General features: G+C 73.3%; 97 protein-coding genes, 1 tRNA gene and 1 pseudogene (2 of these 99 only partly in view). 64 read left to right on the forward strand and 35 right to left on the reverse strand.

Annotated elements, in window-relative coordinates:
• A protein-coding gene (locus tag KZX45_RS04165) for an ATP-dependent Clp protease ATP-binding subunit (RefSeq protein WP_248256463.1) crosses the window boundary here: on the forward strand, window positions 1-1,591 show its 3' portion. The gene continues 986 nt to the left of window position 1, outside the view; 1,591 of the gene's 2,577 nt are visible here — the last part of the coding sequence; its start codon lies beyond the left edge, outside the window; its stop codon occupies window positions 1,589-1,591.
• A 263-nt stretch (window positions 1,592-1,854) separates the two neighbouring features.
• Here the strand turns inward: KZX45_RS04165 and KZX45_RS04170 are convergent, their stop codons facing one another.
• A complete protein-coding gene (locus KZX45_RS04170) occupies window positions 1,855-2,631 on the reverse strand; it encodes a glutamine amidotransferase (RefSeq protein ID WP_248256464.1) in 777 nt (258 codons plus the stop codon).
• Window positions 2,632-2,843: 212 nt separating this feature from the next.
• Here KZX45_RS04170 and KZX45_RS04175 point away from each other — a divergent pair, with 212 nt between their 5' ends.
• The 4 genes from KZX45_RS04175 to KZX45_RS04190 all read left to right on the forward strand — a co-directional run bounded on the left by KZX45_RS04175 (window position 2,844) and on the right by KZX45_RS04190 (window position 10,443).
• Window positions 2,844-3,014 carry a CsbD family protein gene (locus KZX45_RS04175; RefSeq protein WP_248256465.1) on the forward strand — a complete coding sequence of 57 codons (171 nt, stop codon included), beginning with the start codon at window positions 2,844-2,846 and terminating at the stop codon, window positions 3,012-3,014.
• Window positions 3,015-3,256: 242 nt separating this feature from the next.
• Window positions 3,257-5,965 (forward strand): pyruvate, phosphate dikinase, encoded by a 2,709-nt coding sequence (ppdK, locus tag KZX45_RS04180; protein WP_248256466.1) that lies wholly within the window; start codon window positions 3,257-3,259, stop codon window positions 5,963-5,965.
• Window positions 5,966-6,234: 269 nt separating this feature from the next.
• Window positions 6,235-9,198: an FAD-binding and (Fe-S)-binding domain-containing protein gene (locus KZX45_RS04185; RefSeq protein ID WP_248256467.1), complete on the forward strand. Its 2,964-nt coding sequence runs from the start codon at window positions 6,235-6,237 to the stop codon at window positions 9,196-9,198.
• Between the two features lie 78 nt (window positions 9,199-9,276).
• Entirely contained in the window at window positions 9,277-10,443 is a 1,167-nt protein-coding gene (locus KZX45_RS04190; RefSeq protein ID WP_248256468.1) for a hypothetical protein, read from the forward strand.
• A gap of 9 nt (window positions 10,444-10,452) precedes the next feature.
• On the opposite strand, the gene KZX45_RS04195 is transcribed toward KZX45_RS04190, so the two are convergent.
• From KZX45_RS04195 to KZX45_RS04205, 3 genes are all read right to left on the reverse strand, one after another.
• Window positions 10,453-11,583: an alpha/beta hydrolase gene (locus KZX45_RS04195; protein WP_248256469.1), complete on the reverse strand. Its 1,131-nt coding sequence runs from the start codon at window positions 11,581-11,583 to the stop codon at window positions 10,453-10,455.
• A 130-nt stretch (window positions 11,584-11,713) separates the two neighbouring features.
• A complete protein-coding gene (locus KZX45_RS04200; RefSeq protein ID WP_248256746.1) occupies window positions 11,714-12,868 on the reverse strand; it encodes a homoserine O-acetyltransferase in 1,155 nt (384 codons plus the stop codon).
• 128 nt (window positions 12,869-12,996) lie between these two features.
• The gene (locus KZX45_RS04205) at window positions 12,997-14,340 is read right to left on the reverse strand and encodes a bifunctional o-acetylhomoserine/o-acetylserine sulfhydrylase (RefSeq protein ID WP_248256470.1); all 1,344 of its coding nucleotides are present in this window, start codon (window positions 14,338-14,340) and stop codon (window positions 12,997-12,999) included.
• 501 nt (window positions 14,341-14,841) lie between these two features.
• Between KZX45_RS04205 and KZX45_RS04210 the strand changes: the two genes are divergently transcribed.
• On the forward strand, window positions 14,842-16,269 hold the full coding sequence (locus KZX45_RS04210) for an NlpC/P60 family protein (protein WP_248256471.1): 1,428 nt from the start codon (window positions 14,842-14,844) through the stop codon (window positions 16,267-16,269).
• 233 nt (window positions 16,270-16,502) lie between these two features.
• On the opposite strand, the pseudogene KZX45_RS04215 reads toward KZX45_RS04210, so the two are convergent.
• A pseudogene (locus KZX45_RS04215) lies at window positions 16,503-16,979 on the reverse strand (inorganic diphosphatase); the annotation flags it as partial.
• 142 nt (window positions 16,980-17,121) lie between these two features.
• On the opposite strand from KZX45_RS04215, the gene dacB reads away from it, so the two are divergent.
• The 15 genes from dacB to KZX45_RS04295 all read left to right on the forward strand — a co-directional run bounded on the left by dacB (window position 17,122) and on the right by KZX45_RS04295 (window position 34,350).
• A complete protein-coding gene (gene dacB / locus KZX45_RS04220; RefSeq protein WP_248256473.1) occupies window positions 17,122-18,507 on the forward strand; it encodes a D-alanyl-D-alanine carboxypeptidase/D-alanyl-D-alanine-endopeptidase in 1,386 nt (461 codons plus the stop codon).
• Window positions 18,508-18,524: 17 nt separating this feature from the next.
• Window positions 18,525-19,586: a zinc-dependent metalloprotease gene (locus KZX45_RS04225; protein WP_248256474.1), complete on the forward strand. Its 1,062-nt coding sequence runs from the start codon at window positions 18,525-18,527 to the stop codon at window positions 19,584-19,586.
• Between the two features lie 4 nt (window positions 19,587-19,590).
• The gene (tilS, locus tag KZX45_RS04230; RefSeq protein ID WP_248256475.1) at window positions 19,591-20,739 is read left to right on the forward strand and encodes a tRNA lysidine(34) synthetase TilS; all 1,149 of its coding nucleotides are present in this window, start codon (window positions 19,591-19,593) and stop codon (window positions 20,737-20,739) included.
• Between the two features lie 17 nt (window positions 20,740-20,756).
• Entirely contained in the window at window positions 20,757-21,311 is a 555-nt protein-coding gene (hpt, locus tag KZX45_RS04235; RefSeq protein ID WP_248256476.1) for a hypoxanthine phosphoribosyltransferase, read from the forward strand.
• A 150-nt stretch (window positions 21,312-21,461) separates the two neighbouring features.
• Window positions 21,462-23,525 carry an ATP-dependent zinc metalloprotease FtsH gene (gene ftsH / locus KZX45_RS04240; RefSeq protein ID WP_248256477.1) on the forward strand — a complete coding sequence of 688 codons (2,064 nt, stop codon included), beginning with the start codon at window positions 21,462-21,464 and terminating at the stop codon, window positions 23,523-23,525.
• Window positions 23,526-23,635: 110 nt separating this feature from the next.
• Window positions 23,636-24,247: a GTP cyclohydrolase I FolE gene (gene folE / locus KZX45_RS04245; protein ID WP_248256747.1), complete on the forward strand. Its 612-nt coding sequence runs from the start codon at window positions 23,636-23,638 to the stop codon at window positions 24,245-24,247.
• A 25-nt stretch (window positions 24,248-24,272) separates the two neighbouring features.
• Window positions 24,273-25,148, forward strand: coding sequence for a dihydropteroate synthase (folP, locus tag KZX45_RS04250; RefSeq protein WP_248256478.1), 876 nt, complete (start codon window positions 24,273-24,275; stop codon window positions 25,146-25,148).
• The gene (gene folK / locus KZX45_RS04255) at window positions 25,145-26,287 is read left to right on the forward strand and encodes a 2-amino-4-hydroxy-6-hydroxymethyldihydropteridine diphosphokinase (RefSeq protein ID WP_248256479.1); all 1,143 of its coding nucleotides are present in this window, start codon (window positions 25,145-25,147) and stop codon (window positions 26,285-26,287) included. The genes folP and folK overlap by 4 nt, the downstream gene beginning before the upstream one ends.
• Window positions 26,284-26,769: a DUF3180 domain-containing protein gene (locus tag KZX45_RS04260; protein WP_248256480.1), complete on the forward strand. Its 486-nt coding sequence runs from the start codon at window positions 26,284-26,286 to the stop codon at window positions 26,767-26,769. The genes folK and KZX45_RS04260 overlap by 4 nt, the downstream gene beginning before the upstream one ends.
• 61 nt (window positions 26,770-26,830) lie before the next feature.
• Window positions 26,831-27,376, forward strand: a complete 546-nt coding sequence (locus KZX45_RS04265; protein WP_248256481.1) for a PH domain-containing protein — start codon at window positions 26,831-26,833, stop codon at window positions 27,374-27,376.
• Window positions 27,373-28,953: a PH domain-containing protein gene (locus tag KZX45_RS04270; RefSeq protein WP_248256482.1), complete on the forward strand. Its 1,581-nt coding sequence runs from the start codon at window positions 27,373-27,375 to the stop codon at window positions 28,951-28,953. The genes KZX45_RS04265 and KZX45_RS04270 overlap by 4 nt, the downstream gene beginning before the upstream one ends.
• Window positions 28,954-28,960: 7 nt before the next feature.
• Complete coding sequence (panC, locus tag KZX45_RS20430; RefSeq protein WP_374112541.1) at window positions 28,961-30,895, forward strand: pantoate--beta-alanine ligase; 1,935 nt, start codon at window positions 28,961-28,963, stop codon at window positions 30,893-30,895.
• A gap of 26 nt (window positions 30,896-30,921) precedes the next feature.
• Entirely contained in the window at window positions 30,922-31,365 is a 444-nt protein-coding gene (panD, locus tag KZX45_RS04285; protein WP_248256749.1) for an aspartate 1-decarboxylase, read from the forward strand.
• Between the two features lie 88 nt (window positions 31,366-31,453).
• Entirely contained in the window at window positions 31,454-33,010 is a 1,557-nt protein-coding gene (gene lysS / locus KZX45_RS04290) for a lysine--tRNA ligase (protein WP_374112542.1), read from the forward strand.
• 116 nt (window positions 33,011-33,126) lie between these two features.
• On the forward strand, window positions 33,127-34,350 hold the full coding sequence (locus KZX45_RS04295) for an amidohydrolase (protein WP_248256483.1): 1,224 nt from the start codon (window positions 33,127-33,129) through the stop codon (window positions 34,348-34,350).
• A 9-nt stretch (window positions 34,351-34,359) separates the two neighbouring features.
• Here KZX45_RS04295 and KZX45_RS04300 read toward each other — a convergent pair whose 3' ends face one another.
• The 9 genes from KZX45_RS04300 to KZX45_RS04340 all read right to left on the reverse strand — a co-directional run bounded on the left by KZX45_RS04300 (window position 34,360) and on the right by KZX45_RS04340 (window position 44,939).
• Complete coding sequence (locus tag KZX45_RS04300) at window positions 34,360-35,211, reverse strand: DUF4349 domain-containing protein (protein WP_248256484.1); 852 nt, start codon at window positions 35,209-35,211, stop codon at window positions 34,360-34,362.
• Between the two features lie 150 nt (window positions 35,212-35,361).
• Window positions 35,362-36,033 (reverse strand): uridine kinase, encoded by a 672-nt coding sequence (locus tag KZX45_RS04305; RefSeq protein WP_248256485.1) that lies wholly within the window; start codon window positions 36,031-36,033, stop codon window positions 35,362-35,364.
• 94 nt (window positions 36,034-36,127) lie between these two features.
• Window positions 36,128-36,775 (reverse strand): lactate utilization protein C, encoded by a 648-nt coding sequence (locus KZX45_RS04310; RefSeq protein WP_248256751.1) that lies wholly within the window; start codon window positions 36,773-36,775, stop codon window positions 36,128-36,130.
• Entirely contained in the window at window positions 36,775-38,379 is a 1,605-nt protein-coding gene (locus tag KZX45_RS04315; protein WP_248256486.1) for a LutB/LldF family L-lactate oxidation iron-sulfur protein, read from the reverse strand. Before KZX45_RS04315 ends, KZX45_RS04310 begins: the two co-directional genes overlap by 1 nt.
• Window positions 38,376-39,296, reverse strand: a complete 921-nt coding sequence (locus KZX45_RS04320) for a (Fe-S)-binding protein (RefSeq protein WP_308221700.1) — start codon at window positions 39,294-39,296, stop codon at window positions 38,376-38,378. The genes KZX45_RS04315 and KZX45_RS04320 overlap by 4 nt, the downstream gene beginning before the upstream one ends.
• 214 nt (window positions 39,297-39,510) lie before the next feature.
• Entirely contained in the window at window positions 39,511-40,353 is an 843-nt protein-coding gene (locus tag KZX45_RS04325) for an SMP-30/gluconolactonase/LRE family protein (protein ID WP_248256487.1), read from the reverse strand.
• A gap of 253 nt (window positions 40,354-40,606) precedes the next feature.
• Window positions 40,607-42,130 carry a glycerol kinase GlpK gene (glpK, locus tag KZX45_RS04330; protein WP_248256488.1) on the reverse strand — a complete coding sequence of 508 codons (1,524 nt, stop codon included), beginning with the start codon at window positions 42,128-42,130 and terminating at the stop codon, window positions 40,607-40,609.
• Window positions 42,131-42,239: 109 nt separating this feature from the next.
• The gene (locus KZX45_RS04335; protein ID WP_248256752.1) at window positions 42,240-42,983 is read right to left on the reverse strand and encodes an MIP/aquaporin family protein; all 744 of its coding nucleotides are present in this window, start codon (window positions 42,981-42,983) and stop codon (window positions 42,240-42,242) included.
• Window positions 42,984-43,187: 204 nt separating this feature from the next.
• On the reverse strand, window positions 43,188-44,939 hold the full coding sequence (locus KZX45_RS04340) for an FAD-dependent oxidoreductase (RefSeq protein ID WP_374112543.1): 1,752 nt from the start codon (window positions 44,937-44,939) through the stop codon (window positions 43,188-43,190).
• Window positions 44,940-45,035: 96 nt separating this feature from the next.
• On the opposite strand from KZX45_RS04340, the gene KZX45_RS04345 reads away from it, so the two are divergent.
• Together KZX45_RS04345 and KZX45_RS04350 are read left to right on the forward strand one after the other, a co-directional pair.
• The gene (locus KZX45_RS04345) at window positions 45,036-46,016 is read left to right on the forward strand and encodes a sugar-binding transcriptional regulator (RefSeq protein ID WP_248256489.1); all 981 of its coding nucleotides are present in this window, start codon (window positions 45,036-45,038) and stop codon (window positions 46,014-46,016) included.
• Window positions 46,013-46,624 (forward strand): amino-acid N-acetyltransferase, encoded by a 612-nt coding sequence (locus KZX45_RS04350; RefSeq protein ID WP_248256490.1) that lies wholly within the window; start codon window positions 46,013-46,015, stop codon window positions 46,622-46,624. The genes KZX45_RS04345 and KZX45_RS04350 overlap by 4 nt, the downstream gene beginning before the upstream one ends.
• 4 nt (window positions 46,625-46,628) lie before the next feature.
• Here KZX45_RS04350 and KZX45_RS04355 read toward each other — a convergent pair whose 3' ends face one another.
• The gene (locus KZX45_RS04355) at window positions 46,629-47,054 is read right to left on the reverse strand and encodes a hypothetical protein (protein WP_248256491.1); all 426 of its coding nucleotides are present in this window, start codon (window positions 47,052-47,054) and stop codon (window positions 46,629-46,631) included.
• Between the two features lie 17 nt (window positions 47,055-47,071).
• Complete coding sequence (locus KZX45_RS04360; RefSeq protein WP_374112554.1) at window positions 47,072-48,031, reverse strand: A/G-specific adenine glycosylase; 960 nt, start codon at window positions 48,029-48,031, stop codon at window positions 47,072-47,074.
• Between the two features lie 471 nt (window positions 48,032-48,502).
• Between KZX45_RS04360 and KZX45_RS04365 the strand changes: the two genes are divergently transcribed.
• Window positions 48,503-49,099, forward strand: coding sequence for a hypothetical protein (locus KZX45_RS04365; RefSeq protein WP_248256492.1), 597 nt, complete (start codon window positions 48,503-48,505; stop codon window positions 49,097-49,099).
• Between the two features lie 33 nt (window positions 49,100-49,132).
• Here the strand turns inward: KZX45_RS04365 and disA are convergent, their stop codons facing one another.
• Window positions 49,133-50,212, reverse strand: a complete 1,080-nt coding sequence (gene disA / locus KZX45_RS04370) for a DNA integrity scanning diadenylate cyclase DisA (RefSeq protein WP_308221701.1) — start codon at window positions 50,210-50,212, stop codon at window positions 49,133-49,135.
• Between the two features lie 124 nt (window positions 50,213-50,336).
• Window positions 50,337-51,767, reverse strand: coding sequence for a DNA repair protein RadA (gene radA, locus KZX45_RS04375; RefSeq protein ID WP_248256493.1), 1,431 nt, complete (start codon window positions 51,765-51,767; stop codon window positions 50,337-50,339).
• A gap of 122 nt (window positions 51,768-51,889) precedes the next feature.
• On the opposite strand from radA, the gene KZX45_RS04380 reads away from it, so the two are divergent.
• On the forward strand, window positions 51,890-53,077 hold the full coding sequence (locus tag KZX45_RS04380) for an acyl-CoA dehydrogenase family protein (protein ID WP_248256494.1): 1,188 nt from the start codon (window positions 51,890-51,892) through the stop codon (window positions 53,075-53,077).
• 111 nt (window positions 53,078-53,188) lie between these two features.
• Here KZX45_RS04380 and mmsB read toward each other — a convergent pair whose 3' ends face one another.
• The 4 genes from mmsB to KZX45_RS04400 all read right to left on the reverse strand — a co-directional run bounded on the left by mmsB (window position 53,189) and on the right by KZX45_RS04400 (window position 59,126).
• On the reverse strand, window positions 53,189-54,358 hold the full coding sequence (gene mmsB, locus KZX45_RS04385; RefSeq protein ID WP_248256495.1) for a multiple monosaccharide ABC transporter permease: 1,170 nt from the start codon (window positions 54,356-54,358) through the stop codon (window positions 53,189-53,191).
• Window positions 54,355-55,878 carry a multiple monosaccharide ABC transporter ATP-binding protein gene (mmsA, locus tag KZX45_RS04390; RefSeq protein WP_248256756.1) on the reverse strand — a complete coding sequence of 508 codons (1,524 nt, stop codon included), beginning with the start codon at window positions 55,876-55,878 and terminating at the stop codon, window positions 54,355-54,357. The genes mmsB and mmsA overlap by 4 nt, the downstream gene beginning before the upstream one ends.
• 169 nt (window positions 55,879-56,047) lie before the next feature.
• Window positions 56,048-57,178, reverse strand: a complete 1,131-nt coding sequence (gene chvE / locus KZX45_RS04395; RefSeq protein ID WP_248256757.1) for a multiple monosaccharide ABC transporter substrate-binding protein — start codon at window positions 57,176-57,178, stop codon at window positions 56,048-56,050.
• Window positions 57,179-57,845: 667 nt separating this feature from the next.
• Window positions 57,846-59,126: an ROK family transcriptional regulator gene (locus tag KZX45_RS04400; RefSeq protein ID WP_248256496.1), complete on the reverse strand. Its 1,281-nt coding sequence runs from the start codon at window positions 59,124-59,126 to the stop codon at window positions 57,846-57,848.
• A gap of 68 nt (window positions 59,127-59,194) precedes the next feature.
• Here KZX45_RS04400 and xylA point away from each other — a divergent pair, with 68 nt between their 5' ends.
• Window positions 59,195-60,376: a xylose isomerase gene (gene xylA, locus KZX45_RS04405; RefSeq protein WP_248256497.1), complete on the forward strand. Its 1,182-nt coding sequence runs from the start codon at window positions 59,195-59,197 to the stop codon at window positions 60,374-60,376.
• Window positions 60,377-60,384: 8 nt separating this feature from the next.
• Window positions 60,385-61,842 (forward strand): xylulokinase, encoded by a 1,458-nt coding sequence (gene xylB / locus KZX45_RS04410; RefSeq protein ID WP_248256498.1) that lies wholly within the window; start codon window positions 60,385-60,387, stop codon window positions 61,840-61,842.
• 184 nt (window positions 61,843-62,026) lie between these two features.
• On the opposite strand, the gene KZX45_RS04415 is transcribed toward xylB, so the two are convergent.
• Complete coding sequence (locus KZX45_RS04415; RefSeq protein WP_248256499.1) at window positions 62,027-62,695, reverse strand: TrkA family potassium uptake protein; 669 nt, start codon at window positions 62,693-62,695, stop codon at window positions 62,027-62,029.
• Between the two features lie 22 nt (window positions 62,696-62,717).
• On the reverse strand, window positions 62,718-64,115 hold the full coding sequence (locus KZX45_RS04420) for a potassium transporter TrkG (protein WP_248256500.1): 1,398 nt from the start codon (window positions 64,113-64,115) through the stop codon (window positions 62,718-62,720).
• Between the two features lie 119 nt (window positions 64,116-64,234).
• Between KZX45_RS04420 and KZX45_RS04425 the strand changes: the two genes are divergently transcribed.
• The 3 genes from KZX45_RS04425 to KZX45_RS04435 all read left to right on the forward strand — a co-directional run bounded on the left by KZX45_RS04425 (window position 64,235) and on the right by KZX45_RS04435 (window position 66,063).
• On the forward strand, window positions 64,235-65,413 hold the full coding sequence (locus tag KZX45_RS04425) for an acetoin utilization protein AcuC (RefSeq protein ID WP_248256501.1): 1,179 nt from the start codon (window positions 64,235-64,237) through the stop codon (window positions 65,411-65,413).
• A 235-nt stretch (window positions 65,414-65,648) separates the two neighbouring features.
• Window positions 65,649-65,864, forward strand: coding sequence for a helix-turn-helix domain-containing protein (locus KZX45_RS04430; RefSeq protein ID WP_248256502.1), 216 nt, complete (start codon window positions 65,649-65,651; stop codon window positions 65,862-65,864).
• Between the two features lie 100 nt (window positions 65,865-65,964).
• Window positions 65,965-66,063, forward strand: a complete 99-nt coding sequence (locus KZX45_RS04435; protein ID WP_005504750.1) for a 30S ribosomal protein bS22 — start codon at window positions 65,965-65,967, stop codon at window positions 66,061-66,063.
• Window positions 66,064-66,135: 72 nt separating this feature from the next.
• Here KZX45_RS04435 and KZX45_RS04440 read toward each other — a convergent pair whose 3' ends face one another.
• Window positions 66,136-66,975: an HAD-IB family hydrolase gene (locus KZX45_RS04440; RefSeq protein ID WP_248256503.1), complete on the reverse strand. Its 840-nt coding sequence runs from the start codon at window positions 66,973-66,975 to the stop codon at window positions 66,136-66,138.
• A gap of 375 nt (window positions 66,976-67,350) precedes the next feature.
• Here KZX45_RS04440 and KZX45_RS04445 point away from each other — a divergent pair, with 375 nt between their 5' ends.
• The gene (locus tag KZX45_RS04445; protein ID WP_248256504.1) at window positions 67,351-67,608 is read left to right on the forward strand and encodes a glutaredoxin family protein; all 258 of its coding nucleotides are present in this window, start codon (window positions 67,351-67,353) and stop codon (window positions 67,606-67,608) included.
• A gap of 210 nt (window positions 67,609-67,818) precedes the next feature.
• Here KZX45_RS04445 and KZX45_RS04450 read toward each other — a convergent pair whose 3' ends face one another.
• The gene (locus KZX45_RS04450; RefSeq protein ID WP_248256505.1) at window positions 67,819-68,358 is read right to left on the reverse strand and encodes a YceI family protein; all 540 of its coding nucleotides are present in this window, start codon (window positions 68,356-68,358) and stop codon (window positions 67,819-67,821) included.
• Between the two features lie 265 nt (window positions 68,359-68,623).
• Here KZX45_RS04450 and KZX45_RS04455 point away from each other — a divergent pair, with 265 nt between their 5' ends.
• The 6 genes from KZX45_RS04455 (at window position 68,624) to ccsB (ending at window position 73,972) form a co-directional block, all read left to right on the forward strand.
• A complete protein-coding gene (locus KZX45_RS04455; protein WP_248256506.1) occupies window positions 68,624-69,109 on the forward strand; it encodes a MarR family winged helix-turn-helix transcriptional regulator in 486 nt (161 codons plus the stop codon).
• A gap of 67 nt (window positions 69,110-69,176) precedes the next feature.
• On the forward strand, window positions 69,177-69,860 hold the full coding sequence (locus KZX45_RS04460) for a histidine phosphatase family protein (protein WP_248256507.1): 684 nt from the start codon (window positions 69,177-69,179) through the stop codon (window positions 69,858-69,860).
• Complete coding sequence (locus tag KZX45_RS04465) at window positions 69,857-70,459, forward strand: TlpA disulfide reductase family protein (RefSeq protein WP_248256508.1); 603 nt, start codon at window positions 69,857-69,859, stop codon at window positions 70,457-70,459. Before KZX45_RS04460 ends, KZX45_RS04465 begins: the two co-directional genes overlap by 4 nt.
• 5 nt (window positions 70,460-70,464) lie before the next feature.
• A complete protein-coding gene (locus tag KZX45_RS04470) occupies window positions 70,465-71,304 on the forward strand; it encodes a cytochrome c biogenesis protein CcdA (protein ID WP_308221702.1) in 840 nt (279 codons plus the stop codon).
• Window positions 71,305-71,306: 2 nt separating this feature from the next.
• Complete coding sequence (locus KZX45_RS04475; protein ID WP_248256509.1) at window positions 71,307-72,992, forward strand: cytochrome c biogenesis protein ResB; 1,686 nt, start codon at window positions 71,307-71,309, stop codon at window positions 72,990-72,992.
• Window positions 72,989-73,972, forward strand: coding sequence for a c-type cytochrome biogenesis protein CcsB (gene ccsB, locus KZX45_RS04480; protein ID WP_248256510.1), 984 nt, complete (start codon window positions 72,989-72,991; stop codon window positions 73,970-73,972). Before KZX45_RS04475 ends, ccsB begins: the two co-directional genes overlap by 4 nt.
• 46 nt (window positions 73,973-74,018) lie before the next feature.
• Here ccsB and KZX45_RS04485 read toward each other — a convergent pair whose 3' ends face one another.
• Window positions 74,019-74,603, reverse strand: coding sequence for a PLD nuclease N-terminal domain-containing protein (locus tag KZX45_RS04485; protein WP_248256511.1), 585 nt, complete (start codon window positions 74,601-74,603; stop codon window positions 74,019-74,021).
• A gap of 100 nt (window positions 74,604-74,703) precedes the next feature.
• Between KZX45_RS04485 and KZX45_RS04490 the strand changes: the two genes are divergently transcribed.
• Complete coding sequence (locus tag KZX45_RS04490) at window positions 74,704-75,189, forward strand: DUF4229 domain-containing protein (protein WP_248256512.1); 486 nt, start codon at window positions 74,704-74,706, stop codon at window positions 75,187-75,189.
• On the opposite strand, the gene KZX45_RS04495 is transcribed toward KZX45_RS04490, so the two are convergent.
• Both KZX45_RS04495 and KZX45_RS04500 read right to left on the reverse strand, forming a co-directional pair.
• Entirely contained in the window at window positions 75,186-76,055 is an 870-nt protein-coding gene (locus KZX45_RS04495; protein ID WP_248256513.1) for a 1,4-dihydroxy-2-naphthoate polyprenyltransferase, read from the reverse strand. The genes KZX45_RS04490 and KZX45_RS04495 overlap by 4 nt on opposite strands.
• A gap of 42 nt (window positions 76,056-76,097) precedes the next feature.
• On the reverse strand, window positions 76,098-77,777 hold the full coding sequence (locus KZX45_RS04500; RefSeq protein WP_248256514.1) for an AMP-binding protein: 1,680 nt from the start codon (window positions 77,775-77,777) through the stop codon (window positions 76,098-76,100).
• Window positions 77,778-78,055: 278 nt separating this feature from the next.
• Here KZX45_RS04500 and KZX45_RS04505 point away from each other — a divergent pair, with 278 nt between their 5' ends.
• On the forward strand, window positions 78,056-79,045 hold the full coding sequence (locus KZX45_RS04505) for a DUF3048 domain-containing protein (protein ID WP_248256515.1): 990 nt from the start codon (window positions 78,056-78,058) through the stop codon (window positions 79,043-79,045).
• A gap of 25 nt (window positions 79,046-79,070) precedes the next feature.
• Here the strand turns inward: KZX45_RS04505 and KZX45_RS04510 are convergent, their stop codons facing one another.
• Window positions 79,071-80,039 (reverse strand): 1,4-dihydroxy-2-naphthoyl-CoA synthase, encoded by a 969-nt coding sequence (locus tag KZX45_RS04510; protein WP_248256516.1) that lies wholly within the window; start codon window positions 80,037-80,039, stop codon window positions 79,071-79,073.
• A 242-nt stretch (window positions 80,040-80,281) separates the two neighbouring features.
• Window positions 80,282-82,078, reverse strand: a complete 1,797-nt coding sequence (locus KZX45_RS04515) for an HNH endonuclease signature motif containing protein (protein ID WP_248256517.1) — start codon at window positions 82,076-82,078, stop codon at window positions 80,282-80,284.
• A gap of 258 nt (window positions 82,079-82,336) precedes the next feature.
• Here KZX45_RS04515 and KZX45_RS04520 point away from each other — a divergent pair, with 258 nt between their 5' ends.
• From KZX45_RS04520 to KZX45_RS04530, 3 genes are all read left to right on the forward strand, one after another.
• Window positions 82,337-83,323 carry an o-succinylbenzoate synthase gene (locus KZX45_RS04520; RefSeq protein WP_248256518.1) on the forward strand — a complete coding sequence of 329 codons (987 nt, stop codon included), beginning with the start codon at window positions 82,337-82,339 and terminating at the stop codon, window positions 83,321-83,323.
• Window positions 83,320-85,116, forward strand: a complete 1,797-nt coding sequence (menD, locus tag KZX45_RS04525; protein ID WP_248256519.1) for a 2-succinyl-5-enolpyruvyl-6-hydroxy-3-cyclohexene-1-carboxylic-acid synthase — start codon at window positions 83,320-83,322, stop codon at window positions 85,114-85,116. Before KZX45_RS04520 ends, menD begins: the two co-directional genes overlap by 4 nt.
• Window positions 85,117-85,239: 123 nt before the next feature.
• Window positions 85,240-86,679, forward strand: coding sequence for a trypsin-like peptidase domain-containing protein (locus KZX45_RS04530; RefSeq protein ID WP_248256520.1), 1,440 nt, complete (start codon window positions 85,240-85,242; stop codon window positions 86,677-86,679).
• A gap of 191 nt (window positions 86,680-86,870) precedes the next feature.
• Here the strand turns inward: KZX45_RS04530 and KZX45_RS04535 are convergent, their stop codons facing one another.
• Window positions 86,871-88,226: an isochorismate synthase MenF gene (locus KZX45_RS04535; RefSeq protein ID WP_248256521.1), complete on the reverse strand. Its 1,356-nt coding sequence runs from the start codon at window positions 88,224-88,226 to the stop codon at window positions 86,871-86,873.
• 59 nt (window positions 88,227-88,285) lie between these two features.
• Between KZX45_RS04535 and KZX45_RS04540 the strand changes: the two genes are divergently transcribed.
• From KZX45_RS04540 to KZX45_RS04620, 17 genes are all read left to right on the forward strand, one after another.
• A complete protein-coding gene (locus KZX45_RS04540; protein WP_248256522.1) occupies window positions 88,286-88,981 on the forward strand; it encodes a demethylmenaquinone methyltransferase in 696 nt (231 codons plus the stop codon).
• Window positions 88,982-89,174: 193 nt separating this feature from the next.
• Window positions 89,175-90,482, forward strand: coding sequence for a geranylgeranyl reductase family protein (locus KZX45_RS04545; RefSeq protein ID WP_248256523.1), 1,308 nt, complete (start codon window positions 89,175-89,177; stop codon window positions 90,480-90,482).
• Between the two features lie 109 nt (window positions 90,483-90,591).
• Entirely contained in the window at window positions 90,592-90,954 is a 363-nt protein-coding gene (locus tag KZX45_RS04550) for an NADH-quinone oxidoreductase subunit A (RefSeq protein ID WP_248256524.1), read from the forward strand.
• An 11-nt stretch (window positions 90,955-90,965) separates the two neighbouring features.
• A complete protein-coding gene (locus KZX45_RS04555) occupies window positions 90,966-91,520 on the forward strand; it encodes an NADH-quinone oxidoreductase subunit B (RefSeq protein WP_248256525.1) in 555 nt (184 codons plus the stop codon).
• Window positions 91,521-91,612: 92 nt separating this feature from the next.
• Window positions 91,613-92,326, forward strand: a complete 714-nt coding sequence (locus tag KZX45_RS04560) for an NADH-quinone oxidoreductase subunit C (protein WP_374112555.1) — start codon at window positions 91,613-91,615, stop codon at window positions 92,324-92,326.
• Window positions 92,326-93,675, forward strand: a complete 1,350-nt coding sequence (locus tag KZX45_RS04565) for an NADH-quinone oxidoreductase subunit D (protein ID WP_248256527.1) — start codon at window positions 92,326-92,328, stop codon at window positions 93,673-93,675. The genes KZX45_RS04560 and KZX45_RS04565 overlap by 1 nt, the downstream gene beginning before the upstream one ends.
• Complete coding sequence (gene nuoE, locus KZX45_RS04570) at window positions 93,675-94,544, forward strand: NADH-quinone oxidoreductase subunit NuoE (RefSeq protein WP_248256528.1); 870 nt, start codon at window positions 93,675-93,677, stop codon at window positions 94,542-94,544. Before KZX45_RS04565 ends, nuoE begins: the two co-directional genes overlap by 1 nt.
• The gene (gene nuoF / locus KZX45_RS04575) at window positions 94,541-95,866 is read left to right on the forward strand and encodes an NADH-quinone oxidoreductase subunit NuoF (RefSeq protein WP_374112544.1); all 1,326 of its coding nucleotides are present in this window, start codon (window positions 94,541-94,543) and stop codon (window positions 95,864-95,866) included. Before nuoE ends, nuoF begins: the two co-directional genes overlap by 4 nt.
• Window positions 95,863-98,499: an NADH-quinone oxidoreductase subunit G gene (locus tag KZX45_RS04580; protein WP_248256529.1), complete on the forward strand. Its 2,637-nt coding sequence runs from the start codon at window positions 95,863-95,865 to the stop codon at window positions 98,497-98,499. The genes nuoF and KZX45_RS04580 overlap by 4 nt, the downstream gene beginning before the upstream one ends.
• Window positions 98,496-99,881 carry an NADH-quinone oxidoreductase subunit NuoH gene (gene nuoH / locus KZX45_RS04585; RefSeq protein ID WP_374112545.1) on the forward strand — a complete coding sequence of 462 codons (1,386 nt, stop codon included), beginning with the start codon at window positions 98,496-98,498 and terminating at the stop codon, window positions 99,879-99,881. The genes KZX45_RS04580 and nuoH overlap by 4 nt, the downstream gene beginning before the upstream one ends.
• Window positions 99,874-100,644, forward strand: a complete 771-nt coding sequence (gene nuoI / locus KZX45_RS04590; protein WP_248256530.1) for an NADH-quinone oxidoreductase subunit NuoI — start codon at window positions 99,874-99,876, stop codon at window positions 100,642-100,644. Before nuoH ends, nuoI begins: the two co-directional genes overlap by 8 nt.
• Window positions 100,641-101,627, forward strand: coding sequence for an NADH-quinone oxidoreductase subunit J (locus tag KZX45_RS04595; protein WP_308221703.1), 987 nt, complete (start codon window positions 100,641-100,643; stop codon window positions 101,625-101,627). The genes nuoI and KZX45_RS04595 overlap by 4 nt, the downstream gene beginning before the upstream one ends.
• Window positions 101,624-101,923, forward strand: coding sequence for an NADH-quinone oxidoreductase subunit NuoK (gene nuoK / locus KZX45_RS04600; RefSeq protein ID WP_248256531.1), 300 nt, complete (start codon window positions 101,624-101,626; stop codon window positions 101,921-101,923). Before KZX45_RS04595 ends, nuoK begins: the two co-directional genes overlap by 4 nt.
• Window positions 101,924-101,936: 13 nt before the next feature.
• Window positions 101,937-103,940, forward strand: coding sequence for an NADH-quinone oxidoreductase subunit L (nuoL, locus tag KZX45_RS04605; protein WP_374112546.1), 2,004 nt, complete (start codon window positions 101,937-101,939; stop codon window positions 103,938-103,940).
• A 35-nt stretch (window positions 103,941-103,975) separates the two neighbouring features.
• Window positions 103,976-105,550 (forward strand): NADH-quinone oxidoreductase subunit M, encoded by a 1,575-nt coding sequence (locus KZX45_RS04610; protein ID WP_248256763.1) that lies wholly within the window; start codon window positions 103,976-103,978, stop codon window positions 105,548-105,550.
• Window positions 105,547-107,112: an NADH-quinone oxidoreductase subunit NuoN gene (nuoN, locus tag KZX45_RS04615; protein ID WP_248256532.1), complete on the forward strand. Its 1,566-nt coding sequence runs from the start codon at window positions 105,547-105,549 to the stop codon at window positions 107,110-107,112. The genes KZX45_RS04610 and nuoN overlap by 4 nt, the downstream gene beginning before the upstream one ends.
• Entirely contained in the window at window positions 107,109-108,134 is a 1,026-nt protein-coding gene (locus KZX45_RS04620; RefSeq protein WP_374112547.1) for a polyprenyl synthetase family protein, read from the forward strand. The genes nuoN and KZX45_RS04620 overlap by 4 nt, the downstream gene beginning before the upstream one ends.
• 89 nt (window positions 108,135-108,223) lie before the next feature.
• Here the strand turns inward: KZX45_RS04620 and rarD are convergent, their stop codons facing one another.
• The gene (gene rarD, locus KZX45_RS04625) at window positions 108,224-109,168 is read right to left on the reverse strand and encodes an EamA family transporter RarD (RefSeq protein ID WP_248256533.1); all 945 of its coding nucleotides are present in this window, start codon (window positions 109,166-109,168) and stop codon (window positions 108,224-108,226) included.
• A gap of 283 nt (window positions 109,169-109,451) precedes the next feature.
• On the opposite strand from rarD, the gene KZX45_RS04630 reads away from it, so the two are divergent.
• Entirely contained in the window at window positions 109,452-110,858 is a 1,407-nt protein-coding gene (locus KZX45_RS04630; protein WP_248256534.1) for an FAD-dependent oxidoreductase, read from the forward strand.
• 116 nt (window positions 110,859-110,974) lie between these two features.
• On the opposite strand, the gene KZX45_RS04635 is transcribed toward KZX45_RS04630, so the two are convergent.
• Entirely contained in the window at window positions 110,975-111,541 is a 567-nt protein-coding gene (locus KZX45_RS04635) for a hypothetical protein (protein ID WP_248256535.1), read from the reverse strand.
• Between the two features lie 467 nt (window positions 111,542-112,008).
• Here KZX45_RS04635 and htpX point away from each other — a divergent pair, with 467 nt between their 5' ends.
• The 3 genes from htpX (at window position 112,009) to KZX45_RS20190 (ending at window position 114,335) form a co-directional block, all read left to right on the forward strand.
• Window positions 112,009-112,872 (forward strand): zinc metalloprotease HtpX, encoded by an 864-nt coding sequence (htpX, locus tag KZX45_RS04640; protein WP_248256765.1) that lies wholly within the window; start codon window positions 112,009-112,011, stop codon window positions 112,870-112,872.
• Window positions 112,873-113,011: 139 nt separating this feature from the next.
• Window positions 113,012-113,242: a hypothetical protein gene (locus KZX45_RS04645; RefSeq protein WP_248256536.1), complete on the forward strand. Its 231-nt coding sequence runs from the start codon at window positions 113,012-113,014 to the stop codon at window positions 113,240-113,242.
• Between the two features lie 394 nt (window positions 113,243-113,636).
• Window positions 113,637-114,335, forward strand: coding sequence for an endonuclease domain-containing protein (locus tag KZX45_RS20190; RefSeq protein ID WP_248256537.1), 699 nt, complete (start codon window positions 113,637-113,639; stop codon window positions 114,333-114,335).
• Window positions 114,336-114,679: 344 nt separating this feature from the next.
• On the opposite strand, the gene KZX45_RS04655 is transcribed toward KZX45_RS20190, so the two are convergent.
• A complete protein-coding gene (locus KZX45_RS04655) occupies window positions 114,680-115,177 on the reverse strand; it encodes a YajQ family cyclic di-GMP-binding protein (protein WP_248256538.1) in 498 nt (165 codons plus the stop codon).
• Window positions 115,178-115,326: 149 nt separating this feature from the next.
• Here KZX45_RS04655 and KZX45_RS04660 point away from each other — a divergent pair.
• Window positions 115,327-115,343 (forward strand) — tRNA-Tyr (locus tag KZX45_RS04660) (it continues 65 nt past the right edge of the window).

Consider the following 115,343-nt stretch of genomic DNA (forward strand, 5'->3'; position numbering starts at 1 on the left):
GAAGGACGCCGCCCTGGAGCGCCGGTTCCAGCCGATCCAGGTGGCCGAGCCGACGCTCGCGCACACCATCGAGATCCTCAAGGGCCTGCGCGACCGGTACGAGGCGCACCACCGCGTCTCCATCACCGACGAGGCGCTCGTGGCCGCCGCCACCCTGGCGGACCGCTACGTCTCCGACCGGTTCCTCCCGGACAAGGCGATCGACCTCATCGACGAGGCGGGCGCGCGCCTGCGCATCCGCCGCATGACGGCCCCGCCGGAGCTGCGCGAGCTCGACGAGCGCATCGCCGAGGTCCGCCGCGAGAAGGAGTCGGCGATCGACGACCAGGACTTCGAGAAGGCCGCGCGTCTGCGCGACCAGGAGAAGACTCTGGGCGAGCGCCGGACCGAGCGCGAGAAGGCATGGAAGAACGGCGACCTCGACGCGGTCTCCGAGGTCGACGAGGAGCTCATCGCCGAGGTGCTGGCGATGTCCACCGGCATCCCGGTCTTCAAGCTCACCGAGGAGGAGTCCTCGAAGCTGCTCCACATGGAGGACGAGCTGCACAAGCGCGTGGTCGGCCAGGACACGGCCATCAAGGCGCTCTCGCAGGCGATCCGCCGCACGCGCGCCGGTCTGAAGGACCCCAAGCGCCCGGGCGGGTCGTTCATCTTCGCCGGCCCCACCGGCGTCGGGAAGACCGAGCTGGCCAAGGCGCTCGCCGAGTTCCTCTTCGGGGACGAGGACGCACTCATCCAGCTCGACATGTCGGAGTTCTCCGAGAAGCACACCGTCTCGCGGCTCTTCGGCTCTCCGCCCGGGTACGTCGGCTACGAGGAGGGTGGCCAGCTCACCGAGAAGGTGCGGCGCCGTCCGTTCTCCGTGGTGCTGTTCGACGAGGTGGAGAAGGCCCACGCCGACATCTTCAACTCGCTCCTGCAGATTCTCGAGGACGGCCGTCTGACCGACTCCCAGGGCCGCACGGTGGACTTCAAGAACACCGTGATCATCATGACGACGAACCTCGGCACCCGAGACATCGCCAAGGGCCTGCTGACTGGCTTCCAGGCCGGTGGCGAGCTGTCCAACAGCTACGAGCGGATGAAGACCAAGGTCAACGAGGAGCTCAAGCAGCACTTCCGGCCCGAGTTCCTCAACCGCGTGGACGACGTCATCGTCTTCCCGCAGCTCTCGGAGGCGGAGATCATCCAGATCGTCGACCTCATGATCGCCCGCCTGGACCAGCGCATGCGGGACCAGGACATGACGATCGAGCTCACGCCGTCGGCCAAGGAGCTCCTCGCCGAGCGCGGGTACGACCCGGTGCTCGGGGCGCGCCCGCTGCGCCGGGCGATCCAGCGCGAGATCGAGGACGTGCTCTCCGAGAAGATCCTCTTCGGCGACGTCAAGCCCGGCCAGAAGATCCTGGTCGACGCCGAGGGCGAGGGCCTGCTGGGCCAGTTCACCTTCACCGGTGTCCCGGCCGGGGAGATCGTCAAGCCGGAGCCCGTCGCCGTCGGGCACGGGACGACGGTCGAGCAGCGTGACATGCCGACGGCGCCCGAGGGCGGCGGCGCCGGCGGCGGCGGTCAGCTCCAGCCCGGTTCCTGACCGGTAGACGTTCCGCACGGGAAGGCCCGGCGACCATCTGGTCGCCGGGCCTTTCCCGTCGCCCGAGGAGCAGTCCTCAGCCGCGCGATGTCCGGACTGTCACCGGTAAGTGCTCCTGGGCAGATGAAGTGTTCCTAGGACGACTCATCCTGCGCAAAGACACTTACTGGTCGAAGTCTTGCGATCCTGGCCGCAGTTTCGCGGTCCCGGCCGCAGAGGGGGGCCCGGGTGAGCGTGCGGGTGCCGCGCCGCCGAGGCCGGGCTCAGGCGTCGACGGAGACGAGACCGCCGGCGGTGCTGGTGACCCGCTGGTGGTACCGCTCGACGAACGCCCGCACCAGCGCGTGGGAGGCGCTCACGTCGGCGCGGGAGATCCGCTCGATCACGCCGTCGACCTGGTCAGCGGGGAAGTAGCCCGAGTGGCGGTAGACCTCGATCCGGGTGATCAGCGCGGCCCGGTCCATCTCGGGATGGAACTGCGTGACGTACTGGTTCCGGCCCAGGCGGAACGCCTGCACCGGGCAGGACGCCGAGGTGGCGAGCAGCGTCGCGCCCGGCGGCACCGCCGTCAGGGCCTCCTTGTGCCCGACGTAGGCCTCGAACGCGCCCGGGAGGCCGCCCAGCACCGGGTCCCGCCGCCCCTCGCCGGTCAGTGTGATCAGCGCGGCGGAGGTCTCCTCGGCGTAGGTACCGTCGACGACGCCGCCCGCCCGCCGGCCCAGCGACCCCACACCGAAGCACAGCCCGAGGAAGGGGAAGTCGCGCCGCTGCACCTCGGCGAGGACGGCGTCGAGCTCCGCCTCGACGCGCCGCTGCGTCGGGCTCTTGGACCCCTCGGGCACCGACGTCGTGAACGGGCTGCCGCCGAGGATCACGCCGGCGTAGTCGTCGAGGTCGAGGGAGAACGGCCCGGACTCCATCCGGACGCGCACCAGCTCCTCGGGACGCAGGCCGCCGTGGCGCAGGAACGACGCGTACTCGTCGTCCGCCGCGACGTCCTCGCTTCGGGACGCGAGGAGCACGAAGGGCTTGCCGGACATGGTCTGATCTCACCACCGCCCGCCCGCGACGGTCGCGACCGTCCGGCACGTGTCGCCGCGGCGGTCGGGTGTCCGGATGGCGGGACGACGCCGAAAGAGGCTGGCAGCGTCGTCACCCTCGGCGTAGAGGTCCCGGCGTGCGGACCCGAACGTCCAGATCTACCGTGGAAACGGATCCCCACCAGGGGGACTCTCGACGGAAGGAGCCAGCGATGGGTCTGGACGACAAGATCAGCAACGCCGCCGAAAAGGGCGCAGGCAAGGTCAAGGAGGGCGCCGGCAAGGCGACCGACAACGAGAGGCTGGAGGCCGAGGGCCAGGCCGACCAGACCAAGGCCAACCTGAAGCAGGCCGGCGAGAACGTCAAGGACGCCTTCAAGTAGACGCCGCGACGGCAGTCGACCGGAGCCCCGCGGGAGCGATCCTGCGGGGCTCCGTCGTGATCAGGCCGAGCTCCGCCGTGGGTGCAGGGCCCCGCGAGCGTCACGGACGGCGCGAGTCCCGTACCGTTCCGCGCCAGGGCCCTTGGTCATCCGGTGTGAGCGGCCTCACCCCCTATCCTGTCGAACGTGACCGCGGTCACCCGTAGCCTGGCCGCGAACACCCGACGGCGAGGAGAGTCGCGATGGCGAAGTACGTGTACCGGTTCAGCGAGGGTGACAAGGACCAGAAGGACCTCCTGGGCGGCAAGGGCGCCAACCTGGCCGAGATGACGAAGATCGGCCTGCCGGTCCCGCCGGGGTTCACGATCACCACCGAGGCGTGCCGGGCGTACATGCGCGACGGGCAGGTCCCGGCGGAGCTGCGCGTCGAGGTCACGATGGCCATGCGCGAGATCGAGGACACGATCGGCCGGCGCCACGGCGACTTCCACGAGCCGCTGCTGGTCTCGGTGCGCTCGGGCGCGAAGTTCTCCATGCCCGGGATGATGGAGACGGTCCTCAACGTCGGCCTCAACGACGCCTCCGTGAAGGGGCTGGCCGAGTTCTCCGGGGACGAGCGCTTCGCCTGGGACTCCTACCGCCGCCTGATCCAGATGTTCGGCAAGACCGTGCTCGAGATCGACGGCGACCGCTTCGCCGCCGCCCTGGACGCGAAGAAGAAGGAGGTCGGGGCCGCCACGGACGTCGACCTCACCGCGGAGGACCTCAAGGACCTCGTCGAGTCGTTCAAGCAGATCGTGCGCGACGAGTCCGGCCGCGAGTTCCCCCAGCACCCCCGTGAGCAGCTCGACATGGCCATCGAGGCCGTCTTCGGCTCGTGGAACACCGAGCGTGCCCGCCTGTACCGGCGCCGCGAGCGCATCCCCAACGACCTCGGCACCGCCGTCAACGTCGTCACCATGGTGTTCGGAAACCTGGGCGAGACGTCCGGCACCGGCGTGGCCTTCACCCGCGACCCGTCCACCGGCCACTCCGGCGTGTACGGCGACTACCTGCCCAACGCGCAGGGCGAGGACGTCGTCGCCGGCATCCGCAACACCCTGACGCTGGCGGAGCTGGAGGGCCTCGACCCCAAGTCCTACGCCGAGCTCATGCAGGCGATGCGCCGCCTGGAGACCCACTACCGCGACCTGTGCGACATCGAGTTCACCATCGAGCGCGGCAAGCTGTGGCTGCTGCAGACCCGGGTGGGCAAGCGCACCGCCGGGGCGGCGTTCAGGGTGGCCACCCAGCTCGTGGACGAGAACCTCATCACCATGGACGAGGCGATCTCCCGCGTCTCGGGCGCCCAGCTCACCCAGCTGCTGTTCCCCCAGTTCGACGGCGAGGCGGACCGCAAGCTCCTCACGAAGGCGATGGCCGCGTCCCCCGGCGCGGCGGTGGGGGAGATCGTCCTCGACAACGCGCAGGCGCTCGAGCGCACCCAGGCGGGGGCGAAGGTCATCCTCGTGCGCCGGGAGACCAACCCCGACGACCTGCAGGGCATGATCGTCGCGGCCGGCGTGCTGACCTCGCGCGGCGGGAAGACCTCGCACGCCGCCGTCGTCGCACGCGGCATGGGGACCACCGCGGTCGTCGGCGCCGAGGAGATCGACGTCGACGTCGCGGCCCAGGAGGTCCGGGTCGCCGGGAAGGTGCTGCGCCCCGGCGACGTCATCGCGCTCGACGGGACCACCGGCGAGGTGTTCCTCGGCGAGGTGCCGGTGGTCGACTCCCCGGTCATGCGCTACATCGCCGACGGGCTCGACGCCGGGCTCGCCGCGAGCGAGGACGACGCCACCCGGGAGCTCGTGCTCGCCGTCGACCGGATCCTCACCCACGCCGACTCGGTGCGGCGCATGAAGGTCCGGGCCAACGCGGACACCGCCGAGGACGGGCGCCGGGCGCGTGAGCGCGGCGCCCAGGGGGTGGGGCTGTGCCGCACCGAGCACCAGTTCCTCGGCGAGCGGCGCACCTACATCGAGCACCTCGTCCTCGCCGAGGGCCAGGAGGCCCGTGAGGCGGCGCTGGCCGAGCTGCTGCCCCTGCAGCGCAAGGACTTCGTCGACCTGCTCGAGGCGATGGACTCCCTGCCCACCACGATCCGGCTCATCGACCCGCCGCTGCACGAGTTCCTGCCCGACCTGACCGAGCTGGCCGTGAAGGTCGCGGTGGCGAAGGAGAGGGGCGAGGTCGACGAGCGGGACGTCAAGCTCCTCGCCGCGGTGCAGCGGATGCACGAGCAGAACCCGATGCTCGGCCTGCGCGGCGTGCGGCTCGGGCTGAAGGTGCCGGGGCTGTTCGCGCTGCAGATCCGGGCGATCGCCGAGGCCACGGTGGAGCTGCGCCAGGCGGGGAAGGACCCGCGGCCGGAGATCATGGTCCCGCTCGTCGGCTCGGTGCGGGAGCTGCAGATCGTCCGGGAGGAGGCCGAGGGCATCCTGGCCGAGGTCGGCGAGGCCGCCGGCACCCCGCTCGACCTGCCGATCGGCTGCATGATCGAGCTGCCCCGCGCCGCGCTGACCGCGCACCGCATCGCCGAGGAGGCCGACTTCTTCTCCTTCGGCACGAACGACCTCACCCAGACGACCTGGGGCTTCTCCCGCGACGACGTCGAGGGCGCCTTCTTCGCCGACTACCTCGAGAACGGGGTGCTGACCATCTCCCCGTTCGAGACCCTCGACGGCGACGGCGTGGGCGCCCTGGTGGTCGCCGGCGTCACGGGTGGCCGCTCGACCAAGCCGGACCTGCACATGGGGGTCTGCGGCGAGCACGGCGGCGACCCCGAGTCCATCCACTTCTTCCACAACGCCGGGCTCGACTACGTCTCCTGCTCACCGTTCCGGGTGCCGATCGCGCGGCTCGAGGCCGGCCGCGCCGCCGTCATGGCGGGGGAGGACACCACTGCCTGAACCGCCACCCCGGGCGCGTGAGGTCAAGACGCGGCCCCGCACGCGGGGCGAGCTGTCACCAGCTCGACGACACGTCAACGAGCTCGCCCGGTATGGGCGGTGAGCTGTCACGAGCTCGGTGCCACGTCAACGAGCTCGCCCGGGCGTGAGCTGGCGCGAGCCCGGTCAGACATCCACCTCTCAGCGTCTTCCCGGACCCGGGTGAAGGCGGTGGTCCGCACGCCGGATGCACGGCACCACGGGTCGGGGCCCGTGCCAGACTGGCACGGGTGAGCACGGTGACCAGCAGCGACATCGCGGCGGCCCTGAGGACGGCGGTGGCCGGCGAGGTCGACGACTCCGACCGCCGCCGGGCGGAGTACTCCACGGACGCCTCGAACTACCGGGTGGTCCCGCGCGTGGTCGTCGCTCCCCGGGGCGTCGACGACGCGCTCGCGGCCCTGGACGTCGCGCGCCGGCTGGAGGTCCCGGTCACCGCCCGCGGAGCGGGGACGTCGGTCGCGGGCAACGCCGTCGGGCCGGGGATGGTGCTGGACTTCTCGCGGCACATGAACAAGATCGTCTCGCTCGACCCCGAGGCGCGCACCGCCGTCGTCCAGCCCGGGGTCGTCATGTCGGACCTGCAGGTCGTGGCCCGCCCGCACGGGCTGCGCTTCGGGCCGGACCCGTCCACGCAGAACCGCGCCACCCTCGGCGGGATGATCGGCAACAACGCGTGCGGCCCGCACGCCGTGGCCTACGGGCGCACCGCGGACAACGTCCGCTCGCTCGACGTCGTCGACGCGTCCGGGCGCCGGTTCACCGCGGGCGCCGGCGACGGCGCGCTCGACGCCGTGCCCGGACTGGAGAAGCTGGTCAGCGCGAACCTCGCCACGATCCGCACCGCCCTGGGCCGCTTCAAGCGGCAGGTGTCCGGCTACTCCCTCGAGCACCTGCTGCCCGAGCACGGCACGGACCTGGCCAAGTTCCTGGTCGGGTCGGAGGGCACGCTCGTCACGGTCCTCGGCGCGACCGTGGACCTCGTCCCGATGCCGACCGCGCCGGTCGTGGTGGCGCTCGGGTACCCGGACATGCCGACGGCGGCCGACGCCGTCCCGGCCCTGCTCGAGTTCAACCCGCTGGCGGTGGAGGGCATCGACGCCCGCCTCGTCGACGTGGTGCGCCGCCACCGCGGCCCGGCCGCCGTGCCGGAGCTGCCGCCGGGCGGCGGCTGGCTGCTCGTCGAGGTCGGCGCGCAGCCCGGCGAGGGCGCGGAGGAGGTCCTGGCCCGCGCCCGGGCCCTGGCCGCCGCCGGCGGGACGGACGCGGCCGCCGTCGTCCCGGCGGGGGAGCAGGCCGACGCGCTCTGGCGGATCCGGGCCGACGGCGCGGGCCTGGGCGGGCGCACCCCGGCCGGGGACCCGGCCTGGCCGGGCTGGGAGGACGCCGCCGTCCCGCCCGAGCGGCTGGGCGACTACCTGCGCGACTACACCGCGCTGATGGCCGACCGCGGGGTGGACGGGCTGCTCTACGGGCACTTCGGCGACGGGTGCGTGCACGTGCGCCTGGACCTGCCGCTGGAGACCCCGGCCGGGATCGGGCCGTCGCGGGAGTTCCTCGAGGCGTCCGCGGACCTGGTGGCCCGCTACGGCGGCTCGCTCTCGGGCGAGCACGGGGACGGCCGGGCCCGGTCCGAGCTGCTGGGCCGCATGTACGCGCCCGAGGTGCTGGACCTGTTCGGCAAGGTCAAGACCCTGTTCGACCCGTCGGGGCAGCTCAACCCGGGCGTGCTGGTGGACCCGGCCCCGCTGGACGCGGACCTGCGCCGGCCGTACGCGAGGCCCACACCCCCGGCCAAGGGGTTCGCCTTCCTCGAGGACGGCGGCGACTTCGCCACCGCCGTCCACCGCTGCACCGGGGTGGGCAAGTGCCGGGCGGACAACTCCGCCGCCGGCGGCTTCATGTGCCCGAGCTACCAGGCCACCAAGGACGAGAAGGACGTCACCCGCGGGCGCGCCCGCGTGCTGCAGGAGCTCACCAACGGCTCGCTGATCACCTCCTGGGACTCCCCGGCGGTCCGCGACTCCCTCGACCTGTGCCTGTCCTGCAAGGCCTGCTCCGCCGACTGCCCCACCGGCGTGGACATGGCCCGGTACAAGTCCGAGGCGCTCCACCGCGGCTACGCCGGCAAGGTCCGGCCGGTCAACCACTACCTCCTCGGCCAGCTGCCCCGCTGGACCGGGCTGGTCACGAAGGTCCCCGCGCTGGCCAGGCTGTCCAACCGGGCTCTCGGGTTCCGGCCGCTCGCCCGGCTGGTGCTCCGCGCGGGCGGGATGGACCCGCGCCGGCAGATGGTCACCTTCGCCGAGGAGCGCTTCTCCGCCTGGTGGCGCAAGCGCGAGAACGGTGTGCCGGCGGGCCCGGAGAGGCGAGCGCGCCCCGACACTGTGAGCGCTCCACGCGCTCCACGCGCACCAGGCGCGGTCGACGCGTCGAGCAGCGCTCGCGCGGGTGCCTCGCCCGGCGACGCCCAGCGCCGCGCGGTGCTGTGGGCCGACTCGTTCTCCGAGACCCTCGACGGCGACGGCGCACGTGCCGCCGTGACCCTGCTGGAGCAGGCCGGCTACACCGTGATCGTGCCGGACGAGAATGCGTGCTGCGGCCTGACGTGGATCTCCACCGGGCAGCTCGACGGCGCGAAGAAGCGCCTGACCCACCTGCTCGGCGTGCTCGCGCCGTACGCGGCGAACGGCATCCCGGTGGTCGGCGTCGAGCCGTCCTGCACCGCGGTCCTGCGCTCGGACCTGCCCGACCTGCTGCCCGAGGACCCCCGCGCCCGGATGCTCGCCGACGACACCTACACCCTCGCCGAGCTGCTCACCGCGCCCGCCCCCCTCGGCCCGGGCCCGGACTGGGTGCCCGCCTCGCTGGATGGCCTCGAGGTCGTGGCCCAGCCGCACTGCCACCACCACTCGGTGATGGGCTGGGAGGCCGACGCCGCGCTGCTCGCCCGGGCCGGGGCGACGGTCACCCGCCTGGCCGGGTGCTGCGGCCTGGCCGGGAACTTCGGCATGGAGGCGGGGCACTACGAGACCTCGGTGGCCGTGGCCGAGAACGCCCTGCTGCCCGCCCTGCGCGCGGCCGGCCCGGACACCGTCTACCTCGCCGACGGCTTCTCCTGCCGCACCCAGGCCGACCAGCTGGTCGGGCGCCACGGCGTGCACCTCGCCCAGCTCCTCACCGGCCAGCGGTAGCCCCGAGCGCCCCGTCGACCGTGCGAAGATAGGGACGGATCCCCTCTCAACCCACGAGTCAGTCAGGTCGACGTCGTTATGCCGTTCTTCGAGTTCGACGATGGGCGCCTCGTGCCTGCCCAGTTCGGTCATCCCGTTCCTGACGACATCGAGCCCGACATCCTGGAAGCGGTTCGCGACCAGGTTCTCGAAGTCGTCCAGCGTCCGCTGTTCCCGGTGAGCTGGCACGGCGACGGGCGTCGGCCGGGCACCTACCGTCCCGCGGGCGCTCCGGCGCCGCGGCTGACCTCGCTCGACGCCACCGGGCAGGTCGTCACCGTGGAGGTCGTCGACGAGCTGGACTCGGCCGCGCTGGTCGCGGCGCTCTCGCGCTCCGCCCGCAGCGCCGACCTCGGCTGGTCCCAGCTCGCCGAGCTCTATCCCCGGGGCGCCGAGGCGTTCCGACGGGACTGGACCGCCTTCCGCGAGATGCTTCCCCCTAAGCCCGCGGCGGGCCCGCGCCTCGTCGTCGTGGCCGGTGCGGTGCGCGACGAGGTGCGGCCCGCCCTGCAGGTGCTGGCCGACTCCGGCGTCGTGGTGCACGAGATGGCGTTGCGGCAGATGTCGAACGGCCGGCGCTTCCTCGAGGTCAACGAGCTGCGTCCCCACCAGCTCGGCCCTTCGCACGTGCTCAGCGGCGGGCCGCGGGTCAACGAGCTCACCGCCGAGAGCGCCGCGTCGGGCGGCCCGGCCGCGCCGGGCACCGCCGCGGCTCCACCGCAGCCCGAGCTCGGGCGGCCGGCGGAGGCCGACGTCGCGCCCGCTGTCCCCTCCGCGCCGGACGCGGGGAGCGACCTCGACCAGCAGAGCGACGCCGCAGCCTCGCACCCTCGGGACGGCACGGTTGCGCAGGTCTCACGGGCCGACCCGGCGCCCGCCGACCTCGCCAGCCTCCGCGACATCGCCGCCATGCTGGACGGGGAGACGCCCCTGGTCTGGTCTCAGCTGCGGCGCGGCATCCGGCACGACGCCGTCCTGACGGGCGACGGTGCGATCCGGCTTCCCGGCGGGGACACCGTGGCCGATCCCGACGTCGCCGCGCGGAAGGTCTCCGGGCGCGACGACGTCGACGGCTGGCGGGTGTGGCGCTTCGGCGAGCACGGGCCGTCCCTGGCCGACGCGCGGGCCGAGCTGGTCCGGGCCCGCGGCCGCGGGCCCCGACACCCCGGATCGCGGCGTCGCCAGGGCCGGGCGCTGCGGCACTGACTGCCCGCCTCAGCGGAGCACGTAGGCCCGCGACCAGCGCCGGAGCTCGGCGTAGACGCGCTCGCGCACCTGCCGGGCGGAGAGCGTGACGTCGTGGATGGCCCCGTCGAACCGCGCCACCGTCACCAGCGGCCCGAGCTGCAGCGCCCGGCGGCGGATCTGCTCGACGTCGAGGACGGTGTCGGCCTCACGCATCTGCGGCGACCAGCGCGGGTTGATGAGCGTGCGCCCCGAGGTGAGCACCAGGACCGGGCACGAGATCTCCAGGCCGCCCGCCACCTGCTGGTGCCCGGCGAGGACCGCGGACAGCCAGCCGGCACGGATCGGCGTCCCCACCATGCGCCAGTTCGGGTCGGGCGCCCACCCGGTGAGGAACGGGTCGTCGTCGTCGGCGTCCTCGGGCAGCGGCCCGTCGGCCTCGGTCCAGCCGAGCAGCGTGCGCTGGTAGAACCCGAGGTCCGACGTCGGCATCACCGCCTTGGGCTGCAGCTTCGCCAGCCTGCCCACGATCGGCTGGGCGACCCCGCGCAGGATCGCCGACCCCTGCAGCTCGAGCCACGGCGAGTTCAGCACCAGCGCCCGCAGGGCGCCGGGGTGGCGGTGCGCCCACAGCGCCGCGGTGAGGCCGCCGGTGGAGTGGCCCATCAGGACTAGGTCGGTGCCGACCCCGAGCTCCGACCGGAGCACCTTGAGCGCGGCGTGGATGTCCTCGTCGTAGACGGTGAGGGTCTCCATGAAACCGCGCGTCTGGTGCGCGCGCAGCGAGCGGCCGTACTTGCGCAGGTCGAGGGCGTAGAACGCGCCGCCCTCGGCCGCCCACCGCCGGGCCAGCTCGCGCTGGTAGAAGTAGTCGTTCCAGCCGTGCAGGTACAGCACGGCGAACGAGGGCGACGACGGCGTCCCCGGCAGCGACTCGGGGTCGTCCGCGGGGACGTGGCGCACGAGGGTCGCGGCGACCTCGCCCTCGTCGTCGTCGTGCAGCGGGAGCGTCCGGGCCTGGAAGCCGGCGCCGAGCACGTCCGGCGCCCATCGGTCGGCGGGCGGCGGTGGAGGGAGCTCGACGACCTCCTCGGGCAGGACGGTGTCCTCGCCCGTGCCGCCGACGGGCGGCTCCTCCACGCGGCTGGTCCTGCGGATCATGGGCCCATCATGCCGTCGTTGCGACGGCCGGCGCAGCCTCGTCGGTCGCCGCGGCCCGGTGGAGCCCACCGAGCGCGCCACGGTCGTGACCGGCGGCACGTCGGCGGTCGTGGACGCAGACCTCGCGCCGTCAGCGGGTCGGGCGGGCCACCGGGGCGACCGCCCGGAGGAACCGGCCCAGGAGCGCAGCCACCTGGTCGTGCTCGATGAGGAACCCGTCGTGCCCGAACGGCGACCGCACGTGCGCCACCGGACCGGCCGTCGGGACCGCGGCGGCGATGCGCTCCGACTCGGCGGGGAAGAACAGCCGGTCGGAGTCGACCGCGACCACCAGCGTCTCGGCGGTGACCTGTGCGAGGGCCGCCTCGACCCCGCCGCGGTCGCGACCGACGTCGTGGGTCATCATCGTCCGCGTCAGCGTGAGGTAGCTGTTCGCGTCGAAGCGCTCCGCGAGCTTGCCCGCGTGGTGGTCGAGGTAGGACTGGACCGCGAACCGCCCGCCGGAGAGCGGCTCCTCCCCGCCCTGCGGCAGACGCCCGAACCGCTGGTCCAGCTCGAGCGGGGTGCGGTAGGTGGTGTGCGCGATCTGGCGGGCGAGCCCCAGGCCGGTGTGCGGGCCGTGGCCCGGGGCGGCGTCGTAGTAGTCGCCGCCGCGCCAGCCCGGGTCGAGCTCGATCGCCGCCACCTGGGTGTGCGCCCACGCGATCTGCTCCGCGCTGCTCTGCGCGCAGGAGGCGACGACGGCGACGGCACCGACCCGCTCGGGGGCGGTCACGGCCCACTCCAGCACCCGGTGGCCGCCCATCGAGGCTCCGACGACGAGCGCCCACCGCTCGATCCCGAGAAGGTCGGCCAGCTCGAGCTCGGCCGCCACCTGGTCGCGCACGGTCAGCACGGGGAAGCGCGAGCCCCACGGCGTCCCGTCCGGGGCGGAGGAGGACGGCCCGGTGGACCCCTGGCAGCCGCCCAGGACGTTCGGGGCGACGACGAAGTAGCGGTCGGTGTCGATCGCCCGGCCGGGGCCGACCACCTGGTGCCACCAGCCGGGGGCGGGGTCGCCGGGGCCGTGCGCGGTGACGTGCGAGTCCCCGGTGAGGGCGTGCAGCACCAGGACGGCGTTGTCGCCGGCCTCGTTCAGCTCGCCCCAGGTCTCGTAGGCCAGCTTCACGTGCGGCAGGCGTCCGCCCGCCTCGAGCGGAAGGGCACCGATGTCGGCGAACAGCCGCCCGCGCGGGTCCTCGCCCTCGCGCCAGGCCCCGGTGGCCGGCAGGGTCGCCGGGTCGATGACGCGGCGGTCCCGCCGGTCGTGACGCGTCGCGGTGGGCCGGGCGGCGCCCGCCCGGGCGGGTGCGACGTCGGCGGGGAGGGCCCCCGACGACGGCGCACCCGCGCCGGTCGGACAGTCTCCGGTGGTCACGCGCCCGCCTCGGCGCCGACCGGGGCGGCGGTGAAGGACGCGGCGGCCTCCAGGCCGGTGCGCAGGTCCGCGAGGATGTCCTCGATGTTCTCGGTGCCGACCGCGAGGCGGACCAGGCCCGGGTTGACGCCGGCGCCCTCGAGCTCCGCCGGGCTGAGCTGGGAGTGCGTGGTCGAGGCCGGGTGGATCACCAGGGAGCGCACGTCGCCGATGTTGGCGACGTGCGAGTGCAGCTTCAGCGCGTCGACGAAGGCCTGGCCCGCGGCGTAGCCGCCCGCGAGCTCGAAGGCGAGGACGGCGCCGGTCCCCCTCGGGGCGTACTTCTGCCCGCGCTCGTACCACGGCGAGGACGGCAGGCCCGCATAGGCCACCCGCGTCACCTGCTCGCTGGCCTCGAGGAACTCGGCCACCTTCTTCGCGTTCTCGACGTGCCGCTCGACCCGCAGCGACAACGTCTCGATGCCCTGGCCGATCAGGAAGGCGTTGAACGGGGAGATGGCCGGGCCGAGGTCGCGCAGCAGCTGCACGCGAGCCTTGAGGATGAATGCCGGCGCCCCGAGGTCCTTGTAGACCAGGCCGTTGTAGCTCGCGTCCGGGGTGTTGTAGTTCGGGAACCGCTCCGGCTGCGCGGACCAGTCGAAGGTTCCGCCGTCGACGATCACGCCGGCGATGGACGTCCCGTGACCGCCGAGGTACTTCGTGGCGGAGTGGATGACGATGTCCGCGCCGTGCTGGAGCGGGCGGATCAGGTACGGCGTGGCGATGGTGTTGTCCACCGCCAGCGGCACGCCGATCTCGTGGGCGACCGCGGCGACGGCCTCGATGTCGAGGATCGCGCTCTTCGGGTTGGCGATGGTCTCGCCGAAGAACAGCTTGGTCCGCTCGTCCGCGGCCGCGCGCCAGGACTCCGGGTCGTCCGGGTCCTCGACGAACGTCGTGGTGACGCCGTACTTGCTCAGCGTGTGCACGAGCAGGTTGACGGTGCCGCCGTAGAGGTTCGGGCTGGCGACGATGTTGTCGCCGACCTCCGCGATGTTGAGGATCGCCAGCGTCGTGGCGGCCTGGCCGGAGGCGACGAGCAGACCGCCGACGCCGCCCTCGAGCGCGGCGATGCGGTTCTCGACGGTCTCCTGCGTCGGGTTGGTGATGCGGGTGTAGATCGGGCCCGCCTCCGCGAGGGAGAACCGGCCGGCGGCCTGGGCGGCGTCCTCGAAGACGAACGACGTCGTCTGGTAGATCGGCAGAGCCCGGGCGCCGGTGGCCGCGTCGGGCGTCTGGCCGGCGTGGATCTGCAGGGTCTCGAAGGACCAGGCGGACTCGGGGGAGGTCTCGTTGCTCATGGCTTGTGCTCCAGGTCGGGGGTTCGGAGCGGGCCGACGAGCCGCGGCGGTGCCGCCTGTCCCGTCAGCCCGCGGGGGGCTGGCAGTGACGTGCACGTCCGGGGATGGCGCCCCTCGCCCGCCCCGTGGGGCGGTGCGGCCGGATCGAGCTACCGGCCGAAGGGCATGCCGAACGTGCGCGTCAGCGGCACATTCGGCGAAGGAACATGCGGCCGACTCTAGGGGCGGTGTCCACGAGCCACGAGAGGTGTCTTGCATCGTGGGACGTAGGTCACTTTCTCGTCCGTGGCCGCGACTACCAGCTGTCGCCTGATGCTGCTGTTACTGGAGTGAATAAAGAGGCTGGTGTTCACAAATCGGTGAACGTCCGATAGCGTCTCCAGCGGCGCCTCCCCCTGGGCGTCAACCCGACACGCCGAACGGCTTCGTGGTGCGTCGGAGTCTGCAGCAGCGATCTCGGAGGAACCGGTGGCGACCACCCCCAGGCGCCCAGGACGAGCGATGTCCTCGCTCGCCGCGCTCATGCTCGGCAGCACCCTGCTCGCGACGGGCGCGAGCGCCGCGCCGAGCGAGGACGACGTCGAGGCGTCGCGGTCCGCCGAACGGTCCACCTCGGGCGAGATCGCCGCGCTCGAGATCGAGCTCGCCCGCGTGGCCGCCCAGGCTGACGAGGCGCAGGTGCGGGCCGCGCTGGCCAACGAGGACTACCTCGAGTCGCAGATCGAGCTGGACACCGCGATCGCGGCGGCCGAGAAGGCGCAGGAGGAGGTGGCCGCCGCCGCCGAGGAGCTCGAGGCCGGGCGCCGCGAGCTCGGGCAGATCGGGGCCGCGCTGTACCGCGACGGCGCGGCGAACCTCTCCGGGATCGCGCCGTACCTCTCGGCGACGAGCTTCACCGACGCCATGGCGCGCACCGTCACCCTCGACCGGCTCGGCAACCGCGCCGACAGCCAGGTCCAGCGCTTCGACGCCCTCGAGCAGGTTCACTCCACCCTCCAGCGCCGGGCCGACGAGTCGGCCGCCGCGCAGCAGGCGGCGACCGAGGCGCTCGCCGCCGCGGCCGAGGAGGCCGAGTCGAGCTTCGCGGCCGCGCAGACCCAGATGACCCTGTCGAACGAGCGTCGCGAGCAGCTCATCACCCAGCTGGCCGCCCAGCGCAGCACCACCGTCGAGCTGGAGCGTGAGCGGCAGGCCTCGCTCGAGGCGGAGCGCGAGCGGCGCGAGGAGAACGTCGCCCGGAACGAGGCGATCGCGGTCGTGGCCGCGGCGGCTCCCGAGGCTGCTGCCCCGTCGTCGGCCGCCGGCCCCTCGGGCCCCGCGACGGCAGATCCCGCCCCCGCGCCGGCCCCCACCTCTGTCCCTGCCGCGGACCCGGCGCCCTCCGCCCCGGCGACGCCGCGCCCCTCCGCCCCGGCGAACCCTGCGCCCGCTCCCGCCCCGGCGCCCGCTCCCGCCCCGGCCCCCGCTCCCGCGCCGGCCCCCGCTCCGGCGCCGGCCCCCGCCCCGGCTCCCAAGCCGACGCCGAAGCCCGCGCCGGCCCCGGCGCCCGCTCCGGCCCCGAACGCCTCGGCCGCGCAGACCGCGATCTCGTGGGCGCGCAGCCAGCTCGGCACCCCCTACGTCTGGGGTGCCGCCGGCCCGGACGGCTACGACTGCTCCGGCCTGACGATGCGGGCCTTCCAGCAGGCCGGCGTCTCCCTCCCGCGCAACACACGCGCACAGTGGGACGCCACGGCACGGGTGCCGCTGAGCGAGCTGCGCCCCGGCGACCTGGTGTTCTGGAGCAACAACGGTCAGCGCTCGGGGATCTACCACGTCGCCATCTACACCGGAAACGGGATGCGGCTGCACGCCCCGGCCCCGGGCAAGACGGTGGAGGAGGTGCCGATGTGGCACGTCAACATCATGCCGTACGGCGGTCGGATCTGACCGGGCCGATGCCCGGCTAGACCCGAGACACAGGCTGACCACGGGCAGCAGAACGCCCCGCCGTCCACGACGGCGGGGCGTCTGCCTGCGCGGCTCCGTGGAGCCCGCGACGGTCAGACTCGGGTGCCGGCGTCCCCGGGACCCGTGGGGTCCGCCTGGCCGCGGTTGCCGCCCTCCGAGATCGCCGCGTCGGGCCGGTGTGCGCCGCCGCCGTGGTTGGCGTAGTAGCCGGCGTCCTTGGCGCGCTGGTAGGAGCGGCGGATCTCCTCCTCGGCCTCCTCGCGGCCGGTCCAGTGGGCGCCCTCGACGGACTTGCCAGGCTCGAGGTCCTTGTAGACCTCGAAGAAGTGCTGGATCTCCAGGCGGTGGAACTCCGAGACGTCGTCGATCTCCGTGCGCCACGAGGCGCGCTGGTCGCCGACCGGCACGCACAGCACCTTGTCGTCACCGCCGGCCTCGTCGCGCATGCGGAACATGCCCAGCGCGCGGCAGCGGATCAGGCAGCCGGGGAACGTCGGCTCCTCGAGCAGCACGAGCGCGTCCAGGGGGTCCCCGTCCTCGCCCAGGGTCTCCTCGATGAAGCCGTAGTCGTCCGGGTAGCGCGTGGAGGTGAACAGCATCCGGTCCAGCCGGATCCGACCCGTCTCGTGGTCCACCTCGTACTTGTTGCGGTTCCCCTTGGGGATCTCGATCGTGACGTCGAACTCCACGGCTTCCCTTCCGCCCGCCCGGCGTGCCCGGCGGGGCTTCCTCCGCGCGACCGGCACGGGCCTGCCGGCGCTCCTGGCCACTAGTGTGGCGTACCGGAAGGTGTGGTCGCGCACAGGGACCACCGGTGACGACGGGGGAGAAGTGGGACGAGCGCGCCGCACGACGGTGACGGTGGCCGCGCTCGCCGTCGCCCTGGGCGCCTACGGCACCGCCGACGCCGCCGACCTCGTCCCCGGCGTCCTGACCACGGATCCGGTCCCCGCCGAGGCGCAGCCGTTCCCCGACGTCGAGGTACCCGGTGGCGAGCTGACCGCGCCGGTGCCCCCTGGACCCGACGAGTCGGCCCCGGCGCCCACCGCCGCCGGCCTCGAGGAGCTCACGGCCGCACTCGAGGCGGACGACCGCCGGACCGGCTCCTTCGGTCTCGTCGTCGCCGACGGGATCACCGGCGAGGTCCTGGTCGACCACGACGGCGACGCCCCGAGGCTGCCGGCCTCCTCGCTGAAGATCCTCACCGCGGCCGCCACGCTCGACGCCCTCGGGCCCGGGCGGACCCTGACCACCTCGGTCGTGCGCGCGGCGCCGGACCGCCTCGTGCTCGTCGGCGGCGGGGACGTCCTCCTCGCGGCCGGCGAGGGCGACCCCTCCGCCGTCGTCGGGCACGCCGGCCTGGCAGACCTCGCGGCGGCGACGGCGGAGGCGCTGACCGAGGAGGGCGTCACCACCGTCCAGCTCGCCGTCGACGACACGCTCTTCACCGGGCCCGTGCACCACGCCGACTGGGACGACGTCGACCGCAGGTTCGTCATGCCGATCCAGGCGCTGGCCGTCGAGGCCGGGCAGGTCGGCCGCGCCTACGCCGCGGACCCTGCCCTGGACGCGGGGAAGGCGTTCGCCGCGGCGCTCGCGGACCACGGCGTCCAGGTCGCCGGGTCGGTCGCGCGGGCCGGCGCGGGCGCCGACGCCGAGCCGCTCGCCGAGGTGGAGTCGGCGCCGGTCAGCGCCGTCGTGCGCCACATGCTCAAGGCCTCGGACAACTCCGTGGCGGAGGCGCTCGCACGCCTCGTCGCGCTCGAGCGGGGGCAGGAGCCGGACTTCCCCGGCGGCACGTCGGGGGTGCGCCGACAGCTCGCGGACCTCGGCGTGGACGTCACCGGGGTGACGATGGCCGACTCCTCCGGCCTGAGCACGGGCAGCAGCGTGCCGCCGTCGGTCCTGGTCGACGTCCTGCGGCTGGCGTCCGAGCCGTCGTCGACCACCCTGCACGGGCTGGTGGCGGCCCTGCCCGTCGGCGGCCTGGACGGCACGCTCTCGGACAGGCTGACCGGCGACGCCGCCGGGCACGTGCGTGCGAAGACCGGCACGCTCCTGCGTGCCGTGTCCCTGACCGGCTCCGTGGTCACGAGCGACGGCCGGCCGCTGCTGTTCTCGCTGCTCACGTCCGACCTCGAGGTCGGCACCGCCCACCAGGCCCGCCTCGCCGTCGACGCCTGGGCGTCCGCGGTCGCGGCGTGCGGCTGCAGCTGAACGATTACCGTGGCCCCATGAGCAGCGCAGTCGACTGGCAGGTGGCCGTGCGCCGCGCCGGGCACCTCTCCCGGCCCGGCCCGAGCGGCACGCGCGCCGAGCTGCGCGCCCTCATCCAGGTGCTGCGCGCCGCGGCGGCCGAGGCCCCCGCGCACGTCGCCGAGATCACCGGGCTGCACCGGCCCGCCGCCCAGGTCGCCACCACCCCCGTGTACGTGGTGGACCGCCCCCGCTGGGCGCAGGCGAACGTGGAGATGTTCGCCCACCTCACCGACGGGCTGCTGCCCGCGGCGAAGCTACCCGGCTCCGCCCGCATGGCGGGGGAGGAGATGGGCGTCATGCTGGCGCTGCTCTCCCCGAAGGTCCTCGGCCAGTTCGACCCCTTCACCCCCGCCGACGGCGGACCGGGCCGTCTCCTGCTGGTCGCCCCGAACGTGCTCAAGGTCGAGCGCGAGCTCAACCTCGACGCGATGGACTTCCGCCTCTGGGTTTGCCTGCACGAGCAGACGCACGCGGTGCAGTTCGCGGCCGCCCCGTGGCTCGTGGACCATCTCTCCGGCCGGATGCGCGGGCTGGTCGGCGGCGTCTCCTCCACCACGGACGGGCCGGAGCGCCTGGTGCGCGCGGCCCGCGCCGTCGTCGAGGCCCTGGCCTCGGGCGTCGTGGGCGGCCCGCCCGGCCCGACGTCGGACCTCGGCGGGCCGCTGGTCGACGCCTTCCTCGACGAGGACGAGCGGGCGGCGATGGCGGAGATCGTCGCGGTGATGAGCCTGCTGGAGGGGCACGCGGACGTCGTGATGGACGCCGTCGGCCCCGCCCGGCTGCCCTCGATCCGCCGCATCCGCGCCGCCTTCGAGAAGCGCCGGGACGGCACCTCCACCCTGGACGTGCTGCTGCGCCGCCTGCTCGGGATGGACGCCAAGGTCGCCCAGTACCGCAACGGCGCCCGGTTCGTCCGGGCGGTCGTCGAGAAGGTCGGGCACGACGGGCTCAACGCGGTGTGGACCGCGCCCGAGCTGCTGCCCACGGCCGCCGAGGTCGCCGACCCGGTGACCTGGGTGCGCCGCGTCCACGGCTGACCCGGTGGCCGGCCCGCCCCCCGACCTCGCCGCCGCCCGCCGCGCCGTGCGCGCCGCGCTGGCCGACCTGCCGCCCGGCGCCCGCGTCCTCGTCGCCTGCTCCGGCGGCGCCGACTCCCTCGCCCTCGCCGCAGCCACCGCCTTCGTCGCCCCCCGCGAGGGTTGGCTCGCGGGCGCCGTCGTCGTCGACCACCGCCTCCAGCCGGGGTCCGGCGAGGTCGCCGGGACGGCGGCCGGGCAGTGCCGCGCGCTGGGCCTGGAGCCGGTCACCGTCAGGGAGGTCGAGGTCGACGGCGGGGCCCGCGGCGCCGGGGCGGGCGGCCCCGAGGCGGCGGCCCGCACCGCGCGGTACGCCGCGCTGACCGAGGTCGCGCGGGAGACGGGCGCGGCCGCCGTCCTGCTCGGGCACACCCTCGACGACCAGGCCGAGACGGTGCTCCTCGCCCTCGCTCGCGGGTCCGGCGCGCGGTCGCTGGCCGGGATGCCGGCGGCCCGCGGACTGTGGCGGCGGCCGCTCCTCGGGCTGCGCCGCGCGCAGACGGAGCAGGTCTGCCGCGCCGTCGGGCTGCAGTTCGTCCGGGACCCGGCCAACACCGTGGCCGGACCGTGGCGGGCCGCCGACGGCACGCCGCTGCGCCGCGCCGCGGTGCGCGAGCGGGTGCTGCCCGCCCTCACGGAGGCGCTGGGCCCGGGTGTCGTCGAGGCGCTCGGCCGCACGGCGCGCCAGCTCGCCCGGGACGCCGACCTCCTCGACGACCTCGCGGAGGAGCTGCTCGCCCGCGCGATCGCTGCGGCCGCCGCACCCGCCGCGCCCGCCGTGCCCGCCGCGCCCGCTGCGTCCGCCGCGCCCGCCGTCGGCGGCGCCGGCGGGCGCGACCTCGCCCACGCCGACGGAGCCGGCCTCGGTCTCGACGTCGCCGTGCTCGCCGACGCCCATCCCGCGCTGCGGACCCGGGCGCTGCACACGGCCGCCCTGCGGGCCGGGGCTACCCCGGGTGCCCTGGCGGCGGTGCACGTGGACGCCCTCGACGCCCTCGTCACCCGGTACCACGGCCAGGGCCCGGTCCCGCTGCCCGGGCCCGTCGTCGCCCGCCGCCGGTGTGGCAGGCTAACGCTGGCGCCGGCGGGCCCGGCCGGCCGGCCAGCGACGTGAGCAGCGAGGAGAGCCGAGTGGACGTGCAGGACATGGGGCAGGACCTGGAGAAGGTGCTGCTGAGCAAGGAGCAGATCGACACCCGGCTGACCGAGATGGCCGCCGAGATCGATGCCGACTACGCGGGCCGCGAGCTCCTGCTGGTCGGGGTCCTGCGCGGCGCGGTGATGGTCATGGCGGACCTGTCGCGCAAGATCCACCTGCCGATCGAGATGGACTGGATGGCCGTCTCCTCCTACGGCTCGGGCACGAAGTCCTCGGGCGTGGTGCGCATCCTCAAGGACCTCGACACCGACCTGCACGGGCGCGACGTCCTGATCGTCGAGGACATCATCGACTCCGGGCTCACGCTGTCCTGGCTGCTGGCCAACCTCCGCTCCCGGGGCCCGGCCTCGGTGGAGATCGCCACCCTCCTGCGCAAGCCGGAGGCCGCGAAGGTCGCCGTCGACGTGCGCTACGTCGGCTTCGACATCGCGCCGGAGTTCGTCGTCGGCTACGGCCTGGACTACGCCGAGCGCTACCGGCACCTGCCGTTCGTCGGCACCCTCGCCCCGCACGTCTACGGCGGCTGAGCACCGCACCTCCACGGCTGAACCGCGGCGTCAGCCGCCGTACCGCCCTGCGCGAACATCGGGGCCGCTCTCAGCCGACGGTCAGGTTTGTCGTATACCGTCGGGGAAACCGCGCGCGACCAGGAGGGACCGGGCTCCAGCCCACACTCGATGAACGCCAAGAATCTGCTGCGGGGTCCACTGGTGTGGATCCTGATCATGCTCGTGCTCATCTCCCTGGGGTGGTCCCTCCTCGGGCAGTCCGGCACCCAGCGCATCGACACCTCCCAGGGTCTCGAGCTCCTCAGGGGCGACACCGTCGAGCAGGTGGAGATCACCGAGGGCACCCAGCGGGTGCGCCTGACTCTGTCCGAGCCCTTCGAGGCCGACGACGGCGAGGGCGGCACCGTGGACAAGGGCACGACCGTGGAGTTCTTCTACGTCATGCCCCAGGGCGAGCAGATCGTCCAGGCCGTCGAGGACGCGGACCCCGAGAAGGGGTACAACTCGGTGGTCCCGACGACGTCAATCTGGACGTCGCTGCTGACCTTTATGCTGCCGATGATCATCATCTTCATCGTCTTCTGGTGGCTGCTCTCCCGGGCCCAGGGCGGCGCCGGCGGCATGATGAAGTTCGGCAAGTCCAAGGCCCGGATGGTCAGCAAGGAGAACCCGCAGGTCACCTTCGCCGACGTCGCCGGCGAGGACGAGGCCGTCGAGGAGCTGCAGGAGATCAAGGAGTTCCTCGCCGAGCCGGAGAAGTTCCAGGCCGTCGGGGCGAAGATCCCCAAGGGCGTCCTGCTCTACGGCCCGCCCGGCACAGGCAAGACCCTGATCGCGCGCGCCGTCGCCGGCGAGGCCGGCGTCCCCTTCTTCTCCATCTCGGGCTCTGAGTTCGTCGAGATGTTCGTCGGCGTGGGCGCCTCCCGCGTGCGCGACCTGTTCGAGCAGGCCAAGTCCAACGCGCCGGCCATCATCTTCGTCGACGAGATCGACGCCGTCGGCCGCCACCGCGGCACCGGCATGGGCGGCGGCCACGACGAGCGCGAGCAGACCCTCAACCAGCTCCTCGTGGAGATGGACGGCTTCGACGTCCACACCAACGTCATCCTCATCGCGGCGACGAACCGTCCGGACGTCCTCGACCCGGCGCTGCTGCGCCCCGGCCGCTTCGACCGGCAGGTCGCCGTCGAGGCGCCGGACCTGCACGGCCGGTCCGCGATCCTCAAGGTGCACGCCCAGGGCAAGCCGATGGCGCCCGGGGTCGACCTCGACATGGTGGCCAAGCGCACCCCCGGGTTCACCGGCGCCGACCTGGCGAACGTCCTGAACGAGGCGGCGCTGCTCACCGCCCGCTCCAACGCCCAGCTCATCGACGACCGGGCGCTCGACGAGGCCATCGACCGCGTCATCGCCGGCCCGCAGAAGCGCACCCGGGTGATGAACGAGAAGGAGCTCAAGGTCACCGCGTACCACGAGGGCGGGCACGCCCTCGCCGCCGCGGCGCTGCGCTACACCGACCCCGTGACGAAGGTGACCATCCTGCCGCGCGGCCGGGCCCTCGGCTACACGATGGTCATGCCCAGCGAGGACAAGTACTCGACGTCGCGCAACGAGCTGCTCGACCAGCTCGCCTACGCCATGGGCGGGCGGGTGGCCGAGGAGATCGTCTTCCACGACCCGACCACCGGCGCCTCCAACGACATCGAGAAGGCGACCGCGATCGCCCGCAAGATGGTCGTCGAGTACGGGATGAGCGCGCGCGTCGGCGCCATCAAGCTCGGGCAGACCCAGGGCGAGCCGTTCCTCGGCCGCGACATCGGCCACCAGCGCGACTACTCCGAGGACGTCGCCCGCATCGTCGACGAGGAGGTGCGCCGACTCATCGAGGCCGCGCACGACGAGGCGTGGGAGATCCTCAACACCTACCGCGACGTCCTCGACCACCTCGTCCTGGAGCTGCTCGAGCGCGAGACCCTCAACGAGGCCGAGCTCGCCCGGGTGTTCGCGCCGGTGACGAAGCGCCCGGCGCGGCCGGTCTGGCTCTCCTCCGAGGACCGTTACGTCAGCGACCGGCCCCCGGTGCTCACCGCCGCCGAGCGCGCCCGTGGCGAGCACATGCTCCCCGAGGACCAGATCGCGGCGGCGGGGGAGACCCGCCTCGGCGAGGGCGGCCCGGGCGTCGGCCAGGTTCCCGACGGCGGCACGGTCGGCGGGCCCGCCGAGGGGCTGTGACCGTGGCGGGTGAGGGCCCGGTCGGTGTCGAGCCGGGACGCACCGAGGCCGAGATCGCCGGCTCCCTGCCCGAGGCCGAGATCGCCGGCTCGCCGCCCGAGGCCGACGGGATGGCCTCGGACTCCGCGCCGCTGCGCTACGAGCACACCCCGCGCCCCTACGACGCCGACGGCGTCCGCCGGGCCGTGCGCGACCTGCTCGTCGCCGTCGGGGAGGACCCGGACCGGGACGGGCTGGTCGGCACCCCCGACCGGCTGGCCCGCTCGTTCGCCGAGATCTTCGCCGGCCTCGCCGAGGACCCGGCCGACCACCTCGACGCGGTCTTCGACATCGGCCACGAGGAGATGGTCCTCGTGCGCGACATCCCGCTGTACTCGATGTGCGAGCACCACCTGCTGCCCTTCCACGGCGTCGCCCACGTCGGCTACATCCCCGCCGAGAACGGCCGCGTGACGGGGCTGAGCAAGCTCGCGCGCCTCGTCGAGGGCTACGCCCGGCGCCCGCAGGTCCAGGAACGGCTCACCTCCCAGGTCGCCGACGCCCTCGTCGAGCGGCTCGAGCCCCGCGGGGTGATCGTCGTCGTCGAGGCCGAGCACCTGTGCATGTCCATGCGCGGCGTGCGCAAGCCCGGCTCCCGGACCATCACCTCCGCCGTGCGCGGGCAGATGCGCCGCGCCGCCACCCGCGCCGAGGCCATGAGTCTGCTGGTGAACCGGGCCTGACAGCTCCGGCGGATAGCCTGGTGCGATGAGCGAGCGATCGGCCCGGCCCGCCCCCCGGGGACCCGAGCCCCTGCCCCCGGCACTCCGCGACCCGGGGCGCACCCTGGTGATGGGCGTCGTCAACGTCACGCCGGACTCCTTCTCCGACGGCGGCCAGTGGTTCGACACCGACGTCGCGATCGCCCACGGCCGGCACCTGCTCGCCCAGGGCGCGGACATCGTCGACGTCGGGGGCGAGTCCACCCGGCCCGGCGCCGCCCACGTCTCCCCGGACCAGGAACTAGCCCGCGTCCTGCCCGTCGTGGAGACCCTCGCCCGCGAGGGGGCCGTGGTCAGCGTCGACACCGTCAACGCCTCGACCGCCGAGGCGGTCACCCGGGCCGGCGCCCTGATCGTCAACGACGTGTCCGGCGGCCTGTTCGACCCGGAGATGACGGCGACCGTCGCCCGCAGCGGCGCGGTCTACGTCCTCCAGCACTGGCGTGGCACCCCCGAGACGATGAACGACCTCGCCGAGTACGACGACGTCGTCGCCGAGGTGCGCGCCGAGCTGGCGGAGCGTCTCGCGGAGGCGCTGGCCGCGGGGGTCCGCGAGGAGCAGGTGGTGCTCGACCCGGGCCTCGGCTTCGCCAAGGACGCCGGCCACAACTGGACCCTGCTGACCCATCTCGACGCCCTGCTCGAGCTCGGCCGCCCCATCCTGGTGGGGGCGTCCCGCAAGCGGTTCCTCTCCGGCGTGGTCGCTCCGCGCCTGGCGGACGAGCCGCTCGCGCGGGACGCGGCCACGGCGGCCGTCAGCGCGCTGTCCGCCGCGGCCGGCGCCTGGGCCGTCCGGGTGCACGAGGTGACCGGCAGCCTGGACGCCGTCCGGGTGGCGGCCGAGTGGCGGGAGCACTCGTGAGCGACCTCGCCGGCCCGGTCCTCGACGGCGCCGGGCGCGAGCTCGACCGCATCCGCCTGCTCGGCCTGCGGGCGCGCGGGCACCACGGGGTCTACGAGCACGAGCGCCGCGACGGGCAGGACTTCGCCGCCGACGTGGTGCTGCACCTGGACACCCGCACCGCAGGGGCCGCCGACGACCTCGCGCGGACGGTCAGCTACGCGGACGTTGCCCAGGACGTGGTCGCCGTGCTGGCGGGCGAGCCGGTCGACCTGGTCGAGACGCTCGCCGCGCGGATCGCGGACGCCGTCCTGGCCCGCCCCGGCGTGCACGCGGTCGACGTCACCGTCCACAAGCCGCAGGCCCCGCTCAGCGTGCCCTTCGACGACGTCCAGGTGTCCGTGCGCCGCCGCGCCGGCGAGATCGGGCGCGCGAACGGCGCGGGGGACCTGTCACTCGACGAGATCGAGCGCGCCAACGAGATCGAGGAAATGGTCGCCGGGACGACCAGATCCTCGATCTCGCCGACGACCGGTGGAGCTGCGTCGGGCTCGGCTGCGTCTGGTGGGCCGGCGTCGGCTGGCGACGCGCTCCACCGCCGGCCCTCCGAGCCGGTCCCGTTCGTCCTCGCGCTCGGCGCCAACCTCGGCGACGCCGTCGCCACCCTCCGCCGCGCCGTCGCCGACCTGGCGCACGCGGGCGGTGTCGCCGTCACGACGGTCTCGCCCCTCGCGCGCACCGCACCGGTGCTCGACCCGGGTCAGGCGCCGCAGCCCGACTACCTCAACGCCGTCGTGCTCGGCACGACCACCCTCGCGCCGGCCGAGCTGCTCGCGCTCGCCCACCGGGTCGAGGACGCCCACGGGCGCGTGCGGACGGAGCGCTGGGGCGCGCGCACCCTCGACCTGGACCTCGTGACCGTCGGCGACGTGGTCGACGCCGACGCCGAGCTGACCCTGCCGCACCCGCGCGCCCACGAGCGGGCGTTCGTCCTCGCGCCGTGGGCCCGCGCCGACCCGACCGCGGTCCTGCCCGGCGCGCGCGGTGGCGTGGTGGCCGACCTCGCCGCCCGCGCCGCCGACCGCGACGCGCTGAGCTGGGCGGGGGACGACTGGCTCGTGCGCGACCCCCGCCCGGCCGGCCCGGAGGCAATGCGGTGAGGCGCACCTCCTGGCAGAGCCTCGTGCTGCTCACGCTCGGGGGCGGGCTGATCTCGTTCCTCGTGCTCGAGGGCGTCGAGGCCCGCGGGCTCCTGCCCGTGCCCGTCCCCGCGGTCACCGCCGTCGGACCGGCGCTGCTCGCCGTCGTCCTGCTCATGCTCGGCCGGGGCGTCCGGCGTCTGGTCAACCAGGAGCGCACGTCCATGACGCCGCTGGGGGCGGCCCGCGTGGTGCTCCTGGCCAAGGCCAGCTCGCTGGTCGGGTCCGTGCTCGTGGGCTACTTCGGCGCGCACGTCCTCGTGGCGCTGGACAACCTCTCCGCGCCGCTGCCGCGCGAGCAGGCGGTCGCCGCCGGCCTCGCCGTCGTCGCCTGCCTCGCGCTGGTCGGCGTGGCCCTGCTGGTCGAGTGGTGGTGCCGGGTGCCGCCCGACGACGACGAGGACCCCACCACGGGGGCCAACCACGGCGCCTCCGCCGCCTGACCTGCGGAGGTTCACTCCGAAGGATGATGGCGGTGGCGACGATCTCTGCCACGCTGGGTCAGTGACCGAGGAGATGCCCGTGACCGGCGCGCCCAGGGCCGACGACGCCCGTGACGTCGGCGCCGCGCGGAGCCCGTTCGAGCCCGCCGGCGTCGTGTTCACGCCGGTCTCGCACGGGCTGGTGACCGCGCGGGTGATCACGCTGCTCGCCTCGGCGGCGCTGCCGCTGGCCGGATCGGTCGTCCTGGGCTTCCTGGTCGGCGGGTGGGCCTGGGCGGCGCCCGCCGTCGTGCTGGCCGTGCTCGCCTGGCTGCTCTGGCTGATCCCGCGGCAGGTCCGCGCCCTCGGCTACGCGGAGGCCGCCGACGACCTGCTCGTCCGCAGGGGCATCCTGTTCAGGTCTCTCACGGTCGTGCCCTACGGGCGCATGCAGTTCGTCGACGTCAACGCCGGCCCGCTGGACCGCCGGTGCGGGGTCGCCCAGGTCCGCCTGCACACGGCGGCGGCGCAGACCGACGCCACGATCCCCGGGCTGCCGCCCGAGGAGGCCGCCCGGCTGCGCGACCGGCTGACCGCGCGCGGTGAGGCCCGGCTGGCGGGGCTGTGACCCACGACGTGCGTGCCACCGGCCAGGCCGGCGCGGGCGAGGTCGCCTGGCGGCGCGTCCACAAGGTCACCCCGATCCTCAACGCCTGGAAGGTCGTCGCGGCCGTGGTGGCCGCGTTCGTCTGGCAGGTCTCGGACCAGCTCGGCAACGTCCCCGACGTGTGGGCGTCCGTCGACCGTCACCGCACCACCGTGGTGCTCGCGGTGGTCGGCTTCCTCGTCCTCGTCGCCCTCCTCGCCGGGCTGTACTCGATGCTCGCCTGGCGCCGGATGCGGTTCGCAGTCTCGAGCGAGTCCGTCGATCTGCACACCGGGATCCTCTTCCGTCAGCAGCGTCACGCCCGCCTCGTCCGGGTCCAGGCGGTCGACGTCGTCCAGCCGTTGCTCGGCCGGCTCTTCGGGCTCGCCCAGGTGCGCATCGAGACCGCCGGCGGTGGCGAGTCAAACGTCGTGATCGGCTACCTGCGCGAGGCCGAGGCGCAGGACCTCCGCAACGAGGTGATGGCGCGGGCGGCCGGGATCGACGTCCCCGCGGCCGGACCCGCCGCGGTCGACGGCGCCGCCCCGCCCGCCGTGGCCGCGGCCCCCGAGCGCGAGGTGCTCCAGGTACCGCCCGGCCGGCTGATCGTGGCCCTGGCGCTCTCCGGGAGCCTTGCTCTCTTCGTGCTGGTGATGATCGGCCTGGTGGTCGCGGCCGTGATCACCAGCAGCATCGCGCCGATCTTCGGCGCGGTGCCCGCGCTGCTCGGCTGGGGCGGCTACCTGTGGAACCGGTTCGCCGGCGAGTTCGGCTTCCGAGCGGCGCTCTCGCCCGACGGCATCCGGCTCCGGCACGGGCTGCTCGAGACCCGGACCCAGACGCTCCCGCCCGGCCGCGTCCAGGCGGTGCGCCTGTCGCAGGCGTGGCTGTGGCGCCGCTTCGACTGGTGGCGCCTGGAGGTCAACGTCGCCGGCTACGGCGCGGACGCCTCGGGCCAGGGGGCCGTGGAGACCGTCCTGCTGCCCGTCGGCCCCCGCGGGGACGCGCTCACCGCGCTGTGGCTGGTGCTGCCGGACCTCGGCGTGGACGACCCCCACGAGCTCCTCGACGCCGCCCTCGAGGGGGCCGGCGAGCACGCGGGCTTCCGCACGAGCCCCCGCCGGGCGCGCTGGCTCGACCCGATCACGTGGCGGCGCAACGGCCTGCGCATCACCCGCACGGCGCTGCTCATGCGCAGCGGTCGGCTCACCCGCTCGCTCGCCGTCGTCCCGCACGAGCGCACCCAGTCGCTGGCGCTCCAGCAGGGCCCGCTGGAGCGGCGGCTCCGCCTCGCCGACCTGCACGCCCACTCTGTGCCCGGGCCGGTCACGCCCGTCGCGTTCCACCTCGACGAGGACCTGGCCCTGGCGGTGCTGATGGAGCAGGCCGAACGCGCCCGCACGGCGCGGGCCGCCGAGGGCCCCGAGGAGTGGATGCGACGGGTGGAGGTGCCCATGGAGCAGGCCCCGCCCACCGAGGCGCCCACGGGGCAGGCCCCGCCCACCGAGGTGCCCACGGAGCAGGCCCGGACGACGGGGACGCCCGAGCCCCTGGGATGATGGGCCGGTGAGCTTCCCACCCACCGATCCAGCAGGCACCGGCGTGCGCCCCGGCGCACGCCCCGGACGACTCGGCGTCGGCGTCGTCGGCGCCGGCCGTGTCGGCGCGGTCCTGGCCAGCGCCCTGCGCGGCGCGGGGCACGCCGTCGTCGGCGCCACCGCCGTCTCCGCCGAGAGCCGCGACCGCGTGGACGCCCTGCTGCCCGGCGTGCCCGTGCTCGGGATCGAGGAGGTCGTCGAGCGGGCCGAGCTCGTCCTCCTCACCGTCCCGGACGACGTCCTCGCCGATCTCGTCCGCGGCCTCGCCGACCTGGGCCGCTGGCAGCCCGGCCAGCTCGTGGTTCACACCTCCGGCCGCTACGGCACCGAGGTGCTCGCGCCCGCGCGCGCGGCCGGGGCCATCACGCTCGCGATCCACCCGGCCATGACCTTCACGGGAACCAGCCTGGACATCTCGCGGCTGACGGGCTGCCCGTTCGCCGTCACCGCCGCGGCGCCGGTGCTTCCCATCGCGCAGGCGCTCGTCGTCGAGATCGGCGGGGAGCCCGTGGTCCTGGCCGAGGAGGACCGTCCCGTCTACCACGCGGCCCTGGCCCACGGCGCGAACCACCTCGTCACCCTCGTCGCGCAGGCGGAGCGCACCCTCGCCGCGGCGGGTCTCACCGAGCCCGGCGCCTACCTGGCGCCGCTGCTCTCCGCCGCGCTCGACGGCGCGGTGCGCAGCGGCGAGCAGAGCCTGACCGGCCCTGTCGTCCGCGGTGACGCCGGCACGGTCGAGGCCCACCTCGCCGCCCTCGGCGGGCTCGGTGAGGAGCTCGCCGACGTCGTCGAGACCTACCGGCACCTCGCCCGCGCCACCACCCGCCGGGCCCTGGCCACCGGACGCCTCGCCGAGGCCCCGGCCGCCCGGCTGCTGGACGTCCTCGCGGCCGGCGACGCCCCGGAGGGGGGAGTCGGGCCTGCCCGAGGGGGAGCCGCGCCCTTCGCCGGGGCGGGCCCCCGGACGACTGACGCCGGGGCGACGGCGAGCGCCGGGACGACGGCGAGCGCCGGGGCGTCGCGGGCGGAGGCGCCGACGACGCCGCTCGAGCCCGTCGTCGTGCACACCCGGGCCGAGCTGCGCGCGGCGCTCGCGGCGCTCCCGGGCGCGCGGGCGCTGGTCATGACGATGGGCGCCCTGCACGACGGGCACCTGGCGCTGGTGCGCGAGGCTCGGTCGCGGGCCGACCACGTCGTGGTCTCGATCTACGTCAACCCGCTCCAGTTCGGGCCGGGTGAGGACCTCGAGGCGTACCCGCGGGACCTGGACGCCGACGTCGCGCTGCTCGCCCGCGAGGGCGTGGACCTGGTGTTCGCCCCCGACGACGAGGAGGCCTATCCCGCAGAGCCGCTCGTGCGGATCGACCCCGGCCCGGTGGCAGGCGTGCTCGAGGGCCGCACCCGCCCTGGGCACTTCGCGGGCGTGCTGCAGATCGTCACCAAGGTGCTGAGCCTGGTGCGTCCCGACGTCGCCGTCTTCGGGCAGAAGGACGCCCAGCAGCTCGCCCTGGTCCGCACCCTCGTGCGCGACCTGGACCTCGGCGTCGAGATCGTCGGGGTGCCGATCCGGCGCGAGGAGGACGGCCTGGCCATGTCCAGCCGCAACACCTACCTCTCGGCCCAGGAGCGGCGTCGTGCCCTCGCTCTCTCCCGCGCGCTTGCCGCGGGCCGGGACGCCGGCGCGGCGGGCGGCGGCCCGGCCGACGTGCTGCACGCGGCCGAGGAGGTGCTCGGCTCGGCGGACGGCGTGGAGGTGGACTACCTTGCTCTTGTCGATCCGGACACCTTCCTCCCGCTGAACCAGGGTGCCGCGGGCGCCGGCCTGCTCGCCGTGGCCGCCCGGGTGGGCACCACCCGGCTCATCGACAACATGACCGTCGACCTGCGAGGACCCCGACCGTGACCACGCCCCGCTCCCTCCTGCGACCGATGATGATCTCCAAGATCCACCGGGCCACCATCACGGCGGCGGACCTGCACTACGTCGGCTCGATCACCGTCGACGCCGACCTGCTCGACGCCGCCGACCTCCTTCCGGGGCAGCAGGTCGACGTCGTCGACGTCACCAACGGCGCCCGCCTGAGCACCTACGTCATCCCGGGTGAGCGCGGCTCCGGGGTGCTCTGCATCAACGGCGCCGCCGCCCACCTCGTGCACGCGGGGGACCTGGTCATCCTCATCGCCTACGGGCAGCTGGACGACGCCGACGCCCGCACCTACACCCCCCGCGTGGTGTTCGTGGACGCCGAGAACCGGATCGTCGACGTCGGCGACGAGCCGGGCCAGGTCCCGGACACCGAGGCGGGGGAGGCGCCGTTCGTCGAGGCCAGCGGCATCACGACGGCGGCGTACCGGGCCTCGCTCCCGTCGTAGGCCCGACCGAGGCCGCAGGAGCGTCCCAGTCGCGCACCTCACGCCCCCGCCCGCGGGCGAGGCGCCTGGCCCCGGCTACCCTGTAGCGGTGACCGAGCAGACCGAGGAGAAGAGCGCCGTCACCACCGGCGCCGAGCACGACGAGCAGGCCCACGACGCGCCCGAGCAGGTGCGCGTGCGGACCGAGAAGCGTCAGCGACTCCTGGACTCGGGCATTGACCCTTACCCGGTCACCCTGCCCGTCACCACCACCATCGCCGACGTGCGGGCCCGGTTCGGGGCGCTCGAGCCGGGCGAGGAGACCGACCACGTCGTCGGCGTCGCCGGCCGCGTCATGTACCTGCGCAACACCGGCAAGCTCTGCTTCGCCACCCTCCAGGACGGCGAGGGCAGGCAGCTGCAGGCCATGCTCTCCAAGGCCGAGGTGGGGGAGGAGGCGCTGGCGGCCTTCAAGTCCGACGTCGACCTCGGTGATCACCTCTTCGTGCGTGGCCGCGTCATCGCCTCGCGCCGCGGCGAGCTGAGCGTGTTCGCCGACTCCTTCCAGCTCGCGGCCAAGGCGCTGCGCCCGCTGCCCAAGACCTACGAGAACGAGGCCGGCGAGCTCGTCGCGCTCTCCGAGGAGGGGCGGGTCCGCCGTCGCCACCTCGACCTGATCATGCGGCCGGCCGCGCGCGAGATGGTGCGCACCCGCGCCGCCGTCGTGAAGTCCCTGCGGCGCACCCTGGACGCGCGCGACTTCGTCGAGATCGAGACGCCGATGCTCCAGGTCCAGCCCGGCGGCGCCGCGGCCCGGCCGTTCGTGACCCACATGAACGCGTACGACATGGACCTGTACATGCGCATCGCTCCGGAGCTCTTCCTCAAGCGCGCCGTGGTCGGCGGGGTGGACCGGGTCTTCGAGATCAACCGCAACTTCCGCAACGAGGGAGCGGACTCCACGCACTCGCCGGAGTTCTCGATGCTCGAGGCGTACGAGGCGTACGGCTCCTACGACACGATGGCCGAGCTCACGCGCACCCTCGTCCAGCAGGCCGCGCTCGACGCCTACGGCTCGACCACCGTCACGCTCGAGGACGGCACCGAGTACGACCTCGGCGGCGAGTGGGCGGAGCTCAGCCTCTTCGAGTCGGTCTCCGAGCGGCTCGGCGAGGAGATCACCCCCACCACGCCGATGGAGACCCTGCTGGCCCACGCCGACCGGCTCGAGCTCGACGTGGCGCCGCACTACACCCACGGCAAGGTGGTCGAGGAGCTCTTCGAGCACCTCGTGGGCGACTCGCTCCACGCGCCGACCTTCGTGCGCGACTTCCCCGTGGACACCTCCCCGCTCACCCGCGCCCACCGCTCCAAGCCGGGCGTCGTGGAGAAGTGGGACCTGTACGTGCGCGGCTTCGAGCTGGCCACGGCGTACTCCGAGCTGGTCGACCCGGTGGTCCAGCGCGAGCGCTTCGCCGCGCAGGCGCTCGCAGCCGCCGCGGGCGATCCCGAGGCCATGGTTCTCGACGAGGACTTTCTCGAGGCCATGGAGCAGGGCATGCCGCCCGCCGGCGGCATGGGCATGGGCATCGACCGCCTCCTCATGGCCCTCACGGGCAGGGGGATCCGAGAGACCATCACCTTCCCGTTGGTCAAGCCCCGCTGATCGGCGACGGCGGAGCCGCCGGGGCAGCCCCGGCTTCTTCCCCGCCGGCGGTCCTGGACGCGCGACGCCCGCACCTCTGCCTTTGCCGGCGCACGCCGCCCGGGAGAGGATCGGCCATGCGCCGCGTCCAGGAGGTTCTCGAGGGTCTGCCCGCCACGACGGTGTGGCAGGAGGAGCTGTACAAGGACCTGCACGCGCACCCGGAGCTGAGCTCGCAGGAGGCCCGGACGTCCGGCGAGGTCGCGCGGCGGCTGGAGAGCTTCGGCTACGCCGTCCAGCGGGTCGGCGGCGGCGTGGTCGGCGTGCTCGCGAACGGCGACGGTCCCACCGTGCTGACGAGGGCCGACATGGACGCCCTTCCGGTCACCGAGCGGACCGGGCTGCCGTACGCGTCCACCCGGACCACCGTCGACCCCACCGGCGCCACCGTCGGGGTGATGCACGCGTGCGGGCACGACGTGCACGTCGCCTGCCTGCTGGGTGCGGCGGAGCTCCTCGCCGCGCGCCCCCAGGCCTGGCGCGGCACGTTCGTCGCGCTGTTCCAGCCCGCCGAGGAGACTGCGGCGGGCGCAAGAGCCATGCTCGAGGACGGGCTGACCGAGAGGATCCCGCGCCCGGACGTCGCCCTCGGCCAGCACGTCCTGGACCACGCCGCAGGCGTCGTCGGGACGCAGGCCGGGCCCGTCCTCTCGGCGGGCGACAGCATCCGGATCACGGTCGTCGGGAAGGGTTCTCACGGCTCGATGCCGCACCTGGGCGTCGACCCCGTGGTGCTCGCCGCGTCGATCGTGCTGCGCCTGCAGACGATCGTCTCGCGGGAGGTCAGACCCGGGGAGTTCGCCGTGGTCACGGTCGGCAGCATCGTCGCCGGCTCGACGAGCAACACCATCCCGGACCGCGCCGTCCTGCTCGTCAACCTTCGCACCTACGACCCGGCGGTGCGGCAGACGGTGGTCGACGCCGTGGAGCGGATCGTCCGGGCGGAGTGCGCGGCGGCCGGTGCCCCCGAGCCGCCGACCTTCGAGTACTACGACCAGTTCCCGCTCACCGACAACGACGCCGAGGTCACCGCCACGGTCACCGAGGCCTTCCGCGCACACTTCGGGCGCGACCGGGTCACCGAGCTGGGCCGGGCGACGGCGAGCGAGGACTTCAGCCGGGTGCCCGACGCGTTCGGCACGCCCTACACGTACTGGGGGATCGGCGGGTTCCCGCCCGACCGCCCGGGGCCGCCCAACCACTCGCCGACGTTCGCCCCGGTCGTCCAGCCCACGCTGAGCACGGGCACCGAGGCCCTCGTCGTCGCAGCCATGGCGTACCTCGGGAAGGACGAGCGGTGACCGGACCGGTCAGCCGGCGGTGCGGCGCCGCCGCCGGGCGAACCAGAGCACTGCCGCCGCGGGCACGCCGATCACCACGAGCCACGGCAGCAGCACGCCGAGGCCCACGAGGAGCCCGTCGAGGGCGGTGACCAGGGCGTCCCAGCCGGTCCGCAGCCCGCCGACGAAGCCGCCGGCGTTGACCACCACCGGGTCGTCCCGCGCCACCAGCTCCACCCGGAGCGTCGACATCGCGACCTGGTCGGCCAGGTGCGCCCGCTCGGACTGGAGGGACTCCAGCTCCGCCTGCCGCTCGCTGATCGCCGACTCCGCGGCGATGAGGGCGGTGCTGTCGTCGGCGTCGGCCATGATCCCCAGCAGGCGGTCCACCGAGGTCCGCAGCGCCGTGATGCGGGCGTCGAGGTCCCGGGTGGTGCTGGTGACGTCCGTGGAGTCCTGGGAGAGCTGGCGCACCTCGCCGACCGCCTCGAGCTGGTCGAGCACCGTGGAGAGCTGGTCCGCGGGGATGCGCACGGTGAGCCACGCCGAGGGGCGCGAGTCCGTGCCCTCCGCACCGGCCGCCTGCCCGTTGCGCTGGTCCACGCGACCGCCGGCGCGCTCGGCCAGCGCCGCGACCTCGTCCGCCGCGGCGGCGGGATCGTCGACGACGACCGTGGCGTCCGCCGTCGTGACGACCTGGCGATCCTCGCCGCCGCCGTCGTCCGCCCCGGCTCCTTCGCCCTCGGCGCCGTCGCCGCCGGCGTCCTGGGCCGGGACGCCCCCGCCCCCGGACTCGTCGGACGCGTCCTCCGACCCGGAGGTGCAGCCGGCCAGCAGCAGCACGCCGCACAGCAGGGCGAGGAACCAGCGCAGCCGTCTCATGGCCGCAACGTAGGCCCGGGGCCCGTCGTCCCGGGCGGCGGTGGCCGGATCGTGACCCGATCGAGGTCGTACCGTGACCTGGCGGCGCTCGTGCCGTTCCCGACCTGGCGGCGCTCGTGCCGTTCCCGGGGTGGCTCGTGCCGCCGGGACTCAGTGCGCGGTCAGCAGCGCACGGATGTCCCGCTCCGCCTCCTCGACGCGGACCTTCCGGCAGCCCTTGGCGACGAGGTCGGCGATCATCGCCGGCTCGTTCCTCGCCAGGTTGAGGCCGCGCCGCACCAGCGTCACCGGCGGCTTGCGCGCCTCGCCGAGGTCCCGCATCAGCCGGAACCAGAAGGTCTGCGCCCGGGGCCGGAAGATGCACAGCGCGTCGGCCAGGATGTCCTCCTCGAGGCACGCCTCGACGATCTCCGCGGCGAAGATGCCCTCGGCGATGAAGACGGGGAAGCCGTCGAGCGAGAGCCGGGTGGTGCCGGTGCGCGCGTTCGTGGGGATGTCGTAGACCGGCAGCTCCGCCTCGCCGGTGGTGGCGAGCTCGACCAGCGCCGCCATGGCGCCGGTCTTGTCCCAGGTGCGCGGGGAGTCCCAGTCCACGACGCCGTAGCGCCGCGGCAGCCCGGGGTGGTCGCCGTCGAGGTAGAAGTCGTCCAGGGAGACCACGGGCAGGCCGACCCGCCGCGTCAACGACGTCTTGCCCGACCCCGACGGGCCTGTCAGCAGCACCACTCGCGCCCGCGCGTGCCGTGACCCGGGCGGCAGGTCGAAGAGGCCCTCCTGGGGTCCGTCGTCGAGCTCGTCCACCCGAAGTTCGCCCAGGGGCATGCCACGTCCTCCGTACCTGGTCCGCGCCCCCCTACCGGGGCACCGGCAAGTCTAGGTGCCGCGCACGCCCCGTGCCCGGACCCTGCCGCCACGCTCACGTGACGATGACGACGTCGAGGGTGCGTGGGCCGTGGACGCCCTCGACGCGGATCAGCTCGATGTCGCTGGTGGCGCTCGGCCCGGCGATCCAGGTCATGGGCCGGTGCGGATGCTGCCCCAGGATCGCGACCGCCTCGGGGACGGTCGCGACCACCTGGCGCGCGTGGAGGACGCAGACGTGGCGGTCCGGCACCAGGCTGATGGCGCGGCGTCCCTGGTCCTCCTCGGCGTCCAGCACGATCGTGCCCGACTCGGCGATCGCCACGCGCGCCGCCGTCAGGACCGCGCCGGCCCGGTCGAGCTCGACGTGGCTCAGCGGCTCGGCGGCGGTGTCCAGTAGCACCCGGGCGCCGGCGGCGCTGACGCCGTCCACCCACTCCGGCGGCAGGCCGGCCGGGACGACGACGGAGCCGGCCTCGCCGAGCAGCTGGCCGAGGGTGCTGGCGAGGTCTCCGGTTCCGCACCGGTGCACGTGCGCCCGGTAGTCGACCAGGCGGTCGACGAGCAGCTCGATCGCCGCGGAGGAGCCGGGGGTGACGTCCGAGTGGGCGCGGTAGTCCCGGGGCACCTCGGGTGCGGGCGCGGTCTGGGAGCGGCCGAGCGCGTCGCGGACCCGGGCGAGGATCGCCTCGCGTGCCTCCATCACGCCTCGCCCCCTGGTGCGCCCGGAGCGTGGTCGGGCCGGCCTGCGCCGTCGGGCCGGGCTGCGCCGTCGGGCCGGGCCGCGCTGTCGGGCCAGGCGGCGCCGTCGGCCTGGTGCTTGCGCCACCAGGAACGGAACGACTGCGGGGGAGGTGCCGGCACGTCCCGGACGCCGGTCCACAGCGATCCGGGGAAGGGCAGCGCCGCGATGCGGCCCTCGCGCGAGACGATCCGGCCCAGGCCCGCGGCCCGCGCCGCGACCGCGAAGCGCGACCCGGACGACATCACCGCCGAGGCGGCGCGCATGCCCGCCTCCCAGCCGGTCGGCAGCACTCTGCGCTGCTGGGACTCCACCGCGCGGTTGCGCAGGTGGACCAGGGCGGAGGGGATGTCGATCTTGACCGGGCAGGCCTCGTAGCACGCCCCGCACAACGAGCTGGCGAAGGGCAGGGAAGCCGTGGGGTCGTGCGGGTCGGTGGCCCCGCGGGTGCCCATACCGGTCAGCTGCGGGGTGAGGATCGCGCCGATCGGGCCGGGGTAGACCGAGCCGTACGCGTGCCCGCCGGCGTGCTCGTAGACCGGGCAGACGTTCATGCAGGCGGAGCAGCGGATGCAGTGCAGCGCCTGGCGCCCGACCTCGTCCGCCAGGGCCTTCGTGCGGCCGTTGTCGAGCAGTACCAGGTGGAAGGCCTGCGGGCCGTCGCCGGCAGTCACCCCGGTCCACATCGTGGTGTAGGGGTTCATCCGCTCGCCCGTGGACGAGCGCGGCAGGAGCTGGGTGAAGATCTCGAGGTCCCTGAACGCCGGGACGACCTTCTCGATGCCCATCACGGTGATGAGCGTCTCCGGCAGCGTCAGGCACATCCGCCCGTTGCCCTCGGACTCGAAGACGGACACGGTCCCGGTCTCCGCGACGGCCAGGTTCGCCCCCGAGATCCCGACCTTGGCGGTGAGGAACTTCGCCCGCAGGTGCGCCCGGGCCGCCATCGCGAGCGCCCGCGGCTCGCTCGTGAGGTCCGCGGGCGCGTCGCCCATCCGCTCGGTGAAGATGGCGCGGATCTCGTCGCGGTTGCGGTGGATCGCCGGGACCAGGATGTGCGAGGGCATGTCCCCGGCCAGCTGGACGATCAGCTCCGCCAGGTCCGTCTCCGTGGCCGTGATGCCCTCGGCGGCGAGGTGCTCGTTCAGGCCGATCTCCTGGGTGGCCATCGACTTGACCTTGACCACCTCGGTCTCGCCGGTGGCCCGGACGAGCTCGGTGACGATCCGGTTGGCCTCCGCGGCGTCGCGGGCCCAGTGCACCACCCCGCCGCGTGCGGTCACCTGCTCCTCGAGCTGGACGAGCAGCTCGGGCAGGTGCGACATCGTCCAGTGCTTCACGGCGGCCCCGGCGTCCCGCAGCTCCTCCCAGTCGGGCAGCTCGGAGACCACCCGTAGCCGCTTGTCCCGGATCGTGTGGGTGGCGTGGCTGAGGTTGGCCCGCATCTGGCCGTTGGCCAGGGTCTCGTGCGCCGCCGTGGGGAAGTCCGGCCCCCACCGCAGCGGGTCCTCCGGCGCCGTAGCGGGTTGCGGCGTGACGCGCGGCATGCCGAGGAACGTCGTCATCGCCCGGCCTCCGCCGTCGTCCGCGGGGAGATGGGCGGTGCCGCTGTCCCGGGGCGAGCCGCGGGCACCGCAGCCCCTGGGCGAGCCGCGGGCACCGCAGCCCCTGGGGGAGCCGCGGGCACCGCCGTCGCCGGGGTGCGGTCCACGGCCAGCACCGTCGGGGACCAGGGTTCCGCCCGGGTGCTGGCGAGCACCTCGGCCAGGTGCGCGGCGTGCACACCGGTGCCCTGGCGGGAGAGGCTGCCCGCCATGTTCATCAGGCAGGAGTAGTCCCCGGCCACGAGCACCCCGGCGCCTGTGCTCACCACGTGGCGCACCTTCTCGTGGACCATCGCAGCGGACGTCTCGGAGTTCTTCAGCGAGAACGTGCCGCCGAACCCGCAGCAGGCCTCCGCCTCCGGCAGGTCCACCAGGTCGATCCCCTCCACCGCGCGCAGCAGCCGCAGCGGCTTGTCGCCCACCTTGATCATCCGCAGCGAGTGGCAGGTGGGGTGGTAGGTCACCGAGTGGGGGAACCAGGCTCCGACGTCGGTCAGGCCCAGGACGTCCACCAGCAGCTCCGACAGCTCGTAGGTCCGCGCGGCCACCAGCTCGGCGTCACGCGCGAGCCGGTCCTCGCCCTCGCGCCTCGCGACCATCGCCTGCTGGTGACGGACCGACCCCACGCACGAGCCGGACGGCCCGACAACGGCGTCCCACTCGCCGTCCAGGACGGGCTCGAACGCCCGCACGTGGTTGCGGATCACAGGCACGGCCTCGCGGAAGTAGCCGGTGTTGACGTGCATCTGCCCGCAGCAGGCCTGGGCCTCGGGGAAGACCACCTCGTGCCCGAGCCGCTCGAGCAGCCGTGCCGTCGCGGCGGGCGCCTGCGGGAACATGGCCTCGTTGATGCAGGTGGCGAACAGCGCGACGCGCACGGAACCTCCCTCTCGGCAGCAGCGGCGCCACCGGCGTGCCCACCCTACCCAGGGCCACCGACAGCGCTACCTCGGCGCGGCCTCAGGTGCCCGCCGGGGTCACGCTGGGGTCGCGCTGGGGTTGCGCCAGGCCACCGGCCCGGAGCGCCTCCGCCCCGTGGCCGTCAGCCGTGCCGCCAGGGCCCGGTCAGGGGCCCCGCCAGGTCCGCCGCCGTCAGCCGCCGTAGCCGAGCACCGGCCGCCCGGGCACGTCCGCGCGGATCCGGAAGACCGCGCCGGCCTCGGGCTCGGGGTCCTCGAGCTTCTCCCGCGAGGTGGTGACGTACAGGTCCCGCCCGTCCGCGCCGCCGAGCGTGCACGCCGTCGTCAGGCGGACGGGCAGCGAGATCTCGGTGAGGATCTCCGCGTCGGGGGAGTACAGCCGCACCCGCCCGACACGGTTCAGCGCCACCCAGACGTTGCCGGCCGAGTCCACGCACAGCCCGTCCGCGCGCCCGTCGTCGGCGGAGTGGAAGCGCCGGCGGTTCGTCAGCTCGCCGTCGACGACGTCGAACACGTCGGTGCCGCCGGTGTGGGTGTCGTTGTAGTAGGCGCGGGAACCGTCGGGGGAGAAGTCGATGCCGTTGGAGGTGGTCACGCTCTCGAGCACCACCGAGACCTCCCCGGCGGGCGTGACGCGGTACAGCGACGCGGCGCCCGGCGTCCTGTCGTAGGGCATGCCACCGGCGTAGAGGTTGCCGGCGGGGTCGCAGCCGCCCTCGTTCATGCGGATGCCGGGGTCGGACCAGAGCTCGGGCTGCGGCGCCGGGACCTCGTCCGGGCCGTCCGCCAGGGCGAGGCCCCGCTCGATCCCGACGACGTAGCCGCCCTGCGTGCGCGGCCGGACGAACGCGGCGACCTCGCCCACGTGCAGCCGGTCGACGGTCCCGTCGACGCGCAGCGTCATCAGGTCCCCGGCGAGCATGTCGACCCAGCGAAGGCCGCCCCAGCTCTCGGACCAGACGGGGCCCTCTCCGTGGTAGCACAGCGGGTCGGTGATCTGCTCGGGAGTGGTCATGGGGCCAGTCTGGCTGAAGGGCCGCGCCGGGGCACCAGCGGGCGTCGGCCGCCAGACGCGCAACGGGGAAGATCACTGCCCGTGACGGACAGTGATCTTCCCCGTTGTGTCTTCCTGCCGGGCGAGCCGCCCGAGGTCAGGAGCGCCGCTTGTCCTCCTGCCGGGCGAGCCGCCCGAGGTCAGGAGCGCCGCTTGTCCTCCTGCCGGGCGAGCCGCCCGAGGTCGGGGAGCGCCGCGTGCGGCGTGCGCCCCGCTACTTCACGTCCTCGTCGACCCAGTCGAAGGTCCGCGTCACGGCCTTCTTCCACAGGCGGTAGGTGCGCTCGCGCTCGCCCTCGTCCATGCTCGGCTCCCAGCGCTTGTCCTCCGCCCAGTTGTCGATGACGTCCTGCTCGCCCTGCCAGAAGCCGACCGCGATGCCGGCCGCGTAGGCGGCGCCGAGCGCCGTCGTCTCGGCGACCTTGGGGCGGACCACCGGCACGCCGAGGATGTCGGCCTGGAACTGCATGAGCGTCTCGTTCGCGATCATGCCGCCGTCGACCTTCAGCTCGGTCAGCTCGACACCCGAGTCGATCGTCATGGCGTCGTTGACCTCGCGGGTCTGGAACGCCGTCGCCTCCAGCGCCGCGCGGGCGATGTGCCCCTTGTTGACGTACCGGGTCAGGCCGACGAGCGCGCCGCGGGCGTCGGACTTCCAGTACGGGGCGAACAGCCCGGAGAACGCCGGCACGAAGTACGCCCCGCCGTTGTCCTCGACCGTCTTGGCCAGCTCCTCGATCTCCGGGGCGGACTTGATGAGGCCGAGGTTGTCCCGCAGCCACTGCACGAGCGACCCGGTCACGGCGATCGAGCCCTCGAGCGCGTACACCGCCGGCTGGTCGCCGATCTTGTAGCAGACGGTGGTGAGCAGGCCGCTCTTGGACGGAACCGGCTCCGTGCCCGTGTTGAGCAGCATGAAGTTGCCCGTGCCGTAGGTGTTCTTGGCCATGCCGACCTCGAAGCACGCCTGGCCGAACGTGGCCGCCTGCTGGTCGCCGAGGATGCCCGCGATCGGCACGCCGGGCACCATGCCGCCCTGACGGCCCTCGCCGTAGACCTCGGAGGAGGAGCGGATCTCCGGGAGCATGGACATCGGGATGCCCATGTCCTTGGCGATCTCCTCGTCCCAGCTCAGCGTCGCGAGGTCCATGAGCATGGTGCGCGAGGCGTTGGTGACGTCGGTGACGTGGACGCCGCCGTCCTTGCCGCCGGTCATGTTCCACACGACCCAGCTGTCGGTGTTGCCGAAGAGGAGGTCCCCGGCCTCGGCCTTCTCCCGTGCGCCGTCGACGTTGTCGAGGATCCACTTGACCTTGGGGCCCGAGAAGTACGTCGCGAGGGGAAGGCCGACCTTCGCCTTGTACCGGTCCTGCCCCTCCGAGCCGCCGAGCTCGTTCACGATCTTGTCGGTGCGGGTGTCCTGCCACACGATCGCGTTGTAGACCGGCTCGCCGGTGGTCCTGTCCCACACCACCGTGGTCTCGCGCTGGTTGGTGATGCCGACGGCGGCGATGTCGTTGTGCGTCAGGTTTGCCCGCGTCAGCGCCAGTCCGACGACCTCGCGGACGTTCTTCCAGATCTCCAGCGGGTCGTGCTCGACCCAGCCGGCCCTGGGGAAGATCTGCTCGTGCTCGAGCTGCCCGGTCTCGACGATCTGACCCGAGTGGTCGAAGACGATCGCGCGGGAGCTCGTGGTGCCCTGGTCGATGGCGAGGACGTACTTCTTCTCGTCAGCCATGGTGTTCCTTTCACATCATCGTGGCGGGCGCCGAGGTCCGGAGCCCGATGGGTCGAGCGGTACGAAGCGGTTGTGCCCCGGTCGCGGACCGACCGGGAAGCCGGATCGGTCAGACGACGGCGCTGCCCAGGAGGCCACCCAGGACGCCGCCGACGATCGGTCCGGCGACGGGGACCCAGGAGTAGCCCCAGTCGCTCTTGCCCTTGCCGCGGATGGGCAGGACGGCGTGGGCGATGCGTGGGCCGAGGTCACGGGCGGGGTTGATGGCGTACCCGGTCGGGCCACCGAGGCTCATGCCGATGCCGACGACCAGCAGGGCGACGGCGAGCGGCCCGAGTCCGGAGGGCGAGGGGCCGAAGAGCAGGATCACGAAGACGAGGACGAAGGTGCCGATGACCTCCGTGACGAAGTTCCAGCCGTAGCTGCGGACTTCGGGTCCGGTGGAGAAGACGGCGAGCTTGGTGGCCCCAGGGGCCTCCTGGTCGAAGTGCCGCTTGTACGTCAGGAAGGTGAGCACGCCACCGAGGAAGGCGCCGACGAGCTGACCGGAGATGTAGACGAGGATGTTCGTGAACGTGGTCGGGACCGCGGCGATCCCGAGGTCCTCGTTCCCGCCGAAGAGGTCGCCGCCGCTGGCCGCGAGGCCGAGCGTGACGGCGGGGTTGATGTGCGCGCCGGACTTGTACGCCACGTACACGCCTGCGAAGACTGCAAGTCCCCACCCGAACGTGATGACGACCCAGCCGGAGTTGAAGCCCTTGGTCTTCGGGAGGATGACGTTCGCCACGACACTACAACCCAGCAGGGTCAGCATCCCGGTGCCCATCACCTCCGAGAAGAAGATGTCCATCATCGAAAGTTCCACTGCGAACTCACTTTCTGGTCACGTCGACGTGTCCAGTCGGGCGCCGCGCGGCGCGGTGTCGGTCCTGGCCGTCCCGGGGGACGGTTGCCCAGGATGATCCTCGTTGTCGGGCCCCGGAGGAGCGTTTTCGCGGAGGATCGGGGGGTTCTCCTGCACACCGGAACGCCCGGACTCTCGGTCCGGGCGCCGGTGTCAGTCGTCGGGGTCGATCGGTCCGAGGTCGCGGACCGGGACGAGGTCCTCCACTCTCAGGCGGGCCTCCTCCGCGGCGGCGTCGGAGGGCTCGTGCTCGGCGGCCATCTCCGCCTCGGCCTGACGGCGGTAGCCGGCGATCTCCCGCTCGGTGCGGGCGGCGTCCCAGCCGAGGATCGGACCGGCGATGCCGGCGATCTCCTCCAGCGCCGAGACGCCCCGGTCGCGGGTCTCGTAGCTGAGTCGGACACGGTGCAGGAGGATGTCCTCGAGGTGGAGGACCCCCTCGTGCGTGGCGGCGAAAGCTACCTCCGCGGCGAGGTAGGCGTCCGCGGTGCGCAACGGACGGCCGAGGGCGGGGTCGGCGTCGATCATCTCGAGGAGCGTGGCGATCTCCGAGCCGTACCGGTGCAGCAGGTGCTCGACCCGCTCCGAGGTCCAGCCGTAGCGCGCCGCGATCTGGCTCCGGCGGCGCTTGGTGGCGTCGAACCCCTCCGCACCCACGAGGGGGGTGCGGGCCGTGACCGAGGGCAGGGTCTCGGCGCGGGGGCCGAGGGCGAAGTCGACGGCGTCCTCCGCCATCTGCCGGTACGTCGTGAGCTTGCCGCCGGCGATGACCGTCAGCCCCGGGGCGGCCTCGGTGACCGTGTGCTCGCGGGAGACCTTCGTGGAGGCCGCGGCGTCGCCCTTGGTCCCCGGCTGCAGGAGCGGGCGCAGGCCCGCCCACACGCCGATGACGTCGTCGTGCCCGATCGGCGGGTCGAGGACGGCGTTGGCGTGGTCGAGGATGTAGTCGATGTCCTCGCGCGTGGCCACGGGGTGCTGGCGCGCCTCGTGCCACGGCGTGTCGGTGGTCCCGATGATCCAGTACCGGTCCCACGGGATGACGAAGAGCACGGACTTCTCCGTGCGGAGGAACAGGCCGGTGCTGCCGTTGATGCGCTCGCGGGGGACCACGATGTGCACGCCCTTGGAGGCGAGGACCTCCAGCCCGGCGCCCGACCCGCCGAGCGCCTCGGTCTGCTCGGTCCACACGCCGGTGGCGTTGATGATGTGGCGGGCCCGGACGGTGCGCGACTCGCCCGTCTCGAGATCCACGACGACGGCGCCGGTCACCCGTCCGGTGGCGTCCTTGGTCATCTCGGTCACCTGGGCGCGCGAGGCGGCCAGGGCGCCGTACCCGACGGCGGTGCGGATCAGGGCCAGCACCAGGCGGGCGTCGTCGACGCGGGCGTCGTAGTACCGGATCGCGCCCACGAGGCTGTTCGGGTTCATCTGCGGGAACAGCTTCAGCGCCCCCGCCTTGGAGTAGTGCTTCTGGAGCGGGACCGAGCGGCCCCTCGCACCCAGCAGCGCGAGCGCGTCGTACATCCCCACGCCCACGGCGCTGTAGGCGCGCTCGATGACCGGCGTCTTCAGCGGCCAGAGGAACGGCTGGGCGGTGACCAGGTGCGGCGCGATGGTGCGCAGCAGGCGGCCGCGCTCGGTCAGCGCCTCGTGGACCAGCTTGAAGTCGAGCTGGTAGAGGTAGCGCAGGCCCCCGTGCACGAGCTTGCTCGACCGCGACGAGGTTCCGCTCGACCAGTCCTGCATCTCGACGACGGCGGTGCGCAGCCCTCGGGTGGCCGCGTCCAGCGCGATCCCCGCCCCCGTGACGCCGCCGCCGATGACGAGGACGTCCACGCCCTCGTCGTCGCTCATGGCGTCCAGGGCCGCCGACCGGGTCTGCTCGTTCAGCGTGGTGGTCCTCACGTGCTCCTCCTCGGTCAGACAGGTGGGACCTATGCTTGCGCTGAGCGCACAACCGCGCAATGTGAATGCACGAACGTGCAGCGATCGGGGGTTCCGATGAGCGGGCGTGAGGACGACGTGTACGTCGCGGCGGCGATGTACTACCTCCAGGACGAGACGATGGACGCCATCGCCCGGCGCCTCGGCGTCTCCCGGTCCACCGTGTCACGGCTGATCAAGAGGGCCCGCGACTCCGGGCTGGTGCACATCTCCATCCAGCCGCGCACCGCCGGCTCCGACGTCGTCTCGCGGTCCCTGCGCGAGATGTTCGGCGTCAACGCCCACGTGGTGCCGGTGCGGGAGGGGGCCACCGACGTCCAGCGCCTCGACCAGGTGGCGCAGGTGGCCGGCCGGATGGTCTCCGCCTGGGTCGAGCCGGGGACCGTGCTGGGCGTGGCCTGGGGAACCACCATCTCGGCCGTCGTGGGCCACCTCACCCCGCGGCGCGCGCCGGGGAGCGCCGTGGTCCAGCTGAACGGCGCGGCCAACCCGGTCACCTCGGGCATCCCGTACGTCGGGTCGATCATGACGGCGGCCGCCGAGGCGTTCGACGCCCGGGTCCACCACTTCCCGGTGCCGGCCTTCTTCGACTACCCGGAGACCAAGGCCGCGATGTGGCGCGAACGGTCCATCCGGCGCGTGCTCGCCGTGCAGGAGCGGGCCGACATCGCGCTCTTCGGCGTCGGCGCGCTGACGGGGACGCTGGCCTCCCACGTCTACGCCGCGGGCTACCTCGACCGCGAGGATCTCGAGCACCTGCGCGCCACGGGTGTCGTCGGCGACGTCTGCACCGTGCTGCTGCGGGAGGACGGCTCGTACGCGGACATCGCTCTCAACGAGCGGGCCACCGGCCCGACGCCGCGGGAGCTGAGCCGGATCGGCCGGCGCATGTGCGTCGTCGCCGGCCTGGCCAAGGTCTCGCCCCTGATCGGGGCGCTGCGGGCCGGCGTCGTGACCGACCTCGTGGTCGACGAGTCGACGGCCCGGGCCGCGGTCGAGCGGGTCCGCAACCACCGCGGCCCTAGGATCGCCGGGTGAGCGAGACGGTGGTGGTGCGTCAGGCCCGGCCCGCGGACGTGCGGGCGATCTACGACCTCGTGCAGCCCTACGCCGAGAACCGCATCCTCATCGCCAAGGAGCTCATCGACTACTTCGAGGCCGTCCAGGAGTTCGTCGTCGCCGAGCTGGCGGACGACGCCGCCTCCGCGGGCGACCAGGCCGGGGGCCTGGGCTCCACCGGCGCCGGATCGCAGGCCACGAGCCGGGCCTCCGCCTCGGCCGGCGACCGGGCCGCGGACCTGCCGATCGTCGGCTGCGGGGCCCTGCACGTCCTCTGGGACGACATCGCCGAGGTGCGCACGCTCGCCGTCGCGCCCGAGATGTCCGGGCGGGGCATCGGCCACCGGCTCCTGAACACCCTCGTCGGGCGGGCGCGGGACCTGGGGCTGCGCCGGGTCTTCTGCCTCACCTTCGAGGTCGACTTCTTCCGCCGCCACGGGTTCGAGGTGATCGCCGGAACCCCGGTGGGCATGGACGTCTACGCGCAGATGCTGCGCTCGCACGACGACGGCGTCGCGGAGTTCCTGGACCTCGCCCGGGTCAAGCCGAACACCCTCGGCAACTCCCGGATGCTGCTCGAGCTCTGAGCGGTCAGCGCCGCAGGAACCGCAGGACGGCGACCAGCTGGGCGCTGACGAGCGCGCACGCGAGCACGGCGACCCACGCCGACGGGCGCGCGAGGATCCACGCCGCGGCGCCGGTCACCAGCACCGCGCCGAGCACGGTCCCCAGCCGCCCGAGCGTGGCGCGCACCCGCGGCGTGACGTCCCGTGGGGCCGAACCGGTCAGCACCCGGCGCAGCCCCAGGCCCGCGACGGTGGCGCCCGCCAGGCCGGCGAGCTGACCCACGCCGAGCAGGGTGAGCCCGGGCCAGAGGGCAGCGTCGTCGCGGGTGAGGAGCGCGAGGCCCGCACCCATCAGGCCGAGCGCGACGCAGGCGCCGGCGCAGACGAGCAGCGCGATGCGCAGCGCCCGCGCGGCCCGGGCGACGGCGCCCTCGGGCGGTGCGGTACTCACCGGAGCAGGGTAGTGCGTCACGGCAGCCCGTAGACGGCGCCGTCCGGGGCGGCGACGACGAGACCGTCCGCGAGCAGCGAGGCCAGCGCGCGGGCGGGCTGGCCGGGATCCGCCAGGGCCGCCGGGGCCGCGCCGCCGGCGCCCGCGGCGAGCAGCTCGTCCCGGCTCGCCGGCACCCCGTCCGGGAGCGCGCGGAGGTGGGCCATGATCCGCCCGCGGACCTGCCGGTCGGTGCCGTGCCACGCCTGGGTGCGGCGTCGGTGCACGTGCTCGTCGGCGGGACGGCCCGCCGCGACCCAGGCGCACGAACCGGCCAGCGGGCAGGCCTCGCACCGGGGTGCCCTCGCCGTGCACACCAGCGCGCCGAGCTCCATGACGCCGACGTTCCAGCGCACGGACTCCTTCGTCCCGGCCGGCAGGTGGGCGGCGGCGCGTGCGCGCTCGGCCCGGCCGAGCGAGGGGGCGGGCAGCGCGCGCCCGTCCATCACCCGCCCGAGCACCCGCCGCACATTCGTGTCGAGCACGACGGCGCGGCGGCCGTGGGCGAACGCCGCCACCGCCGCGGCCGTGTAGGCGCCCACCCCCGGCAGGGCGAGCAGCTCGTCCTCGGTGTCCGGGACCCGGCCGGCGTGGACGGTCGTGATCGACCGGGCGCACTCCTGCAGGCGCAGCGCCCGGCGGGGGTAGCCGAGCCGGTCCCAGGCACGCAGGACGTCCGCCGGAGAGGCCGCGGCGAGGTCAACCGGGGTGGGCCAGCGCGCCATCCAGGACTCCCAGGCGGGAAGGACCCGGACCACCGGCGTCTGCTGGAGCATGATCTCGCTGACCAGCACGCCCCAGGGGCTGGTCGTGGGCCGGCGCCATGGGAGGTCGCGTGCGTTGGCGGCGTACCAGGCGAGCACGGCGTGGTGCAGGCGCCGCAGGTCTGCCGGGTTGGCCGGATCGGCCGGGTCGGCCGGGTCGGCCGTCGGCCGCAACTCTCCGGCTGTGGGCGCCGGGTCCGCGGGCTTGGGCTCGGTCGGCCGGTCCTCCCGCTGGTGCGTCGTCGGCTGCGCTGTCACCTCAGCAGTGTGCCCGGGGACAGACCCGTCCCGCGAAACACGACCCGCCCGGCGTGGGTACGACGGGGGCGGGCGGAGCCGTCGTACGGTCCCGCTGTGGGGACGACGCGAGGCACGACGGGGCGCCCGACGGAACGGTCGCGGCCCGCCCGCCGCGGGCCTGCCGGCGGCGCGGCGCCGTCCGCGGGAGCGCGCACGGGCGGTGCGATGAGACCCGCGGGCACGCGACCCGCGAACGGCGGGGCGGCTCAGGGCCACCCGCAGGGCGGCTCGCGGGGGAAGTCCGGCACCACCCCGTCCGGTTCCCGCTCGGTCGGTTCCCGCTCGGTCGGTTCCCGCCCGGCAGGTTCCCGCCCGACCGCGCGCAGGCCCCGCCCCAGCCGCGCCGTGATCTGGCGACGGCGCATCGTCGCGCTGATCGTGCTCCTCGCTCTCGTCGCAGGGCTCGTCTGGGGCGTCGGCGCGCTGGTGCGCACCCTCACGGCGCAGGGCGCGGAGGACGGCACCTCCTCCGCCCAGGGCTCCGCGGGCGCGGGCTCCGAAGATGACGCCGGCCCCGCCTCGTCGGCCGGAGCCGCCGAGGAGGAGCCCGCCGGACCCGTCGACCCGGGCAAGTGCTCGCCCCGCGACCTGGACGTGCGGCTGTCCGCCACCCCCGGGCAGCCGACGAGCTTCGCGGTGACCCTGACCAACCGTGCCGAGGTGGCGTGCCTCCTCGACGCCGGGGCGGCGTCGCTCGTGGTGACGGTCCACTCGGGCGAGGACCGGGTGTGGTCCTCCGGCGACTGCGTCGTCGAGCCCGCCGCGCGTGAGCTGCTCCTCGACTCCGGCGACAGCACCGAGACGGCCATCCGGTGGGACGGGACCCGGTCGGCGAAGGGCTGCCCGGGCGGTCAGGGGGCGGCACAGCCCGGCTCCTACCGGGTGGCGGCCACCCTGGGCGGGGCGAGCCTGCCCGCGGCGGACACGAGCTTCACGCTCTGAGCCAGGGTCAGGCGGACCGCCCGAGGACCGGGGTCAGGCGAACCGCTCGAGGATCGAGGACTCCGCGAGGCGGGAGAGCCCCTCGCGCACTGCCCGGGCGCGGTGGGGGCCCACGCCCTCCACGGACTGGAGGTCCTCCGCCGAGGCCGAGAGCATGACCTGCAGGGTGCCGCAGTGCGCGACGATCGACTCGGCCACCGGGGTCGGCAGCCGTGGGATCTTCGACAGCACCCGGTACCCGCGCGGCGCGAGCGCCGAGTCGAGCGCGTCGCCGTCGGGGCCGCCGACGCCGAGCACGCGCGCGATCGTCGCCATGTCCACGAGCTGGGCGGAGGTCAGCGTCGACAACGACGCGAGCACCGCGTCCGGGCCCCGGGTCGCAGCCGGGCCCAGGTAGTCGCGGACCACGAGCGCGCGGTCCGGGTCGACGCCGATCACGAGCTCCTCGAGCTGGAGCGAGAGCAGCCGCCCGTCCGTGCCGAGCTCCGTGACGTAGCCCTCGATCTCCGACGAGATGCGCGAGACCATCTCAAGGCGCTGGATGACCGTCACGACGTCACGGACGGTGACCAGGTCCTCGATCTCCAGGGCGGACAGCGTCCCCGAGACCTCGTCCAGGCGGGCCTTGTAACGCTCGAGGGTCGCCAGCGCCTGGTTCGCGCGCGAGAGGATCACGTCCGAGTCCTCCACCACGTGCCGGTGGTGGTCGACGTAGAGGGCGACGGTGCGCATCGACTGGCTCACGGAGATCACCGGGTAGCCGGACTGCTTCGCCGCCCGCTCGGCGGTGCGGTGCCGCATGCCCGACTCGGACGTCTCGATCCGGGCGTCCGGGAGGAGCTGCACGTTGGCGCGGCGGATCCGGCGGTTCGTGTAGTCCACGACCACCGCGCCGTCCATCTTCGCCAGCTCACGCAGGCGCGTGGCCGAGAACTCCACGTCGAGGTGGAAGCCGCCGGAGCACATCGCCTCGACCTCGTCGTCGTAGCCGAGCACGACGATCGCGCCGGTGCGCCCGCGCAGGATCCGCTCGAGGCCGTCGCGCAGGTCGGTGCCCGGCGCGATGGCCTGCAGCATCACGCGGAGCTTGGTGTCGGCGGGGACCTCAGGCACTTGACCTCACACGGTGGGCGTGGCGGGGCAGCGAGTCCGCCCCCGGCCACATCCTAGAGGGACCGCCCGCACGGCCGGGGGCGGTGGCCTCGGCTGTCCAGCTGAGAGGCGTCCTACGGCGCCGTCAGGACCCTGCGGCGACGCCGGAGAGCTCGACGGCCTCGTGCAGGTTCTCGACCGGGCGGACCGTCATCCCGGGCACCCGCTGGAGGTCGCCCGAGCCCTGCGCGGGGACCAGTGCCCGGGAGAAGCCGAGCCGTGCCGCCTCGGCCAGCCGGCGTTGCACGCCGACGGTGGTGCGGACGTCCCCGGTCAGGCCCACCTCCCCGACGGCGATCATCGTGGGGTCCAGCGGTCGTTGCGTGGCGGCGGAGATGAGCGCAAGGGCGACGGCCAGGTCGACGGCCGGCTCCACCGCGCGCGCCCCGCCGACGGTGGAGACGTAGACGTCGGAGGCGGCGATGTTGGCGCCGAGCCGCGACTGGAGGACGGCGAGCGTCATCGCGACGCGGGAGGAGTCCACGCCCGAGGTGGTGCGCCGGGGGGAGCTGAGCGTGGACGGGGCGACGAGTGCCTGGATCTCCGTGGGCATCGGCCGCCGACCCTCGAGCGAGACCGTGACGCACGTGCCGGGCACGGCCTGGCGCGCCCCGGAGAGGAAGAGTCCCGAGGGGTCGGCGAGGCCGGTGATGCCGGCGTCGCCCAGGTCGAAGCACCCCACCTCGTCGGTTGGGCCGTAGCGGTTCTTCACCGCGCGCACCATGCGCAGCCGGGAGTGGCGGTCCCCCTCGAACTGGCACACGACGTCCACGAGGTGCTCGAGCACCCGCGGGCCGGCGATCGAGCCGTCCTTCGTCACGTGCCCGACGAGCAGCACCGGGATGTCCCGCGTCTTCGCCACGGTGATCAGGGCGCCGGCCACGGCGCGCACCTGGCTCACCCCGCCGGCGCTGCCGTCGATCGAGCCGTCCGCGATCGTCTGGACGGAGTCCACCACCAGCAGCGAGGGCTGCGCCGCGTCGACGTGCCCGAGCAGCGTGGCCAGGTCCGTCTCCGCGGCCAGCAGGAGGTTGGGCGTCAGGGCGCCGATCCGCTCGGCGCGCAGGCGCACCTGGCTCGCGGACTCCTCGCCCGTGACGTAGAGCACCGGCCGGCCGGCCCCGGCGCCTCCGGCCGGGGCGCCGGCGGAGACCTCCGCGGCCCGGGCCGCGACGTCGAGGAGGAGCGTGGACTTCCCCACGCCTGGCTCCCCGGCCAGGAGGACGACGGCGCCGGGCACGATGCCGCCGCCGAGCACGCGGTCGAGCTCGCCCACGCCGGTGCTGCGGGCCCGCGCCGCGTCGACGTCGACCTCGTGGATCGGGCGGGCGGGGGAGGACGGTGCGAGCGAGGCGGGCGCGCGGGACCCGGCCGGCCGGGCCGCCGTCGTCTCATCGACCGTGCCCCACGCCTGGCACTCCCCGCACCGGCCCACCCACTTGGGCGTGGTCCACCCGCACTCGGCGCACCGGTAGTCGGGCCGGACGCGGGCGGGCCTGGTGGTGGTCGGGCTCATGGGGTCACCGTACGGCGGGGGGCTGACATCGCCGGGACGGCAGCACCGGACGCTCGCCGGGGCGTCGTCGGTGCCCGGGCATATGGTCGAGGGAGCAACGGCCGCAGCGGAAGGAAGCATCGATGGACACCTCGCGACAGATTCTTACCGACGACCTCCTCGAGCGGATCCACGGGCGTGCGGCGCGGTACGACGCCGAGAACGCGTTCCCCCGGGAAGACCTCGACGACCTGGTGGCGGCGGGCTACCTCACCGCGATGGTGCCCGAGGCGATGGGCGGCGCGGGCCTGACCCTGGAGGAGATGACCCGCGAGCAGATGCGCCTGGCCGCGGCCGCGCCCGCGACGGCGCTCGCGGTCAACATGCACCTGGTGTGGGTCGGGGTGGCCCGCAGCGTCCACGCGCGCGGCGACGACTCCTGCGACTTCGTCCTGCGCGAGGCGGCGGCGGGCGAGATCTTCGCCTTCGGCGTCTCCGAGGCGGGGAACGACCTCGTCCTCTTCGGGTCCGTCAGCGAGGCCCGGCCCGACGGCGAGGGCGGCTACTCCTTCCACGGCACGAAGATCTTCACCTCCCTGGCGCCGGTCTGGACCCGGCTGGGGACCTTCGCGAGCGACACGACCGGCGACGACGGTCCGCACAACGTGTGGGGCTTCGTCGCCCGGGACGGCGGCGGCGTCGAGACGGTTGGGGAGTGGGACGTGCTGGGCATGCGCGCCTCCCAGTCCTTCGCCACGCGGCTCGACGGCGCGCACGCTCCCGCGGACCGGATCGTCCGGCGCATCCCGCCCGGGCCGACCGCCGACCCCTTCATCTTCGGCATCTTCGCCAACTTCGAGATCCTGCTCGCCTCGGTCTACGCCGGTCTGGCCCGGCGGGCGATCGAGCTCGCCGTCGAGACGGTGAAGAAGCGCCGGTCGCTGAAGAACCAGAACGCCCCGTACTCCAACGACCCGGACATCCGCTGGCGCATCGCCGACGCGGCGATGCAGCTCGACGGGATCTACCCGCAGATCGCGCAGATCGCCCGTGACGTCGACGAGCAGGTGGACCGCGGGCCGATGTGGATGCCGCAGCTGTCCGCCGTGAAGTCGCGGGCCACGGAGGTCGCGCTCGACGTCGTCACCAAGGCCGTGCGGGTCTCCGGGGGCTCGTCCTACTCCAACAGCAAGGAGCTCTCCCGCCTCTACCGTGACGTCGTCGCCGGCCTGTTCCACCCCAGCGACGACGAGTCGGTCCACGGCGCCTGGGCGAACGCGCTCCTGGGCCCGGTCGAGCCGTGGCCGCAGACGGAGGACCCCGCCCGCTGAGGACCCCGGTGGCCGGGAAGGACGCCGGGGCTGGTGAGGCCGGCGGTGGCTGGGGCCGGGCACGCCGGTGGCCCGGACGGCAAGGCCGTCCGGGCCACCGGGCCGGCGCGGTCAGCGCCCGCTGCGACGCTTGTTGAGCAGGTCGAACGCGACGGCGAACAGGAGCACGAGGCCCTTGATGGCCTGCTGCCAGGCCGGGTCGACGCTCATGATCGACAGACCCATGTTCAGTACGCCCATGATGAGCGCACCGATGATCGCGCCGGACACCTTGCCGATGCCCCCGGTCACGGCCGTGCCACCGATGAACGCCGCGGCGATCGCGTCCAGCTCGAAGCTGTTGCCGGCGTTGGCGACGGCGGCGCCCGCTCGCGAGGTGGTGACGACCCCGGCGAGGGCGGCGAGGACGCCCATGTTCACGAAGATGTAGAAGTTGACCTTGCGGGTGTTCACCCCGGAGAGGACGGCGGCCTGGAGGTTGCCGCCGATGGCGTAGATGTGCCGGCCGAACACCGAGCGGTTCATCAGGAACGTGTAGGCGACGATCAGCACGCCGACGATGATCAGCACGATCGGCGTGCCGCCCGCGCTGCGCGCCAGCAGGTAGCTGACGAACGCGATGAGCAGGCTGAACAGCGCGAGCCGGGAGACGAAGGCCGCGAACGGCTCGAGCGCCAGGTCGTGCTTGCGGATGTTGCGGCGCGCCTGGAGCTGGGTCAGCACCAGGCCCGCGATGGCGACGGCGCCGATCAGCAGGGTGATGACGTCGAGGTTCGCCACGTACCCGAGGATGTTCGGCACGGACCCGTTCGAGATCGCGTTGAACGGGCGCGGCAGGCCGGCCACGGTGGTGCCCACGAGCACGATGGCAAGCCCGCGGAAGATGAGCATGCCCGCCAGAGTGACGATGAACGCCGGGATGCCCACGTAGGCGACCCAGAAGCCCTGCCACGCGCCGATCACGGCACCCAGCACCAGCGCGGCCACGAGGGCCAGGAGCCAGTGGACGTCCCAGCTGTTCATCATGATCGCCGTGACGCCACCGACGAACGCCACGACCGACCCCACGGAGAGGTCGATGTGGCCGGCCACGATGACCATCACCATGCCGATCGCCAGGATCATCACGTACGCGTTCTGCTGCACGAGGCTGGCCACGTTGTTGGGCACGAGCAGCAGGCCGCCGGTGAGGATCTGGAAGAGGATCACGATCGCGACGAGGGCCGCCATGATCCCGTACTGACGGAGGTTCCGTCCGAAGTCCTGCGTCAGTGCGCTCATCGTGACGCACCCTCCTTGTTCATCGTCATGAAGTGCATGAGTCGTTCCTGGGTCGCCTCGGCGCGGGGCACCTCACCGGTGAGGCGGCCCTGGCTCATGGCGTAGATGCGGTCGCAGATCCCGAGGAGCTCGGGCAGCTCGGAGGAGATCACCAGCACCGCCTTGCCGGCCTCCGCCAGCGCGTTGATGATCTGGTAGATCTCGAACTTCGCGCCGACGTCGATGCCGCGGGTCGGCTCGTCGAGGATGAGGACGTCCGGGTCCGTGTAGATCCACTTGCTCAGGACGACCTTCTGCTGGTTGCCGCCGGAGAGCTGGCCCACGACGGCGTCGACGCTGGGGGCCTTGATGCGCATGTCCTTGCGGTACCCCTCGGCGACGCGGCTCTCCATGCTGCGGTCGACGACGCCGAGCCTCGAGATCTTGCTGAGGCCGGCGGAGGCGATGTTGCGCTTGATGTCCTGGATGAGGTTCAGGCCGTAGCGCTTGCGGTCCTCGGTCGCGTACGCGATGCCGTGGTCGATGGCCTCGCTGACGGTCCGGGCGTGGATCTCCCGGCCCTCCTTGTAGAGCCGTCCCGAGATGTTGTGCCCGTAGCTGCGCCCGAAGATGCTCATGGCCAGCTCCGTGCGCCCCGCACCCATCAGCCCCGCGAGGCCGACGATCTCGCCGCGCCGCACGGTCAGGCTCGCGCCGTCGACCACCTTGCGCTCGACGTCGATCGGGTGGTGCACGGTCCAGTCCTCGACCCGCAGCACCTCCTCGCCGACGCTGGGCACGTGGTCCGGGAACCGGTTCTCGAGCGAGCGTCCGACCATGAGCCGGATGATGTGGTCCTCGCTGACCGGCTCGGCGCCGTGCATGTCGAGGGTCTCGATGGTGCGGCCGTCGCGGATGACCGTGGTGGAGTCGGCGATGGCGGCGATCTCGTTGAGCTTGTGGGAGATCATGATCATCGAGATGCCCTGGTCACGGAGCTGGCGCATCAGCGTCAGCAGGTGCTCGCTGTCCTCGTCGTTCAGCGCGGCGGTCGGCTCGTCGAGGATGAGCAGCTTGACGCGCTTGGACAGAGCCTTCGCGATCTCGACCAGCTGCTGACGCCCCACGCCGAGGTCCTTGACCTTGGTGTCCGGGTGGATGTCCAGGCCGACGCGTGCCAGCAGCTTCGCGGCCTCGCTGTTGGTGCGGTTCCAGTCGATGACGCCGGCGCTCGCCTGCTCGTTGCCGAGGAAGATGTTCTCCGCCACCGAGAGGTAGGGGCTCAGGGCGAGCTCCTGGTGGATGATGACGATGCCGCGTGCCTCGCTGTCGCGGATGGTGCGGAAGTCGCAGAGCTCGCCCTCGAAGGTGATCTCGCCGTCGTAGCTCCCGTGCGGGTAGACGCCGGACAGCACGTTCATGAGCGTGGACTTGCCGGCACCGTTCTCGCCGCAGATGGCGTGGACCTCGCCGCGCCGGACCGTGAGGTTGACGTCCTGGAGCGCCTTGACGCCCGGGAAGGTCTTCGTGATGTCCCGCATCTGCAGGATCGCGTGGTCGGACGGTACCGCCGGCCGGGCAGGTGCCGCGGAGGGCGACGGCGCCGGGGCGCCGGCGGGCGAAGGGTGGTCGGATGACATTGCGTGCTCCTGTGGGTCGCTTTCGACGTGCACGCCCGCCGGCCCGGTGCGGGCCGGCGGGCGGAGCGGGTCAGAGACCGAGTTCGGCGGCGTCGTAGAAGCCGGACTCGACGAGGGAGGACTCGACGGTGTCGGGCGTGACCACCTGCGGGGGCAGCAGGTAGGCCGGCACGACCTTGACCTCGTTGTCGTAGGTCTCGGTGTCGTTGACCTCGACCTCCTCGCCCTGGACGATCTGGTCGACCATGGTGGCAACCTGCTCACCGAGGGTGCGGGTGTCCTTCCAGACCGTCATCGACTGCATGCCCGCGAGCATGTTCTTGACGTTCGCGAGGTCGGCGTCCTGGCCGGTGACGATGGGGAACTCGTCGCCGGGCGCGTAGCCCGCCGCGTCGAGCGCCTGCTCGATCCCGAGCGCGAGGGAGTCGTTGGGGGAGAGGACCACGTCGACCTTCTTGTCGGCGTAGAAGGAGTTCAGGCGGTTCTCCATCTCGGACTGCGCCTTGGCGGACTCCCAGCCCTGGATGCCGATGTTGGTCCATTCGTCGTTGGACGCAGGAGCCTTGCCGGACGGGACGACCAGCTGGCCGCCCTCGACGTAGGGCAGCAGCACGTCCCACGCGCCGGAGAAGAAGAACTTCGCGTTGTTGTCGTCCGGCGAGCCGGCGAAGGGCTCGAGGTTGAACGGGCCGGCGCCGTCGGCGAGGCCCAGCTCCTCCTCGATGAACTTCCCCTGCAGCTGGCCGACCTGGTAGTTGTCGAAGGTGGCGTAGTAGTCCACCGACTCGGTGCCGTTGATCAGCCGGTCGTAGGCGATGACGGTGATGTCCTTCGCCCTGGCCGAGTCGAGCACCGGGCCCAGCGCGGTGCCGTCGATGGAGGCGACCACGAGCACCTCGGGATCCTGGTTGATCATGTTCTGCAGCTGGGTGATCTGCTGATCGACCTTGTTGTCGGCGTACTGCAGCGAGGTCTCGTACCCCATGTCCTGGAGCAGCGCCTCGAGGTTCTCGCCGTCGTTGTTCCACCGCTCGAGGGAGCGCGTCGGCATCGCGATCCCGATGAGCCCGCCCGCCTCGCCGCCGGTCTCGCCGCCGGCCGCGGGGGTTTCGGTGCGCTCGCTGCTGCAGGCGGCGAGGGCGGTGGCGGCCAGCGCCGTTCCGGCCAGCACGGCCATCAGCTTCTTGTCACGAAGAGACATCGTCGTCATAACCCTTCTTCGGGTCGGCCGTCGTCGGCCGGCCTCTTTCGGAGAACCACCGGGCTTCGCGCGCTCGGGTCGCTGCGGAGACTTCCCCGTCCGGGGTTCCGACCGCCTCGCCCTGCCCGTCACCGGCTCAGAGGTTTGTTGTGCGGTGGAACATATGCGACCGGTCGGTCCCACCGCAAGGTGTCCGGATCACGAAACGGTCTCGGCGCACTGTCTGCGCCCGTCGAGCGGCCGGTCCGACCAGGGCGACGGACCTTCGTCCCGACCGGGGCCCGAAGCGGCCCGGCGGGCCCCGGCGGCAGTCCGGCGGCGACGTCGAAGCCGCCGCTCGGCAGCCGGCCGGGGGCGCGACGGTCGTCGAGGACCGCGAGCCCCTCGGCCGCGCGCCGACGGAGCCCGGGCAGCCGCGGGCGGCTGGTCAGCGCCGGGGTCCGCCAAGGGGCCTGGCCGGTCAGGGAGGTCCGCCGTGCCCCGTCGGTGCGCTCGGGCGCTCACCGTCCGCCGTGCCCGGTCGGTGCGCGCGGGGGACTCACCGTCCGCCGAGCCCGGTCGGTGCGCGCGGGGGACTCACCGTCCGCCGAGCCCGGCCGTGCGGGCCGGGGCCCACGGCCCGCCAAGGCAGGGGCCGCGGCCGGGGGGTCCGCGTGGGGCCGGCCGCCTACGCGGAGGTGTGGGTGACGGCGTCGATCCAGGCCGCCGGTTCCCGCGCGACCCACTCGAGGGCGCGCATGGCGCCACCGGTCGCGGCTGGTGCGGCGTCCATGGGGGCCACGCGGAGGGTGGTCGAGGACCATGGGCCGGCGAGGGTGCGCACGCGCAGCTGCTCCTCGATGCCCGGCCGGAGCAGGTCGACCAGCGGGATGAAGGCGGCGCCGAGGACGATCTCGCCGACGTCGACCACGTTCACCGTGCCCGCCAGCGCGATTCCCAGCGCCCAGGCCGCGCGCTCGACGGCCACCCGGGGGGCCCCGTAGCCGGACGCGGCCGCGGCCGCCAGCTCGGCCGGCGTCGCCGTCTTGGGCAGCGCGGCCGCCTCCAGCACGGCGTGCTTGCCCGCGTAGCGCTCCAGGCAGCCACGCGCCCCGCAGTGGCACTGGGGGCCCGTGGGCTCGATGGACACGTGCCCGATCTCGCCGGCCCAGCCGTGCTGGCCACGGACCACCCGCCCGTCCACCACGATCCCGGCGCCGACGCCGATGTCGCCAGCGACGTACAGGAACGTGCTGGAGTCGGCCACGCGCCCGGGTGCCTCGTGGGCGACCCCGTAGGCGGCGAGGTTGGCGTCGTTGTCGATGAGCAGGTCGACGCCGGGCGGCAGCAGCTCGGGTCCCATGAGGTCGGCCGGCGCGAGCTCGTGCCAGCCGAGGTTCGGTGCTAGCAGCAGCCTCTGGGTGCTGGTGTCGACCAGCCCGGGCAGTCCGAGGCAGGCGCGGGCGACGCGAGCGCCCGAGCCGGTCGTGCGGGCGACGAGGTCCCGGGTGAGGTCGCCGGCCGCACCCAGCACGGCGGCGGGGTCGGACGACTCGAAGTCGCCCGCGACGTGCTCCTCGGCCACGATCGCACCCGTCAGGTCCATCACGCGGCCGGCCATGTAGTCGACGTTCACCTGGAGCCCCAGGCCGACGATGGTGCCGCCGGCGGGCGTGAGCGGGACGGCGGGCCGGCCGGGGCCACCCGCCCCCCGCGGATCGTGCTCGGCCACGATGCCGGCGCGGATGAGCTCGTCGACCAGCCGTGAGACCGTCGAACGTGTCATCCCCGTAGTGGCCGCAAGCCGCGCCCGGGAGATCGGCGCGCTGGCGAAGATCGTCTCGCTGGCCAGGGCGAGATTGTGCTCGCGGAGGGACGATTGGCGCGCCGCGCCGGAGTCGCCCCGTGACCGCGTGCGTGGGGCCTGGACCGGCTCGGGCGCAGCGCTGCGCTCGGAACGTGTGCTCACGGCTTGACCCTATCGGATCGCTCCCGGTAAGTTGCATCGCACAACAAATCTCGACGAGGAGACTCACCATGGTGCGCAAGCCCACCCCCGAAGACCGCTTCTCCTTCGGCCTCTGGACCGTCGGCTGGACGGCCCGCGACCAGTTCGGCGAGGCCACCCGCCCCGCCCTCGACCCTTGGGAGTACGCAGCACGGCTGGCCGAGCTCGGGGCGTGGGGCGTGACGTTCCACGACGACGACGTCGTGCCGTTCGGCTCCGACGACGCCGCCCGCGAGCGGATCCTCACCACCTTCAAGAAGGCGGTCGACGACGCCGGCCTCGTGGTGGAGATGGTCACCACCAACACCTTCTCCCACCCCGTGTTCAAGGACGGGGCGTTCACCTCCAACGACCGCTCCGTCCGCCGGTTCGCGCTGCGCAAGATCCTGCGCAACGTCGACCTGGCCGCCGAGCTCGGCGCCGAGACCTTCGTGATGTGGGGCGGACGCGAGGGCAGCGAGTACGACGGCGTCAAGGACGTCCACGCCGCGCTCGACCGCTACCGCGAGGGCATCGACGCCGTCGCCGGGTACATCAAGGAGCAGGGCTACGGCCTGCGCATCGCGCTCGAGCCGAAGCCGAACGAGCCGCGCGGCGACATCCTGCTGCCGACGGTCGGGCACGCGCTCGGCTTCATCGCCGAGCTGGAGAACGGCGACATCGTCGGCCTGAACCCCGAGACCGGCCACGAGCAGATGGCGGGCCTGAACTACACCCACGGCCTCGCCCAGGCCCTGTGGTCGGAGAAGCTGTTCCACATCGATCTCAACGGTCAGCGCTCCATCAAGTTCGACCAGGACCTCGCCTTCGGCCACGGTGACCTGCTCTCCGCCTTCTTCACCGTCGACCTCATCGAGAACGGCTTCCCCGGCGGCGGCCCGCGCTACACCGGACCGCGGCACTTCGACTACAAGCCCTCGCGCACCGAGGGCATGGAGGGCGTCTGGGAGTCCGCGCGGGCCAACATGGAGATGTACCTCGGCCTGGCCGAGAAGGCCCGCGCCTACCGTGCCGACCCAGAGGTCAGGGAGGCCTTCGAGCAGTCCGGCGTCCTCGAGCTCTCGCAGCCCACGCTCGCCGAGGGCGAGACGCTGGCCGACCTGATGGCCGACCGGTCCGCGTTCGAGGACTTCGACGCCGAGGCGGCCGCCCGGCGTGAGTACGGTTTCGTCCGGCTGAACCAGCTGGCGATCAACCACCTCATCGGCTGAGGTCGACGATGGGCGAGACGCTGGTCGCGGGGATCGACTCCTCGACGCAGTCGTGCAAGGTCGTCGTGCGCGACGCCGAGACCGGGGCGCTGCGCCGCTTCGGCCAGGCCCCCCACCCGGAGGGGACCGAGGTCGACCCCGAGGCCTGGTGGGACGCCCTCCAGGCCGCCGTCGCCGCGGCGGGCGGGCTGGACGACGTCGCCGCGGTCTCGGTCGCCGGCCAGCAGCACGGCATGGTCGTCCTCGACGCCAACGGCGAGGTGATCCGCCCCGCCCTGCTCTGGAACGACACCCGCAGCGCCCGCGCGGCCGAGGACCTGATCGCCGAGCTCGGCCGGGCCGGCTCGGGTGATCCGGGCGCCGGCCCGGCCGCCTGGGCCGCGGCGACGGGCACCGTGCCCGTGGCCTCGCTGACCGTGACCAAGCTACGGTGGCTCGCCGACCACGAGCCCGAGAACGCCGCCCGGGTGGCGGCCGTCGCCCTGCCGCACGACTGGCTCACCTGGCGGCTCGGCGGGGCGGGGTGCTGGGACACGCTCGTGACTGACCGCTCGGACGCCTCGGGCACCGGCTACTTCGACACGGCGGCGGGCATCTACCGGCGCGACCTGCTGTCGCTCGCGCTGCGCCGGGACGACACGGAGGGCATCGTGCTGCCCCGTGTCCTGGGCCCGGCCGGTTCGGCTGGGGCAGGCGAAGCCTCGGCGGGCCTCGGCCACCTCGTGCTCGGGCCTGGCGCGGGCGACAACGCCGCGGCCGCCCTGGGCCTGGGGATGAGCCGGGGCGACGTGGCGATCTCGGTGGGCACCTCGGGCGTCGTCTCCGCGGTGTCGGCGGAGCCGGTGGCGGACCCCTCGGCCCTCGTGGCGGGGTTCGCCGACGCCACCGGCGCGTTCCTGCCGCTGGCGGTCACGTTGAACGGCTCACGGGTCCTCGACGCGACCGCCCGGTTGCTCGGCGTCGACCACGCCGGTCTCTCCGCGCTCGCGCTCGCGGCGGAGCCCGGCGCCGCCGGGCTCACGTTCGTGCCCTACCTCGAGGGCGAGCGCACCCCCAACCTGCCCGCCGCGACCGGCTCCCTGGTCGGGATGTCGCTGGCGTCCATGACGCCCGAGAACGTGGCTCGTGCCGCGGTCGAGGGGCTGCTGTGCGGCCTCGCGGACGGGATGGCGGCGATGGAGGCGCAGGGTGTGCCGGTCGAGCGCATCCGCCTCATCGGCGGCGGTGCGCGGTCCGAGGCGCTCCGGGGCATCGCCCCGGCCGTCCTCGGCCGCCCCGTGCAGGTGCCGGAACCGGGGGAGTACGTCGCCGACGGCGCGGCCCGCCAGGCCGCGTGGGTCCTCGCGGGCACGGCGGGGCCGCCGGAGTGGTCGACGTCGCGGGTGCGCACCTACGAGGCGGAGCCGACGGCCGTCCGGGAGCGCTACTCGGCCCGGCGGCACCTCGTCGCCGAACGCCAGCCCTGACGCGCTCGCGTGCGGCGCCGCCCGGGGCGTTGTGTCCTGGGCGGCGCGGCCGAGGCTGCGCGGTCGGCGATGTGCGGCTGGAGGTGTGGCCGAGGCTGCGCGGTCGGTGATGTGCGGCTGGAGGTGTGGCCGAGGCTGCGCGGTCGGCGATGTGCGGTTTGTGCCGCGCGGCTGGAGGTGGCGGTCAGGGCCGGTGAGCGAAGGTCTCCAGCAGCCCCGAGTCGCCGCTGACGATCAGCAGGTCGTCCGCGCCGACGCGGGTGGTAGGGGTGGCGTACTCGAACGGCTCGCCCGGCGGCTTCACCCCGATGACGGTGACGCCGTACTTCTCCCGGACCCTCGACTCCTCGAGCGTGAAGCCCTGCGTCTCGCGCGGAGGGCGCATCTTGACGATCGTGAAGCCGTCCTCCATCTCGATGTAGTCGAGCATGCGCCCGGAGACCATGTGGGCCACGCGCGCCCCGGCGTCGTACTCCGGGTAGACGACGTGGTGGGCGCCGATGCGCCGCAGGATGCGTCCGTGCTCGGCGCTGATCGCCTTGGCCCAGATCTGCGGGATCTCGAGGTCGACGAGGTTCGCGGTGATCAGCACCGAGGCCTCCAGCGAGGTGCCGACGCCGACCACGGCCACCTGGAACTCCTCGGCACCGAGCTGCTCGAGGGCGTCGGGGTTGGAGGCGTCGGCCTCCACCAGCGGAAGCCGGTGGGACCACTGCTGGACGAGGTCCGGGTCCCGCTCGACGGCGAGCACCTCGCGCCCCAGCTTCTCCAGGGTCGCGGCCAGGGCCGCGCCGAACCGGCCCAGGCCGATCACCAGGACCCCGGTGTCCCGGGACACCTGCCTCTCACTCATCAGAACTCCTTAGCTGTCCCGGTCAGCCGATGACCGGGCGTTCGTTGGGCATGCGGATGACCCGGCGCCGTTCCCGGAGCGCAAGGGCGGCCGCCATGGTCATGGTGCCGGTGCGGCCGGCGAACATGAGCGCACTGAGCACGTACTTGCCGCTGTCGGGCAGGTCGGGCGTGATGCCGGTGCTGAGGCCGACCGTGGCGAACGCCGAGATCACCTCGAAGAGGACCACGTCGAGCTGGAAGTCGGTGAGCGTGAGGATGGCCAGCGTCGCGACGCCCACCAGGGTCGAGCCGAGGAAGGCCACGGACACCGCGAGCCGCACCGTGGAGGAGCCGATCCGTCGGCCGAACGCCTCGACGTCCCGGTCGCCCCGGGCCTCGGCGACGATCGCGAGGACGAGCACCGCGAAGGTGGTGACCTTGATGCCGCCCGCGGTCGACGCCGAGCCGCCGCCGACGAACATCAGCGCGTCCGTGAGGAACCACGTGGCCTCGCGCATCTCGCCCACGTCGAGGGTGGCGAGTCCGGAGGAGCGGGGGTTGAGGGCGTGCACCAGGCTCGCGAGGATCTTCGCGTCGAAGGAGAGCGGGGCGAGGGTGCGCTCGTTGGTCCACTCGAAGAGCGCGAACGCCAGGAACGACCCGAGCGCCAGCAGGCCGTAGGTGGCCAGGCTGAGCTTGGTGTGCAGGCTCCACCGGGTCCAGGGCGGACGGCGGTGCCGGCGCCGCCAGCTGCGTGCGACGTCGAGGATGACCGGGAAGCCGATCGCGCCGACGAAGGTGCCCACGACGATGGGCAGGCTGAACCACCAGTCGCCCACGAACGGCTCGAGCCCGCCGTCGATGATCACGAACCCGGCGTTGTTGAAGATGCTCAGCGCCATGAACAGCCCGTGCCACAGCGCCGTCCCGACGGGCTCGCCGAGCGTGAGGAAGCGGGGCACGAGCACGACGGTCAGGACCGCCTCGATGACCAACGAGGCGACGACGACGGCACGGATGAGGGAGCCGACCTCGCCGAGCCGCGTCGTCTTGGTCTCGGAGGCCGCGAGCATCCGCTGGGTCAGCCCGATGCGGCGCGAGACCGCCAGGCCGAGGATCGAGGCGAGCGTCATCACGCCAAGCCCGCCGATCTTGATGCCGACGAGGATGACGACCTGGCCGAAGGTGGACCAGTAGCTCGCCGTGTCGACCGTGACCAGGCCGGTCACGCACACGGCGGAGGTCGCGGTGAACAGCGCGTCGGCGAACGGGGCGCGGTCCCCGCTCGCCGTCGCGGCAGGGAGCGAGAGGAGTGCCGTGAAGATCGCGATGATGGAGGCGAAGACCATCAGCGCCAGACGAGCGGGGGAGTTGCGGGCGACGTGGTCGACCCAGTCCCGGCCCGCCTCGAGCACGCCGGAGGTTCGTGTCGGCTGCACGCATCCTCCCGATCGTCGTCGCCCGCGTCCCGCTCAGGTCGGGAACACTCTGGCACGGCGCGGACGCCGACGCCGCGGCACGGCCCGGTGCGTCGGCCCCGGGGACTACGGTGAAACCCATGTCAGCGACGGTGATGGTCTGGTCGGAGGATCTGGTCGGCTACGACTTCGGCGCCGGCCACCCGATGGCGCCGGTCCGTCTGGTCCTCACCTACGAGCTGCTCTCCGACCTCGGAGTGCTCGTCGCCCCCGGCCTGAGTCTCGTGCCTGCGCCCGTGGCCTCCGACGCCGAGCTCGAGCTGGTGCACACCGCCGACTACGTGGCCGCCGTTCGCGAGGCGGAGGAGGACGGCCGGCCGCGGCCGGAGCGGGGGCTCGGCGACGGCGACACCCCGGTCTTCGGCCGGGTCCACACCGCGTCCGCACGAATCGTGGGCTCGACCCTTGCGGCGGCACGGGCGGTCTGGAACGGGGACGCGCCCCGGGCAGTGAGTCTGGCCGGCGGCATGCACCACGCCATGGCGCAACGGGCCTCGGGGTTCTGCGTCTACAACGACGTCTCGGTCGCGATCGCCTGGCTCCTGCAGGCGGGGGCGCGGCGGGTCGCCTACGTCGACCTCGACGCCCACCACGGCGACGGCGTCGAGCGGGCGTTCTGGGACGACGACCGGGTCCTCACGGTGTCGGTGCACCAGCACCCCGGCAGCCTGTTCCCGGGGACGGGCTACCCGCAGGACGTCGGGTCGGCAGCCGCGCGCGGCACGGCGGTGAACGTGGCGCTGCCGCCGCACACGGCCGACGCCGGATGGCTGCGTGCCGTCGAGGCGCTGGCCGTGCCGATGGTGCGCGCGCACGCGCCGGACGTGCTGGTCACGCAGCACGGCTGCGACTGTCACCGCGACGACCCGCTCGCCGAGCTCGACGTGTCCGTCGACGCTCAGCGGCGGTCCGCGATGCTCATGGCAGAGCTGGCCGACACCTACGCCGGCGGCCGCTGGGTCGCCACCGGAGGGGGCGGGTACGAGGTGGTCGGGGTCGTGCCCCGCGCCTGGTCGCACCTCGTCGCCGTCGCCGCGGGCTGCCCGGTCGACCCCAGGACGCCCGTGCCGGAGTCCTGGCGGACGATGGTGCACGACCTGGCGGACGTGACGGGTCCGCTGACGATGTCCGACGGCGGCGACCCGAAGATCAGACGGTTCACCGACGGCTACAACCCCGACGACGAGGTTGACCGGGCGATCATGGCCACCCGGCAGGCCGTCTTCCCTTGGCACGGGCTGGATCCCTACCTGGACTGACCGCAGGGCGGGGCCGGGGGCGTGAGCTTTCGAAGCCGCTCGTGGGTGGCCGCAGGCGGGCGGCGACGGCCCCGGGGGTCGAGGGGAGGGTGGCGGCACGCACGAGGCGCCATGTGGACGGGAACCGGCGGCCCACTCGCCGGCCGAAGCATTTCCGCCCGGGCGCAGTTACCCCTATATTTCGTCCATGGAGTGGCCGCCCTCGCCTGGGTGGTACCGACGAGAACGGGTGGACATGGCCGAGCAGCTGGGAGCGCCGCGGTTCCTCACCGTCGCCGAGGTCGCCGAGCTCATGCGGGTGTCCAAGATGACGGTCTACCGCATGGTGCACTCGGGGGAGATCCCCGCGGTGCGGATGGGCCGCTCGTTCCGTGTGCCGGAGGCCGCCGTCGAGAAGATGATCTCCGAGGGCCTCGGCGACGAGTGGGGCGCCGTCGGAAACGCCCGTTAGGGCGCTCGGCGCCCGAGCGGGTAGACTCACCCTGTTCTGCAGGCGGCCGGCGGCCGCGTGCTGCTGACGTTCCGCCCCCGATCATCAGTGAGGTCCCCTTATGGGCTCGGTCATCAAGAAGCGCCGTAAGCGCATGTCGAAGAAGAAGCACCGCAAGCTGCTTCGGAAGACGCGTCACCAGCGTCGCAACAAGAAGTGACGTCGGCGCCCGCTCGTCGGGCGCGCTGACCCCAGGCCCGGCCACCGCGCCGGGCCTGAGTCGTGCCGGGACTCAGACGCCCGCGCGCGAGCGCAGCTGGCGCACGACCGCCCGCACGACGACGGTCGTCGCCCACGCCGCGCCCGCCCAGCGGGCCGACCGCGCCCCGGTGCGCAGGTCCTCCCGCATCGACCGGCGCCGGCTTCGGAAGTCCCGGACCGGCCACCCCGCCGTGCCGGCGTGCGCCCGCAGGCGTGGCTCGGGGTTGATGGCGCACGGGTGGCCGACGGCGGAGAGGAGCGGCACGTCGTTGATCGAGTCGCCGTAGGCGTAGGAGACGGCCAGGTCGAGCCCACGGTCGGCGGCGAGCTTGCGCACCGCGATCTCCTTGCCGGCGCCGTGGAGCATGGTGCCCTCGAGGCGCCCCGTGTAGTACCCGTCGACGGCCTCGACGCGGGTGCCGAGCGCTCCCGTGGCGCCGAGCCGACGGGCGAGCAGGTCCGAGATCTCCGTGGGGGTCGCGGTGATCAGCCACACCTCGTGGCCGGCGGCGAGGTGCGCGTTGAGCAGGGCGCGGGTGCCGGGGAAGATCCGCAGGTCGAGGACCTCGTCGTAGACGTCCTCGCCGATCGAGATGATCTCGGCAACGGACCGGCCGATCATCAGGCGCAGCGCGCGCTCCTTGATGGCGGCGATGCGGCGAAGGTTCTCGCCGTAGAGGGCGTACGCGACCGAGTGGCGGACGGCGAAGAGGATGTCACGCATGCCGAAGAACTGACGACGGTGCAGCTCGCGGGCGAGGTGGTAGGCGCTCGCACCGCGGACGATCGTGTTGTCGACGTCGAAGAAGGCCGCCGCACGCGCCTGGCCTGCGGGCGCCTCCGCCCGCGCGGGCTCCTCGGTTGCCTCCACCTGCGCCAGCGTAGCCGGGGGTGCACCGGAGGGCCGGGCAGGCCCGCGCTCGACGGGGCGGCGCCGACGGGGTGCTGCACCGAGCCGGTCGGTGTCCGGGTGCTGCGCCGAGCCGGTCGGTGTCCGGGTGCTGCGCCGAGCCGGTCGGTGTCCGGGTGCTGCATCGGGCCGGTCGGTGTCCGGGTGCTGCACCGGGCCGGTCGGCGACCGGGCACGCACGCAGGGGAGCCCGGTGTCGTCCGCTGTCCGGTCTGTGACGCTTGTGCCCCGTTGGTGCGGGACAGAGGTGTCACATGTCGGCCACAGGTGCGCCATGGCCGGGGTCCTCTGAGCACTAGCAGCCGGCGCTGCCGGGTGCCGACGTACCCTCGGGGCATGACCGATTCCCACGCTCCCACCGCCGCGCGCGTCGTGCTCTACGGCCGCGCGGGCTGCCACCTGTGCGACCAGGCCCGCACCATGCTCGAGCGGGTGCGGGAGGACGCCGGCGAGGCGTTCGTCGAGGTCGACATCGACACCGACGACGCCCTGCGCGAGCAGTACGGCGAGCTCGTCCCGGTGGTCACCGTCGACGGCGTGCAGCAGGGCTACTGGCGCATCGATGCGGCCCGGGTGCGCGCGGCGCTGGCCTGAGAGGACGACGGCAGCGCCTGTTTCCGGCGCCTCCAGGAGAGATCGGCGACCTCGCCTCTCCGGGGCGCTCGCCTGAGAGGGCGACGACGTCGCCGCACGCCTCTGCGCGGAGCCGACCGGACAGAACGACGGCGGCACCTGGGGGAGAGGTGCCGCCGTCGCGGTCGTGGGGGCGGGTTCCGCCCGGGTGCCGCCGGAGCGGCGGGTGGGTCAGGCGTCCTTGGGGGTGGCCTCGACCTCGAGAAGGATCTTGACCTTGTCGCCGACCAGGACGCCGCCGGCCTCGAGGGCCGCGTTCCAGGTCAGGCCGAACTCCTTGCGGGAGATCTCGGTGTTCGCGGAGAAGCCGATGCGCTTGGAGCCGAACGGGTCGGTCACGGCGCCGTTGTACTCCACGTCCAGGCTGACCGGCTTGGTCACGCCGTTGATGGTGAGGTCGCCCTTGAGGCTGAAGTCCTCGCCGTCGCCCTCCAGGCCGCCGGTGACGAAGGTCCAGGTCGGCTTGTTCTCGGCGTCCCAGAAGTCGGCGGAGCGCAGGTGGCCGTCGCGGTTGGCGTCGCCGGTGTTGATGGAGGAGGCGTCGATGGTGACGATCGCGGAGGACGCGGCGAGGTCGTCGGCCACGACGATCTGGCCCTCGAACTTCTCGAACTTGCCGCGCACCTTGGAGATGCCGGCGTGGCGGACGGTGAAGCCCACCTCGGTGTGGGACGGGTCGATGACGTAGGTGCCAGCGGGGATGCTGCTCATGAAAGCGGTCCTCCAAGGTCGGGGGTTCCCGGCCCTCGGACGAGGGCGAGAAGTAGTTGACGTTTGAACTATATACTCGGGGGGTCAGGGGCGCGCAAGGGGTAGAGCCAGGAGTTCTGGTGAACGAACGGTGACGCGCCTCACGTGCCCGGCCCTACGATTTCCGGAACGGCGAGGTGCTCCGCCTCCGCAGGATTCCCGACGGACGCCGCGGCCCAGGGCTCAGCCAACGCGTCGCCCGGCGACGCCGAAAGAGGAAGTGAACATGCCCGCACCGACGTTCCCCGTCGTCACGCCGCGGTGGCTCGACGCCGACCAGCAGCGCGCCTGGCGCAGCTACCTGCGCGGCAGCGCCAGCCTGCAGGAGTCCATCAACCATGACCTCGAGCAGTCGGCCGGCATGTCGCTGAGCGAGTACGAGGTGCTCGTGCGGCTGTCGGAGGCGGAGGGGCGGACCCTCCGCATGTCGGTGCTGGCGGACGAGCTCGTGCACTCCAGGTCGCGGCTCACCCACACGATCCGGCGGATGGAGGCGGCCGGGCTCGTCGAGCGCTCGACGTGCGCGGAGGACCGCCGCGGGGTCAACGCCACCCTGACCGACGAGGGCTTCGCCCGCCTGGAGGCCGCCGCGCCGGGGCACGTGGAGTCCGTCCGCGCGCGGATGGTCGACCGTCTCACCCCGGAGCAGATGCGCGTGCTCGGCGAGATCATGTCCATCTTCGTGGAGGATGAGGAGACCGCCGCGTCATGACGTGAGCCTGGCCACCCGCGCCACCCCGGCGTGCGGTGACCGTGCCGGAGTTTGCGACACTGGGGACATGCAGCGAACGACCGTCCATCTGATGCGGCACGGCGAGGTGCACAACCCCGACGGCATCCTGTACGGGCGCCGCCCCGGCTACCGGCTGTCCGACCGCGGCCAGGAGATGGCCGCCCGGGTGGCCGACGTGCTGCACGGCGGCGGGCACGACGTCCGCCTCGTCGTGGCGTCCCCCCTGCAGCGGGCGCAGGAGACCGCACTCCCGACGGCCACCTCCTACGGTCTGGAGGTCGGGACCGACCCGCGGCTGATCGAGGCGACCAACCACTTCGAGGGTGTCGCCGTCAACGCCAACCGCATGGTGCTGGCCCACCCGCGCAACTGGCCCGCGTACACCAACCCGTTCCTGCCCAGCTGGGGCGAGCCGTACCGGGCGCAGATCCGCCGCATGCGCGACGCCGTCGCCGCGGTCCTGGACGAGGCCGCGGGTGGCGAGGCGCTCCTCGTGAGCCACCAGCTGCCGATCTGGGTGACCCGGCTGCACCTCGAGCGTCGCCCCCTCGTCCACGACCCCCGCCGCCGGCAGTGCTCCCTCGCGTCGCTGACCTCCCTGACGTTCGAGGGGCGCCGCCTCGTGGGACTGAGCTACTGGGAGCCGGCGGGCGAGCTGCTGCTCGGCGCCACCGACATGGTGCCGGGCATGTCCGCGGCCGCCGAGAACGAGGGCGAGGAGGGCGAGTGAAGCCCGGGAACCCCCGCTCCGCGGCCCTCCGCGCCGCCGTCGGCCTCGGGCTCGCGGCCGCCCTGCTGGCGGGCTGCGCCCCGGGCGGCACCACGGAGGGGGCGGCCGCCGTCGACGCCGGCTACGAGGCCGGCGACGGCTCCTTCACCACCTGGACGGCGGCCGAGCGCGGCGACCCGGTCGAGCACGCCGGCACCAGCTACGACGGCACCGAGATCGACCTCGCCGACTGGCGCGGCGACGTCGTCGTCCTGAACTTCTGGTACGCCGCCTGCCCGCCCTGCCGGGCGGAGGCGCCCGACCTCGCCGCGATCCACGCCGACTACTCGGGCCAGGGGGTGCAGCTGCTGGGCATCAACCCCCGGGACGACGCCGGTGCGGCCCAGGCCTTCGAGCGCACCTTCTCCGTGCCCTACCCCTCGCTCCACGACGAGCAGGCGCGCGGCGTGGCCGCCCTGGAGGGGCTCGTGCCCCTGCAGGCCATGCCCTCCACCGTCGTGCTGGACCGTGAGGGGCGCGTCGCCGCCCGCATCCTGGGCCAGGTCGACCCGACCATCCTGCGCGGGCTCGTCGACGACGTCCTCGCCGAGGAGGTCTGACCGGCGTGTGGGAGCAGATCGCCGAGGTGTTCCAGCGCACCGTCATGGACGGCTCGATGCTGGCCGCGCTGCCGGTCGCCGCGATCGCCGGCGCCATCTCCTTCGCGTCGCCGTGCGTGCTGCCCCTGCTGCCGGGCTACGTCGGCTACCTGGGCGGGATGGCGGGCGTCGAGGCGGGACGACCCGCCGCCGTCGGTGCAACCTCCGGCGGCAGGACCGCTCGTTCGCGCGGGTCCGTCCGGACCGGCCGCGGAGCCAGGCGCGGCGGCAGCGGGCGCCTGCTCGCCGGGGTGCTGCTCTTCGTCGTGGGGTTCTCGGCCGTCTTCGTGCTCCTCAGCCTCGTCTTCTCGTTCGCGGGGATCGCGCTGCAGCAGTGGATGGACGTCATCCTGCGCGTCGCGGGCGTGCTCGTGATCCTGATGGGACTGGCGTTCATGGGGGTGGTCCCGTTCCTGCAGAACGAGCGGCGGCCCCACGTCGCGCCCCGTGCCGGGCTCTGGGGGGCGCCGCTCCTCGGCGTCGTCTTCGGGCTCGGCTGGGCCCCGTGCATCGGCCCGACCCTCGCCGCGGTCCTCACCCTCTCCCTCGACGGCGCGGACCCGGCGCGCGGCGTCGCGCTCGCCGTCGCCTACTGCCTCGGGCTCGGGGTGCCGTTCGTCGCGATCGCGATGGCGTTCTCGCGGTCCACGCGCGTCCTCGACCTCCTGCGCCGGCACCGCCGGACCATCCAGCTGCTCGGCGGCGGCCTCCTGGTGCTGCTCGGCCTCGCGCTGGTCACCGGCCTGTGGGCGACGTTCTCGGCGTACCTGCAGGGTCTCGTCGCCAACTTCCAGACGGTGGTGTGACGATGGCGCGCAGGGCGTCCGCCGCGACGGCGGACCCGACCAACCTCAGCTCCAAGGCGGGCCTCGGCCAGGAGGGCGGCACCCCGGCGCAGCCCTCGCTCGGCCTGCGGGGCTGGCTCCGTTGGATGTGGCGCCAGCTCACCAGCATGCGGGTGGCGCTCATGCTGCTCCTGCTCCTCGCCGTCGCCGCCCTCCCCGGCTCGTTCTTCCCCCAGACGCCACAGGACCCCTCCGCCGTCTCCGACTACCACGCGGACCACCCGGTGCTGGCCCCGTGGCTGGAGCGCCTCGGGTTCTTCGACGTCTACAGCTCCGCGTGGTTCGCGGCGATCTACCTGCTCCTGTTCACCTCGCTGATCGGCTGCATCGTGCCGCGCGTCGCCGTGCACTGGCGGGCTCTGCGCTCGCAGCCGCCGCGCGTGCCCCGCTCCTTCGCCCGGTTCCCCGTGCGCGAGGAGCGGACGGTGCGTGACGCGCCGGAGGCGGTCGAGGCCGCGGTGCTGCGCTCCCTCAGGGGGCGCTACCGCACCGCCGTCACCCCGGACGGCATCACGGCCGAGCGCGGGTACCTGCGCGAGACCGGCAACATCGTCTTCCACCTCTCCCTCGTCGGGGTCCTCCTGGCGATGGCCGCCGGGCAGCTGTTCAGCTACCGCGGCCAGGCGCTCGTGGTCGAGGGCGAGGCGTTCGCCAACTCGGTGGTGGACTACGACTCCTTCGACCCCGGCACTCTGTTCGACGCGGACGACCTGGAGCCGTTCACCTTCACGCTCGAGGAGTTCACCTCCGCGTTCACCCTCGACGCGCAGGCGCGCGACTTCGCCGCCCGCGTGAGCGTGACCGAGCCCGACGGCTCCGTGCGCGAGGAGACCATCAGGGTCAACCACCCCATGAACGCCGGCGGCGCGAACGTCTACCTCTCCGGCAACGGGTACGCGCCCCGCCTGACGGTCCGCGACGGCGCGGGCGAGGTCGCGTTCTCCGGTGCCGTGCCGTTCCTGCCCGAGGACGTGGTCTACACCTCGCGCGGGGTGGTGAAGGTCCCCGACGTCAGCCCCGGCCAGGAGCAGCTGGGCCTCACCGGCGCGTTCCTGCCCACCGCCGTCGTCGAGCCCGACGGGTCCGGCGCCTACTCCGTCCACCCTCAGCCGACCTCGCCCCTGCTGGTGCTCACGCTCTGGGCCGGTGACCTCGGGCTGGACGAGGGCGTGCCTCAGAACGTCTACGTCCTGGACTCGGACGACATGCGCCAGGTCTACGAGGAGGCCCCCGACGGCTCGCCTGGCTCCGCCGAGGGTGGCCAGCGGCCCGTCACGATCTTCCTCGAGCCGGGTGCGACCGTGGAGCTGCCCGAGGGGCTGGGGACGGTCACGTTCGAGGACCTGCCGCGTTTTGCCGCGCTCGACCTGCGCTACGACCCGTCGCTGCCGTACCTGCTGACGTTCTCGATCACCGCGATGCTCGGGCTCTTCGGCTCGCTGTTCGTCCCCCGGCGCCGGCTGTGGGTCCGGCTGTCGCCGGCGGCCGACGGCGGGACCGCCCTCAGCGCGGCGGCGCTGGCCCGCGGGGACGACCCGGGGCTGGCCCGGGACCTCGAGCGGGTGCTCGAGGCCGCCGGCACCACCGTGCACAATGATCCGACGCCCGCCGACGCCGGTGCGCCGGCCCAGGAAGGAACGACCCGATGACTGACCTCGGCCAGCTGAGCACGCTGCTCATCTACGGCGCGATGGCCGCCTACACGGTGGCGCTCGTGGCGTTCGCCGTCGACCTGTCCGGTCTGCGCGACGGCGGACCGGCCGAGCGACGCCGCAAGGCCGTCGGGATCGCCATGTCCACCACGGTGGTGGGTGCCGCCCTGCACCTGCTGGGCGTGGTGACCCGCGGCGTGGCCGCCGGGCGCGTCCCCTGGGCGAACATGTACGAGTTCTCGATCCTCTTCAGCCTCGTCGCGGTGCTCGTCTTCCTCGGGCTCCAGCGCGGCCGTGACCTGAGGTTCCTCGGCACGTTCGTCGTCGGGCTCGTGCTGCTGATGCTCGGCATCGCCGTGTCCGTGCTGTACGTGCGCGCCGACGGCGTCCCGCCCGCGCTGGACAGCTACTGGCTGGTCATCCACGTCTCCATCGCGACCATCGCCACCGGCGTCCTGGCCGTCGGCGCGGTGCTGTCGGTGGTCCAGCTCGTGCAGGAGCGTTCCGAGCTCCGTCGCGCCGCGCACGCCGCGGCGCAGATGCCCGAGCCGGCGCTCGCCGGGGCGAGCGGCGGCGCGGCCGGGGACCGGGCCGCCGACGGCGGTGCCGCGGGTGCGGCCGCGCGTCCCGGGCGCTGGTCCCGGCTGATGGAGTCCGCGCCCAGCTCGGCGGAGTTCGAGCGGCTGGCCTTCCGGCTCAACGCCGTCGGCTTCATGCTGTGGACCTTCACGATCATCGCCGGCGCCATCTGGGCAGAGCACGCCTGGGGCCGGCCCTGGGGCTGGGACCCCAAGGAGACCTGGTCCTTCGTCATCTGGGTCGTCTACGCCGCCTACCTGCACGCCCGCGCCACCCGCGGGTGGGAGGGCCGGCGGGCCGCCTACCTGTCGATCTTCGGGTTCGTCTGCGTGCTCGCGAACTACTTCCTCGTCAACCTGCTCTTCAACAGTCTGCACGCCTACAGCGGGATCGGCTGAGCGGCGGGATCGCTGCTCTCACTAGTCTGAGCGGCTGGATCTCCGCTCAGCCCTGGGACGCCCCGGGCGACTGAGACGTGCCGTCCTCCGAGGTGCCCTCGTCAGGGCTGCGGGGCGTACCGCCCTCCGGTGCGTCGTTGCCGGGGTCCGTGGCGGTCTCTCCCCCCGTTGCCGTGCCGGGCGTCGTCGGCCCCTTCGGCGACGACGGCGTCGGACCGGGGCGGTCCTCGTGCGTGGTCGCGTCGTCGCTTGCGTCCTTGCGCTCGCCCGGCCCCTCGAGGCTCTGGCGCCGCTCCCGCTCGGCCCGGCGCCGGTCCGCCTCGAGGCGGGCGAGGAACTCGGGGTCGTCGTCGGGGGCCACGGGGCCGCTCCGACGGACGGGACGTGGGGGCGTCGGGGAGCTCCAGAGGCCCGGGCGCACCGGCCCGGCCGCCTTCGCCGCGTTCGCGCGGGCGACCCGGCTCACCACGATCCAGGCGAGCGCCGCGATGCCCGGGAAGAGAATGATGAGGATGACCCACAGGACCTTCGGGATCCCCACGGGCATGTCGTCGTCCGGCGTCCGCACGCAGTCGATGAGCGCGTAGACGACCAGAGCGATGAGGAGCACGACGGGCAGGATGCGAGGCATCTTCCCAGGGTAGGCGGAGCGGCGCACGCGCGTGGTGCTCAAGGGTCACGCTCTGGACACGCTGGGCCGGGGCCCCACGGCAGCCGCCTACGCTGGGGGGATGCGCCTGCTCGTCTACACGCTGCTCCGGCTCGGACTCGTCCTCGCCGCCGCCGGCGTGCTCTACCTGGTCGGTCTGCGTTCCTGGGTCCTGTGGATCGCCGCGGTGGTCGTCGGCGCTCTCCTCTCCTTCCTGCTGCTCGGCCGCCAGCGGGAGGACGCCGCCTCCGTCCTCGCCCAGTACGACCCGCTGCGCGAGGAGCGCCCGGCGTTCTCCCCGAAGGTCCAGCAGGATGCTGACTACGAGGACGCAGTCGTCGACGCGGCCGAGCCCGGCGCCGCGGGGGGCGACGTGACGGCGGAGCACGACCCGGGTGTCGACGCGGCGAACCCCCGGTCAGCAAGCGATGAGCTACCCGGCGCCACCGCCGGCGTCCCGGGAGAGGGGGCCCGCGAGGAGAGTGCAGAGCCTGGGCCGACGAGCGCCGGGACGGGCCGACCTGGCGAGGACGCCGGTCGCCCCGAGCGGCCCGCCGAGGGCCGTTAGAGGGCCAGCCCCACGCCGAGCAGGATGCCGTAGCCCAGCTCCAGCAGCCCGGTGTCGCGCAGCACGGCGATCAGGTCGCGGCCCGTCGCGCCGCGCAGCACGGGCAGGGCCAGCCGGACGACCCACGGCAGGAGCATGAGCGTGAGCAGCGACCAGGGAGCGACGGTCGCGCACGCGACCGCGAGGACCAGCGGCAGGGTGATCATCGCCACGTAGGTCAGGCGGGCCCGGCGCTCCCCGAGCCGGACCGCGAGCGTGGTCTTGCCGACCTGCGAGTCGGTGGGGATGTCGCGGATGTTGTTGACCATGAGCAGGGCGCACGCGATCAGCCCCACGCCGACGGCCCCCGCCCAGGCCGGCCACGACAGCTCGAGCGCCTGCGTCCAGGTGGTGCCGAGGGTGGCCATGAGGCCGAAGAACAGGAAGACGCCGACCTCACCCAGGCCGAGATAGCCGTAGGGATGACTGCCGCCCGTGTAGCCCCAGGCCGCGATCATCGCGACGGCGCCGAGCGCGAGCAGCCACCACGTGCCGGACACGGCCACCAGGACAAGTCCGAGCGCTGCGCCGACGGCGAGGCTGAGCAGGGCCGCACGCTTGACCGCTCCGGGGCTCGCCTTGCCGCCGCCCGTCAGCCGGGGCGGTCCGGTGCGGACGTCGTCCGTGCCACGGACGCCGTCGGAGTAGTCGTTGGCGTAGTTCACCCCGACCTGGAGCGCGAGGGCGACCCCCGCCGCGAGCAGCGCACGTGGGACGGAGGCCTGGCCGAGCCCGGCGGCGGCGCCGGTGCCGATGAGGACCGGTGAGACGGCGGCGGGCAGGGTGCGCAGGCGCGCGCCCTCCAGCCAGTCGGACAACGAGGCCATGGTGCTCCGGGAAGATGTGACCGCGCGGCGGCGGAGGACGGTTCAGGATATCGGGGCGGTGCGGTCGCGCTTCTCGGCGTGGACGACGACGGTTCTCGCCTTGCCGGCCTTGCCGGCCTTGCTGGCCTTGCCGGCCTTGCCGGCCTTGCCGGCCTTGCCGGCCTCGCCGGCCTCGCCGGCCTCGCCGGCCTGGCCGGCGCGGCCGGGCGCCGCACCGCCCGATCCCGGTTCCCCCGTGACGCCCGCCCCGTCGAGCGCCTCGGCGGCCAGGACCGAGGTGCTGCGACGGTCGACCTTTCCCGGGCCTCGCAGCGGCAGCGACGTCAGCACGACCAGCGCGCGCGGCGCGTGGGCACCGCCGAGACGCGACGTCACCAGTGCACGGAGCTCAGGCAGGCGCGGTGCGTCGTGACCAGGGGCCGGGACGACGACAGCGGTGACCAGCTCACCCCACTCGGGGTCCGGCACGGCCACCACCGCCACCTCGGCGAGCGAGGGGTGCTCGGCCAGCACGCGCTCGACCGAGCCGGGGGAGACCTTGATGCCGCCGGTGTTGATGAGGTCGTCGACGCGACCGAGCACACGCAGGCGTAACGACCCGGTGGCGTCGTCCGAGAGCTCCGTCACGGGTGCGGGGCCGGTCCCCGTGGCGGGCGCGGGGCCGGTCTCGCTGATGGGCGCGGGGCCGGTCTCGCTGATGGGCGCGGGGCCGGTCCCCGGGGCGCTTCGGGACTCCAGCTCCGTGTCGGTGACGTGGCCGGGAGAGGGAACCAGCGCCCCGCGGTCGGAGGTCCGCAACCAGCGCACGCCGCCTTCGTCGTGGAAGGCCTCGGCGTCGGCAGCCGGGTCGTCGAGGTAGCCCGAGGCCAGGACTGGTCCGGCGATCTCGACACGGTGGTCCTCGTCCACGAGGCGGAGCCGGACGCCGGGCAGCGGCAGGCCGTCGTACACACACCCGCCGCCGGTCTCGGTCATCCCGTACGTGGTCACCACCGGCAGCCCGGCCGCGCGCGCCTCCTCGAGCGCACGCGGCGCTGTCGCGGCTCCGCCCACGAGGATCGCGGCGAGCCGGCGCAGCGGGGCCACGGACTCTTCGCCCGCCTCGAGGACCCGCACCAGCTGCGTCGGGACGAAGGAGAGGTAGCCCGGGACGTCCGGGCGCATGCCCGTGACGGCGGACGCGAGCTCCCGGGGGTCGAAGCCGTCGGTCGTGTCGAGCACCGCCGGTGTCGTCCCGGCGACGACGGAGCGGACGAGGACCTGCAGGCCCGCGACGTGGTGCGCCGGGACGGCGAGCAACCATTGGCCCGGGCCTGCGAGCCGTTGCTCGGTCGCACGCGCCGAGGCGACGAGCGCCTCGCCGGTGAGGGCGACCAGGTGCCCCGTCCCGGTGGTGGAACCCGACGTCCGGAGGACGACTGCGGTGCCGTCCGGGACGTGACGGCGCAGCCTGGAGCGGAGCGACTCGACGACCGCGGCGCCGTCGTCCCCGCCGGCGTGCGGGACGAGGACGGTGCTGGCGGAGACGTCGCGCGCATCGCCCGGCAGGGTGCTCGCCGCGCCCACGGGCACCGCCGTCGCAACCGCGCGAAGGCGAAGCCTGAGGGCTTCGAGGAGCGCGAGGACCGGGCCGGGACGGGTGCCGCCGGGCAGGGGATGGAACTGTCTGGCGTCTCCTGGCGGCGTCGGGATCGGCGACGGCGCCACCGGGTCGTAAGTCACCGATCCAGCCTAGATCGGGCACTACAGTGTGCGGATATTCAGGGGGAGCAGTGGACGAGATGCGCTCGAGTGCTCGCGGGGACGGACCCGCTGATCCGGCCGACGACGGTTCGACCAGCGTGCGGGCAGAGGCCTTCCGTGGTGCCGCCGGCGCCCGCAGGGGTGCCGTTCCCGGTGTCGCCCGCAGGCGTGCTGTCCCGGCGGCGATTCTGGTCGCCCTCGCCCTCGCCCTCGGGGCCTGCGGCACACCCGTGGTGGGGTCCACGCCCGGCGGGCCGGTGACCAAACCGACGCCGTCGCCGTCGCCCACCACCCCGGCCCCCAGCCCCACGCCCGAGCCCGAGCGCTGGCCCCTCACAGGTGCACTGGTCGAGGGGGACGGCGCTGAGCGGCCGGCGCTGTCGGTCAAGATCGAGAACTCCGCACCGGCCCGCCCGCAGTCCGGTCTCGAGGATGCGGACCTCGTGTGGGAGGAGATGGTCGAGGGAGGGATCACGCGCTTCAACGCCGCTTATCACTCGACCGTGCCCGAGGCGCTCGGTCCCATTCGGTCCGTGCGACCGATGGATGCCGCGATCTCCGGACCGCTCGGCGGGCTGCTCGCCTTCTCGGGCGGGGTGCAGCCGTACATCCAGAAGGCGCGTGACGCGGGGCTTCAGGTCCTCATGGAGGACGGCGGCCATGCGGGTTTCTACCGCATCTCGACGCGACGGGCCCCCCACAACCTCTACGGCAACGGCGGGGATCTCCTGGCCCAGGCTGACGAGTCGCACAAGAAGCCGCCTCCGCAGCAGTTCACCTACGCCGCGGACGCTGCTGGTGCATCTGCGGTGGTCGGCGGACAACCGGCCGCAGGGATCGACATCAGGTTCCCAAGAACCAATCCGGGCTGGACCTGGCAGGCGGGCGGCGACGCCGGGCGTGGCTGGGGACCCGGGGTGTGGCTCCGGGACGAGGCGGGGGCTCCCCAGCACGCGGCGGACGGTGATCCGATCGTCGCGACCAACGTCGTCGTCCTGCGTGTGGAGGTCGTCGTCACCGACGCCCGAGACGTTGCTGGAAACCCTGTGCCGGAGACGATCCTCGCCGGCCAGGGAGCCGCTCAGGTGGCCAGCGGCGGGCATGTCATCGAGGCGACGTGGTCCAAGGCCGGCGACGTCAAGCCGCTCGTGCTCACCGGCAGGGACGGAAAGCCTGTTCAGCTGGCCCCGGGATCGACGTGGGTGGAGCTCGTACCGACGAGCGGCGGATCGGTCACCGTCGGCTAGAGGACCGCAGTGGTGCGGGAGGGCGTCAGTAGTAGTACGGGAAGCCGGACCAGTCCGGTTCCCGACGTTCGACGAACGCGTCCCGTCCCTCGACCGCCTCGTCCGTCATGTAGGCCAGCCGTGTCGCCTCACCGGCGAACACCTGCTGCCCGGCCATGCCGTCGTCCGCGAGGTTGAACGCGAACTTGAGCATGCGGATCGCCTGTGGCGACTTGGTGGCGATGATCCGGGCGTACTCGAGCGCGAGCGGCTCGAGCTGGCCGTGATCGGCCACCTCGTTGACCACACCCCAGCGCTCGGCGGTCTCCGCGTCGTACTCGCGCGCAAGGAAGAAGATCTCGCGTGCCCGCTTGTCGCCGACCTGGCGGGCGAGGAGTGCGGAGCCGTACCCGGCGTCGAACGAGCCGACGTTCGCGTCGGTCTGCATGAAGCGCGCGTGCTGGCGCGAGGCGATGGACAGGTCGCACACGACGTTCAGGCTGTGGCCTCCGCCCGCCGCCCAGCCGGGAACCGCGGCGATGACGACCTTCGGCATGGTCCGGATGAGGCGCTGGACCTCAAGGATGTGCAGGCGCCCGGCGCGGGCCGGGTCGATCTGCTCGCGGCGCTGGGCCACCGGCGCCTCGTCGTCGGCACCCGCGGTCTCGTAGCGGTAGCCGTCACGTCCGCGGATCCGCTGGTCGCCGCCCGAGCAGAACGCCCAGCCGCCGTCCTTGGGGCTCGGCCCGTTGCCGGTGAGGATCACGGCAGCGACGTCGGAGGTCATCCGTGCGTGGTCGAGCGCCCGGTACAGCTCGTCGACGGTGTGCGGGCGGAAAGCGTTGCGGACCTCGGGCCGGTCGAAGGCGATGCGCACGACGGGAAGGTCGCGTTCGACGTGGCCGCTCCGGTCGACTCCGCGGTGGTAGGTGAGGTCGGTGAAGTCGAATCCCTCCACCTCCCGCCAGACCTGGGGATCGAACGTCTCGGAGACAGGGGCAGGCAGCTTGCTCATCTGCATCACCCTAACGGCGGCTCCCCGAGCGACTGTCGGCGGGAACGACCGCAGACCCCGGCACGTCAGCCCCCGACTCGGAGCGGCTACCGCTCAGGTCAGGACGGTGCCCGTTCGACTCGGAGCGGCTACTGCTCAGGTCAGGACGGTGCCCGTTCGACTCGGAGCGGCTTCTGCCCAGGTCAGGACGGTGCCCGTTCCATCAGGACGGTGCCCGTTCCATCAGGACGGTGCCCGTTCCATCAGAACGGCGGCGGATCGTCGTCGTCATCTCGCGAGGCAGGTGGCGTCCACGGGTCTGCTGTGCGAAGAGGCCGAAGGGCTTCAGGAACGAAGTGCGCGGGATCGACGTCTACGCGCCCCAGGTAGGTGATGCCGCCGTCGAGCTCGCGCCGGTACTGGTGGCCCGAACGTGAGGTCCAGTCGAACGTCCCGTCAGGGTTTCGCAGGACGCGGAAGTCGCCGAGCGTCTTGTGCCTGTGGTCGAAGGTGCACATCGACGCGTTGTTCGCCGCCGAGGTCGAGCCGCCCTGGCTGGCGGGGATGACGTGGTCGATCTCGCAGCCTGAAGATCGCGTGGAACAGCCGGGGCGGACGCAGGTGCGGTCCCGCTCTCGGATGATCCGCGCGAGATCGGCGGGTGGCCGGTACTTCTTGCGGCCGACGTCGAGGACGGTGCCGCTCAGGGGCTCGGTCACGAGCCGGCGCCACGTGCCACCGAGGGCGAGGGCCCGCGCGGTCGCCGCATCGATCGGGCCGTACCCCTGGAGAGTGCCTGGCTCTCCACCGCCGAGCAGCGTGGTCAGGGGGACGTTGACATTGACCTGGACGGGCGCGCCGCCGACGAGCCCGATGCGATAGCCGCTGCGCCGGGGCGGAGGAGGTGCCGTACCCGTTGCCGCTCCCGTTGCCGCTCCCGTTGCTGGTGCTGGTGCTGGTGCTGGTGCTGGTGCTGGTGGAGCGCCGTCGGCCTCGGGGACGCCCCCGGGGAGACGATCGATGGGGAGCTGCTCCGGCGGCAGGGGGCCGATCCAGCCGAGCCGTAGCGCGTCGATGCCGATGCCGGCGAGGATGTCGGCTCTGAGCTGGTCGATGGTCCGTTCGTCGCCCGCCGCTCGTGCGGTACGGGCGGCGCCGTCGAGGGCGAGGTCGACCGCGATGGCGTCCTCGGCGGGAAGAACCGCGAGGAACGACGCCATGCCGTCCGGGAGGGTCCTGGCGTGCGTGACGCGTCGCTTGCTCCGTGCGGACTGGTGCCGCTCCGTCGCACCGTGCGGGTCCACCTCGAGCAACGCCTGCTCGACGTCCTTCGTGAGCTGGCTGGGCGTGCGACCGGGCGCGCGGGGCAGGACGAGATCCTCGACCGCCAAGGTGACGGTCAGCGGCTTGCTCTCCAGGGCGCGGGCGATGATGTCTGCCTTGGTCAGAGAGATCTCCCCGCGCTCGAGCGCGTCGTTCGTGGACGCCAGCGGACCGGTGAGGAGGACGCCGGTGCGCACGATCGTCCCTGCGGCGTGCCGGGTGGTACCCAGCCGCATCGCGAGCTCGGTGGAGGCGTGCGGCAAGGACGACCCGGTCCGGGTCGCGGGCGCCCTGCCGATCGCGCCGTACGAGGCGATAAGGCCGCGCTCGAGAACGGCGGCGGCGGCTCCGCGTCGGGCAGCCGCCCACGACGCGACCCGCGACCACGCTGCGACAGCGTCGACGGCGTCACCCTGGTCGAGGGTCTCCAGGTCGATCCGCGCCAGAGACTGCGCGAGCTCCAGTCCTTCCAGTCCGGCCGAGCGGTCGAGGATGTCGCGGACCTCGACAGCCGTGAGAGACAGATCGGGCAGGCTCGCTGCGTCTGCGGCGTCTGAGCCACGGCCGCTCGGCCGGTCCTGCGCCCCGGTCCGGAATTTCTCGAGGAACTCCTGGTCCAGGTGCTCCGTGAGGGTGTCCAGAGCACCCTCGACCATCCACTCGAGCAGTCCCTCGGTCTGCCGGAGATCCTCGGGAGCCAGCGGGCGCGACAGGCGGGTGGCTGGCCGTCGTCGCACTCGACTCCCGCGGCCCGCCCCGGCTGGGCCGAGGATCTGCGCCGCCGGATGTCGGCGGCACGGTAGTTCCCTGGCGGGCGACCACACCAGATCGGCGTGGACGGCCGGCCTGCCCGGTCGCGGCCGGTACCGCGGAGGTCCTCCAAGATCGAACATGTGTGCAGCCTAGGGCGGCCCACTGACATCGGACCGGCCACGCGGAGGCCAGACCAGCGACGTCGGCCGCCTCCGGGCCGTCCACTCCCTATCCTGACCACCATGCCCGCCTCCGCCGTCGACCGGCTTCCCGCTGTCCGCGCCACCTACTCCGTGCCGCTGCGGACGCGGTTCCGCGGGATCACCGTGCGCGACGGGCTGCTCCTGCGCGGGGACGCCGGGTGGGGTGAGGTCTCCCCGTTCTGGGACTACGACGCCGCAGAGTCGGCGGCCTGGCTCCGCGCCGGTCTCGAGGCGGCCGAGGAGGGCTGGCCGGATGCCGTGCGGTCGGTCATCCCCGTCAACGTCACCGTCCCGGCCGTCGGGCCGGAGGAGGCCCACCGGATCGTCCGCGGGTCGGGAGGCTGCACGACGGCGAAGGTCAAGGTCGCCGAGCCGGGCCAGTCCGTAGGGCAGGAGCAGGCACGCCTGGAGGCGGTCCGTGACGCGCTGGGGGCCGATGGTCGCATCCGCGTCGACGCCAACGCCGCCTGGGACGTCGCGACCGCCGTCGACCGGCTCACGCTCCTGGACCGGGCGGCCGGCGGCCTCGAGTACGCGGAACAACCCTGCGCCACCGTGGACGACCTGGCCAGGGTCCGACGCCGCACCCACGTCCCGATCGCGGCGGACGAGTCGATCCGCCGCGCCGCCGACCCGCTCGCCGTGCGCCGCGCCGAGGCGGCCGACGTCGTCGTCCTCAAGGTGCAACCGCTCGGTGGCGTGCGGGCGTGCCTGCGTCTTGCCGAGGAGGTGGGACTGCCGGTCGTCGTCAGCTCGGCGCTGGAGAGCTCGGTGGGCATCGGTGCCGGGGTCGCGCTCGCGGCCGCCCTGCCCGAGCTCCCGTACGCGTGCGGCCTCGCCACGGTGCACCTTTTCCAGCGGGACACCGTCCCCGACTCCCTCCTGCCTGTGGACGGGGCGATCCCGGTGCGCCGCCCCGAGCCCACCCCGGAGAGCCTGGCCGCGACTCGCGCGGACGACGACGTCGCAGCCCGCTGGTCGGACCGCCTCATGGCCATGGCCGCCCAGCTCGAGGCGGCGCGATGAGCGACCGTCGCCCGGGCACCCGCGCGGCCGCACCGTCGGCCGACGCACGCGTCACCGCGGCGTCGGCAAGCTCCCGTGCCACCACGACGTCCGCCGACGAGCCTGCGGCAGCCACGGCCCGCGCGCTCGTCACGGCGCTCGTCGCCCACGGCGTCCGTCACGTGGTGCTCGCCCCCGGGTCGCGGAGCGCACCGCTGGCCTACGCGCTGCAGGAGGCCGAGCGGGCGGGATGGCTGCACCTCCACGTCCGCGTCGACGAGCGGGTGGCCGGGTTCCTGGCGCTGGGGCTCTCGCGGGCGGCGGCCGCACCGGTCGCCGTGGTGACCACCTCGGGCACCGCCGTCGCCAATCTCCACCCCGCCGTGCTGGAGGCCGCACACTCCGGCCTGCCCCTTGTGGTCGTCAGCGCCGACCGGCCGCACGAGATGCGGGGCACCGGCGCCAACCAGACCACGGACCAGGTGGGAATCTTCGCCTCGGCGCCGCGTTTCGCCGTCGACCTCCCGGCCGGTGCCGTCCCCGGGCCGGCGCTGGACCAGGTAGTCACGCGCGCCTTGGCAGCCGCCCGCGGTCTCCGGACGAACGACCCCGGTCCGGTGCACCTCAACGTCGGCCTGCGAGACCCCCTGGCTCCCTCGAGCAGGTGGGTGCCGGGGCCCGTGCCCGCGGCGCGCGACGTCGTCGCTCCCGCCGGTCCCCCCGCCGCCGAGGTGCTTCGGCCGGGTCCGCGCACGGTCGTCGTGGCGGGCGACGGCGCAGGCCCTGCCGCGCGTGAGCTCGCCGAGCGGGCCGGCTGGCCCCTGCTGGCGGAGCCGACGTCGGGCTCGCGCTCCGGGACGTCGGCGATCGGGCCGTACCGGCTGCTCCTCGCCGACCCCGCGCTGGGCGGTGCGGTCGAACGTGTCGTGGTGCTCGGTCACCCGACGCTCTCGCGGCCCGTGAGCACGCTGCTCGCACGCAGGGACGTCGAGGTGGTCGTGGTCGCGCCGCGCGGCCCGTGGACGGACGTCGCAGGCGTGGCATCGCGGGTGGTGGGGGCGGTCGCGTTCTCGGGGCAGACCGAGACCACCTGGATGGAGAGGTGGCGCCGCGCCGCCGACGCCGCGGAGGAGGTGATCGGTCGGGCGCTCGCGGACGGGTTCGACGGTCTGTACGTGGCCCGTGCGGTCGCCGGGGCGGCCGTGGCGGGGGCGGCCGGCTCGGCAGGGGCGGGAGTGTCCGGGGCGGCCGGGGTGAGCACGCTCGTCGTCGGCTCGTCGAACACGGTGCGCGACCTCGACCTCGTGGCGCTCCCGTGGCGGCCGGGCGAGGCGCCGCACACGGTCGCCAACCGGGGACTGGCGGGCATCGACGGCACCGTTGCGACGGCGAGCGGCCTCGCGCTGGGCACCGGTCGGCCGGTCCGGGCGGTCATGGGCGACCTCACCTTCCTCCACGACGCCGGCGCGCTGGCACGCGGACGGCTCGAGGCTGAGGTCGACCTGCAGATCGTGGTTCTCAACGACTCCGGCGGCGGGATCTTCGCGACGCTCGAGCACGGGGCGCCGGACCGGGCCGGCGAGTTCGAGCGCATCTTCGGCACGCCGCAGGACGTCGACCTCGCCTCCCTCGCGGCGGCCTACGGCGCCCGGTACGGCCTTGCCCGCACCCCGGCCGAGCTCGACGACGCGCTGCGCGCACCGGTGCGGGGACGCTCGGTGGTCGAGGTGCCGGTGGACCGTCGCGGCCTGCGGGAGCGGCGTGCTGCGCTGGCGGCCGACGTGCGTCACGCGGTGCGGTCCGCCCTCGTGTGAGCCGACGAGCGCTACGCCGCGAACCGTCGGAACGACCTCGTGCTCAGGCAACTCCCAGGTTCCGGCAAGCGACGTCCCAGGTCAGCGGTGTCTGATGGGTCCATCACCAAGACGGAGGATCCCATGAGCAACGACGACCAGCGACCCACCCCCTGGGCCCGGCCGGGAACACAGGGCCCACGTGCCTGGCAGGATTCCGGTCAGCGAACGGCTCCCCACGGCACGCCGCAGGGTGACCGGCCGACAACTCCTTACGGACCGGGCGCTCAGCAGAGCGGCTACTGGGCCGGCTCGTCCTACGTCTCGCCGCAGCCCGGCCAGGCAGAGCCGGGACGACCCGACCACGGCCCGCACGGTCATCCCGGCCAGGCGTTCGGCGGTCCGTCCGGCCCCTCGGCCCCCGGCCGGCCGACCAAGGACGGGGACCGCCGTCGTCCGGGCTGGGGTGCGCTCGTGGGCGTCGCGGCCGGGGCCGCGCTGCTCGCCAGCGTCGGCACCGCCGGCCTCACCGGAGCCTTCGACGAGGAGCCGGCCCCGACGGCGACCACGAGCCAGTCGCAGACCGAGCCGTCCTCGAACGCGGCCCCCGTCGTCACATCGACGACGAACGACCCTGACTGGGCGAGCGTGGCCGCCGCGGTCCGCCCCTCCGTCGTCGCCATCGACGTCCGGACGGCGGCCGGCAGCGGTTCGGGCTCCGGCTTCGTCCTCGACAAGGAGGGGCACATCCTCACCAACGACCACGTCGTCGGCGACGCGGTCGACGGCGGGCTGGTCGTGACCCTCTCCGACGGCCGCATGTACCAGGCGACGATCGCAGGCACCGACCCCGCCACCGACCTCGCCGTCATCACACTGACGGACCCGCCGGACGACCTCAAGCCTGCGACGCTCGGAGACTCCGAGGAGGTCGTCGTCGGCGACGCGGTCGTCGCCGTCGGCAACCCGCTCGGCCTGAGCTCGACGGTCACCACGGGCATCGTCTCCGCGCTGGACCGTCCGGTCACCACGTCCGAGGCCCCGCAGGCGCCCGGCCAGCAGGGCACGACCGTGACCACCAACGCCATCCAGGTCGACGCCGCCATCAACCCGGGCAACTCCGGCGGCCCGCTGTTCGACGCCACCGGCCGCGTCATCGGCATCACGAGCTCGATCGCGAGCATGCCGAACGCCGCGGGCGGCAGCTCCGGCAGCATCGGGCTGGGCTTCGCGATCCCGGTGAACCTCGCGAAGCAGGTGGGCCAGCAGCTCATCGACAACGGCGTGGCCGAGCACGCCTACCTCGGCGTGTACATGAGCGACGGGACCGCAGAGGTGGACGGCGCCACGCGCGCCGGAGCCGTCGTCGAGCGTCTCGACCAGGGCACCCCGGCCGCCGAGGCCGGCGTCCGGCCCGGCGACGTGATCGTGGCCATCGACGGCGACCCCGTCAACGGCGCCGAGTCGCTCACGGGCTACGTCCGGCAGTACGCCAGTGGCGACGAGGTCACCCTGACCATCGTGCGCGACGGCAAGGAGAGCGAGGTCCAGGCCACCCTGGCGACCAGGCAGGACCAGCTCTGAGGAACCGCGCGCCGGTCCGCGTCGCCCCCGGGCGCGGACCGGCGCGCCGCTGCGCCCGGCCCCGGGGGCAAGCACGCCCCGGGATGTGGGCGCGCCGGGAGGACACGCGCCGGGAGGACAGCAGGCCCCCGGCAGCACGCCCCGGGAGGCGAGGACACCTCGGGAGCGAGGCACCCGACAGGCGAGCGCGCTCAGCCGCTCAGCGCCTCGCGCATGGGCCGCAGCTTCGCCTCGGACTCCGCCAGCTCCGCCTCGGGGTCCGACGCCGCGACGACGCCGCACCCGGCGAAGATGCGCATCGCGCGGGCGTCGGTGGGGGAGATCTCGCCGGAGCGCAGGCCGATGCCCCACTCGCCGTCGCCGTCGGCCCCGATCCAGCCCACGGGGCCGGCATAGCGCCCGCGGTCCATCCGCTCCGCCTCGGCGAGGATCGCGGTGGCCACCGGGGTGGGCGTCCCGCCCACCGCCGCGGTGGGGTGCAGGGCGGCGGCCAGCGCCAGGCTCGACGGCCCGCGGCCGCCGGGCGAGTGCGCGGGGAAGGTGCTCGGGTGGCCGAAGGTGCCGTCGACGACGCCGGTGACGTCGGTCGCCAGGTGCATCACGTTGGGCAGGTGGAGCACGAACGGCGCGTCCGGCACGTTGATCGACGCGCAGTACGGGCGCAGGCCCCGCACGAGCGAGGCGACCGCGAGCTCGTGCTCCTCGAGGTCCTTGGACGACCGCGCGAGCTGGGCGGCGCGCCGGAGGTCGTCGGCGTCGTCGCCGGTCCGCCTGATCGTGCCGGCGAGGACCCGGCTCGCGGCCAGGCCCTTCTCACGACGGACGAGCAGCTCCGGCGTCGCCCCGACGAGGCGGTCCACGCTGAACGTCCAGCACCCGGGGTAGCTGGCGGCCAGCCGGCCTAGCAGGTGACGCACGTCGACCGGGCGCTCCGTTCGGACGGCGACGTCGCGGGCCATCACGACCTTGGAGACCTCGCCCGCCCGGATCCGGCGGACCACGTCGGCCACCGCGGCCACCCAGTCGGCGGAGGCGAGCGCGCCGTCGACGAAGGTCGCCGCGCCTGGTGCGGTCACCGGCTCGGGCGTCGGCAGCGGACCCGGCCGGCCCGCGGACGGCGACACGGTGGTCACCCACGCCACGCCGTCGCGGCGGCCCACCACCACCTCGGGCACCACGAGCACACCGCCCGCGGCCGAGGCGGGGTCGAAGGAGAAGGAGCCGAACGCCACGGGCCCCGTGCCGGGCGCACCGACCTCGTCGACGATCTCGAGCTCGGCCACCGTCCTCGCCCAGGCGACGTCGGCCTCCCGGATGCGGCCCGGGCCCGAGGTCTCGATGCGGATCGCCTGGCCCCAGCCCACCAGCCCCTCCCCGCGCCGGACCCACGAGAAGGTTGCGGCGGCGTCGGGTGCCGGGAGGAGCGAGAAGAGGTCGCCCGGGTCCGGGATCGCGACGGTGCGCGCCACCAGCGGGGTGTCGCCCGGCGACGGCGCGACGACGTGGATCGCGGACGCGCCCGTTCGGCGCGGAGTTTCGGTCGGCATCGCGGTCACTGTATTCCCCCCGGGCGCGGCGCGGCTCCCGGACCTGGGATGATCACCTCATGAGCCGAGCCAGCCTCGAGAAGAACCCGCGGGAGGTCGCCGGGATGTTCGACGGCGTCGCCCGCCGCTACGACCTGACGAACGACGTCCTCTCGCTCGGGCAGGACCGCATCTGGCGGGTCGCCACGCGCAAGGCCGTCGTGGCCCGCCCGGGCGAGCGCGTGCTGGACCTCGCCGCGGGCACGGGGACCTCCTCGGAGGAGTACGCAGACGCAGGCATCGACGTCGTCCCCTGCGACTTCTCGACCGGGATGATGGGCGTCGGCAAGCGCCGCCGCCCGGACCTGCCCTTCATCGCCGGCGACGCCACGGCGCTGCCGTTCGCCGACGAGACCTTCGACGCCGTGACCATCTCCTTCGGGCTCCGCAACGTCGCCGACACCGACCGCGCCCTGCGCGAGATGCTCCGCGTCACTCGCCCGGGCGGTCGCCTCGTGGTGTGCGAGTTCTCACGGCCGACGTGGGCCCCGTTCCGCGCGCTCTACGAGTTCTACCTCGGCCAGGCACTGCCCCGGATGGCCTCGGTCGTCTCGTCCAACACCGACGCCTACACCTACCTGGCCGAGACCATCATGACCTGGCCCGACCAGGTCGAGCTGGCGCGCACGGTCCAGCGGGCCGGGTGGCGGAAGGTCGCCTACCGGAACCTCTCGGGCGGCATCGTGGCCCTCCACCGCGCGGTCCGGCCCGCGTGACGCCGGGCGGCCGTTCGACGACGAGCCTCGTGACGCCGGGAGGCGAGCACGTCTCACCGGCTACGGCCAGGGACCTTCGTCCCCGAACCGCCCCACGGGCGAGACTTAGGCTCGCCTAACAAGACGACCGGGGCCGGGATTAATAAACTCCTGGTCATCAGGGCCGATGCGCCCCTCACCCCCTCCTGGAGCGATGACGTTGGGAACCGCTGTGCGTGCAGAGGCCGAGGCCGACGTCATCGTCGTCGGCGCAGGGCCGGGCGGTGCGGCCACGGCCCACTACCTCGCCGCCACCGGGCTGTCGGTCCTGCTCCTGGAGAAGGGCACCTTCCCCCGCGACAAGATCTGCGGCGACGGCCTGACCCCGCGCGCCGTCGCCGAGCTCATCCGGATGGGCGTACCCACCCCCGAGTCAGACGGCTGGATCCGCAACTGGGGGCTGCGCACCCACGGCGCCGGGCACACGATCGAGCTGCCCTGGCCCGAGCTCGCCGAGATGCCGGCGTACGGTCTGGCGCGCTCGCGGATGAACCTGGACGAGACCCTCGCGCGGCACGCCCAGGCCTCCGGCGCCGACCTGCGGGAGGGGATGGCCGTCACGGGCCCGGTCCGCCACGAGCGTTCCGGCCGGATCCTCGGCGTCACTGCCCGACCGGTCGACGCGAACGGCCGCCGCGCCGGCGACGAGGTCACCTTCCGCGCCCCGGTCGTCGTGGACGCCGGCGGCGTGTCCGCCCGCCTCTCCACCTCCATGGGCATCGAGAAGGACATGAACCGCCCGATGGGCGTGGCCGTGCGTACCTACTTCCGCTCCCCCCGCCACGACGACCCGATGATGGAGTCGCACCTGGAGCTGTGGGACGGCAAGCCGGGGGAGTCGAACCTCATGCCCGGCTACGGGTGGATCTTCGCCCTCGGCGACGGCACGGTGAACGTGGGCCTCGGGTCGCTCTCCTCGACGGCGAAGCCCACCGGCTTGGACTACAAGGCCATGTTCCGCACCTGGATGCGCAACGCCCCGGAGGAGTGGGAGCTCACCGAGGAGAACCAGATCGGGGAGCTGCGCTCCGCGGCCCTGCCGATGGCGTTCAACCGCAAGCCCCACTACAGCCAGGGGCTGCTGCTGGTCGGCGACTCCGGCGGCATGGTCTCCCCGTTCAACGGCGAGGGCATCGCCTACGCCATGCAGTCCGGGCGCATCGCCGCGGACGTCGTCTCCCAGGCGCTCTCGCGCAGCTCCGGGTACGCGCTGGAGAAGACGCTGCGGACCTACCCCAAGATCCTCGCGGAGGAGCTCGGCGGGTACTACTCGCTCGGCCAGGCCTTCGCGAAGCTCATCGAGCGGCCGGAGATCATGCGCCTGTGCGTGAAGTACGGGCTGCCCCGGCCCACCCTCATGCGGTTCACCATGAAGCTGCTCTCGGACGGCTTCGACCGCCGCGACGGCGACTGGATGGACCGGACCATCACCGCCCTGACCAAGCTGGCGCCGGCGTCATGACGGTCCGGCGGAGGGGCGTGGCGAAGGGCGTGGCGCAGAACACGTACGCTGGCGAGGAGGCGGCCGTCACTTGGGCTGACGGTCGTCGTGGTGAACTGACGGAGGCACGATGACGAACCCCTACGTCCCGCTGCTCATCATGGCGGGCGTCGCCGCGGCGATGGCGATCGGTGGCCTGGCGGCGAGCGCCGTCATCGGCCCGAAGCGCTACAACCGCGTGAAGGTGGCGAACTACGAGTGCGGCATCGAGCCGACGCCGCGGGCGACGGGCTCCGGGCGCTTCCCGGTGAAGTACTACCTGATCGCCATGACGTTCATCATCTTCGACATCGAGGTGGTCTTCCTCTACCCCTGGGCGGTGGCGTTCTCCGAGCTCGCCGTCTTCGGGCTGGTGGCCATGCTCGGCTTCATCTTCCTGATCACGGTGCCGTACGTGTACGAGTGGCGCCGCGGCGGGCTCGAGTGGGACTGAGGTAGACAGACATGGGTATCGAGGAGAAGGTCCCGGCCGGGTTCATGCTCGGCACGGTGGAGAAGGTCGTGGGCCTGGCCCGCAAGTCGTCCGTCTGGCCCGTCACCATGGGGCTCGCCTGCTGCGCCATCGAGATGATGGCCACCGGCACGCCGCGCTTCGACATCTCGCGCTTCGGCATGGAGGTCTTCCGGGCCTCCCCCCGCCACGCGGACCTGATGATCGTCTCGGGCCGCGTGAGCCACAAGATGGCGCCGGTCATCCGCAACGTCTACGACCAGATGCCCGAGCCCAAGTGGGTCATCTCGATGGGCGTGTGCGCGTCCTCGGGCGGGATGTTCAACAACTACGCCATCGTGCAGGGCGTCGACCACATCCTCCCGGTCGACATCTACCTGCCCGGCTGCCCGCCGCGGCCGGAGATGCTGCTCAACGCCATCCTCGAGCTGCACGAGCAGATCCGGAACTCCCCGCTGGGCGTCAACCGCGAGGAGGCCGCGCGCAAGGCCGAGGAGGCCGCGCTGGCCGCCACCCCGACCCACCAGATGAAGGGCCTGCTGGCGTGAGCGAGCGAGACGACGAGAAGCAGTCGGCCGCCAGCGCGGCCAAGCCGGGCGCGTCCAGCGCCGAGGTCGGTCAGCGGGCGACGGCGAGCGCGCTGGAGGCCGGTTCGCAGAACGTCCCGGCCGGCCCGCGGGGCGGGCGCACCCAGCTCGAGGTGATCGCGACCCACCGCGGCCTCTTCGGCGTCGAGGGCTCGGGCGACACGTCCGGCTTCGGCGGCCTGGTCTCGACCATCGCCCTGCCGCCGGCGTCGGAGCGGCCCTACGGCGGCTGGTTCGACGAGGTCGTCGACATCCTCGTCGAGATCCTCACCGAGCAGGGGCTGGACCCCGAGGCCGTCCTCGAGAAGGTCGTCGTCGACCGCGGCGAGCTGACCATCTTCGTGGCACGCGAGCACATCGACACCGTCTGCCGCGTCCTGCGCGACGACCAGGACCTGCGATTCGAGCTCTGCCTCGGCGTCTCCGGCGTGCACTACCCGGAGGACCGTGGCCGCGAGCTGCACGCTGTCTACCAGCTGATGTCCGTCACGCACGTGCGCCAGCTCCGCCTCGAGGTCGCCTGCCCGGACTCCGACCCGCACATCCCCACGGTCGTCGACACCTACCCGGGCAACGACTGGCACGAGCGCGAGACGTGGGACATGTTCGGCATCGTCTTCGACGGCCACCCGTCCCTCGCCCGCACCCTGATGCCGGACGACTGGGTGGGCCACCCCCAGCGCAAGGACTACCCGCTCGGCGGCATCCCCGTCGAGTACAAGGGGGCCGTCGTGCCGCCGCCCGACAACCGGAGGTCGTACCGCTGATGTCCGCGTCCACCAACGCCCGCCCCACCGCTGCTCGCCCGGCCGGTGAGGCGCCCGGGGCGCCGGAGTTCGTCGCCGAGGGCGGCGACTGGGCGGAGATCGCCGCCGAGGCCGAGCGCCTCGGCGAGGAGCGCATCGTCGTCAACATGGGCCCGGTGCACCCCTCGACCCACGGCGTGCTCCGGCTCGTCCTCGAGATCGACGGCGAGACGGTCCGGGAGCTGCGGGTCGGCACCGGCTACCTGCACACCGGTATCGAGAAGAACATGGAGTACCGCACCTGGACCCAGGGCGTGACGTTCTGCACCCGCATGGACTACGTCGCCCCCTTCTTCCAGGAGGTCGCCTACTGCCTCGGCGTCGAGAAGCTCCTCGGGGTCACCGACGAGGTACCCGTGCGGGCCTCCCTCATCCGCGTGCTCCTGATGGAGCTCAACCGCATCGCCTCCCACCTCGTCGCCATCGGCACCGGCGGCAACGAGCTCGGCGCGACGACCATGATGACGGTGGCCTTCCGCGGCCGCGAGGACATCCTGCGCATCTTCGAGCGCATCACCGGCCTGCGCATGAACCACGCGTTCATCCGCCCCGGCGGCGTGGCGCAGGACCTTCCCCCCGGCACGACCGACTACGTGCGCGAGCTGCTCCCGAACATCCGCCTGTCGGTCAAGGAGCTGCAGGACCTCACGGTCGAGAACCCGATCTTCAAGGCTCGCCAGCAGAGGGTCGGCTACGTCTCCCTCGCCGCCTCGATGGCGCTGGGTCTGACCGGCCCGTCCGTGCGCGCGGCCGGCCTGCCGCTGGACCTGCGCAAGCTCCAGCCCTACTGCGGCTACGAGACCTACGACTTCGACGTCCCCACCCGGGACTACTCCGACTCCTACAACCGCACCATGGTGCGGTTCGAGGAGTGCTACGAGTCCATCAAGATCGTGCTGCAGGCCCTCGACCGCCTCGACGCGACGCCGGGGCCCGTCATGGTGGCGGACAAGAAGATCGCCTGGCCCGCGCAGCTCTCGATCGGCTCAGACGGCCAGGGCAACTCCCTGGAGCACATCAAGGAGATCATGTCGACCTCGATGGAGTCCCTCATCCACCACTTCAAGCTGGTGACCGAGGGCTTCCGCGTCCCGGCGGGGCAGGTCTTCCAGACCGTCGAGCACGCCAAGGGCGTGATGGGCGTCCACGTCGTCTCCGACGGCGGCACCCGCCCGTACCGGGCCCACTTCCGGGACCCGTCGTACTCCAACCTCCAGTCCACGGCGATGATGACCGAGGGCGGCCAGCTGGCCGATGTCGTCGTCACCCTCGCCTCGCTCGACCCCGTCCTGGGAGGGGTGGACCGCTGATGTCGTCCGAGACCTTCGCCCCCGAGGCCGACGCGCGCCTGCGCGCCGAGGCCGCCGAGATCATCTCGCGCTACCCGGAGCCGCGCTCGGCCCTGCTGCCGATGCTGCACCTCGTGCAGTCCGAGGACGGCTTCGTCTCCCCGCGCGGCATCGCGCTGTGCGCCGACATCCTCGGCCTCACCCGTGCCGAGGTCTCCGCGGTGGCGACGTTCTACACCCGGTACAAGCGCCACCCCAACGGTGACTACACCGTCGGCGTGTGCACGAATGCCCTGTGCGCGGTCATGGGCGGCGACATCATCTTCGAGCGGGTCTCCGAGCACCTCGGCATCGGCCACGACGAGACGACGGCGGACGGGAAGATCACCCTCGAGCAGGTCGAGTGCAACGCGGCCTGCGACTACGCGCCCGTCGTGATGGTGAACTGGGAGTTCTTCGACAACCAGACGCCGACCTCCGCGATCGAGCTGGTCGACCAGATCACCGCCGGCGACCCGGTCCGGCCCACCCGCGGCGCCGACACCGTCGCCACCTTCAAGGAGATCTCGCACGTGCTCGCCGGGTTCGAGGACGGGCGCGCGAACGAGGGCGTCGGCGCAGGCGAGGCCACCCTGCTCGGGCTGCGGATCGCCCGCGAGAACGACTGGCGCGCGCCGCAGGTGCGCGACGACTCCCGCGGCGACGGCCGGGCGCAGGGCCAGGCCGGCGGACCCGCCACCACCACGCCCGGCGTCGACCTCGGCGGGGCCACGGTCTCCGGGACCGTGCCGGTCGGCGAGGTGCAGTCCAGCGCCGAGCGCAAGCCGACCACCGAGGCGGACGTCTCGGCGGAGACGGTCGACAAGGACGTCAAGAAGGAGGCGCAGTGAGCATCACGGCCCCGGGTCGGCTCACGCCGATCCTCTCCGACATCTGGGACGCTGAGCGGTCCTGGACGCTTGCCACCTACCGCGACCACGGCGGCTACGAGGGCCTGGCCAAGGCCCTGACCATGCCCCCCGAGGACGTCGTCGCCGAGGTCAAGGCCTCCGGCCTGCGCGGCCGCGGCGGCGCCGGCTTCCCCACCGGGCTGAAGTGGTCCTTCCTCCCCAAGCCCGACGGCGGCCCCCGCTACCTCGTGGTCAACGCCGACGAGTCCGAGCCGGGCACCTGCAAGGACATCCCGCTCATGCTGGCCAACCCGCACTCTCTGGTCGAGGGCGTGGCGATCACCTCCTACGCCATCGGCGGCCACCACGCGTTCATCTACCTGCGCGGGGAGACCGTGCACGTCTACCGCCGGCTGCTCGCCGCGGTGCGCGAGGCGCGCGAGGCGGGGCTCATCGGCACGGGCCTGGGCCCGAACGGTGACTACGACCTGGAGATCACGGTCCACGCCGGCGCCGGCGCCTACATCTGCGGCGAGGAGACGGCGCTGCTCGACTCCCTCGAGGGCCTGCGTGGTCAGCCGCGCCTGAAGCCCCCGTTCCCCGCGGTCGCCGGTCTGTACGCGCGCCCCACGGTGGTCAACAACGTCGAGTCCATCGCGTCGGTGCCGACGATCATCAAGCACGGCAAGGACTGGTTCACCACGATGGGCACGGAGAAGAGCGCGGGCCACGGCCTGTTCTCCGTCTCGGGCCACGTGAAGAACCCCGGCCAGTTCGAGGCCCCGCTCGGCATCACCATGCGCGAGCTCATCGAGCTCGCGGGCGGCATGCGCGACGGCCACCGGCTGAAGTTCTGGACGCCCGGCGGTTCCTCGACGCCGATCCTCACCGAGGCCGAGCTCGACGTCCCGCTCGACTACGAGTCCGTGGGCGCGGCCGGCTCGATGCTCGCCACCCGCGCGCTCATGGTCTTCGACGAGACCACCTCGGTGGTCCGCGTGATCGCGCGCTGGACGGACTTCTACCAGCACGAGTCCTGCGGCAAGTGCACGCCCTGCCGCGAGGGCACCTACTGGATGAAGCAGGTCATGCACCGGCTCGAGGCAGGCCAGGGCCTGCCGAGCGACGTCGACCTGCTCCTGGACGTCTCCGCCAACATCGCCGGCCGCTCCTTCTGCGCGCTCGGCGACGCCTCCGCCACCCCGATCCAGAGCGGCATCAAGCACTTCCGTTCCGAGTTCGAGGCAGGTACGCACACGCCGGCCTGGGAGCTCTTCCCGTACGAGGCCTCGGCCATCTTCAGCGAAGCAGGTGTTCGATGACCGCCACGACCGACCGTCAGTCCGAGGCCCCGGTCGAGCTGCACACGGTGACCATCGACGGCGTCGAGGTCCAGGTGCCCAAGGGCACCCTGGTCATCCGCGCCGCCGAGCAGGCCGGGATCCAGATCCCGCGCTTCTGCGACCACCCGCTGCTCGCCCCCGCGGGCGCGTGCCGCCAGTGCCTGGTCGACGTGTCCACGCCGGACCGCGAGGGCAACCTCCGCCCGATGCCCAAGCCGCAGGCCTCCTGCACGCTCGAGGCCACCCCGGGCATGGTCGTCGCGACGCAGCACACCTCCGACGTCGCCGAGAAGGCCCAGCACGGGATCATGGAGTTCCTCCTGATCAACCACCCGCTGGACTGCCCGGTCTGCGACAAGGGCGGCGAGTGCCCGCTGCAGAACCAGGCGATGAGCAACGGCCGGGCCACCACCCGGTTCGTCGACATCAAGCGCACGTTCCCCAAGCCGATCAAGATCTCCACGCAGATCCTGCTCGACCGGGACCGCTGCATCCTGTGCCAGCGCTGCACCCGGTTCTCCGACCAGATCGCCGGCGACCCGTTCATCGCCCTCCAGGGCCGCGGCGGCGGCTCGCCGCGCGACGAGGTCCACGGCATCAACGGCTCGCAGATCGGCGCCTTCGACGAGCACATCCTGCACTTCACCTCCTCCGGCGAGGAGGAGCCGCTCGTGCTCGCCCCCGACATGGTCGGGCCCAAGGGCGTCGCCGGGCTGACCGACGGCCTGGCCGTCGGCCCGCTCGGCGAGGCGGAGATGGACACCTCCGGGCGCCCCTTCGCGTCCTACTTCTCCGGCAACACGATCCAGATCTGCCCGGTGGGCGCGCTCACCTCGGCCTCGTACCGGTTCCGCTCGCGCCCGTTCGACCTCGTCTCGACGCCCTCCGTGGCGGAGCACGACGCCGGCGGCTCGGCCATCCGCGTCGACCACCGCCGCGGCGTGGTCCTGCGCCGTCTCGCGGGCGACGACCCGGAGGTCAACGAGGAGTGGATCACCGACAAGGACCGCTTCGCCTTCACCTGGCAGTCCGCGCCGGACCGCCTCACCCTGCCGCTCGTCCGCGACGAGCAGACCGGTGAGCTCGTGCCCACCAGCTGGTCCGAGGCCCTCGACCTCGCCGCCGCCGGCCTGCGCCGGGCCCGCGAGGCCGGCGGCGTCGGCCTGCTCCCGGGCGGGCGCCTGACCCTGGAGGACTCCTACGCCTGGTCGAAGTTCGCCCGGGTGGCCCTCGGGACCAACGACGTCGACCACCGCGCCCGCGTCCACACGGACGAGGAGGCCGAGTTCCTGGCCCACCACGTGGCCGCCCGCGGCCTCGGCGTGACGTTCTCCGACATCGAGAAGGCCGGCCAGGTGCTGCTCGTCGGGCTCGAGCCCGAGGAGGAGTCCGGCACGATCTTCCTGCGGCTGCGCAAGGGCGTCCTCGCCCGCACGGTCCAGGTCGCCACGGTCGCCCCGCTGGCCACCCGCGGCGCCACCAAGCTGCGCGCCCAGCTAGTCACCGCGGCCCCCGGCACGGAGCCGGAGGTCCTCGACGCGGTCGTCGCCGGCGGCCAGGTGGCCGACCTCGCGGCCCTCGCCGACCGGCTCGCGGAGCCCGATGCCGTCATCCTGGTGGGGGAGCGGGCCGCCGCCGTGCGCGGCACCCTCTCCGCCGTCTCCGCCCTCGCCGCCCGCACCGGCGCCCGCCTCGCCTGGGTGCCGCGGCGCGCCGGCGAGGTCGGTGCGGTCGACGCCGGGCTCCTGCCGGGGCTGCTGCCCGGCGGGCGCTCCGTCGCCGACGTCCAGGCGCGGGTCGACGCCGGCGCGGTCTGGGGCGTGGACTCCCTGCCCTCCGCCGCCGGGCGCGACCTCACCGGCATCCTGACCGCCGCACGCGACGGCGCCCTGGGCGGCCTCGTCGTCGGCGGCCTCGAGCCGCGCGACCTGCCCGACCCCGCCCTCGCCCGGGCCGCGCTGGCCGCCGCCGGCTTCGTCCTCCAGCTGGAGGTGCGCCGCTCCGAGGTCACCGAGCACGCCGACGTCGTGCTGCCGGTCGCCCCGCCGGTGGAGAAGGCCGGGACTTATCTCAACTGGGAGGGACGGGTGCGCCCCTTCGGGCAGGTGCTCGTCTCCCGGGCACTCTCGGACCGCCAGGTGCTCCACTCGCTCGCCGCCGAGATGGGCGTGGACCTGCGCCTGGCCGACCTGACCGTCGTGCACGACGAGCTCGCGGACCTCGCCGGCTGGGCCGGCGAGCGCCCCCCGGCGCCGACCGTGGCCCCCGCGCCCCTGCCCGCACCGGGCGAGGGCCAGGCGGTGCTCGCCACGTGGAAGCTGCAGCTGGACTCCGGACGCGGCCAGGACGGTGAGCCGCACCTCGCCGGCACCGCCCACCGCCCGGTGGTCCGCCTCAGCCCCGAGACCGCGGCCGCGCTCGGCGTGGCCGACGGCGACCGGGTCACCGTGACCGGCCCCGCGGGTGCCGTCACCCTGCCGCTGTCGTTGACCACGATGCCCGCGCACGTGGTCTGGCTGCCGGAGAACTCCCCGGGCTCGAGCGTGCACGACATGCTCGGCGCGGGGGCCGGTGCCGTCGTCGCCCTGTCCGCCGCGGAGGTGGCCCAGTGAGAACGATCCTGCCGACGGGCATCGGTTCGCCCGCCGCCCCCGTCGCCGACTTCAGCAACGACACCTGGTGGATCTGGGTCATCAAGGCCGTCTTCATCCTGGTGTTCCTGCTGGTCTCGGTGCTCATGGCGCTGTGGGTGGAGCGTCGCGGCCTCGGCCGCATGCAGACCCGCCCCGGCCCCAACGTCCACGGCCCCCTCGGCCTGCTCCAGGCGGTCGGCGACGCCCTCAAGCTGGTCCTGAAGGAAGACTTCTCGATCAAGGGCGCGGACAAGATCCTCTACGTCCTCGCACCCTTCATCGCCGCGTTCTGCTCCTTCATGGTGCTCGCGGTCATCCCGTTCGGGCCCGAGGTCTCGATCTTCGGCGTCGTCACGCCGCTGCAGCTGACGGACATGCCGGTCGCGGTGCTCTACATCCTCGCCATCACGGCGCTCGGCGTGTACGGCATCATCCTCGGCGGCTGGGCGTCCAACTCCACCTACCCGCTGCTCGGGTCGGTGCGGTCCTCCGCCCAGGTGATCTCCTACGAGCTCAGCATGGGCCTCTCGCTCGTCAGCGTCTTCCTGGTCTCCGGCTCGCTCTCGACGTCGCAGATCGTCGACGCCCAGACCCAGCTGTGGTGGGCGATCGCGCTGGCGCCGGCCTTCCTCGTCTACCTCGTGTCGATGGTCGGCGAGGTCAACCGCCTCCCCTTCGACCTGCCCGAGGCCGAGGGCGAGCTCGTCGCCGGCCACATGGTCGAGTACACGTCGATGAAGTTCGCGTGGTTCTTCCTCGCCGAGTACATCAACATGTTCAACGTCTCGGCCGTGGCGACCACCCTCTTCCTCGGCGGCTGGCGCGCGCCCTGGCCGCTGTCGGCCATCGGGGACGGCGTCCTCAACACCGGCTGGTGGCCGGTGCTGTGGTTCATCGCCAAGATGTGGTGCGTCATGTTCCTCATGATCTGGACCCGAGGGACGCTGCTGCGCTTCCGCTACGACCAGTTCATGAAGCTGGGCTGGAAGGTCCTCATCCCCGTCGCGCTGGTCTGGCTGGTCCTCGTCGCCCTGGTCCAGGGCGTGCGGCAGTTCACCGAGACCGACCTGACGACGATGCTGCTGTGGATCGGCGGGGTCTTCGCCGTCCTAATGGTGGTGCTGCTGCTGTGGCCCGCCAAGAAGGAGGAGGAGCCCGAGCCGGAGGCGGCGACGCCGCACCCCGAGCTCATCCCGCCAGGCACCGAGTTCGACGCCTTCGCGGGCGGCTACCCCGTGCCCCCGCTGCCCGGCCAGACCCTGCCGCCGTCGCCCCGGCGCGCCCGCCGCGAGGCGACCGCGGCCGGCGCCCGCACCACGCAGGGCACCCAGCCCACCCTGAAGGAGGGTCACGATGTCTGACGACCAGCGCAGCCCCGAGGAGGGGACCTCGCTCGGCCGCACGGAGCAGCGGCACGGCGAGGTCGGCCGTCCGCTTCCCCCCGAGCTCGGCCCCGCGCAGAAGGGTCCCGTCGGGCGACTCTTCGCGCCGGTCGCCGGCTACGGCGTGACGATCTCCTCGATGTTCCGGCCCATCGTCACGGAGCAGTACCCGTTCGAGAAGGTGCCCACCCAGCCCCGCTACCACGGGCGCCACCAGCTCAACCGCTACGCCGACGGGCTCGAGAAGTGCATCGGCTGCGAGCTGTGCGCGTGGGCGTGCCCGGCCGACGCCATCTACGTCGAGGCCGGCAACAACACCCCCGACGCCCAGTACTCCCCGGGCGAGCGGTACGGCCGCGTGTACCAGATCAACTACCTGCGCTGCATCTTCTGCGGCCTGTGCATCGAGGCCTGCCCGACGCGTGCCCTGACGATGACCAACGAGTACGAGCTGGCCGGCCCCACCCGGGAGGGCCTCATCTACGAGAAGCAGGACCTCCTGGCCCCGCTGCTCGAGGGCATGCTCGCCGCACCGCACCCGATGGTCGAGGGCACCGACGACGACGACTACTACCGCAACGAGGTCACCGGGCCCACCGCGGAGCAGGTCGAGTGGGTGCGGGCGCACCGCCCGCAGGACCCGACCCTGGCCACGGCGCGGGCGGTCGCGCCCGCCGGGGCCGAGGGCGTCCGCACCGGCGCGACGGCCGTTCCGTCCGGCGCCGAGGGGGGCCACCTGTGATCACCGGGATGCTGCCCGCCGCGCTCGCCGAGACCGGCACGGTCACCACCGGCGAGACCGTCCTGTTCTGGGTGCTGGCGCCGATCATGGTGCTGGCCGCCCTCAGCCTGCTGTTCTCCCGGCGCGCGGTCTACGCCGCGATGTCGGTGGTGCTCCTCATGCTCTGCCTCGCGGCGATGTACATCGCCCAGGAGGCGACTTTCCTGGGTGTCGCGCAGGTGGTCGTCTACACCGGCGCGATCATGATGCTGTTCCTCTTCGTGCTCATGCTCGTCGGCGTCGACGCCTCCGACTCCCTGCACGAGACCATCAAGGGCCAGCGCTGGTTCGGGGTGCTGGCAGGCGTCGGGCTCGCGGTCCTGCTCGGCGCCGTGGTGCTCCGCGCGAACGGTCCCGCCCCGAGCGGGCTCGCCGCCGCGAACGCCGACACGAACCCCGTCGGCGTGGCTCGGCTGATCTTCTCCGACCACGTCTTCGCGATGGAGCTGACCGGCCTGCTGCTGATCATCGCCGCCGTCGGCGCGGTCACGCTCACCCACCGGGAGCGGGTGAGCCGCAAGGCCAGCCAGCAGGAGACCCTCGAGGCCAAGATGGCCGCCTTCGCCAGCGGCCGGGTCCGCGTCGGCCAGCTCCCCGCGCCCGGCGTCTACGCGCGGTCCAACGCCGCCGACCTGCCGGCGCTGGCCGCCACGGGCGAGCCGATCAAGGACTCCGTGCCGCGCGTGCTGCGCATCCGCGGCCAGGGCCGCTCGATCGCCGACGTCAGCCCGGAGACGGTCGAGGCCGTCGCACGGGCCCGCGCCGGCGAGCGGGACGGCCGCCGCGGCCCAGCCGCCCTGGGCGGCGCCCCCGCCGTCGCGCAGGCCCGGATGCCCGGTATGCGCGGCGAGGCGGCGCCACAGCCCCGGCTCCCCGGCAGCCCCGGGTACGAGCAGGCCGACGGCGCGCGCAAGGAGATCGAGAACGTGGAGGCGGACAAGTGAGCCTGGTCAACTACCTGGTCCTGGCCGGGATCCTGTTCGCGATCGGCGCCACCGCGGTGCTCGTGCGACGCAACGCCATCATCGCGCTGCTGGGGGTGGAGATCATGCTGAACTCCTCCAACCTGGCGCTGGTGACCTTCGCCCGGATCCACGGCGACCTGACGGGCCAGGTCCTGGCCTTCTTCGTGATGGTCGTGGCCGCCGCCGAGGTCGTCATCGGCCTCGCGATCATCGTGTCCATCTTCCGAACTCGCAGGTCAGCGTCGGTCGACGACGTCAACCTGCTGAAGCACTGACGGGGGCCGGCGCATGCTGGGTTCTGCAACCGTGTCCACCTCCCTGCCCTCGGCGGTGACGGCCGCCCTCCCGGGCGCGCTGCCGGCCGCCACCGGCGCGGCGGGCGCCGCCCCGACCGGGGCCGCGAGCCTCGCCTGGCTCATGGTCGTCCTGCCGCTGGTCTCCGCCGGCATCCTCCTCGTGCTCGGGCGCCGCTCCGACCGCTGGGGCCACTGGCTCGGCGTGCTCGCCCCCGTGGCGTCCTTCGCCGTCGGCCTGGCGATCCTGCTCCAGCTGCTGGGCCTGCCCGCCGAGCAGCGGGTGATCGACCAGCGCCTGTTCAGCTGGCTCCCCGCCGGCGAGCTGAGCGTCGAGGCCGGGCTGCGGCTCGACCCGCTGTCGCTGACCTTCGTGATGCTGGTGACGTTCGTCGGCTCGCTCATCCACATCTACTCCGTGGCCTACATGGAGCACGACACGGACCGGCGGCGCTTCTTCGCCTACCTCAACCTGTTCGTCGCGGCGATGCTGCTCCTCGTCCTGGCCGACAGCTACGCGCTGCTCTTCGTCGGCTGGGAGGGCGTGGGCCTGGCCTCGTACCTGCTCATCGGGTTCTGGAACCACAACCTCGACTACGCCGTCGCCGCCAAGAAGGCGTTCATCATGAACCGCGTCGGCGACGTCGGGCTGCTGCTGGCGATGATGACGATGTTCGCCGGTTTCGGCGCCGTCGACTTCGCCACGGTGCTCCCCGCCGCCGCGGGGGCCGACGAGGGCGTGCTCACCGCCATCGGCCTCATGCTCCTCCTGGCCGCCTGCGGCAAGTCGGCGCAGTTCCCGCTCCAGGCCTGGCTCGGCGACGCCATGGCCGGCCCGACCCCGGTCTCCGCGCTCATCCACGCCGCCACGATGGTCACCGCGGGCGTCTACCTCATGGTCCGCTCCGGGCCGATCCTCAACGGCGCCCCCTCGGCGCTGCTCGTGGTCGCGATCGTCGGTGCGATCACGCTGCTCTTCGGTGCGATCGTCGGTTCCGCGAAGGACGACATGAAGAAGGTGCTCGCCGCCTCCACCATGTCCCAGATCGGCTACATGATGCTCGGCGCCGGCCTCGGCCCCGTCGGCTACGCCTTTGCCATCTTCCACCTCGTGACGCACGGCTTCTTCAAGGCCGGGCTGTTCCTCGGCGCCGGCTCCGTCATGCACGGCATGGGCGACCAGGTCGACCTGCGCCGGTTCGGCGGTCTGAGCAAGCACATGAAGATCACGTGGATCACGATGATGATGGGCTGGCTCGCGATCATCGGCTTCCCCGGCCTGTCCGGCTTCTGGAGCAAGGACAAGATCATCGAGTCCGCGTTCGTCGGCGAGGGCTGGCAGCCCTGGGTGTTCGGCACCGTCGCCCTGCTCGGCGCCGGCATCACCGCGTTCTACATGTCGCGGCTGTTCTTCATGGTCTTCCACGGCGAGAAGCGGTGGACGACGGCGGAGGAGGGCGCCGAGCAGCACCCCCACGAGTCGCCGGCCCTGATGACGATCCCCATGATCGTGCTCGCCGTCGGGTCCGTCGCGCTCGGGTTCCTCATGAACCTCGGCGGCGGCTTCGTCACCTGGCTCGAGCCGGTCACCGGTCACGTCGAGCACCACGAGCCGGTCCTGCCGGTGCCCGTGATCATGGTCGCGACCATCGTCCTGGTGCTCGTCGGCGCGCTGATCGCCTGGCGCATGTACGGCGCCCGCCCCGTCCCGGTGGTCGCCCCGGCCGGCTCCGCGCTGACCCGCGCCGCCCGGCAGGACCTGTACCAGGACTCCGTGAACGAGGGCGTCTTCATGCGCCCGTCCCAGTACCTGACCAGGTCGCTGGTCTACGCGGACTCCACGGCGGTCGACGGCGCGGTCATGGGGATCGCCCGCGGCACCTCCGGTCTGGGCGGCGTGGTGCGCCGGGCCCAGAACGGCTACGTCCGCTCCTACGCCGGGATGATGCTCGGCGGAGTCGTGCTCGCCCTGGTCGTCGTCCTCGCCTCGCGCGTCTGAGATCTGGGAAGAGGTAGAGGAAAGACATGAATGCGATGAACGAGGCAGCCCTGCCCTGGCTGACCCTGCTGATCGTGGTGCCGCTCGCGGCCGCCGCGCTGCTGTGGCTCGTCCGGCCGCTGCACAAGGTCGCCCGCCCCTTCGGGCTCGCGGTCTCCCTGCTGGTGCTGCTGGGCGCGGTCGCCATGACCACCCAGTTCGACCTCGCGTCGGCCGGGGAGGTGCAGCTCACCGAGGTCGCCTCCTGGATCCCGCAGCTCGGCGTCTCCTACGCCGTCGGCGTCAACGGGCTCGGCCTGGCGATGGTGCTGCTGGCGGTCTTCCTGGTGCCCCTGGTGCTCGTCGCCGCCTGGCGGGAGCAGGAGGTCGTGCCCGACGGGGCCGTCCTGGAGCGCCGGCAGATGGGCTTCGTCGCCCTCGTGCTGGCCCTCGAGGCGCTCATGGTGGCCGTCTTCGCCGCCCGGGACGTGTTCCTCTTCTACGTCCTGTTCGAGGCCATGCTCATCCCGGTCTACTTCCTGGTGGGCAACTACGGCGGCCCGCGTCGCCGCACCGCCGCGCTGAAGTTCCTGCTGTACTCCCTCGCGGGCGGGCTGATCATGCTCGTCGGCGTGGTCGCGCTGTACCTGGTCGGCCCCGGCGGGGAGCAGGGCTTCCTGCTCGACAACCTCGTCGGCAACGTCGAGACCACCGCGTGGGGCGAGCGGCTCCTCTTCCTCTCCTTCTTCATCGCCTTCGCGATCAAGGCCCCCATGTGGCCGGTGCACACCTGGCTGCCGGACACCACCCAGCAGGCCCCGCCCGGCACCTCGGTGCTGCTCGTGGGCGTGCTGGACAAGGTCGGCACCTTCGGGATGATCGCCCTGTGCCTGCCCCTGTTCCCCGAGGCGTCGCAGTGGGCGGCCCCGGTGATCATCGGCCTGGCGCTGATCTCGATCATCTACGGCGGGCTGCTCGCGGTGGGCCAGCGGGACATCATGCGCCTGATCGCCTTCACCTCGGTGAGCCACTTCGGCTTCATCGTGCTGGGCATCTTCGTGCGCGACCAGGTGGCCCTGACCGGCGCGATGGTCTACATGGTCGCCCACGGCGTCTCCACGGCCGCGCTCTTCCTGGTCTCCGGGTTCCTCACGCAGCGCGGCGGCACGCAGGAGATCCCCGCCTACGGCGGCATGCAGCGGGTCGTGCCCCTGATCGCGGGGGCGTGGCTGATCTCCGGCCTGGCGTCCATCGCCCTGCCGGGCCTGAGCGGGTTCGTGCCCGAGTACCTCGTGCTGCTGGGCACCTACCGCGTCTCGGTGGTCGCCGGCGTCGTGGCGGTCCTCGGCGTGATCATCGCGGCCGTGTACGTGCTGCTGCCCTACCAGCGCATCTTCACCGGCCCGACGCGCGACGTCCTGCTGCGCATGCCTGACCTCGGCGCCCGCGAGAAGTGGGTGGTCGCGCCGCTGGTCGCCGCGATGCTCTTCCTCGGGTTCTACCCGGCCCCGGTGATCGACGCCGTCACCCCGGTGGCTGCCGACCTCGCCATCACCCAGCCCAGCTCGATCGACACCGCCGAAGGCGGCAACCTCCCGGCGACCGCCGCGGAGGAGGGGAGCAGCAAGTGAACACGTTCGTCGCCCCGGAAATCGACTGGGCCGCGCTCACCCCGACCCTGATCCTGGCGGGGGCCGCCGTCCTCGGCGTGCTCGTCGAGGCCTTCGCGCCGCGCGGAAGCCGCCGGGCCGTCCAGCTGGTGCTCGGCCTGCTCGCCACCGCCGGGTCCCTCGTCGCCGTCGTCTGGCGCTGGACCGTCGTCGGCGAGAGCGGACCCCGCGAGATCCTCGGCGGCTCCGTGATCGAGGACGGCCCCGCACTCGCCGCGCAGACGGTGCTCGCCCTGCTCGGCCTGGTCGGCCTGCTCGTCATCGCCGACCGCACCGAGTCCGGCGAGGGGGCGTTCGTGGCGCAGGCCGCCGCCCGGCCCGGCTCCGCCGACGAGGCCGACGCCACCCGCACCGGGCTTGCGCAGACCGAGGTCTTCCCGCTGACGCTCTTCGCCCTCGCGGGCATGTTCGTCTTCGCCCAGGCGGGTGACCTGCTGACGCTCTTCATCGCGCTCGAGGTGCTCTCGCTCCCGCTGTACGTGCTCTCGGGCCTGGCTCGGCGCCGTCGTCTCCTCTCCCAGGAGGCGTCCCTGAAGTACTTCCTGCTGGGCGCCTTCGCCTCCGCGTTCGTGATCTTCGGCATCGCGCTGCTGTACGGGTACTCCGGCACGGTGCGCTTCTCCGGGCTCGCCCAGGCCGTCCCGGTGACGGTCGGCATGGACGGGATGCTGCTCGCCGGCTCGATCCTCGTGATCGTCGGCCTGCTCTTCAAGGTCGGCGCGGCGCCGTTCCACGCCTGGACGCCGGACGTCTACACCGGGGCGCCGACGCCGATCACGGGGTTCATGGCGGCCGCCACCAAGCTGGCCGCGTTCGCCGCCCTGCTCCGGTTCGTCTACGTCGTCCTGCCGGACATGTCGTGGGACCTCACGCCGTTCTTCTGGGTCGTCATCATCCTGACCATGCTGGTCGGCACGGTGGTCGGCATCGTCCAGACCGACGTCAAGCGCATGCTCGCGTACTCCTCGATCGCCCACGCCGGCTTCGTCCTCATCGGCGTCGTGGCGCTGGAGCGCATCGGCATCGGCGCGGTGCTGTTCTACCTGCTGGCGTACGGCCTCGCCACGGTGGGCGCCTTCGCCCTCGTGACCCTCGTGCGGGAGCGCGACACGGCGGGCAACGTCACCGGCGAGGCCACGCACCTGTCGCAGTGGGCCGGGCTGGGGCGGCGCAACCCGGTGGCCGCCGTCGCCATGACGCTCTTCCTGCTGTCCTTCGCCGGCATCCCCCTCACCGCCGGGTTCATGGGCAAGTTCGCCGTGTTCACGGCCGGTGTCGACGGCGGCCAGACGGTCCTCGTCGTCCTCGCGGTGCTGGCCTCGGCGGCGACGGCGTTCTTCTACGTGCGTCTCGTCGTGCTGATGTTCTTCACGGAGCCCGACGGCGAGACGGTCGCCGTCGTCTCCTCCGAGGGCCTCACCACGGTGGCCGTGGCGGTGTGCGTGGTCGGCACCGTGCTCCTGGGCGTCCTGCCCGGGCCTGTCCTGAATCTGGCCGAGCAGGCGAGCACGTTCCTCCCATGAGTACGGTTCCTCCCGTGAGCACAACCATGCTGCCGCTCGGCGACCCCGAGCTCGAGGCACGCCTCCTGCCCGAGCTGGCCGACGTCGAGGCGCGGCTGGCCCGCGCCGTCGTCGGCGGCGACCGGCTCGTCGACCCGCCCGCGTCCCACCTGGCCGCGGCGGGCGGCAAGCGGCTGCGGCCGCTGCTGACCCTGCTGGCGTCGGAGCTGGGGGAGGGCGCGAACGACGCCGTGCGCGACGCGGCCGTCACCGTCGAGCTGACGCACCTGGCCACCCTGTACCACGACGACGTCATGGACTCGGCGCCGATGCGGCGCGGGGCGCCGGCGGCCCACGAGGTCTGGGGCAACTCGGTGGCGATCCTCACGGGGGACCTGCTCCTCGCGCGGGCGTCGCTGCTGGTGGCCTCCCTCGGCACGGAGGCCGTGCGCGTGCACGCTCAGACCTACGAGCGGCTGTGCCTCGGCCAGCTGCACGAGACGTTCGGGCCGGCCGAGGGCCAGGACCCGGTGGAGCACTACATCCAGGTGCTGGCCGACAAGACGGGCTCCCTGATCGCGACGGCGGCGCGCTACGGAGCGGTGTTCTCCGGCGCCGACCCCGAGGTGGCCGAGGTGCTCACCCGGTACGGCGAGAAGGTGGGTGTGGCGTTCCAGCTGGCCGACGACGTCATCGACCTCTCCGCAGACGCCGCCACCACCGGCAAGACGCCCGGTACGGACCTGCGCGAGGGCGTCGACACCATGCCGGTGCTGCTCCTGCGCGAGCGCCTCGCCGCGGGCACGCTCGACGAGCGCGGCGCCGCGGTGCTGGAGCGCCTCGGGGCCGAGCAGCTGGCCTCCGACGACGCCCTGCGGGCCGTGGTGGCCGACCTGCGCCATCACGAGGTCGTGGCCCAGGCCCGGGAGCTCGCGGAGCAGTGGGCGCACGACGCCGTCGCGGAGCTCGAGCCGCTGCCCGCCTCCCCGGTCAAGGACGCGCTGGGCGCGTTCGCCGGGCTGCTGGTCGACCGGCTGGCCTGATCCCCGGCGGGGCGGCCGGGCCCGGCCGGCGCGCGCTCGAGCGTCGTCGGGCCCCGGCTCCGCCGAGGTCGGGCCCGGCCCCGCCGTCGTCAGGCGCGGCGGAGCCGGACGCGCGGCGGGCGGTGGCGGTAGCCGTCGACCGTCAGGACCGTGATCGCCACCCACACCAGCACGAACCCGGCCCACCGCTCCGGCGGCATCGGCTCGTGGAAGATGACCACGCCGACGGCCAGCTGCAGCACCGGCGTGACGTACTGCAGCATCCCGACGACGCTCAGCGGCAGCAGGCGCGCGGCGGCGCCGAAGAGGAGCAGCGGCACCGCGGTGAGCGGGCCGGAGGCGGCCAGCAGGGCGCTGTGGGCGGCGTCGTCGCCGAACGAGCCGTTGCCGGTGGCCGCGAGCCACCCCAGGTACGCGAGGGCGACGGGGAACAGCACGGCGGTCTCCACGGCGAGACCCGGCAGGGCGCCGACGGTTCGTCCGACCCGGTTCTTCGCCAGGCCGTACAGGCCGAAGGTGGTCGCCAGGGAAAGCGCGATCCACGGCAGCTCCCCGTACCCGACGGCGATGACCACCACGGCGGCCGCACCGATGCCGCACGCGGCCCACTGCGCGGCGCGGAGGCGCTCGCCGAGCACGACCACCGCCAGGACGACCGTGGTGAGCGGGTTGATGAAGTAGCCGAGCGCGGCGTCGACCGTCCGTCCGGAGTTCACGCCGTAGACGTAGACGAGCCAGTTGACGGCGACGAGGACGGCGGCGACGGCGATGGTGGCCAGGGTCCGGCGCTCACGCAGGGCCGGGAGGACCGCACGCAGCGAGCGGGTCAGCGCCAGGACGAGGAGGCAGAACCCGAGCGACCAGGCCGCCCGGTGCGCGACGATCTCGACCGCCGCCGCCGGCTCGAGCAGGCGGAAGAAGAGCGGGAAGGCGCCCCACAGCAGGTAGGCGCCGAGCCCGAGCGCGAGTCCCCTCCGGTCCAGCTCGGGCTCGCCCGGGGCGGCCCCGGCTGCGGGAGAGGGGACGGCGGTCACGCTGGGCACTCTCGCACGACCGCGGCTGCGCGGTGAAACCCTTTCGCCGCCGGGAAGGCGGTGCGCCCGCCGGAACGGCTGTTCGCCGTCGGGAAGCCGATCGCCGGGAAGGCCGTGCGCCGTCGGAAAAGCCGTCGCCGTCGTTCCGGTCGGGCAGCGGTGTGATCTACGTCCCGGCGCCGCCCCGGGCGGCGTGCTGCCCATACACTGGACGGCGGACATCTCCGCCCTGGACGCGCGCGCCCGTGCGCTCGGGCGGTCAACACCCCGACGAGAGGTACCCGTGACCAGCTCCCGCCCGTTGAGCGTGGCACTCGTGGGCGCCGGCCCGGCCGGCATCTACGCGGCAGACATCCTGTCGAAGTCCGGCCTGGAGGTCAGCATCGACCTCTTCGAGCGTCTCCCTGCCCCGTTCGGCCTCGTGCGCTACGGCGTCGCGCCCGACCACCCGCGGATCAAGCAGATCATCGTCGCGCTCTACAAGATCCTCCAGCGCGGGGACATCCGGCTGATCGGCAACGTCGAGGTCGGCAAGGACGTCTCGCTCGAGCAGCTGCAGCAGCACTACGACGCCGTCATCTTCTCGACGGGGTCCGACCGGGACGCCCCGCTGGACGTCCCCGGCGTGGAGCTGCCCGGCAGCTACGGCGCCTCCGAGTTCGTCTCCTGGTACGACGGCCACCCCGACGTCCCGCGCACCTGGCCGCTCGAGGCCAAGGAGGTCGCCGTCGTCGGCGTCGGGAACGTCGCGCTCGACGTCGCCCGCATGCTCGCCAAGCACGTCGAGGACCTCATGCCCACCGAGATCCCGGCGAACGTCGCCCAGGGGCTGCGCAGCAACCCCGTGACGGACGTGCACGTGTTCGGCCGCCGCGGGCCCGCCCAGGTGAAGTTCACGCCGCTGGAGCTGCGCGAGCTGGGCCAGGTTCCCGACGTCGACGTCATCGTCTACGACGAGGACTTCCAGTTCGACGAGGGCTCCGAGGAGGCGATCCGCTCCTCCAACCAGACCAAGCAGGTGGTCAAGACCCTCATCGACTGGACCCTGAAGGAAAAGGACGAGCTCACGGCCTCGCGCCGGATCCACCTGCACTTCCTGCACCGGCCCGTCGAGATCCTCGGCAACGGCAAGGTCGAGGCCATCCGCACCGAGCGCACCGAGCTCACCGGCGACGGCAACGTCCGCGGCACCGGCGAGATGGTCGACACGCCCGTCCAGGCCGTCTACCGGGCCGTCGGGTACTTCTCCTCCCCGGTTCCCGGGCTGCCTTTCGACGAGATCCGCGGCGTCATCCCGAACATCGAGGGCCGTGTGCTCGGCGAGGACGGCGACTACCTTCCCGGCGTCTACGCCACCGGCTGGGTCAAGCGCGGCCCGGTCGGCCTGATCGGCTCGACGAAGTCGGACGCCCGGCAGACGATCGGCCACGTGGTCGAGGACGCCGAGGCCGGCCTGCTCCGCGCCCGCACCGACGACGAGGCAGCGGTGGGCCACGACGCGATGCTCGCCGCCCTGGACGAGGCCGGTGTGCGGTACACGACCTGGCAGGGCTGGGAGCTGCTCGACGCCTACGAGCAGTCCCTCGGCGAGCAGTTCGCCGCGGGCCCCCGCGAGCGGGTCAAGGTGGTCCACCGCGAGACGATGACCGCCATCAGCCGCGGCGAGGAGCACGACGGCACCCTCGTGTGAGGTGCCCCGGTCCTGTGACAGGACCGGTCGTGGTGAGGACGACGCCGGACGGAGCCTCCGTCCGGCGTCGTGCCGTCTCCGGCCCCGGCGGTCAGCGCAGCCTCCGGCCCCGGCGGTCAGCGCCGCCGTCGTCCTGCGGCGTCGCGCGCCTTCGCGACGGCATGGGTGACCAGCGTCCCGGCGAGAACCACGAGGCCGAGCGCCGGGCCGCCCAGGGTGAGGATGAAGGTCGCCTGCAGGAACGGCAGATCGCCCGCCCGGTCCACCGGTTCGGCCACCCGCACCGACTCGGTGCCGCTCGGCGTCCAGCCCGAGGTGGCGGGGGAGGGAGCGCCGTCGCACCGCAGGGTGACGGCGCCGTCGCCGGTGGGGAAGCGGAAGGCGGAGGCGTAGCCGTCGTGGTCGTAGCCCAGGGCGGGCCGCATCGGGAGGTCGGCTCCCGAACCGTCGGTGCCCATGCAGGCGATGTCGCCGAGGCGCTCCTCGGGCAACCAGATCCAGCGTTCCTGGGACCGCGGGAAGGTCAGCTCGGCGTCCTCCAGCAGCGCCACCTGGTGGTCCCACGCGCCGAGGCGGTCGACGGCGAGACCGACGAGGAAGGCGCCGCCGACGCCGAGGCCGAGCACCAGCCACGCGGCGAGCGTGTAGAAGGGGCGGAAGCTCCTCCTCCGACGCGGGTGCACGTTCCGTGGGGCCGCGTTCGGCGGCGCCCCGTGCGCGGGCCGCCGCCCCGGGCGGCGCGGCGAGAGCATGCCGGGCTGGACTACCGTGACGTCGAAGCGAGGGCCCGGCTGGTGGCCACTGCCTTTCCCCGCCGGGTGCGCGGGGAGGTTCGGTCCGCCGTCGGGAGCTGCGCCGGCCGGTCCGCCGTCGGGAGCTGCGCCGGCCGGTCCGCCACCGGGAGCTGCGCCGGCCGGTCCGCCACCGGGAGCGGCGCCGTCGTCGCGGTCTCGGGAGCTCGGCGGCCCCTGAGCCAGGAGGTCGGCGTACGGGTCTGCGCGTGACGCGTCGGGGTGCCAGGAGTCACCCGTCCGATACGCGCGCATGGGGCAACACTAGGGAACGAGGCCGCCGGAAGGAGCGTTGGACCAGCTGACAGCGCTGCGGTGCCTGCGCCGTCGCCGATACGTCACGAGGAGGAATGCGCCAGATGAACCGCCGCTTCAGCAACGGCCTGAAGACAACCCTGCTCTTCGCGGGCATGTGGGTCGTGCTGCTGGCCGTCGGCGCCCTGATCGCCAACGGCACGGGGAGCTCGATGTTCATCTGGCTGTTCGCCGGGATCGGGCTGCTCTCGACGTTCTACAGCTACTGGAACTCCGACAAGCTCGCCATCAGGGCGATGGCGGCGCGCCCGGTCAGCGAGGCCGAGGCGCCTGGCCTGTACGCGATGGTCCGCGAGCTCGCGACGGCCGCGCGCCAGCCGATGCCCCGCCTGTACATCTCCCCGACGGCCCAGCCCAACGCCTTCGCGACCGGCCGCAACCCTCAGAACGCCGCCGTGTGCTGCACGGAGGGCATTCTTCGGATGCTCGAGCCGCGCGAGCTGCGCGCGGTGCTGGGGCACGAGCTCATGCACGTCTACAACCGCGACATCCTGACGTCCTCGGTGGCCGCCGCGGTCGCCGGCCTGATCACCGCGGTGTCGCAGTTCCTGCTCTTCTTCGGCGGTGGGGACCGCGAGCGGGCGAACCCGCTGGCTCTGCTCGCGACCGCCCTGCTCGCCCCGCTCGCCGCGACGATGATCCAGCTCGCGATCTCCCGGACGCGGGAGTTCGACGCCGACGAGGACGGCGCACAGCTCACCGGAGACCCGCTCGCGCTCGCCGCCGCCCTGCGCAAGATCGAGCAGGGTGCCGCCGCGCGGCCGCTGCAGCCGACGCAACGGATGGAGAACGTCAGCCACATGATGATCGCCAACCCGTTCCGCGGCGGCGGCATGACGAAGCTGTTCGCCACGCACCCGCCCATGAACGAGCGCATCGCCCGGCTCGAGCGCATGGCGGGGTACTGACCCGCGGCATGGCCGCACCCACGACGGGCTGCTCAGAGGAGCCTGCGCTCGGGTCGGAGGGCCGCCGGGAACGGAGGCCTCACCTGCCCTGGCCCCTTCATACGGACCGCTCCACCTCACGAGATCGAGGATCTGGCTCGTGGGGGGCGATTCTCTCGCCATTACCTCGACCTCGATCGCGACCTCGACCTCGACCTCGACCTCGACCTCGACCTCGACCTCGACCTCGACCTCGACCTCGATCGCGGTCGCGGTCGCGGAGTCAGCTGCGATCCGCGTGGTGACCGCTTCGCGACACGGCTCTCTGTGCGGCACGGTGCAGGTGCAGGTGCAGGTGCAGGTGCAAGTGCGGGTGCGGGTGCGGGTGTAGGCGGAGGTGAAGGTGCAGGTGCAGGCGCAGTCGGAGTCGGCGCGCTATGTGTGCTGCGGGCTCCCCACTCCCGCATCGAGCGGCCTGGCGGCGGACCACCGGTGGATCGCCTGCGTGGGTCAGCGAGGTTGTGGATCCCGCAGGCCACGTTCAGCTGGACTCCGCATGCTTACGAGTCATGGACAGAGCGGCCCTCGCGGCGGCCGACGAAAGGTTGCGTCGCGCTGCCGTTCTCGGTGTCTTCACGCTCCGGATGGCGTCGGACGCGGGGCTCACCCGCGGGGTCGTCCGTGGTCGGCTGGCGCGGGAGAGGTGGAGGCATCTCGTCGGCGCCGCCCACGTGGACGGAGCTGCGGGTGTGCAGGGTGTCATCGACGAGGTGAGGCTCCGGGCGGTGGGTGCCGCGCTGACCTGGCCCGACGCCGTCCTGTGCTTTCGCACTGCGGCGCTGCTTCACGGGATGCCTGTGCAGGACGACGGGTCGGCGCACGTGGTGCTGCGTGGTCGGCGGCAGGCCGGGCGCGGCATGGCCCCGCACTACTTCGACGTTCACCGGCGGGACGTGCGCCGCATGCTCTCGTTCCGCCTCACCAGTCGACGGCGGACGGCGCTCGACTGCCTCGCGCTCCTGCCGTACCAAGAGGCCGAGAGGCTGATGGCCTGGGTTCGTACGCGGGAGATCCTCACGGTGGCTGACCTCGTCAAGGCAGTCAGTGAGCGCAGTGGGACGCCCGGTGTCAGACAGCTTCGCCGTCTGCTGGCCGCGACGCGGTCTGGAGCTCTCAGCGAGGCCGAACGTCGTCTGCACATCCTCCTGCACGATGCCGGCATCGGCGGCTGGGAGGCGGATCAGCCGATTGTCGAGGGTGGGAGGGTGCTCGCGCGCGCCGACGTGCTGTTCCGCGCCGCCCGACTGATCGTCGAGGTGGACGGCAGGCGTGCCCACCAGGACTTCGAGGCCGACCGTGAGCGGCTGAACAGTCTGACGCTGGCCGGGTACACGGTCCTTCGCTTCACGTGGCGGCAGCTCGTCGAACGGCCGTGGCTGGTGCGGGAGCAGATCGAGACCGCGCTACGACGGGCGGGCCGCTGACAGGGCGAGCGCGCGAACGAACCCCCAGCCGCGGGTGAACGACGTGGGGCGTCAACGAACCCCGCCCGCGGGTGAACGACGTGGGGCGTCAACGAACCCCCGCCCGCGGGTGAACGACGTGGGGCGTCAACGAACCCCCCAGCCGCGGCTGAACGGGGTGGGCGCCAGCGAGCGCCCGCGGCGGTCAAACGAGGTCGAGGTTCTGGTCCGTGGGAGCGCGTTCACGAACCAGAACCTCGACCTCGTTGAGGTGCGCGGTTCTGGGGTGGTCGCGGACCGCGCAAACGGACCGCGCAAACGGACCGCGCGGCCAGTGGCCGCGGCGTTCGCGGGTGGCCGAGCTCTCAGCGGTAGTTGACGAACTGCAGCGCGGCGTCGATGTCCTCGGCACCCTTGAGGAGAGCGATGACCTGCTGCAGCTCGTCGCGGCTCTTCGAACTGACACGCACCTCGTCCCCGGTGATCTGCGCCTTGACGCCCTTGGGGCCCTGGTCGCGCAGGAGCTTGGTGATCTTCTTCGCGTTCTCCTGGCTCAGCCCCTCCTTGAGGGAACCCACGAGCCGGTACTCCTTCCCGGACGGCTTGGGCTCGCCGTCGCCGAGGTCGAGGGCCTTGAGGGACACGCCACGGCGGATCAGCTTCGTCTGGAGGACGTCGAGAACCGCCTTGACCCGCTCCTCCGAGTTCGCGGTCATCGTCACGGTGTCCCCGGAGAGCGTCACTGAGGCGCCGACGTTCTTGAAGTCGTAGCGCTGCGAGATCTCCTTCGCCGCCTGGTTGACGGCGTTGTCCACCTCCTGACGGTCCACCTTGCTGACGATGTCGAAGGACGAGTCGGCCATGTCGGGCTCCTTGGGTCGTGCGGTCGGGTCGTGCAGTAGGGACGCCGGTCGGGCCGATCGGAAGCGGCTGTGACGTTCGTCGCCCGCTCCCTGGTTCGGCGCACCCCGGGGTTCTTGCTATCGTTCCACCTGCACCTTCCGAGGTGCGAGGCGAGTTGCCCGAGCG

Source organism: Georgenia sp. EYE_87, assembly GCF_023148685.1.
In the GTDB taxonomy this organism is placed as follows: domain Bacteria; phylum Actinomycetota; class Actinomycetes; order Actinomycetales; family Actinomycetaceae; genus Georgenia.

Coding starts and splice junctions, on each gene's coding strand:
- ftsH (WP_248256477.1), top strand. CDS start 21,462: ATGAACGCCAAGAATCTGCTGCGGGGTCCACTGGTGTGGATCCTGATC.
- KZX45_RS04310 (WP_248256751.1), bottom strand. CDS start 36,775: ATGGAGGCACGCGAGGCGATCCTCGCCCGGGTCCGCGACGCGCTCGGC.
- nuoL (WP_374112546.1), top strand. CDS start 101,937: ATGCTGGGTTCTGCAACCGTGTCCACCTCCCTGCCCTCGGCGGTGACG.
- KZX45_RS04435 (WP_005504750.1), top strand. CDS start 65,965: ATGGGCTCGGTCATCAAGAAGCGCCGTAAGCGCATGTCGAAGAAGAAG.
- KZX45_RS04620 (WP_374112547.1), top strand. CDS start 107,109: ATGAGTACGGTTCCTCCCGTGAGCACAACCATGCTGCCGCTCGGCGAC.
- KZX45_RS04190 (WP_248256468.1), top strand. CDS start 9,277: ATGCCGTTCTTCGAGTTCGACGATGGGCGCCTCGTGCCTGCCCAGTTC.
- KZX45_RS04550 (WP_248256524.1), top strand. CDS start 90,592: ATGACGAACCCCTACGTCCCGCTGCTCATCATGGCGGGCGTCGCCGCG.
- KZX45_RS04545 (WP_248256523.1), top strand. CDS start 89,175: ATGACGTTGGGAACCGCTGTGCGTGCAGAGGCCGAGGCCGACGTCATC.
- mmsA (WP_248256756.1), bottom strand. CDS start 55,878: ATGCGGGACATCACGAAGACCTTCCCGGGCGTCAAGGCGCTCCAGGAC.
- KZX45_RS04485 (WP_248256511.1), bottom strand. CDS start 74,603: ATGCCTCGCATCCTGCCCGTCGTGCTCCTCATCGCTCTGGTCGTCTAC.
- folE (WP_248256747.1), top strand. CDS start 23,636: ATGGCCTCGGACTCCGCGCCGCTGCGCTACGAGCACACCCCGCGCCCC.
- nuoE (WP_248256528.1), top strand. CDS start 93,675: ATGTCGTCCGAGACCTTCGCCCCCGAGGCCGACGCGCGCCTGCGCGCC.
- ccsB (WP_248256510.1), top strand. CDS start 72,989: ATGACTGACCTCGGCCAGCTGAGCACGCTGCTCATCTACGGCGCGATG.
- KZX45_RS04205 (WP_248256470.1), bottom strand. CDS start 14,340: ATGAGCAACGAGACCTCCCCCGAGTCCGCCTGGTCCTTCGAGACCCTG.
- KZX45_RS04555 (WP_248256525.1), top strand. CDS start 90,966: ATGGGTATCGAGGAGAAGGTCCCGGCCGGGTTCATGCTCGGCACGGTG.
- KZX45_RS04315 (WP_248256486.1), bottom strand. CDS start 38,379: ATGACGACGTTCCTCGGCATGCCGCGCGTCACGCCGCAACCCGCTACG.
- chvE (WP_248256757.1), bottom strand. CDS start 57,178: ATGTCTCTTCGTGACAAGAAGCTGATGGCCGTGCTGGCCGGAACGGCG.
- KZX45_RS04325 (WP_248256487.1), bottom strand. CDS start 40,353: ATGACCACTCCCGAGCAGATCACCGACCCGCTGTGCTACCACGGAGAG.
- KZX45_RS04450 (WP_248256505.1), bottom strand. CDS start 68,358: ATGAGCAGCATCCCCGCTGGCACCTACGTCATCGACCCGTCCCACACC.
- KZX45_RS04425 (WP_248256501.1), top strand. CDS start 64,235: ATGTCAGCGACGGTGATGGTCTGGTCGGAGGATCTGGTCGGCTACGAC.
- KZX45_RS04495 (WP_248256513.1), bottom strand. CDS start 76,055: ATGGCCTCGTTGTCCGACTGGCTGGAGGGCGCGCGCCTGCGCACCCTG.
- KZX45_RS04445 (WP_248256504.1), top strand. CDS start 67,351: ATGACCGATTCCCACGCTCCCACCGCCGCGCGCGTCGTGCTCTACGGC.
- KZX45_RS04520 (WP_248256518.1), top strand. CDS start 82,337: ATGCCCGCCTCCGCCGTCGACCGGCTTCCCGCTGTCCGCGCCACCTAC.
- KZX45_RS04305 (WP_248256485.1), bottom strand. CDS start 36,033: ATGCCCCTGGGCGAACTTCGGGTGGACGAGCTCGACGACGGACCCCAG.
- KZX45_RS04535 (WP_248256521.1), bottom strand. CDS start 88,226: ATGCCGACCGAAACTCCGCGCCGAACGGGCGCGTCCGCGATCCACGTC.
- KZX45_RS04380 (WP_248256494.1), top strand. CDS start 51,890: ATGGACACCTCGCGACAGATTCTTACCGACGACCTCCTCGAGCGGATC.
- glpK (WP_248256488.1), bottom strand. CDS start 42,130: ATGGCTGACGAGAAGAAGTACGTCCTCGCCATCGACCAGGGCACCACG.
- KZX45_RS04345 (WP_248256489.1), top strand. CDS start 45,036: ATGAGCGGGCGTGAGGACGACGTGTACGTCGCGGCGGCGATGTACTAC.
- KZX45_RS04490 (WP_248256512.1), top strand. CDS start 74,704: ATGCGCCTGCTCGTCTACACGCTGCTCCGGCTCGGACTCGTCCTCGCC.
- radA (WP_248256493.1), bottom strand. CDS start 51,767: ATGAGCCCGACCACCACCAGGCCCGCCCGCGTCCGGCCCGACTACCGG.
- KZX45_RS04430 (WP_248256502.1), top strand. CDS start 65,649: ATGGCCGAGCAGCTGGGAGCGCCGCGGTTCCTCACCGTCGCCGAGGTC.
- KZX45_RS04210 (WP_248256471.1), top strand. CDS start 14,842: ATGTCCTCGCTCGCCGCGCTCATGCTCGGCAGCACCCTGCTCGCGACG.
- KZX45_RS04170 (WP_248256464.1), bottom strand. CDS start 2,631: ATGTCCGGCAAGCCCTTCGTGCTCCTCGCGTCCCGAAGCGAGGACGTC.
- KZX45_RS04460 (WP_248256507.1), top strand. CDS start 69,177: ATGCAGCGAACGACCGTCCATCTGATGCGGCACGGCGAGGTGCACAAC.
- xylA (WP_248256497.1), top strand. CDS start 59,195: ATGGTGCGCAAGCCCACCCCCGAAGACCGCTTCTCCTTCGGCCTCTGG.
- KZX45_RS04530 (WP_248256520.1), top strand. CDS start 85,240: ATGAGCAACGACGACCAGCGACCCACCCCCTGGGCCCGGCCGGGAACA.
- KZX45_RS04565 (WP_248256527.1), top strand. CDS start 92,326: ATGTCCGCGTCCACCAACGCCCGCCCCACCGCTGCTCGCCCGGCCGGT.
- KZX45_RS04580 (WP_248256529.1), top strand. CDS start 95,863: ATGACCGCCACGACCGACCGTCAGTCCGAGGCCCCGGTCGAGCTGCAC.
- KZX45_RS04475 (WP_248256509.1), top strand. CDS start 71,307: ATGGCGCGCAGGGCGTCCGCCGCGACGGCGGACCCGACCAACCTCAGC.
- htpX (WP_248256765.1), top strand. CDS start 112,009: ATGAACCGCCGCTTCAGCAACGGCCTGAAGACAACCCTGCTCTTCGCG.
- folP (WP_248256478.1), top strand. CDS start 24,273: ATGAGCGAGCGATCGGCCCGGCCCGCCCCCCGGGGACCCGAGCCCCTG.
- ppdK (WP_248256466.1), top strand. CDS start 3,257: ATGGCGAAGTACGTGTACCGGTTCAGCGAGGGTGACAAGGACCAGAAG.
- KZX45_RS04610 (WP_248256763.1), top strand. CDS start 103,976: ATGAACGAGGCAGCCCTGCCCTGGCTGACCCTGCTGATCGTGGTGCCG.
- menD (WP_248256519.1), top strand. CDS start 83,320: ATGAGCGACCGTCGCCCGGGCACCCGCGCGGCCGCACCGTCGGCCGAC.
- KZX45_RS04175 (WP_248256465.1), top strand. CDS start 2,844: ATGGGTCTGGACGACAAGATCAGCAACGCCGCCGAAAAGGGCGCAGGC.
- KZX45_RS04335 (WP_248256752.1), bottom strand. CDS start 42,983: ATGATGGACATCTTCTTCTCGGAGGTGATGGGCACCGGGATGCTGACC.
- KZX45_RS04195 (WP_248256469.1), bottom strand. CDS start 11,583: ATGATCCGCAGGACCAGCCGCGTGGAGGAGCCGCCCGTCGGCGGCACG.
- KZX45_RS04655 (WP_248256538.1), bottom strand. CDS start 115,177: ATGGCCGACTCGTCCTTCGACATCGTCAGCAAGGTGGACCGTCAGGAG.
- KZX45_RS04415 (WP_248256499.1), bottom strand. CDS start 62,695: ATGAGTGAGAGGCAGGTGTCCCGGGACACCGGGGTCCTGGTGATCGGC.
- nuoI (WP_248256530.1), top strand. CDS start 99,874: ATGTCTGACGACCAGCGCAGCCCCGAGGAGGGGACCTCGCTCGGCCGC.
- panD (WP_248256749.1), top strand. CDS start 30,922: ATGATGATCTCCAAGATCCACCGGGCCACCATCACGGCGGCGGACCTG.
- KZX45_RS04455 (WP_248256506.1), top strand. CDS start 68,624: ATGCCCGCACCGACGTTCCCCGTCGTCACGCCGCGGTGGCTCGACGCC.
- KZX45_RS04300 (WP_248256484.1), bottom strand. CDS start 35,211: ATGAGACGGCTGCGCTGGTTCCTCGCCCTGCTGTGCGGCGTGCTGCTG.
- KZX45_RS04295 (WP_248256483.1), top strand. CDS start 33,127: ATGCGCCGCGTCCAGGAGGTTCTCGAGGGTCTGCCCGCCACGACGGTG.
- KZX45_RS04225 (WP_248256474.1), top strand. CDS start 18,525: ATGAGCAGCGCAGTCGACTGGCAGGTGGCCGTGCGCCGCGCCGGGCAC.
- KZX45_RS04510 (WP_248256516.1), bottom strand. CDS start 80,039: ATGAGCAAGCTGCCTGCCCCTGTCTCCGAGACGTTCGATCCCCAGGTC.
- KZX45_RS04540 (WP_248256522.1), top strand. CDS start 88,286: ATGAGCCGAGCCAGCCTCGAGAAGAACCCGCGGGAGGTCGCCGGGATG.
- xylB (WP_248256498.1), top strand. CDS start 60,385: ATGGGCGAGACGCTGGTCGCGGGGATCGACTCCTCGACGCAGTCGTGC.
- mmsB (WP_248256495.1), bottom strand. CDS start 54,358: ATGAGCGCACTGACGCAGGACTTCGGACGGAACCTCCGTCAGTACGGG.